87 protein-coding genes, 1 tRNA gene and 1 pseudogene are annotated in these 106,870 nt (G+C 32.3%); 34 read left to right on the forward strand and 55 right to left on the reverse strand.

From position 1 onward, the window contains the following. Positions 1-99: 99 nt before the first annotated feature. From atpG to HHX25_RS17445, 12 genes are all read right to left on the reverse strand, one after another. Positions 100-960 (reverse strand): ATP synthase F1 subunit gamma, encoded by an 861-nt coding sequence (atpG, locus tag HHX25_RS17390; protein WP_169676132.1) that lies wholly within the window; start codon positions 958-960, stop codon positions 100-102. A gap of 110 nt (positions 961-1,070) precedes the next feature. Further along, positions 1,071-2,651 carry a F0F1 ATP synthase subunit alpha gene (atpA, locus tag HHX25_RS17395; protein WP_169676133.1) on the reverse strand — a complete coding sequence of 527 codons (1,581 nt, stop codon included), beginning with the start codon at positions 2,649-2,651 and terminating at the stop codon, positions 1,071-1,073. A 42-nt stretch (positions 2,652-2,693) separates the two neighbouring features. Further along, positions 2,694-3,230, reverse strand: coding sequence for an ATP synthase F1 subunit delta (atpH, locus tag HHX25_RS17400; protein WP_169676134.1), 537 nt, complete (start codon positions 3,228-3,230; stop codon positions 2,694-2,696). Next, positions 3,230-3,736 carry a F0F1 ATP synthase subunit B gene (locus HHX25_RS17405; RefSeq protein WP_169676135.1) on the reverse strand — a complete coding sequence of 169 codons (507 nt, stop codon included), beginning with the start codon at positions 3,734-3,736 and terminating at the stop codon, positions 3,230-3,232. Before HHX25_RS17405 ends, atpH begins: the two co-directional genes overlap by 1 nt. 91 nt (positions 3,737-3,827) lie before the next feature. Beyond that, positions 3,828-4,019: an ATP synthase F0 subunit C gene (atpE, locus tag HHX25_RS17410; protein ID WP_076698954.1), complete on the reverse strand. Its 192-nt coding sequence runs from the start codon at positions 4,017-4,019 to the stop codon at positions 3,828-3,830. Between the two features lie 67 nt (positions 4,020-4,086). Then, positions 4,087-5,172, reverse strand: a complete 1,086-nt coding sequence (gene atpB, locus HHX25_RS17415) for a F0F1 ATP synthase subunit A (RefSeq protein WP_169676136.1) — start codon at positions 5,170-5,172, stop codon at positions 4,087-4,089. A gap of 502 nt (positions 5,173-5,674) precedes the next feature. Then, positions 5,675-5,920: an AtpZ/AtpI family protein gene (locus HHX25_RS17420; RefSeq protein ID WP_317169106.1), complete on the reverse strand. Its 246-nt coding sequence runs from the start codon at positions 5,918-5,920 to the stop codon at positions 5,675-5,677. Then, positions 5,865-6,311 (reverse strand): bactofilin family protein, encoded by a 447-nt coding sequence (locus HHX25_RS17425; protein WP_169676138.1) that lies wholly within the window; start codon positions 6,309-6,311, stop codon positions 5,865-5,867. Before HHX25_RS17425 ends, HHX25_RS17420 begins: the two co-directional genes overlap by 56 nt. A 12-nt stretch (positions 6,312-6,323) precedes the next feature. Beyond that, positions 6,324-8,897, reverse strand: coding sequence for a type IX secretion system periplasmic lipoprotein PorW/SprE (gene porW, locus HHX25_RS17430; RefSeq protein WP_169676139.1), 2,574 nt, complete (start codon positions 8,895-8,897; stop codon positions 6,324-6,326). A 364-nt stretch (positions 8,898-9,261) separates the two neighbouring features. Next, the gene (locus HHX25_RS17435; RefSeq protein ID WP_169676140.1) at positions 9,262-9,969 is read right to left on the reverse strand and encodes an ABC transporter ATP-binding protein; all 708 of its coding nucleotides are present in this window, start codon (positions 9,967-9,969) and stop codon (positions 9,262-9,264) included. An 11-nt stretch (positions 9,970-9,980) separates the two neighbouring features. Continuing rightward, on the reverse strand, positions 9,981-11,462 hold the full coding sequence (locus HHX25_RS17440; RefSeq protein WP_317169107.1) for a DUF5687 family protein: 1,482 nt from the start codon (positions 11,460-11,462) through the stop codon (positions 9,981-9,983). Between the two features lie 7 nt (positions 11,463-11,469). After that, entirely contained in the window at positions 11,470-11,871 is a 402-nt protein-coding gene (locus HHX25_RS17445; protein WP_169676141.1) for a DUF2059 domain-containing protein, read from the reverse strand. A gap of 137 nt (positions 11,872-12,008) precedes the next feature. Between HHX25_RS17445 and HHX25_RS17450 the strand changes: the two genes are divergently transcribed. The 11 genes from HHX25_RS17450 to HHX25_RS17500 all read left to right on the forward strand — a co-directional run bounded on the left by HHX25_RS17450 (position 12,009) and on the right by HHX25_RS17500 (position 39,666). After that, entirely contained in the window at positions 12,009-13,064 is a 1,056-nt protein-coding gene (locus HHX25_RS17450; protein WP_169676142.1) for a ferredoxin--NADP reductase, read from the forward strand. A 320-nt stretch (positions 13,065-13,384) separates the two neighbouring features. Beyond that, entirely contained in the window at positions 13,385-16,477 is a 3,093-nt protein-coding gene (locus HHX25_RS17455; RefSeq protein WP_169676144.1) for a SusC/RagA family TonB-linked outer membrane protein, read from the forward strand. 18 nt (positions 16,478-16,495) lie between these two features. Continuing rightward, complete coding sequence (locus HHX25_RS17460; protein WP_169676146.1) at positions 16,496-18,064, forward strand: RagB/SusD family nutrient uptake outer membrane protein; 1,569 nt, start codon at positions 16,496-16,498, stop codon at positions 18,062-18,064. A gap of 73 nt (positions 18,065-18,137) precedes the next feature. Beyond that, complete coding sequence (locus HHX25_RS17465) at positions 18,138-21,449, forward strand: VCBS repeat-containing protein (protein WP_169676148.1); 3,312 nt, start codon at positions 18,138-18,140, stop codon at positions 21,447-21,449. 55 nt (positions 21,450-21,504) lie between these two features. Further along, positions 21,505-25,743, forward strand: a complete 4,239-nt coding sequence (locus HHX25_RS17470; RefSeq protein WP_169676150.1) for a two-component regulator propeller domain-containing protein — start codon at positions 21,505-21,507, stop codon at positions 25,741-25,743. 264 nt (positions 25,744-26,007) lie between these two features. Further along, positions 26,008-26,556, forward strand: a complete 549-nt coding sequence (locus HHX25_RS17475; protein ID WP_262888895.1) for an RNA polymerase sigma-70 factor — start codon at positions 26,008-26,010, stop codon at positions 26,554-26,556. Between the two features lie 157 nt (positions 26,557-26,713). Then, positions 26,714-27,889: a FecR family protein gene (locus HHX25_RS17480; RefSeq protein ID WP_169676154.1), complete on the forward strand. Its 1,176-nt coding sequence runs from the start codon at positions 26,714-26,716 to the stop codon at positions 27,887-27,889. Between the two features lie 141 nt (positions 27,890-28,030). After that, positions 28,031-31,351, forward strand: a complete 3,321-nt coding sequence (locus tag HHX25_RS17485; protein WP_169676156.1) for a TonB-dependent receptor — start codon at positions 28,031-28,033, stop codon at positions 31,349-31,351. Between the two features lie 19 nt (positions 31,352-31,370). Next, positions 31,371-32,858, forward strand: coding sequence for a RagB/SusD family nutrient uptake outer membrane protein (locus tag HHX25_RS17490; protein ID WP_169676158.1), 1,488 nt, complete (start codon positions 31,371-31,373; stop codon positions 32,856-32,858). A gap of 122 nt (positions 32,859-32,980) precedes the next feature. Further along, entirely contained in the window at positions 32,981-36,286 is a 3,306-nt protein-coding gene (locus HHX25_RS17495; protein WP_169676160.1) for a VCBS repeat-containing protein, read from the forward strand. 8 nt (positions 36,287-36,294) lie between these two features. Beyond that, entirely contained in the window at positions 36,295-39,666 is a 3,372-nt protein-coding gene (locus HHX25_RS17500) for a VCBS repeat-containing protein (protein ID WP_169676162.1), read from the forward strand. Here the strand turns inward: HHX25_RS17500 and HHX25_RS17505 are convergent. The 3 genes from HHX25_RS17505 to HHX25_RS17515 all read right to left on the reverse strand — a co-directional run bounded on the left by HHX25_RS17505 (position 39,663) and on the right by HHX25_RS17515 (position 43,172). Beyond that, the gene (locus HHX25_RS17505) at positions 39,663-40,637 is read right to left on the reverse strand and encodes a glycosyltransferase family 9 protein (protein WP_169676299.1); all 975 of its coding nucleotides are present in this window, start codon (positions 40,635-40,637) and stop codon (positions 39,663-39,665) included. The two genes, HHX25_RS17500 and HHX25_RS17505, sit on opposite strands and share 4 nt — an antisense overlap. Positions 40,638-40,811: 174 nt before the next feature. Then, positions 40,812-42,545: an ATP-binding protein gene (locus HHX25_RS17510; RefSeq protein WP_205958065.1), complete on the reverse strand. Its 1,734-nt coding sequence runs from the start codon at positions 42,543-42,545 to the stop codon at positions 40,812-40,814. Positions 42,546-42,566: 21 nt separating this feature from the next. Beyond that, complete coding sequence (locus HHX25_RS17515) at positions 42,567-43,172, reverse strand: DUF4254 domain-containing protein (RefSeq protein WP_169676166.1); 606 nt, start codon at positions 43,170-43,172, stop codon at positions 42,567-42,569. Positions 43,173-43,337: 165 nt separating this feature from the next. On the opposite strand from HHX25_RS17515, the gene upp reads away from it, so the two are divergent. Beyond that, positions 43,338-43,997 (forward strand): uracil phosphoribosyltransferase, encoded by a 660-nt coding sequence (gene upp / locus HHX25_RS17520; RefSeq protein WP_169676168.1) that lies wholly within the window; start codon positions 43,338-43,340, stop codon positions 43,995-43,997. Here the strand turns inward: upp and HHX25_RS17525 are convergent. Continuing rightward, positions 43,986-44,909 (reverse strand): DUF6427 family protein, encoded by a 924-nt coding sequence (locus tag HHX25_RS17525; protein WP_169676170.1) that lies wholly within the window; start codon positions 44,907-44,909, stop codon positions 43,986-43,988. The two genes, upp and HHX25_RS17525, sit on opposite strands and share 12 nt — an antisense overlap. Before the next feature lie 70 nt (positions 44,910-44,979). Between HHX25_RS17525 and HHX25_RS17530 the strand changes: the two genes are divergently transcribed. Next, positions 44,980-45,207 carry a DUF6341 family protein gene (locus HHX25_RS17530; RefSeq protein WP_169676172.1) on the forward strand — a complete coding sequence of 76 codons (228 nt, stop codon included), beginning with the start codon at positions 44,980-44,982 and terminating at the stop codon, positions 45,205-45,207. Here HHX25_RS17530 and purD read toward each other — a convergent pair. Beyond that, positions 45,202-46,473, reverse strand: coding sequence for a phosphoribosylamine--glycine ligase (purD, locus tag HHX25_RS17535; protein WP_169676174.1), 1,272 nt, complete (start codon positions 46,471-46,473; stop codon positions 45,202-45,204). The genes HHX25_RS17530 and purD overlap by 6 nt on opposite strands. A gap of 211 nt (positions 46,474-46,684) precedes the next feature. Between purD and HHX25_RS17540 the strand changes: the two genes are divergently transcribed. The 3 genes from HHX25_RS17540 to HHX25_RS17550 are packed head-to-tail and all read left to right on the forward strand — an operon-like array spanning position 46,685 to position 50,258. After that, complete coding sequence (locus HHX25_RS17540; protein ID WP_169676176.1) at positions 46,685-48,004, forward strand: phenylacetate--CoA ligase family protein; 1,320 nt, start codon at positions 46,685-46,687, stop codon at positions 48,002-48,004. Then, positions 48,001-49,095, forward strand: a complete 1,095-nt coding sequence (gene wecB / locus HHX25_RS17545) for a non-hydrolyzing UDP-N-acetylglucosamine 2-epimerase (RefSeq protein WP_169676178.1) — start codon at positions 48,001-48,003, stop codon at positions 49,093-49,095. Before HHX25_RS17540 ends, wecB (HHX25_RS17545) begins: the two co-directional genes overlap by 4 nt. Continuing rightward, positions 49,095-50,258 carry a glycosyltransferase family 4 protein gene (locus HHX25_RS17550; RefSeq protein ID WP_169676180.1) on the forward strand — a complete coding sequence of 388 codons (1,164 nt, stop codon included), beginning with the start codon at positions 49,095-49,097 and terminating at the stop codon, positions 50,256-50,258. The genes wecB (HHX25_RS17545) and HHX25_RS17550 overlap by 1 nt, the downstream gene beginning before the upstream one ends. On the opposite strand, the gene HHX25_RS17555 is transcribed toward HHX25_RS17550, so the two are convergent. The 25 genes and pseudogenes from HHX25_RS17555 to HHX25_RS17665 all read right to left on the reverse strand — a co-directional run bounded on the left by HHX25_RS17555 (position 50,255) and on the right by HHX25_RS17665 (position 76,180). After that, complete coding sequence (locus tag HHX25_RS17555) at positions 50,255-51,607, reverse strand: undecaprenyl-phosphate glucose phosphotransferase (protein ID WP_169676182.1); 1,353 nt, start codon at positions 51,605-51,607, stop codon at positions 50,255-50,257. The genes HHX25_RS17550 and HHX25_RS17555 overlap by 4 nt on opposite strands. 2 nt (positions 51,608-51,609) lie before the next feature. Beyond that, complete coding sequence (locus HHX25_RS17560) at positions 51,610-52,596, reverse strand: UDP-glucuronic acid decarboxylase family protein (RefSeq protein ID WP_169676185.1); 987 nt, start codon at positions 52,594-52,596, stop codon at positions 51,610-51,612. A gap of 3 nt (positions 52,597-52,599) precedes the next feature. Then, complete coding sequence (locus HHX25_RS21265; protein WP_240964564.1) at positions 52,600-52,800, reverse strand: hypothetical protein; 201 nt, start codon at positions 52,798-52,800, stop codon at positions 52,600-52,602. Next, positions 52,781-52,990, reverse strand: coding sequence for a DUF4143 domain-containing protein (locus HHX25_RS21270; RefSeq protein WP_240964565.1), 210 nt, complete (start codon positions 52,988-52,990; stop codon positions 52,781-52,783). Before HHX25_RS21270 ends, HHX25_RS21265 begins: the two co-directional genes overlap by 20 nt. Further along, entirely contained in the window at positions 52,983-53,606 is a 624-nt protein-coding gene (locus HHX25_RS21275) for an ATP-binding protein (protein WP_240964566.1), read from the reverse strand. Before HHX25_RS21275 ends, HHX25_RS21270 begins: the two co-directional genes overlap by 8 nt. A 142-nt stretch (positions 53,607-53,748) precedes the next feature. Next, positions 53,749-55,149 carry a nucleotide sugar dehydrogenase gene (locus HHX25_RS17570; RefSeq protein ID WP_169676193.1) on the reverse strand — a complete coding sequence of 467 codons (1,401 nt, stop codon included), beginning with the start codon at positions 55,147-55,149 and terminating at the stop codon, positions 53,749-53,751. Positions 55,150-55,210: 61 nt separating this feature from the next. After that, a complete protein-coding gene (locus HHX25_RS17575; protein WP_169676196.1) occupies positions 55,211-56,413 on the reverse strand; it encodes a WcaI family glycosyltransferase in 1,203 nt (400 codons plus the stop codon). After that, positions 56,406-57,596 carry an O-antigen ligase family protein gene (locus tag HHX25_RS21470; RefSeq protein WP_169676198.1) on the reverse strand — a complete coding sequence of 397 codons (1,191 nt, stop codon included), beginning with the start codon at positions 57,594-57,596 and terminating at the stop codon, positions 56,406-56,408. The genes HHX25_RS17575 and HHX25_RS21470 overlap by 8 nt, the downstream gene beginning before the upstream one ends. 29 nt (positions 57,597-57,625) lie before the next feature. Beyond that, positions 57,626-58,711: a glycosyltransferase family 4 protein gene (locus tag HHX25_RS17585; protein WP_169676200.1), complete on the reverse strand. Its 1,086-nt coding sequence runs from the start codon at positions 58,709-58,711 to the stop codon at positions 57,626-57,628. Between the two features lie 7 nt (positions 58,712-58,718). After that, on the reverse strand, positions 58,719-59,609 hold the full coding sequence (locus HHX25_RS21555; protein WP_394352864.1) for a hypothetical protein: 891 nt from the start codon (positions 59,607-59,609) through the stop codon (positions 58,719-58,721). A 517-nt stretch (positions 59,610-60,126) separates the two neighbouring features. After that, entirely contained in the window at positions 60,127-61,233 is a 1,107-nt protein-coding gene (locus tag HHX25_RS21475; RefSeq protein ID WP_169676204.1) for a glycosyltransferase, read from the reverse strand. A 10-nt stretch (positions 61,234-61,243) separates the two neighbouring features. Next, positions 61,244-62,395 (reverse strand): non-hydrolyzing UDP-N-acetylglucosamine 2-epimerase, encoded by a 1,152-nt coding sequence (gene wecB / locus HHX25_RS17600; RefSeq protein WP_169676301.1) that lies wholly within the window; start codon positions 62,393-62,395, stop codon positions 61,244-61,246. A gap of 3 nt (positions 62,396-62,398) precedes the next feature. Continuing rightward, the gene (gene wecC, locus HHX25_RS17605) at positions 62,399-63,598 is read right to left on the reverse strand and encodes a UDP-N-acetyl-D-mannosamine dehydrogenase (RefSeq protein ID WP_169676206.1); all 1,200 of its coding nucleotides are present in this window, start codon (positions 63,596-63,598) and stop codon (positions 62,399-62,401) included. An 84-nt stretch (positions 63,599-63,682) separates the two neighbouring features. Continuing rightward, a complete protein-coding gene (locus tag HHX25_RS17610) occupies positions 63,683-64,642 on the reverse strand; it encodes a hypothetical protein (RefSeq protein ID WP_169676208.1) in 960 nt (319 codons plus the stop codon). A 12-nt stretch (positions 64,643-64,654) separates the two neighbouring features. Next, positions 64,655-65,785 carry a glycosyltransferase family protein gene (locus HHX25_RS17615; protein ID WP_169676209.1) on the reverse strand — a complete coding sequence of 377 codons (1,131 nt, stop codon included), beginning with the start codon at positions 65,783-65,785 and terminating at the stop codon, positions 64,655-64,657. Then, positions 65,782-67,245 carry a lipopolysaccharide biosynthesis protein gene (locus HHX25_RS17620; RefSeq protein WP_169676211.1) on the reverse strand — a complete coding sequence of 488 codons (1,464 nt, stop codon included), beginning with the start codon at positions 67,243-67,245 and terminating at the stop codon, positions 65,782-65,784. Before HHX25_RS17620 ends, HHX25_RS17615 begins: the two co-directional genes overlap by 4 nt. 44 nt (positions 67,246-67,289) lie before the next feature. Then, positions 67,290-68,240: a GDP-L-fucose synthase family protein gene (locus tag HHX25_RS17625; protein WP_169676213.1), complete on the reverse strand. Its 951-nt coding sequence runs from the start codon at positions 68,238-68,240 to the stop codon at positions 67,290-67,292. Positions 68,241-68,245: 5 nt separating this feature from the next. Next, complete coding sequence (gmd, locus tag HHX25_RS17630) at positions 68,246-69,364, reverse strand: GDP-mannose 4,6-dehydratase (RefSeq protein ID WP_169676215.1); 1,119 nt, start codon at positions 69,362-69,364, stop codon at positions 68,246-68,248. Between the two features lie 32 nt (positions 69,365-69,396). Further along, positions 69,397-70,197, reverse strand: a complete 801-nt coding sequence (gene rfbD, locus HHX25_RS17635; RefSeq protein WP_169676217.1) for a dTDP-4-dehydrorhamnose reductase — start codon at positions 70,195-70,197, stop codon at positions 69,397-69,399. Beyond that, entirely contained in the window at positions 70,187-70,738 is a 552-nt protein-coding gene (rfbC, locus tag HHX25_RS17640) for a dTDP-4-dehydrorhamnose 3,5-epimerase (protein WP_169676219.1), read from the reverse strand. The genes rfbD and rfbC overlap by 11 nt, the downstream gene beginning before the upstream one ends. Further along, a pseudogene (locus tag HHX25_RS21290) lies at positions 70,728-70,939 on the reverse strand (glucose-1-phosphate thymidylyltransferase); the annotation flags it as partial. The gene rfbC and the pseudogene HHX25_RS21290, both read right to left, overlap by 11 nt. A gap of 58 nt (positions 70,940-70,997) precedes the next feature. Further along, positions 70,998-72,074: a hypothetical protein gene (locus HHX25_RS17650; protein ID WP_169676221.1), complete on the reverse strand. Its 1,077-nt coding sequence runs from the start codon at positions 72,072-72,074 to the stop codon at positions 70,998-71,000. 11 nt (positions 72,075-72,085) lie between these two features. Further along, positions 72,086-73,777, reverse strand: coding sequence for a DUF6909 family protein (locus HHX25_RS17655; RefSeq protein ID WP_169676223.1), 1,692 nt, complete (start codon positions 73,775-73,777; stop codon positions 72,086-72,088). 30 nt (positions 73,778-73,807) lie between these two features. Beyond that, positions 73,808-75,310 (reverse strand): GH3 auxin-responsive promoter family protein, encoded by a 1,503-nt coding sequence (locus HHX25_RS17660; protein WP_169676225.1) that lies wholly within the window; start codon positions 75,308-75,310, stop codon positions 73,808-73,810. 3 nt (positions 75,311-75,313) lie between these two features. Beyond that, the gene (locus HHX25_RS17665; protein ID WP_169676227.1) at positions 75,314-76,180 is read right to left on the reverse strand and encodes a M23 family metallopeptidase; all 867 of its coding nucleotides are present in this window, start codon (positions 76,178-76,180) and stop codon (positions 75,314-75,316) included. Positions 76,181-76,539: 359 nt separating this feature from the next. On the opposite strand from HHX25_RS17665, the gene tatA reads away from it, so the two are divergent. Continuing rightward, positions 76,540-76,725 (forward strand): twin-arginine translocase TatA/TatE family subunit, encoded by a 186-nt coding sequence (gene tatA / locus HHX25_RS17670; protein WP_169676230.1) that lies wholly within the window; start codon positions 76,540-76,542, stop codon positions 76,723-76,725. A 66-nt stretch (positions 76,726-76,791) separates the two neighbouring features. On the opposite strand, the gene HHX25_RS17675 is transcribed toward tatA, so the two are convergent. Together HHX25_RS17675 and HHX25_RS17680 are read right to left on the reverse strand one after the other, a co-directional pair. After that, a complete protein-coding gene (locus HHX25_RS17675; protein WP_169676232.1) occupies positions 76,792-77,769 on the reverse strand; it encodes a DUF4837 family protein in 978 nt (325 codons plus the stop codon). Positions 77,770-77,932: 163 nt separating this feature from the next. After that, positions 77,933-79,492 carry a LysM peptidoglycan-binding domain-containing protein gene (locus HHX25_RS17680; protein WP_169676233.1) on the reverse strand — a complete coding sequence of 520 codons (1,560 nt, stop codon included), beginning with the start codon at positions 79,490-79,492 and terminating at the stop codon, positions 77,933-77,935. Between the two features lie 114 nt (positions 79,493-79,606). On the opposite strand from HHX25_RS17680, the gene HHX25_RS17685 reads away from it, so the two are divergent. Beyond that, on the forward strand, positions 79,607-80,317 hold the full coding sequence (locus HHX25_RS17685) for an SH3 domain-containing protein (RefSeq protein ID WP_169676235.1): 711 nt from the start codon (positions 79,607-79,609) through the stop codon (positions 80,315-80,317). On the opposite strand, the gene HHX25_RS17690 is transcribed toward HHX25_RS17685, so the two are convergent. Continuing rightward, positions 80,318-81,505 carry a phosphoglycerate kinase gene (locus HHX25_RS17690; RefSeq protein WP_169676237.1) on the reverse strand — a complete coding sequence of 396 codons (1,188 nt, stop codon included), beginning with the start codon at positions 81,503-81,505 and terminating at the stop codon, positions 80,318-80,320. A gap of 216 nt (positions 81,506-81,721) precedes the next feature. Continuing rightward, complete coding sequence (locus HHX25_RS17695; protein WP_169676239.1) at positions 81,722-82,777, reverse strand: DUF2652 domain-containing protein; 1,056 nt, start codon at positions 82,775-82,777, stop codon at positions 81,722-81,724. 188 nt (positions 82,778-82,965) lie between these two features. Here HHX25_RS17695 and HHX25_RS17700 point away from each other — a divergent pair, with 188 nt between their 5' ends. Continuing rightward, entirely contained in the window at positions 82,966-84,117 is a 1,152-nt protein-coding gene (locus HHX25_RS17700) for a DNA polymerase III subunit (RefSeq protein WP_169676241.1), read from the forward strand. 3 nt (positions 84,118-84,120) lie between these two features. Here the strand turns inward: HHX25_RS17700 and HHX25_RS17705 are convergent, their stop codons facing one another. The 3 genes from HHX25_RS17705 to HHX25_RS17715 are packed head-to-tail and all read right to left on the reverse strand — an operon-like array spanning position 84,121 to position 88,049. Then, positions 84,121-86,496 (reverse strand): TonB-dependent receptor domain-containing protein, encoded by a 2,376-nt coding sequence (locus HHX25_RS17705; protein ID WP_169676243.1) that lies wholly within the window; start codon positions 86,494-86,496, stop codon positions 84,121-84,123. A 52-nt stretch (positions 86,497-86,548) separates the two neighbouring features. Then, positions 86,549-87,487, reverse strand: coding sequence for a FecR family protein (locus HHX25_RS17710; protein WP_169676245.1), 939 nt, complete (start codon positions 87,485-87,487; stop codon positions 86,549-86,551). A 49-nt stretch (positions 87,488-87,536) separates the two neighbouring features. Next, on the reverse strand, positions 87,537-88,049 hold the full coding sequence (locus HHX25_RS17715; RefSeq protein WP_169676247.1) for an RNA polymerase sigma factor: 513 nt from the start codon (positions 88,047-88,049) through the stop codon (positions 87,537-87,539). 753 nt (positions 88,050-88,802) lie between these two features. Between HHX25_RS17715 and HHX25_RS21480 the strand changes: the two genes are divergently transcribed. The 4 genes from HHX25_RS21480 to HHX25_RS17735 all read left to right on the forward strand — a co-directional run bounded on the left by HHX25_RS21480 (position 88,803) and on the right by HHX25_RS17735 (position 93,995). Continuing rightward, positions 88,803-90,257 (forward strand): T9SS type A sorting domain-containing protein, encoded by a 1,455-nt coding sequence (locus HHX25_RS21480; RefSeq protein ID WP_169676249.1) that lies wholly within the window; start codon positions 88,803-88,805, stop codon positions 90,255-90,257. Between the two features lie 267 nt (positions 90,258-90,524). Then, complete coding sequence (gene rnr / locus HHX25_RS17725; RefSeq protein WP_169676251.1) at positions 90,525-92,720, forward strand: ribonuclease R; 2,196 nt, start codon at positions 90,525-90,527, stop codon at positions 92,718-92,720. 99 nt (positions 92,721-92,819) lie between these two features. Next, positions 92,820-93,119 carry a YbjQ family protein gene (locus HHX25_RS17730; protein ID WP_169676253.1) on the forward strand — a complete coding sequence of 100 codons (300 nt, stop codon included), beginning with the start codon at positions 92,820-92,822 and terminating at the stop codon, positions 93,117-93,119. Between the two features lie 201 nt (positions 93,120-93,320). Continuing rightward, positions 93,321-93,995: a head GIN domain-containing protein gene (locus HHX25_RS17735; protein WP_169676255.1), complete on the forward strand. Its 675-nt coding sequence runs from the start codon at positions 93,321-93,323 to the stop codon at positions 93,993-93,995. Positions 93,996-94,022: 27 nt separating this feature from the next. Here the strand turns inward: HHX25_RS17735 and HHX25_RS17740 are convergent, their stop codons facing one another. Then, complete coding sequence (locus tag HHX25_RS17740) at positions 94,023-95,183, reverse strand: MFS transporter (protein ID WP_169676257.1); 1,161 nt, start codon at positions 95,181-95,183, stop codon at positions 94,023-94,025. Positions 95,184-95,310: 127 nt separating this feature from the next. Here HHX25_RS17740 and HHX25_RS17745 point away from each other — a divergent pair, with 127 nt between their 5' ends. The 8 genes from HHX25_RS17745 (at position 95,311) to HHX25_RS17780 (ending at position 100,683) form a co-directional block, all read left to right on the forward strand. After that, positions 95,311-96,168 carry an AraC family transcriptional regulator gene (locus HHX25_RS17745; RefSeq protein WP_169676259.1) on the forward strand — a complete coding sequence of 286 codons (858 nt, stop codon included), beginning with the start codon at positions 95,311-95,313 and terminating at the stop codon, positions 96,166-96,168. Positions 96,169-96,278: 110 nt separating this feature from the next. Further along, positions 96,279-96,674: a RidA family protein gene (locus HHX25_RS17750; RefSeq protein ID WP_169676261.1), complete on the forward strand. Its 396-nt coding sequence runs from the start codon at positions 96,279-96,281 to the stop codon at positions 96,672-96,674. A gap of 13 nt (positions 96,675-96,687) precedes the next feature. Beyond that, positions 96,688-97,299 carry a hypothetical protein gene (locus HHX25_RS17755; RefSeq protein WP_169676263.1) on the forward strand — a complete coding sequence of 204 codons (612 nt, stop codon included), beginning with the start codon at positions 96,688-96,690 and terminating at the stop codon, positions 97,297-97,299. Between the two features lie 175 nt (positions 97,300-97,474). Then, entirely contained in the window at positions 97,475-98,077 is a 603-nt protein-coding gene (locus HHX25_RS17760) for an imm11 family protein (RefSeq protein WP_169676265.1), read from the forward strand. 390 nt (positions 98,078-98,467) lie between these two features. Beyond that, on the forward strand, positions 98,468-98,860 hold the full coding sequence (locus HHX25_RS17765) for a hypothetical protein (protein ID WP_169676267.1): 393 nt from the start codon (positions 98,468-98,470) through the stop codon (positions 98,858-98,860). Between the two features lie 113 nt (positions 98,861-98,973). Beyond that, positions 98,974-99,615, forward strand: a complete 642-nt coding sequence (locus HHX25_RS17770; RefSeq protein WP_169676269.1) for an HAD family hydrolase — start codon at positions 98,974-98,976, stop codon at positions 99,613-99,615. 146 nt (positions 99,616-99,761) lie between these two features. Further along, positions 99,762-100,250, forward strand: a complete 489-nt coding sequence (locus HHX25_RS17775; RefSeq protein WP_169676271.1) for an AAA family ATPase — start codon at positions 99,762-99,764, stop codon at positions 100,248-100,250. A 4-nt stretch (positions 100,251-100,254) separates the two neighbouring features. Then, on the forward strand, positions 100,255-100,683 hold the full coding sequence (locus HHX25_RS17780) for an SRPBCC domain-containing protein (RefSeq protein ID WP_169676273.1): 429 nt from the start codon (positions 100,255-100,257) through the stop codon (positions 100,681-100,683). Positions 100,684-100,752: 69 nt separating this feature from the next. Here HHX25_RS17780 and HHX25_RS17785 read toward each other — a convergent pair whose 3' ends face one another. From HHX25_RS17785 to HHX25_RS17800, 4 genes are all read right to left on the reverse strand, one after another. Next, positions 100,753-101,259 carry a hypothetical protein gene (locus HHX25_RS17785; protein WP_240964567.1) on the reverse strand — a complete coding sequence of 169 codons (507 nt, stop codon included), beginning with the start codon at positions 101,257-101,259 and terminating at the stop codon, positions 100,753-100,755. A gap of 65 nt (positions 101,260-101,324) precedes the next feature. After that, on the reverse strand, positions 101,325-102,479 hold the full coding sequence (locus HHX25_RS17790) for a GNAT family N-acetyltransferase (RefSeq protein WP_169676275.1): 1,155 nt from the start codon (positions 102,477-102,479) through the stop codon (positions 101,325-101,327). A 72-nt stretch (positions 102,480-102,551) separates the two neighbouring features. Beyond that, on the reverse strand, positions 102,552-103,037 hold the full coding sequence (locus tag HHX25_RS17795) for a DUF1761 domain-containing protein (RefSeq protein WP_169676277.1): 486 nt from the start codon (positions 103,035-103,037) through the stop codon (positions 102,552-102,554). 77 nt (positions 103,038-103,114) lie between these two features. After that, on the reverse strand, positions 103,115-105,112 hold the full coding sequence (locus tag HHX25_RS17800) for a glutamine--tRNA ligase/YqeY domain fusion protein (RefSeq protein ID WP_169676280.1): 1,998 nt from the start codon (positions 105,110-105,112) through the stop codon (positions 103,115-103,117). A 180-nt stretch (positions 105,113-105,292) separates the two neighbouring features. Here HHX25_RS17800 and HHX25_RS17805 point away from each other — a divergent pair, with 180 nt between their 5' ends. The 3 genes from HHX25_RS17805 (at position 105,293) to HHX25_RS17815 (ending at position 106,053) form a co-directional block, all read left to right on the forward strand. Beyond that, the gene (locus HHX25_RS17805; RefSeq protein ID WP_169676282.1) at positions 105,293-105,502 is read left to right on the forward strand and encodes a zinc ribbon domain-containing protein; all 210 of its coding nucleotides are present in this window, start codon (positions 105,293-105,295) and stop codon (positions 105,500-105,502) included. Further along, on the forward strand, positions 105,502-105,870 hold the full coding sequence (gene folB / locus HHX25_RS17810) for a dihydroneopterin aldolase (protein WP_169676284.1): 369 nt from the start codon (positions 105,502-105,504) through the stop codon (positions 105,868-105,870). The genes HHX25_RS17805 and folB overlap by 1 nt, the downstream gene beginning before the upstream one ends. 112 nt (positions 105,871-105,982) lie before the next feature. Further along, positions 105,983-106,053 (forward strand) — tRNA-Cys (locus HHX25_RS17815). Between the two features lie 254 nt (positions 106,054-106,307). Here the strand turns inward: HHX25_RS17815 and HHX25_RS17820 are convergent. Then, on the reverse strand, positions 106,308-106,870 hold a 563-nt coding region (locus HHX25_RS17820; RefSeq protein WP_169676286.1), incomplete at its 5' end, for a BspA family leucine-rich repeat surface protein.

Raw genomic sequence — 106,870 nt, forward strand, 5'->3', positions numbered from 1 at the left:
TTCAACGCTTCCGATCTTTTTGAACATTTGACTCGCTACGCTTCGTCTAATTGTTCAACGCTTCCGATCTTTTTGAACATTTGACTCGCTACGCTTCGTCTAATTGTTCAACGCTTCCGCCCCACCAACAATTTCTAAGATTTCATTGGTAATAGCAGCTTGACGTGCTTTATTATAAGTTAATTTAAGTTGATCTCTTAACTCAGTAGCATTATCTGTTGCTTTGTGCATGGCTGTCATACGTGCTCCATGTTCACTTGCAAAAGAATCCCTAACACCTTTATACAATTGTGTTTTTAACGACTTAGGTATTAATTCCTCTACAATTTGTACTTTAGATGGCTCGAAAATGTAATCTGCACTATTATTAGCACCTCCTTCAACGGGAACAATTGGTAAAAACTGTTCTGTCATTATAATTTGAGTTGCTGCATTTTTAAATTTGTTATAAACGATTTCAATTTTATCAAACTCGCCTGAAACAAATTTATCCATGAGTAATTCAGCAATGGTGGCAACGTTATCAAACGTTAAATCATCAAAAACGTCACTCTTATTAGCAATCACTCTATTTTGTTTAGCAAAAGTATCATTCGCTTTCTTTCCTATTGCCACAACCGATACATTTTTATCTGCATAAGTCGCATCAATTAGATGCTGTGTTTGTTTAATAATATTCGAATTAAAAGCACCACACAAACCTCTATTAGAAGTGATAGGTACTATTAACACGTTTTTTACTTCACGTTGTGTTGCATACTTGCTTCCAGAATCTGCATCTAAAGTCGCACTTAAACTTTGCAAAAGCTCGGTTAACTTATCTGCATAAGGACGCATAGCGGTAATAGCATCTTGTGCCTTCTTTAACTTTGCAGCAGACACCATTTTCATGGCACTGGTAATCTGCATGGTTGAAGATACCGATGATATTCTGTTACGTATTTCTTTTAAGTTTGCCATTCTATTTCTGTCATTCCGCACTTCATGCGAAATCTAATTTAATTGAACTTCAAAACACGAGATTCCTACCCTTCACTTAGACTTTACTCTGTGAAACGCAGGAATGACAATTAAGCTGTATATTTTCCTGATAAATCTTTTGCTACAGCTGTTAATGTATCTGTAACCTCATCAGTTAACTTTCCTGCTTTTAATGTACCAAGTACATCTGCATGTTTTGCTCTTAAGAATTCTATGAAATCTCTTTCAAATTCTTTTACTTTCTCAACAGGAACATCTTTTAACAAGTTTTTAGATCCTGCATAAATAATAGCAATTTGGTCTTCTACGGTAAATGGATCGTTTTGAGCCTGTTTTAAAATCTCAACGTTACGTTTACCTTTTTCAATTACATTTAAAGTAACAGCATCTAAATCTGATCCGAACTTAGCAAATGCTTCCAATTCACGGAATTGTGCTTGATCTAATTTTAAAGTACCAGATACTTTTTTCATTGATTTAATCTGAGCATTACCACCAACACGAGATACCGAAATACCTACGTTAATTGCTGGACGCACACCAGAGTTAAATAAATCTCCATCTAAGAAAATCTGTCCATCTGTAATAGAAATTACGTTTGTTGGAATATATGCTGATACGTCACCTGCTTGTGTTTCAATAATTGGCAAAGCTGTTAAAGACCCTCCTCCTTTCACTAATGGTTTTAATGAATCAGGAAGGTCGTTCATATCTTTAGCAATGCTATCATCATTAATAACTTTTGCAGAACGTTCTAATAATCTTGAGTGAAGGTAGAAAACGTCACCTGGATACGCCTCACGTCCTGGTGGACGACGTAATAATAACGAAACCTCACGGTATGCAACTGCTTGCTTTGATAAATCATCATAGATAATCAAAGCTGGACGACCAGTATCTCTAAAATATTCACCAATTGCAGCACCCGCCATAGGAGCGTATACTTGCATTGGAGCTGGATCTGACGCATTTGCTGCTACAATAGTTGTATAAGCAAGGGCACCTCTATCTTCTAATGTTTTTGCAATATTTGCTACTGTAGATGCTTTTTGGCCTACAGCAACATATATACAATATACAGGCTCACCTGCATCGTAAAATTCTTTTTGATTTAAGATGGTATCAATACAAACCGTTGTTTTACCTGTTTGACGGTCACCAATAACCAATTCACGTTGCCCACGACCTACAGGAATCATCGCATCAATAGATTTAATACCTGTTTGTAATGGTTCTGTTACTGGCTCACGGAAAACAACACCTGGCGCTTTACGCTCTAAAGGCATCTCGTAAGTGTCTCCAGTGATTGGACCTTTACCATCAATAGGGTTACCTAAAGTATCTACAACACGTCCAACAATACCTTCACCTACATTAATAGAAGCAATACGTCCAGTACGCTTTACAGTAGATCCTTCTCTAACACCTGTAGAAGCACCTAATAATACGATACCTACATTATCTTCCTCAAGGTTAAGTACAATACCTTCTAATCCACCTTCGAATTCTACTAACTCACCATATTGAGCGTTAGCCAATCCGTAAGCACGTACAATACCATCACCTACTGTTAATACTGTTCCAACCTCATCTAACGAAGCTCCTGCTTCAAAACCTGAAAGTTGCTGTTTTAAGATTGCTGATATTTCAGCTGGTTTTACTTCTGCCATCTTATTGTTTATTTCGACCCTTCGACTACGCTCAGGGCAAGTTTAATTTAATGTAAATTCTCTTTTTAATTTGTTTAGTTGATTTGCAATACTTGCGTTGTATTGTATATCTCCTATACGTAAAATGAAACCACCTAAAATGCTTTCATCTATAATATTTTCTACTTCAACATTTTTACCTGTAAGCTCTTTTGCTTTAGCCAAGACCTTTTTCTTTAAATCTGCTGTTAAAGCAATTGCTGTTGTAACTGTTGCTAATTCTATACCTTTTGATTCGTCAAAAAGCTGGTTGTATTTTAAAGCAACCTGCCCTAAAATATCAATTCTATTGTTGTTAACTAAAGTATCTACTAAGCTTAATGTTGTTTTATCTGATTTTTTAAAAATCTCTAATAAAACAGCTTTTTTTACTGAAGAACTAATTACAGGACTTTGAAGTGTTTCACTTAAGTCTTTACTTTCTGCAATCGTATCAGCAATTAACTTCATATCATTATTCACAGCTTCAGCTGATTTTTGATCTGATGCCAAGCTTAATACTGCTTTTGCGTAACGTATTGCTGCTCTTGCTCCTGCCATTATGCTTCTGTTAATGATTTTTCACCCAACATTGTTTCAACCAATTTTAATTGTTTGTCTTTGTTAGATAATTCATCACGTACTACTTTCTCAGCAATATCCAAAGATAAACCTGCTACGTGATTTTTAAGCTCGGCCATCGCTGCTTTCTTTTCACTTTCAATGGCTGCTTGTGCTTGTTGAATTAACTTATTAGCTTGTTCTTGGGCTTCACCTTTAGCATCTTCTATCATTTTATTTTTGATATCACGTGCTTCTTTCAACATGGTCTCACGCTCAGCTCTAGCCTCTTTTAATAATTTTTGATTATCAGCTTGAAGGTTTTCCATTTCTAATTTTGCTTTTTCAGCAGAATCTAATGCATTTTTTATACCTTCTTCTCTATCATTAACCGAATCTAAAATTGGTTTCCAAGCAAACTTTTTTAACAAAAGTATTAAAGCTACGAAAAGTACAGCTTGCCAAAAAAACAGTCCTAAAGAAAACCCTCCTAATAATTCTTCCATAATAATTTATATTTCTAAAATAACTTCTGTTTAATTTTTAAAGAACAGCTATAACCAACCGTTATAGCTGCTTCTTTACTTTGTTTGGTTATTATACTGCAAATAAAGCAGCAAATCCAATACCTTCAATTAAGGCTGCTGCAATAAGCATAGCCGTTTGAATTTTTCCTGTAGCTTCTGGTTGACGTGCAATTGCTTCCATAGCTGAACCACCAATCTTACCGATTCCGATCCCTGCTCCAATTACTACTAAACCTGCTCCTACGATAGCTGGAATTTCCATAATATATATAATTAAAAATTAAACATTCATTTTTACTTCGGTTACGCTTGGCAACCTATTAATTTACTTAATGATGGTCATGTTCTTCAACCGCCATACCAAAATACAATGCCGATAACACTGTAAAAATATAAGCTTGTAAAGCCGCAACCAGCAATTCTAAAATCCCCAGTACAAAGGCTAACAAAAATGATAAAGAACTACCTAACCAATTGTTGAATACAAACATCATCCCAATAATACTCATCAATACGATGTGTCCCGCAGTAATGTTCGCATACAAACGAATCATTAGTGCGAAAGGCTTGATAAAGGTTCCCAATAATTCAATTGGCGCTAATATTATTTTCATTGGAACTGGTACTCCTGGCATCCAGAAGATGTGTTTCCAGTAATTTTTATTTCCTGAAAATGTTGTAATCAAATAAGTAATAATTGCTAAACAAAATGTTACGGCTATATTGTTTGTAACATTCATTCCTATTGGAGTTAATCCAAAAAGGTTAACGATCCATACAAAAAAGAACACGGTTAGCAAATAACTCATATATCTTTTATAATGTTTCTTACCAATATTAGGGATTGCTATTTCATCTCTCACATATAACACAATAGGCTCTAAGAAACGCCCCATACCTTTTGGCATACCGCCATTCTTTTTATAAGCACTGGCCATTCTCTTAAACATAAAAAACATAATCAAGAACACCATCATGATCATTGTTACGTTTTTAGTAATTGAAAAATCCAAAGGCTTTTCGTTGGTAGCATGGTGATGATCATCCTCAATGATTTGTCCATCAGCGCCATCAACTTTATAAATTTTTGAATGATGTACTTTATAGAAACTTCCATCAACCTCGGCAACGGTTTCTCCATGGTGGAATTTTGATGAAGAAAACACTTTTAAACCATTATCCCATAAAATAACTGGCAATGGAAATCCAAAATGTTTATGCTCTCCAGTTTCAGTTGTGTACGAAAACAAACTAAAATCGTAAGAATCCTGTAAATGGTGTTGAATATATTCTTTTATTTCAGTCTTTTGATCGGTTTTCTGTTCACCGTGACCTTCTTGTTCTTTACCAAAAGAAACGAAGGTTACTAAAAGAAGTAATAATGTAATCGGTTTTAAAGATATTTTTCTTCGCATATCACTCTAAATAATAGTGGCTTAAAAATCGCTGCAAAGGTATGTTTTTATATCAAAAACAAAAACAATTTTGCTTTTTATTTTAAAGGATTGCTTTAATGAAAAAATTAAGAGACTTATTCCAGTTTATTTAGCCATTTGCTTAAACTAACAGATTCTATAACTAAACCAAAAACATAGGGTACAAAAAAAGCAGCAAACTCTAGTTTAGTAATGCTATTATCCTGTTTATAAAAAGGGTAGAACACTATGAAGAAGACGGCAAACTTTAAAAAACTACCTGCTAAAAACAAAAAACCCAACTGACTTTTGTATTTTTTTTTGAGTAGATAGAGCACGCCGAAAATAACAACTACTAAAATGAAATTTATGACGTAAGATAGTACGATTCTATTTTCGAAAAGTGGAAAATCAAAAATATCCAATATGCTTATATGGGCGCAAAAAGCTACAACTAAAACAATAAAAGTCTTTACTGTAAAATTAAAAAAAGGATTATTCATCAATATTTAATTCGATTGACTTGTTTAAGAACGGCATATAACGAAATAGCAACTCCTAAAAGTGTCATAATTATAATGTATCGTTTTTCGCCGTCATTATAATTAGTATCCAACCACTTACCTAGAAGCACAAACAAGTAAATAGTAACTCCCATTTGCAGCCCTATTCCCGTAAGAATTGCAGCGTTTTTAAGCTGTTTTTTCGGCTTCTGGTCTTTTTTGTTGTCCTTGTTGCTGTTGCCCACCTTTATTCATTTCTTTAACGGTCCCTTTCATAACACAGGTTACATTAAATGTAGCACCAGGCTCAACAGCTAATTTGCCAACAACAACTTCACCTTCAATAAACGCCGATGTCTTTAATGTTAGTGTGCCTGAAAGTGCTAATTTTCCTGAAAATTTCCCTTCAAAATAGGCATCTGTACCATGTAAAGTTCCTTTAATGAAACCCGTTTTACCAACAACTACTTTTCCTGAAGTTTTAATATTTCCTTCTATAATGCCATCGATTCTAAAATCGCCTTCACTATTAAAGTCACCAACCATTTTGGTGCCTTGTGATACAATGTTTTGACTTGGTTTTCCCTCTACCATTTGTTTTTCTTTTTTATTATCTTTTTTATTATCGGAGAACATAATGCTATTAATTTAATTGTTATCTGTACTTAAATAAGCATCTAAGTTTTTGTGGATTTGCACAATTTGATAATTTGCCGATGCTATTGCAAAATATGGTTCTTTAATTTTGTTTTTATCTTCTTCAATCACTAATTGGTCGAATGCTTTTGCCACTTGTGCATTTTTTAACCCATGAACAATAACAAGCATTGTATTTGGATTATACACATCGACAGAAGACTTTAAATCATAATACCTTATATTTTTTAAAACTTCATCTAGAGTCTCTCGAAAGCTAGAAATCTGCTCCATTTCTGGATTTTCAAACTTAAAAATAATTTTATAATTATTCGTTATACTATCGTTATCTTCAACAAAATCTTTATTGATTAGTTTAGGCAATATATTGGTTTCAATATTCTGAGCTTGTATCCCTTCTTGTGTATTTGCATAAGTAATGGCCACATAATTGACTGCTTTTTTATAAGCATCGTACCCATGTAACCTTCCTATGGCTGTCGCTTTTAACAGCTCGAATTTTGACACAATAGCCTCTCCATCAAATACATTTATATAATTTTCACTTTTAGAAATCACATCGTCGAATTCCTGATTTTCATACTGTTCATAAAGGGCTTCGTATATACTTTCTGGACTATTCTCATCACGTTCTGATGCCAATTCTGGACTGCTTAAAATAGTGGCATATCTAGAATCTGGATAATTTTTAATAATCTCATTTTTAGCAATAATTGCTTCGTCATTTTCACCTAAAATCTCATAGATTTTATATAGATTGTATTTAGATGGCAATATTAAACGCTCTTCTGGGTTACTTTTTAGTAAATTTTGGAATTTGCCTTTTGCCAGCTCATATTCCTTGAACTTCTCCTTATAAATTAGTCCTAGCTGATAATAAGCATAGTTGCGCTCTTTAGAAATGCTATCAATTTCTTTTTCCTCGGAAGGAATTTTAGATATATAAAACTGAGGGTCGAATAATTCTTCTTTTGTTGCAGAAGCTAAAATATCATTGTCATTTACATCGCTGCTAATGCTTCCTGATTTTAATTTACTGGACCATCTCCAATCATCTTCTAAACTTCTATCTCCCCAAATTTTTATAAATTCATTTTTCCCATAGGCTACTGTTGTAGGGTTGTAAAAGTAAAACACGTTTGCTTGATTAGGTGTACCTCCTTGAGGATTTAGACCTCCTCCTATTTGATTATTAACTGTTACCAAACCCGTATTACGTTGGGCAGCTTCTTCCCTTTTCTTTTGCTCCTCTTCTTCCTTTGCCTGAATTTTTAGCTCTTCAATTAACGATTCAAAATAAGCCAATCTATCTACTTCAGATAAATTCACAAGCCTTAAAATACTATCATTAACTTGTGCTATGGCTTCATAATAAATAACATCTTCCAGATTATCTCGTTTGCGTTTAATAACACGATATGGCTTCGAGTTTAAAACCAAATTCCCTAAAGTACTATCATAATATTTGCCTGCATCCTTATAAATCGATTTGTCAAAATTCATATCACCAAGAATTTCGTAATTCCTAGCTTTTAAAAGTTTATCGTTGGAATTGGTACGTAGTGATTTATTATAATAGGCTATTGCTAAACTATCTGATTGATTGTTTAAATGATATTCTGCTATTTGATGATAAATTTTATCTAAAAAGGGTCTGTTTTCTCTATTTTCCTGAAGTTCTGTTAGCAATTCTGTTAACTCTAATTTATTACCATTCTCATAATCGAAATTTTTAATTTTTTCGATATGAGCACTTATCATATATATCCTAGGTGTTTTACGGTTAAGCTCTATGACCTTATCAAACACCCAATTAGCACTGTCTTTTTTACCTAGTTTATTATATAATTGTCCTTGTATAAAACGATAGCGTCCACGCTCATCATTACTCTTAGTTGCATTAGATGCTATTTCTAATTGCGTAATGGCACTATCAACAGATTTTGTATTTAAATATGCTTGCGCCAACATGGATGTGGCATCTGCTAAATCTTGACCTTCTAAATCTTCTTGATATAAAAGGCGTTTCAAATTCTTAATAGCTAAATCGTCATTGTTTAAGCGAATATTTGTTTTTTCACGCCAAACCTTTGCTTGGTTTATCTTATCACTTGCTGGATATTTGTAAAGTATATAATTAAACGCTTCCAGAGCTGGTATGAAACGCTGATCGAAATATCTGGATTTCCCCAATAACAGATAAGCTTCATCCATTTGTGGGTTTTTCTCTTTCCCATCAATATTCATACTGTGTTTCTGAATCGCTTTAACAGCTTTTTCTTCTGCTCTGGTAAAATCTTCGTTTTTAGATTGCCCAGGAAGTACAACTTCATCGAATATTTGCATGCGCTCTATAGGAAGCACATCCCAATAATTATCGGTATAACTCTTATTAAGATTTTCCCTGCCTTGCTCTAAAGCATTGTAACCATTATAAAGGGTATTAAATTCTGCCGTGATTGCATGGAAATTTCTGGTAATAAATTTATCCTTTTTTCTGGAGCAACTTACAACCAATAACGTAGTACATATAATGAATAATATTGCTTTAGAAGGTCTTTTCAATGCTGGTATTTTTCTAAATAAATAACTACAAACTCTTACATATATTATGTAAGCAGGTAAAAATAAGCATCTTTTTTGATTAACCTAAAAAATCGGGTGACTTTTGAACTATAAAAACAACTCTCCAAGTTATGTTATTAAAAATAGAGGAATTCAGGAATATTTTATATAAAATGGGCCGTTCTCGCAAAGGCGTTAAGACACGAATAAAAAAACAGAACTTCAAGCACCAGAACCACTTATTGAATACTGAGCACTACTTACTGCCAATTGATTATAACTACCAAGACAGGAAGCAAAAAACAAAAATTTAAGTAATCAGAACTGCCTACCGAACATGGTCTACTACCTAACTGAAAACCAACTACTCAACACTTGTTTCTGCAAAATGCGTTTCAAGTTCTTTTAATGTCGCTTCACTTGTTTTTAGGTCTTTTACTACTTTGCCTTTTTCAAGTACAACAATACGTTCGCAAACATCGGTAACATGCATTAAATCATGACTGGAAATTAAAACAGTAGTCCTCTGTTTTTCTGCCAAATCTTTAATAATCCTTTTAAGACGAATTTGGGTAGTTGGATCTAAGTTTGCAAAAGGCTCATCTAAAATAATAACTTCTGGGTTTCCTATTAAAGCAGCCACAATGCCTACTTTTTTTTGATTTCCTTTGCTTAAATCCCTCAAATATTTTTTTTGCCCTAATATCTCACCATGAAAAAAGTCTTCAAACTGTCCTACCAATTTATCTATATCTGCTTTATTTTGATCCCGTAATTCGCCAATAAAATAAAAGTACTCTTCGGCTGTTAGATAACCTATTAAAAAGCTTTCATCAATAAATGCAGACGTAAATGGTTTCCAATCTTCACTTTTATTAACTTGGATCTCATTATTTATTATATGACCTGTTGTGGGCTCTATTAAATCTAGTAGCAAACTAAAATACGTGGTTTTACCTGCACCGTTATTTCCTACTAAACCAAAACTTTGGCCTTTAGGGATTTCTAACGATTCTATACTTAATACTTGAGTTCCGCTATATTTCTTTGATAAATTATTTGTTGTAATCATAATGAATAAAGTTAATTGTCTTGATCGAAAGCATCAATCATTTTATATTTTGAATCTAAGTACTTACCTGTAATAAATAACATTATTTTTTGATGAAACACAACTCCCAATACTCCCATAACCATAATTATTAAACAAGAAGCCTCAAACCCCGTTAAAAAATAGAATCCGGTAAATATACCCATTGGCAAAAGCAATAACGGAATACCAATAAGCCATTGTACAGCCCCTGTACCCTGATAATTAAAAGCTGCTTTTTGATCTAAATTTATCTTTTTCCTATTATAAGAACCTCCCCATAATATCACATGGGTATTTACTCCAATATTATAAATTGCAGCAGCAAAATGAGCAAATAACACCTTCCAACCAAAATAAACATAAGGAATACCTAGTACAAACAAAATTATCACACTAAATGTCATTAAAGTAAATTTAGATTTCAAGTATTTCTCATATTTAATATTCTGACTCATTAATAGTTTGTAATAACTGCTATCCCATGCAGGGACAAACTGCCCAAAATTCATTAAAAAGATACCTGTAGAAAAAACACCAACAAAAATGTAAAATGGCGTTTTACCACTCATACCTGGGTTTGTATAAATGAATAAGCCATACAACAACCCCAAAACCATGATCCATACTGTAGATTTAGTTCTTTTATTTCTCCAAATTAGTTTTATATCTAATCGCATAAAGGGTCCAACCTCTCCAAAGTTTTTTGTCCATTCTAAATCTGATGTGTTAACCGCTTCTGCTTTGTTTTTAAGTGTGCCATCTAAAAATAATTTTTTTCGTAATATTTTAAAATTAACCAGATATATTATTATAAGAATAAGAATTGGAGCTATAATAAAAATTGGAGACTTATAAATTGCATTGACCCCATCACTAATTATCTCACCAAAAGAAATAATATTAAAATGATTTAATCCAAATAAAATCCCTGATAAGGCTACTAAAGGCAAAAACGATAAATCTGCCTTAGAGGAAAAACTTTCAATAATATAATTTAAAAAGTTATTAATCTGGGTTATTATAGCTAATGCCAACATCCATACTAAAACGGAATTCACTGGATAATCTTTAGTAATTAAAGTAACCCCAAAAGGAATAATTAAAAAAAGCGGTAAAAAATTAAAGAAAGAAAGTGATGATTTCCTCAATACATAATTTACAACTTTACTCCTCTTGATTGGTAATACTAACAGTGGTTTCACACTCATTACTGGTAGTTTTTGAAAGAAAAAACGAAAAATTAAATCTCCTAAAACCCAATAAAACAGAAAACTATTAACTAAAAGCAAAGGGTCTTTATCTGGGAAAATTTTTTTTAACCCAGGATATAAAATCATGCCAGCTCCTAAAAATGTTAGAAGCAACCATAAGCCAAGAAAACCCATAAATATTTTAACACCAATGCTTTTTCCCAGATTTGGAGCTCTAAAAGCCGATTTCCACTCTAAATTTATAAAATGCTTAACCATCATATTAAGGTTAGTTATATTTCTGAGCAATGCCCTGTACTTCCATGCCCCAAGACTGCCCAAACATCATTGCTTTTTGTGTTAAATCCAATTGTTTTTCTGCCAGTTTTTTACCTAAATCTGTATTATAAAAAGCAACTAACGCCTCAATCTCATCTTGAGTAAATTCAGCCATATAAAGATTGGCTATTTTAGTATATAACGCATCTAAAGTTCCATTAGCCTCTTTCGTATAAGCTTCTTTATTAGTTTCGGAAACCCCAGATCCAATCTGCGCAATGGCACTTTCAAAAGCTGCTCCAGCACCTGTAAGTTTTATAAATTCAACCGTTACATTTTTAAATTCGGTATTGTCTTGAGCTTTAACAGTGATTGTTAGCATAAACAAACATACTAATAGAATTTTTTTCATTTTTAAGGTTTTTTATTGGTTAATAGTTAAATTCAAGTTTATAGAATTCTATGTATCAGTATAAATTTTAATAGAATTGTTACAGTCAAAGTTAAAATTTGCAGATCTACTTTACTATTTTTGTCAAAAATTTACACATGTCATCATTTCATAAGCTTGTAGTTGCTGCAATACAAAGGGAAACCAACGAATCTATTAGTATTACTTTTGATATTCCTGAAAATTTAAAAGATACATTTGTTTTTAAAGCAGGGCAATATATAACTCTAAAAACTGTAATTAAAGGCAATGAGGTGAGAAGAGATTATTCTTTGTGTGTATCTCCAAAAAGCGGTGAATTAAAAGTAGCCGTTAAAGCTGTAAAAGATGGCACTTTTTCATCTTACGCAAACAATCAATTGCAAGTTGGAGATACTTTGGATGTAGCGCCTCCAAAAGGACGCTTTGTTTTTGAACCCAACGACTCCAAGACAAAAAACATAGCTGCATTTGCTGCAGGAAGTGGCATTACTCCCGTTTTAAGTATTATAAAATGTGCCTTAGAAGAAGAGGTATATAGTAAAGTTATTTTGGTTTATGGCAATAAAACAACCAAAGATACGATGTTTTTAAACGAACTTCTAGAACTTCAACATGACTATAAAGACCGTTTTTCTATCCAGTTTGTATTTAGCCAACAAGAGGAAGAAGATTCTATTTTTGGCCGCATTGAAAAGAGTACTGTTAATTATGTTATGAAAAACAAGCATAAACATATAGAAGTTGATGCTTTTTATCTTTGTGGGCCAGAAGCCATGATCCATACTGTGAAAGATGTTTTAACAGAACACGGTATTGATGAAAACCGTATTCATTTTGAACTTTTTAAAGCAGCAAAGCCTGCTGAAATAAAAGAGGAAGCTGTCTCAAACGGCAAAACCAACATCACGGTTATTGTAGATGATGAAGCATCTACATTTGAAATGTCTCAAAAGCAAACCATTCTTGAGGCTGCTTTAGATGAGGATCTTGATGCTCCCTATTCTTGCCAAGGTGGTATTTGCAGCAGTTGCCTGGCTAGAATAAAAGAAGGCGAAGCTACCATGAGGCAAAATAATATTTTAACTGAAAATGAAATTGCTGAAGGATTGATATTGACATGTCAAGCCCACCCTACCACGCCTTCTCTTATTGTCGATTATGATGATGTTTAAATTCATATAAATCACCCCTTTAAATAAGATTATTTGTAAATTCAAATACGGAGAATCGAGCTTTATTTTACCGTAGAAACTTCTACGTATTTATCTCCTATCACTACAATAAATGATCATTTGGACTAAATGATCTTACGCACAAAAAATTATTAACTTATTAAAAATAAGAACTTTACATTGTTTTTGTTTTTTGATCATGTGAGCTTTTTACTACATATGTTTTGACATCTAGTTCTAAGGTTTTGTACATATGGAACATGGTTCAGGTCATTGTTTAGGTAATTTTCATAACTAATTAAAATTAAACTTAAACGTGTATGAAATTACTAAAATTACTCAGACAAAAATGCCAACATCGCATTTTCATGTTAACCATGGTTTGGTTAGCAGGAATAGCAATAGGGCATTCCCAAAACTCAACAATTACCGGTACAGTTACAGATGAATCTGGACAGCCTCTTGCGGGCGCCAACATCTTAATTAAAGGGACTAGTGTTGGTGCCCAAACCGATTTTGATGGGCTATTTTCTATTTCTGCTTCAAGTAGCGAAACACTTGTTGTAAGCTACTTAGGATTTGTTACCCAAGAAATCCCAATAAATGGAAGAACTTCCATCACGATCTCTTTGGCTGAAGATGCCAGTCAATTAGACGAAGTTGTGATTGTTGGATATGGAGCCCAAAAGAAATCAGATCTTACAGGAGCTGTTTCAACAGTAAGCAGCAAGGATATTGAAAAATATACTTTTACAGATCCTGCCCAAGCTTTACAAGGTAAAATGGCTGGTGTAAACGTACAATCTCAAGGCGGTTCACCTGGTGCTACTTCAATAATTACAATTAGAGGAGCTGGTACTCTTGGAGATTCAAGTCCGCTTTTTGTAATAGATGGTGTTATTACTGGTAATATGAATTCGATTAACCCAGCAGATATAGAATCAATATCTGTATTAAAGGATGCTTCTTCTACAGCTATTTATGGTTCTAGAGCTGCAAATGGTGTTATTATAGTAACGACTAAAAGAGGAAAAAAGGGTCAATTGAGCATTGATTTAGATACTAGTTATGGTTTTAACCAAGTAATCAATGAACTTAATTGGGCTAATGCGAGACAATATGCAGATATTGTAAATCGTGCAGATGATAACGATGGTAACAGTCGATCTCCAGCAAATGACACTCAATTTAACCCTAATAATACAAGTGATTTGTACAAAGAATCTCTTAGGACTTCTAGTGTTAAAAATACCAACCTTAGACTTTCGGGAGGTGGTGAACACACATTATATAGCTTATCCTTGAACCATTTCGATAATGAAGGTGTAGTAAAGTTTTCCGATTTTAAAAGAACTACGGTAAGAGCTACTGGGTCTTTCACAAAAAACAGGTTCCGTTTGGAAAATACTATCGGATTAACAAGAACTGTTAATAACCCAAATAATTTTTTCAATAAGGAAAGAAATTTAATTCCAACAATACGTCTAAAAGATGATAATGGAGATTGGAGTTCTTCTGACCTACCAGATGGTGAGGCTTTGGGTGCCTTCTATGGGCCAGGAACTATAATCAATGAACTTGGTATTGCTGCTCTACAAGACAGAACTGTTACCAGAAATACCATTTTAGGAAATATTGCTGCTTCTTATGAAATTATTGACGGACTGACCTATAAGTTAAGTCTGGGGCTTGAATCTTTTGCAGATAATAATTACGAATTTACCCCAGAAGATCAGATTTTTAAAGATTCAAATATTAAACAGTTTTCAGAATTAAGAGAAAGAAATACCAATTTCTTGTCAACTTTAATAGAGCATACATTAAATTATAAGAAAACTTTTGGTAAGCACACTATAGATGCTCTAGCAGGTTTTACCGAACAAGAAAATAATACTAGACAATTAGGTGTAGTTGCGAGAAGATTCCCTTCAAATAATATTCGTGTAGCATCTGCAGCAGAAGAATTGCAGGAAGCTCCATCATTCGACAGAACTTCAACGATTCAATCTTATTTTGGAAGATTGAACTATTCTTTCGATGACAGATATCTTTTAACTGCTACGGTTCGTCGAGATGGTTCATCACTTTTTAGAGAAGACTTAAGGTGGGGAACATTCCCTTCTATGGCACTTGCTTGGAATCTTAGTAATGAAGGGTTCATGGAAAATTTTGATGCTATAACAAATATTAAACTTAGAGCTAGTTATGGAGAAATTGGCTCCAACAATGTAGACATTTATTCTACAGATCCAGAACTTAATTTATTTAGTGAGTACGTTTTAGGCACAGGTGATCAAGCTAGGGTTACAGGGTATTCCATTACAAAAGGTGTAAATCCATCCATTTTTTGGGAAACTACAAAAACAACCGATATAGGTCTTGATTTTAATGCTCTAAACAATAAACTAAGCATTACAATGGATTATTTCATTAAGGAGTCAGAAGACATTCTCATTCCTATCCAACTCCCTTTATATACAGGGTTTACAAACGCTATTCCTTTTAACACTGCCAATGTTGAAAATAAAGGTTTTGAGTTCGTAGCAAGCTATTCTGATCAACTAAGTGATGATTTTTCTTTTAATATCTCTGCAAATTTTTCAACATTAGACAATAAGGTAACAGATTTAGGTGGATCCTCACCTATTCTTCAAGGTTCATTTACCTCAAATACTATAAACAGTACAAAAACGGATGTTGGACAACCTATCGGTTCTTTCTTTGGTTATGTAGTTGAGGGTATTTACCAAACAGATGCAGAAGCTACTGCAGCCAATGATGGCCCAGGTAGCCCGGTTGCTGGTGATTTAAGATTTAAAGACTTAGACGGTGATGGTGATATTGATGCTGATGACCAAACCTACCTTGGCAGCCCTATTCCAACGTTCGAATATGGATTCAGTATTGGCGCTAATTACAAACAATTTGATTTAAACCTGTTTTTCAATGGTGTTTCTGGAAATTCTATACTAAACGGTACTAAATACAGAGGCTATTTTGATAATGAAGGTAATTATTTTGCAGATGCTTTAAATGCATGGACACCTACAAATACTAATACTAATATTCCAAGAAACACAAAATCAGACAATGGTCGAAATAAAAGAATGTCTGACTTTTATATAGAAAATGGCGCATATTTTAGATTAAGAAATGCACAAATAGGATATAATTTTTCTAATACCATTTTAGATAAACTAAACCTAAACAAGTTGCGATTATACGTTTCTGCAACTAATTTATTTACCATTACGGGATACGAAGGATACTATCCAGAAGTAGGTAGAAATGGCAGAGGAGGAAATAGTAGTGAGGCTGGTAGAGTTGGTAGTAAAATATTTAACGCTGGTGTAGATGAAGGTACTTACCCTACACCAAGAACCTACCAACTTGGATTACAAGTTTCTTTTTAAACTAAAAAAATTAGAAAAATGAAAAACATGAAAAAATCTTTAAAAGTCATTTTATCATTATTATTTATTTGCATATTTAATGTGAATTGTGGTGATGATATTTTAGATCAAACGAACCCAAATGCATTGACGCCAGAATCTTTCTGGAAAACTGGTGAAGATGCAAAGAAAGGTATATTTGGAGCCTACAGCCCTCTTACCAATATTTTATATTACTCACGATTTGAAATTTTCTTATCAGATTATAGAGATGACGTAATAAATGGTTTTGGTACTTCCGATAGAACACAAGTTAGTTATTTTAACACAGACCCTGCAGGCAACCCAGTTAAATGGGTATGGCAAGCTATGTATCAAGGCGTTACCAGAGCTAATGAAGTGCTATTTAGGGTTCCTAGTATCGAAGACCCAACTTTTAGTGAGCAAGATAAAAACAATATTCTTGGAGAAGCTCATTTTTTAAGAGCATTCAATTATTTTAATTTGTTGAATAATTGGAGAAATATTCCGTTACTAGAAATTCCATTTACAGAAATAGAAGATCCATTATCTATAGTACAAGCCGCACCAGAAGAAGTTTGGGCATTAATCGAATCAGATTTAAAAAATGCACAATCTTTGCTTCCAGATTCTTGGCCTGCAGATGAAACAGGAAGAGCTACAGCTGGAGCAGCTACTGGTTATTTAGGAAAAGCACTTTTATATCAAAACAAGTATGCTGAAGCTAAAGCCGAGTTTGCTAAAATAATGGGCGGCAGCTATCAATTAATGGATAATTATGCACATAATTTTACTGAAGAATTTGAAAATAATGCCGAATCATTATTTGAGGTTCAACTAATTGCCGATGGTAACGGTGGTTGGGGTGGTGACGCTCCAGGGAGAGGAAAAGGTTCTGGATATCAACCAGATTTAGCTCCAGCAGGTTTTACAAATCAAGATGGTATGGAAGTCAACCAATGGGCTTTAGATTTATTCTTGAGTGAAAGAACAATCAATAACGAAATTGATCCAAGAACATTTGTAACTTTCTGCTTCAACACAACAGAAACTACTACATATGAAGGAGATGTTCTTTCTTCTAGAACCTATGGCAACCAAACTTACCAAGACGTATTTGGCGCTTCTGGAACTAGTATTTATGGAAATAAATATACCGATTGGGCTTTTAATGGGCTTTCTCAATCGCTAGCCGAAGGTTGGCATGGTGCTGGAAATAATTTAAGAATGTTACGTTATGCAGATGTTCTATTAATGTTTGCTGAAGCTGAATTTATGCTTAATGGTTCTACTACAGAGGCATTAAACGCTATAAACCAGGTTAGAGCAAGAGTAGACATGCCTGATTACGCAAGTATAACAATGCAGGATATTGAAAATGAAAGAATTAAAGAACTTACTTTTGAGCGTACAAGATATTTTGATTTGTTACGTTGGGGCAAAGTGGTTGACAGAATTGTAAACAACTCTGATTTTAAATCTAATAGTGCTGGAACGGGTGCTTATAAACCTGGAAGAGAATACATTGCTATTCCTCAAAATGAATTGGATCAAAACCCTAATTTAGTTCAAAATCCAGGGTATTAAAACTTTTTAAGTTAGTTTGTTTAAACGGTCGCCAATTCATAGCTTTGAATTGGTGACCATTTTTAAAATTTGTATGATTCAGCATTGGAAAAAAATCTTCTTTTTACTTGGTATTGTAGCTATCCTCTCTTCTTGCTCGAAAAAAAAAACTATCGAGTATAGTACCACTTTTTACCCTCTCAACATAGAGCATTCCCAAGTTCTTTTTTCCAATAATATTATTGAAAACGATACACTTAACTACTTTAACTTTCCTTTTCTTTATCTAGGTAGCGGAGTCTCATCGGGAGACATTAATAATGATGGACTACCAGACCTTTATTTTACAGGTAATTTAGTTCCAAACAAACTTTATTTAAACAAAGGAGGGCTTAAGTTCGAAGATATTACAGAATCTGCTGGCGTAAGCGGCGATTCAAGATGGTACTCAGGCACCACCATGGCAGATGTCAATAACGATGGGCTTTTAGATATTTATCTAAGTGTCTCAGGAAAATCTGGAAACAGTGCCAATCAGTTATTTATAAATAATGGTGACAACACATTTTCCGAACAAGCAGAATCATTTGGTATTGCCGACAAAAGCAAATCCATACAATCTACCTTTTTCGATTATAACAATGATGGGTTTTTAGACCTATTCGTTGCCAATTACCCTACGGTATTAGTTAGCATGGGTAACATGTATTATAAAAGTAAAATGGATAAAAACAGGTTTGAAGATTCTGGTCATTTATATAAAAATAATGGTAACGGAACATTTTCTGATGTAACAACCTCGGCAGGTGTACAGCGTTTTGGGCTTACTTTAGGCATTGTTGCTTCAGACTTCAATAATGATGGCCATAAGGATCTTTACCTTTCGAATGATTTTAACGTCCCCGATTACCTATATCTTAACAATGGGGATGGTACATTTAATGAAGTTTCTAATCAAGTTTCCAGGCACACCTCTATGTTTGGAATGGGTATAGATGCCTCAGATTTTAATAATGACGGCTTAACAGATCTGTTACAAGTAGATATGACTGCCGAAGATTATAGCCGATCTAAAACCAATATGGCTAGCATGAGACCCGAAACCTTTTATCAAGCCGTCGATTTAGGTTTTAACCATCAATATATGCAAAACTCCCTGCAACTAAATAATGGAACTAACAAAGAAAACCTTCCTATTTTAAGTGATATCTCAAGGTTTGCAGGAATGGCTACTACAGACTGGAGCTGGGGCGCCATATTTTCAGACTTTGATAATGATGGCTGGAAAGATGTATTTATTAGCAATGGTGTAAAACGTGATGTTAATAATAATGATGTTAATGCCGAATATAAAACGGAAAGACTTTTCGGGAATGAAAAAAAATTAGATTTTAAGCGATTACCGAGCACACCCATCTCAAATTATGCTTATAAAAATAATGGGGATTTCACATTTTCCAAAATTACACACGAATGGCAACTTGATGAAAAAGGGTTCTCAAATGGGTTTACTTCTGTTGATCTTGATAACGATGGCGACCTAGATCTTGTTATAAATAACATGGACAACCACGCATCAATCTACATCAATGACGCTCAAAAAACAAAAAACAATTATTTAAAAATTAAGCTTAATGGCACATCCAGCAACCCTTTTGGAATTGGAGCCAAAATTACAGTAAAAACCAAAAATATAGAACAAACCCAAGAACTCACTACCACTAGGGGTTATCAATCTAGTACAGAGCCTATCTTTCATTTTGGGGTTGGAGAATATAATATTATTGACGAATTAAAGATTACATGGCCAAACAGAAATGAGCAGGTTTTAAAAAATGTTAATGCAAATCAATTGATAAAAATTGAATTTAAAAATAGCCGCTCAACACAACAACCCTCAACTACAAAACATAGTTTTAAAGACATTACAGAAGCATCAGGTATTATATTTTGTCATAAAGAAAACGTCTACGATGACTTTAAATATGAACCCTTATTGCCCCATAAATATTCCACATCTGGTCCAGGCTTAACTGTAGGCGATGTAAATGCAGACGGATTAGAAGACTTTTTTATTGGTAATGCAGCTGGAAGCTCAGGCGCTTTATATATTCAAAATAAGGACGGTACATTCAAAACAATCGAAGGTCCTTGGAATTTGGACGCCCAATATGAAGACACAGGTGCTTTGTTATTTGATGCCGATAATGATAATGATTTAGATTTGTATGTGGTAAATGGCGGTAATGATAAAAACAAACCAAATACCGAATATCAAGACAGATTATATATAAATACCTCTAATGGTTTTATTAAAACAAATAACACCCTACCAGAAATTAAAGCGAGTGGTCAAAATGTAATATCTGGTGATTACGACAATGATGGTGATTTAGACTTATTTGTTGGAGGCAGAATTACACCTGGCAAATACCCATATCCAGCCCAAAGTTATATTTTAAGAAATGATGGAGGAAAAGACACTAATCTAAAATACACAAATGTAACTTTAGAGCTAGCTCCTAGTTTAAATGAAGCAGGTTTAGTAACTAGTGCCGTTTGGGATGATTATAATAATGATGGTAAATTAGATTTAATTATTACTGGTGAATGGATGCCTATACGATTCTTCAAAAACACAGGAACGACCTTTGAAGAAGAAACAGAAAAACTCGGTTTTAAAGAACACACAGGCTGGTGGTATAGCCTTGAAAAAATAGATATTGATAATGATGGTGATATGGATTATTTAGCTGGTAACTTGGGTCTGAATTACAAATATAAAGCAAGCAAAAAGGAACCTTTTGAGGTTTACGCAAATGATTTTGATGAAAACGGATCATCAGATATTGTTTTGAGCTACGAAAAGAATGGCAAAAAGCTACCTTTAAGAGGTAGAGAATGTTCTTCGCAACAAGTCCCAGCTATTAAAAAGAGGTTCAAAACTTTTGAGTCTTTTGCCAACGCAAATTTAATAGATATCTATGGAGAAGGTATGCTAGAAGGGTCACTAAATTATAAAGCTAACACATTTGCGCATCATGTAATAAAAAGTGATGGTCATGGCTCATTTAGCCTTCATAAATTACCCAATCGTTCCCAATTTTCATCAATAAATAAATTTGTTAACTTTGATTACAACGGTGACGAGTACCCCGATCTGTTAATTGGAGGTAACCTATATGGTGCAGAGGTAGAAACCCCACGGAACGATGCTAGCTTAACCGCTGTTATTCAAGGAAATGCTGACGGTTTTTCTGTTTTAAGTTCAGAAAGTACGGGGCTGTTTATTAATGGAGAAATTAAAGATATAAAACCAATCCTTTTAGGAAAAGACCACGCACCTGCATTTCTAATAGCTCCGAACAACAATGCCTTAAAACTATTAATTCTGAATAAAAATTAGCATTATCTAAGTGGTTATAAGAAACAGAAATACAACAGTTGAAATTACCTCCAGAATGAAAAAAAATTTCGGGGCGCTCATCTTTACACTTTGCTTCTTATTACCTAAAACCCATATCTCTCAAAATTTAGGATATTTTGAACGTATTACCACTGATAATGGCCTGTCTCAAAGTGACATTAACACAATCCATCAGGACAGAGATGGTTTTATGTGGTTTGGAACCCATGATGGTCTAAACAAATATGACGGCTACAGCTTTAAAATATTTAATCCCGATTCTAATATCCCTGAAAGCATAACCAGTAATTTAATCTTTGATATTGAAGAAGATCAAAATGGGGATTTTTGGATTGGAACTACAGGAGGCGGACTCATATTTTTTGATAAATCATCCGAAAAATTTAAAACCTATACCTATAATAAGAAAGACTTAAAAAGTATTGATAACAATTATATAATCACAGTTTATATAGATCGAGAAAATCGCTTATGGATAGGAACCAGCGAAGGGTTAAATATGTTAAATTTAGACAACATTGATGGAGCAGTAGAGTTCCAGCGCTTTAAAGCACATCAAGAACCTTTCATCCCTAGTATTAATGTTAGCTCCGTTGATGCTGTTTATCAAGATAGCAAAGGGCGTATTTGGACTGGAGGGCCAGGAGGCCTTTATAGACTATCAAGAGAACGTAATGGAGATACGTATTTCAAATTCCTTAATGAAGAGGTTGGATTGCCAAATTTAGCAGTGTCCTCTATTGGAGAAGACAAAGAAGGCCGCTTAATAATAACAACCAATAAAGGTTTATTTTATCAATCTAGAATTAACACATCGCTTAAGTTCACAAAAATCCTTGATGGAAACTTTCGCTGCTTATTAGTAGACGACAACAATATCTGGGCAGGAAGTGAGAGCGGATTAAATTATTTAAAAAATTCGTCAGATAAGGAACTTCCCGAATTGCTTCAGCATTTCGAGTATAACCCTACAGACCCAAATAGTTTAAGCAAAAATATAATTACGTCTTTATTTAAAGATAAAACTGGTATTATTTGGATAGGAACCAATGGAGGTGGTATAAATAAATTCAACCCTGGAAGAAATAGGTTTGATCATGTTAGAAAAACTTTAAAGCCCAATAGTCTTAGCTATGACAAAATAAGATCTTTTTTTGAAGATAGTAACGGGAATTTATGGATTGGAACAGAAGGCGGGGGAGTAAGTATGAAACCTAAACAAAGTAATGATAATACCTTTTTTAATTTTGATACCTTAACTAATGTATTTGCCATTGAAGAAATTGAATCTGGCAACAAGAAAAAACTTCTGCTAGGCAGTAGAAATATGATAAGTTTATATACATTGGATATAACAACTCCATCTAAAATAAGCTCCAACAAAATCCTACCTGTAGAAGAAATTACTGGTGGCGTTTTTTCTATTCTTTCAGATAGTAACAAAACTATTTGGATAGGGACATACGAAGTTGGTATCTATCGTTGGACACCAAAAAAGGGTACAGATCAGTATACCACAGATATTTTTATGTCTAACCCCAATGACCCTAGTAGTATTTCAAATAATATTATTAGAAATATTTATGAAGATAGTAAGGGTAATATATGGTTTGCTACTGGTGATGGGTTAAATAGGCTCACAAAAGAAGAAGCCTTAAAAAAACATCCTAAATTTCAAGTTTACAAGCATATTATTGGAGACACAACGAGTATTAGCCATAATTATATTTTACCCATATATGAAAGTGCAAAGGGCGAACTTTGGGTTGGCACCTTTGGAGGGGGCTTAAATAAATTTATTCCTGAGAGTAAAAATAAACCAGCTAGTTTTAAATCCTATTCAGATAAAGATGGACTCCCCAATAAAGTAATTAAAGGTATTTTAGAAGATGAAAGTGGCAACCTCTGGCTATCCACAAACAAAGGGCTTTCTAAGTTCAATCCTGAACAAGAAACTTTTAAGAACTATGATGTAAATGATGGTTTGCAAAGTAATGAATTTCAAGAGTTAGCATGCCTTAAAAGACGTAATAATGAGATGCTTTTTGGAGGTATTAATGGTTTCAATTCGTTTTTCCCTAAAAATCTGGTTGAAAACACTTTCGAACCTGAAACTATTATAACTAATTTTTTAATCTCCAATCAGCCAGTATCTGTTCGAGATAAAATTAATGATCGTGTTATATTAAAAGAAACCATTAGTAAAACCCAAAAGATTAATCTTAAATATTTTGAAAACAATATCTCTTTCGAGTTTGCTGCTTTACATTATGCAGCTTCACAAAAAAATCAATTTGCCTATAAGTTAGAAGGTTTTGAAAAAGACTGGGAGCAAACAACTTCTAATAAACGTTTTGCCTCTTATACAAACCTCGAGCCTGGCACCTATATATTTTATGTAAAAGCTACAAATAATGATGGCCTATGGGATAAAACACCTTCAAAAATAGATATAAGTATAAGCCCTCCTTTTTGGCTTTCCAACATAGCATATTTCATATACTCTTTAATAATTGTAGGTCTTTTAATTGCTTTTAGAAAATATACCATAATAAATACTAATAAAAAACACCAATTAGAATTAGAACATCTGGAAAAAGAAAAAAATGAAGAATTGCAACAACTTAAAATAGAATTCTTCACTAATATATCGCATGAAATCCGCACACCTTTAACTTTAATAAAAGGACCTTTAGAATATCTTAAACAGTCTTATACACAACTAGATAAAAAAGTTGTTTTACATCAATTAAATCTGATGCAAAAAAATACAGATTCTCTATTGCGTTTAGTTAATCAGTTACTTGGTTTCAGGAAAATGGACAAAGGTAAAATGACCTTAACTCTTTACAAGAGCAATATCATTGAGTTTGTAAATGAACTTATTCAACCTTTTCAATTTCTCTGTAAAAAACGTCATATAAATATTGAAATAAATTATTCGGATGAGGATATAACGGCTTGGTTTGATCCAAATGCTGTCGAAAAAATATTAAACAACCTGCTGTCGAATGCTATAAAGTTTACTCCAGACCATGGCGTTATCGTTATCGAAATCCTTAATAGCATAGAAAACATAAACGCTGATTCAGAAATAAAAAAGCATTTGGTTATTAAGGTTAAAGACTCTGGTCCAGGTATTAAACCAGATAAAGTAAAATACATCTTTGAGCGTTTTTACGTGGATAAAAAACCTTCTAAAAAACAACTCTCTGAAGGTGCTGGTATTGGTCTTTCATATGCTAAAAAGCTGGCAGAATTACATCAGGGATCTTTAGATGTTGAAAGTAAACATAAAAAAGGAAGTACGTTTATCTTTAAATTCCCAACAAACAAAGAAGATTATTTGAATATCCCTAACATAAGCTTTGAATCTGAAGACAAGACGCTTGGGTTCATGATGCCCAACAATGTAAGTAGCTATCAAAGGGATATAAACGATGAGATTATTGATAAAATATTCTCTAAAAGAAGATCGAAATTACCAATACTTTTGATTGTTGATGACCATAGCGACATAAGAGACTTCATTGCACAAGCCCTTAATGAATATTATAATGTATATCATGCCGAAAACGGGAAAGAAGGTTTGGAGGCCGCAAAGCACCTACAACCAAATGTTATTCTTACCGATATTTTCATGCCGGTGATGGATGGCTTCGAGTTTTGCAAACAACTTAAAACGAAACAGGAAACCAGTCATATTCCAGTTATAATGATTACGGCAAAGGCATCAGAAGAAAACGAACTGGAAGGTTTTACAAATGGTGCAGATGATTATATTAGAAAGCCCTTTAATATTGACTTATTGAAGCTCAAACTTGCAAATATTTTAGACCACCGTGAACAATTAAGAAAACGTTTTAATAGAAAAATAATATCCCAACCCAAAGAAGTTGCTGTAACATCTACAGATGAAAAATTTCTACAACAAGCTATTGAAATTATTGAAAAGCACATGATGAATACAGATTTCAATGTTAAGTTCCTCGTAAAGGAAATGAATCTTAGCCGTTCTAATATTTTTATGAAATTTAAAGAACTAACGGGACTATCTTCTGGAGAATTTATTAGGAATATTCGTTTAAAGCGTGCTTTACAACTTTTAGAAACAAGTGATTTGTCGGTAAAGGAGATTATGTACATGACTGGATTTAATACAGCCTCCTATTTTTCAAAATGCTTTAAAAAACAATTTGGAGTTTTGCCAAGCGATTATATAAAAAAGATAAAATCTGAGGAAAAAATAAATGAAAGCCCATTTGATAAATAAACCTTTTTTAGTTTTATATACTTTCTTATACTTAAATTAGTAGGGGTTTTCCTTGATTTAGTCCCTGTCTTGATAAAGATTCATCGTTATTCTGTTAATTAATTATAGAATAAACTTGACTTATTCTTAATTTTTCTTAAAAAACCCTTAATTTTTCTAATTAATTATTATTTTTGATTTAATCGATTTTGTATTTCACATCTATATTTTTAATAAGACCCCCAATTTTTAATAACTCATAATCGTCTGATTATATCTTTTATTTTGAAGCTAGTTAAGAAAAATAATATGACACAAGAAGCTTATAAAAAGTTGTTTAACTCTTTTTATACGTCGCTCTGTTTATTTTCTAACAAGTACACAAATAATCTAGAACACTCTAAAGATATAGTACAAGAGGTGTTTATAAAAATTTGGAAAGATCAAATACAATTCAGTGATAATGACAACATAAAGGCATATCTCTACACCGCTGTAAGGAATAAATCTATAGATTTTATAAAAAGCAAAAAAAATAAATCCAAAACCAGTTTAGATTCAGAGTCTATAGAAATTATTACTTCTCAAACTTATTTTGAAAAACAGGTCCTAATAGAAGAAACTTCTAGATTAGTTAACCAAGCTATTAATACGCTTCCATATAAATGTAAAAGGATTATCCATCTAAGCTTAAAGGGGTTAGAAAACAAACAAATCTCGGAAGAATTGTCAATTTCATTGAACACCGTTAAGACACAAAAGCGTATCGCTTACCAAAAACTTCGACCCTTGCTAAAAGGTGCCTGCTCCTTGCTAATAACTTTATTATATTAAGCATTAACTGCTTAAAACACCATTTTAATAAAAAAACAAGCTAAAAATCAACGTTTTGTCATTTTAGAGGCAAAAAAATGACTTTTTTTTCACCCTTCCTTAATTTTTTATCGTTATACACATGTGTTGTATACAAAAACAATCCTTTTTTTATTTCATGAATAGTTTAAAAAGAATCATCTCCTTAGCAAAAAAAACAGCTTTAAGAATACTTAATGAGAAGGATATAGATCCATCAGAAATTGATGAAATTTTCTCTAAAAATGATACTGATGATATTATAAACAACCTTACAAACACAAATATTAAAAAAGAAAGGGAAGAACAATTAAAATATATAAACAAAACAAAGTATAGCGATTGGCAAAACATTAAACCAAATTCATTAGCCAGCAATAAATCGTTTAAATATGTTTATAAATTTGCTGCAATTTTAATCTTGTGCCTAACCCTTGGATATGTTTCTTATAAAAACATTAATAGACCATCTCAAATCTCTTCAGATAAAAATACCATTGGATTACCTTTTAACGACATTGTTCTAGACTTAGGCAATGGTGAAAAAGAAATTATTTCAGATAATAGTCCTCAGAAAACCATATCTAAGAATGGATCATTTTTAAATGTTGAAGACGGGTTCAAACTGGATTACTCCAATTCAAATAAGTCAAAATTTTCAGAGAAACTCATTTATAATGAATTAACCATTCCATATGGCAGGAATCTTCAAGTTATTCTGTCTGATGGTTCAAAGGTTACTCTTAATTCAGGTAGTACGCTTAGATATCCAATAAACTTTATAAAGGGGGAAAACAGAACCGTTTATTTAAAAGGAGAAGCTTTTTTTGATGTTGAAACAAATAAAAAACAACCATTTATTGTTCATACCAACAACATGAATATAACGGTTTTAGGAACTAAATTCAACGTATCATCCTATCCAGAAGACCCATACATCAATACTGTATTGGTTGAAGGTTCTGTAGCAATAAGTCCTAATTCTAACCCAAAAAGAACAACCATACTTAAACCTGGAGATAAGGCAGAATGGGTAAAGCAAAATATGGATATTAATCTTAAAACTGTAGATACTTCTATTTATACAGCTTGGACTGAAGGCAGAGTTGTCTTTGAACATATGCCTTTCAAAAATATAACAAAGAAACTTGAAAGACGCTATAACGTTTCTATTACTAATAACAACACTTCACTTGACAACGAAGACTTTACAGCTTCTTTTGATATAGAAACTATTGAACAAGTATTAAATTCCTTTAGCAAAAATTATACGTTTGATTATAATATAAAAGGGAATAACATAACAATAAACTAAACAATAACTCTTAAAAATAACTAAACTATGACATGACAATCTCTCAAACCTTGCAAAAAAAATCGGAAAATGCTGCAACATTTCCCGATTAGCTCTAGCAATTTAACAAAAATATTAAACGACTAAACACAAAACAAAAATATGAAATTTCTAATAAAGTTAGGGAATGGCATTCCCTATTTAAAGCTTGATTTAAAAATGAAACTAACTGTTTATTTATTTTTAATATCACTTTTTCAAATACATGCTAATTCTTCTTACTCACAAAACACAAAAATTACCTTAGAATTAGAGAATGTAACCATTGAAAATGTACTGCGCTCTATTGAAGCTAAATCTGATTTTAAGTTTTTATACAACGATAAAGAAGTTGATTATAAAAAATTAGTATCTATTAACTTCAAAAAAACTAAAATCAAAAAAATATTAGATACCTTATTATCTGGCACTGACATAAAATTTGAAGTATTAAACAAACAAATAATTTTAGTATCAAAATCCAATAAAGAGACTTCTTCGGCCTTGCAACAAACCGTTAAAGGTACCGTAGTAGACGAAAATGGACTGGGTGTACCTGGTGCAAGTATTATTGTAAAAGGAACAACAAAAGGTTTGGTTACGGATTTTGATGGAAACTTCAGTATTCAGGTCTCACCAGGAGATGTATTAGAAGTTTCTTTTCTAGGTTATATTACTCAATCAGTTACCATTGGCAACCAAACATCTATAAAAATTGTATTAAAAGAAGACACTGCACAACTAGATGAAGTTGTGGTAGTTGGTTATGGTACACAAAAAAGAAGTGATATTGTAGGCGCTATATCTTCTGTATCTCCAAAAGATTATGAAGAGCAGCCTATAGCCATTGCTTCAGATGTGCTTCAAGGACGTAGCCCAGGGGTACAAATAAGTAATGCCAGTGGAGCCCCTGGTAGTATCGCCGTAGTTAGAATTAGAGGAGCTAATTCAATTACCAACAATTCTGACCCACTGTATGTTATAGATGGCGTGCTTGGGGCATCTTTTACTGCATTAAATCCAGCTGACATTCAATCTATTGAAATATTAAAAGACGCATCATCTACAGGCCTTTATGGTTCTCGTGGTTCAAATGGTGTTGTAATGGTAACGACTAAAAGAGGAAAAACAGATACACCAGTAGTTGAATTTAACTCATTAATTTCAGCACAATATTTGCCGAGTAAAATTGATAAACTATCTGCAGCTCAGCATGCCGAAGTTGTTAATATAAGTAGTGGAACCGAAGAATTCTCTCAAACTCAAATCGATGCTTTTAGAACAGCAGGAGGAACAGATTGGCAAGACGAAATTTACAGAGAAGGATTTGATGCCATATTGCAAAATCATAACCTTTCTATTTCTGGAAAATCAGGAAAAATTGATTACTATATTTCTGGTAACAAAGTAGATAATGTGGGGATTTTAGAGAATAGTTTGTATGAGAGAGAAGCTGTTAGAGCCAATGTTAATTTTGAGGTAAATGAAAAATTACGAATGGGGCTTTACATTAGTTATGCAGATGAGTTGGCAAAAAACATAAACAATACCAGTTCTTTATTTAATCCAACTGCCGCTGCGCTAATTTACAGCCCTACTGTTCCAGCATATCAGGATAACGGAAGGCCGACACACACTGGAAGGTTTTCGGGAATTGCTACGTCCCCTACCGCTATAGCATTTGGAAGAAATGAAAACATATTCACTGATAATACCACCTTTAACTTTAATGTTAATTGGAATGTTACCAAAAATATTGATTATACATTTATTGGAGCGAGAAGAACACAACAAGGTTCAAATCGATTTTTTAAAGACGATTTAGCAGATCTTCAAGCGCCTCAGGCCTCTGTTACCGAGAGCCAATTCCAAACGTATCAGCATACCCATATATTAGACTACAGACCTAATATTGGTGAAAATCATTCATTATTACTAAAAGGTGTCTTTGAAGAAACATGGACAGAAATTTTTGGATCTTCAGCAACCGCAACAGGCTTAACCAATTTAGATCGTTCTTATTTTAACTTAGCACTGGCTGAAACTTATAATATTGCTTCAGGTGAAAACGAATCTTCTATCAGATCATATGTAGCAAGAATGGAATATGCTTATAAAAACAAATACTTATTATCAAGTACTGTGAGGCAAGATCAATCTTCAAAATTTCAAAACAAATTCCAAAATGCTACATTCCCTTCTGTAGCCTTAGGCTGGAGAGTTTCTGAAGAACCTTTTTTACAAGATTCTAAAACGTTAAGCAATTTAAAGTTAAGAGTTAGCTGGGGAGAAACTGGAAATGAGGGTATAGCCGCCTATAGTTCTTTTCCTTCGTTAGTTACTGGTATTGGAGCTATTGTAGATGGTTCTACCATTCAATTTGGTGTAGCTCCTGGAGGGTTAACAAATGATGATTTAAGATGGGAAACAACAGCACAATTAAATGCTGGTATTGATTTTGGATTCTGGAACAATCGTTTTACAGCGAGTGTAGATTATTATAAAAAGAATACGACTGATGTTTTACTAAGAGTTACGCCTCCTACCTATATTGGTGGTATAACTGAACTGGTAAATACTGGAGAAATAGAAAATGAAGGTTTCGAATTTATGGTAGAAGGAACCATTATCAACAATGAAGATTTTCAATGGGATGCTGCGTTTAATATCTCTACAAATAAAGCGACTGCCATTAGCCTTGGTAAGGACGACTTCATATTTCCTGGTGGTGGTTTATTCTCTGGATCTGCTGCAATTCCAACTAGAGTTGAAGTAGGAGGACGCATTGGGAATATTCAAGGATATATTAATGATGGCGTATGGGGAACAGATGAAGTTGCAGAAGCAGATGCTTTTGATGCTGACCCTGGAGACTCTAAGTATAGAGATGTAAACGGCGATGGATCAATCTCTGCTGATGATATTACAACAATAGGTAATGGAGCTCCAGACTTTACTTGGGGCCTTAATAACACCCTATCTTATAAAAACTTCACCTTGAACGTTTTTCTACAATCAATGGTTGGACATGACCTGTTGAACATTAACCGAGCATTAACTAATGGTGCAGGTGGCGATGGTTCCCTTACTGGTATTGATCAATTAAATGCTTGGACACCAGATAATCAAAATACAGTTGTTCCTTCCTTAACCTCAAATTATCTCCATAGACCTGAGGATTCTCGTTATGTAGAAGATGCAACCTTTATAAGGTTTAAAAATATAAGTTTAGGTTATAATTTACCTGAAAGCCTTCTAGAATCTACTTTCTTAGATTCTGTAAAGCTTATTTTAAGTGCCCAAAACCTTATTACCATAACAGATTATAAAGGCTATGACCCAGAGGTAAGTGCTGGTGGATCTTCCAATGTATTTTTAGGTTATGACACAGGTGTTTACCCGAATCCTAAAAGAGTAACACTTGGCGTTAATGTTAAATTTTAAAAATAAAAAAACTGTTATTATGAAAAATTATAAATTATTAATCTTAGCAGCTTTAACACTGGTTTTTAGCTGTTCTGAGTTGGAGGAAGACCCTAAAGGTATACTTACTCCTGCTACGTTTTACAAAACGCAAACAGATCTCGACGCTGGAGTAACAGCTATATATCGCCCTTATATGGAGTTTTTCTTAAATGCACAAGGATCAATCCCTACTTTAGCAGGGGATGATGTTACTTCGCGTGCAGGCTCTAATAAATCGGATTATCGCGAATTTGATCAGTTCCAATATACCGCTGGTAATAGCTGGTTAAAAGAGCATGGTTGGAATCATTTGTACCGCACCGTATTTTTTGCAAACGCTGTAATTTCAAATTATACAAATGCGCCTGAAGGAACAGAAAGAGAACAAGCTGTAGCGCAAGCTTTCTTTTTAAGAGGCTGGGCGTATTTTCAATTGGTTAGAACTTGGGGGCCAGTTCCTATAGTTACATCTGATGTAGCTACAGGAGAAGAACCTAGATCTCCTGAGAGTGATGTTTTTGATTTGGTAATTTCTGATCTTCAATTCGCCATAAACAACCTACCCGCATCTTGGCCTGGTGAACCTGGTAGACCGACATCTTGGGCAGCCAAACATATGATGGCCAAAGCATATATAACTACGGCTGGATGGCCTCTAAAAATTACAGCTAACTATGCTAAGGCAGCAGAATTGGCAAAAGATGTTATTGATAACTCTGGGCACGACTTAATGCCTAATTTTAGAGATGTTTGGCTAGAAGAGAACGATAATAATATTGAAAGTGTCTTAGCAGTACAAGCTGATAACGGTGGTGATTGGGGCTTAAGTAACAGAATGCCACTTTCTGTAGGCGCTGCTGATGATGATCCAGGCAATGGATGGGATGATTATTTTGCTGAAATTGCTTTCTTTAATGAATTTCCTGAAGGGCCAAGAAAAGATGATACTTTTAGAACAACCTTTGCTAATGGAACACTTACATGGGAGGAAACCATTCAGGGCAACCCATATTACTCGAAGCTTACAGGTTATAGACTTCCTCAAAACTGGCAATTTAGCGGTAACCCATACGTTTTAAGATTTGCAGACGCGTTACTTCTATACGCTGAAGCTCAAAATAAAGCTGATGGAGGACCAAACGCTGCCGCTTATGAAGCAGTTAACAAAGTAAGAAGAAGAGCCGCTGGTGTTAATGATAATAGTGTTGATTTATCTGGTTTAAGTAGTGATGAGTTTCATGATGCTGTTATTGCTGAAGCTGGATGGGAATTTGCTGGAGAATGGCATAGATGGTATAACTTAGTAAGAAATGAAATGGTTGCAGAAGCTACTGCCAAACGAATTACTGACGACAGAGAATTACCATTAGAAGGTGCATCTGCTGGTGACCCAGAAAGTGCATTTAGAAAATTCTATTATGCACCAATTCCATTAACGGAAATGTTACTAAGACCCGATTGGCAACAAAACGATTGTTGTAACTAAACAAAGTAAAACTTACAATAATGATAAAAACCTCATTTTCTAATATCGGATATGAGGTTTTTTTCAATACAAATGTATATAAAATCTGATTGTAGTTTCTGATCTAATAAAATAAACCGAAAATGTATCCAAACAAATTTGTTTTTATTGTTATTTCTTCTGTTTTAATCTTTTTTGGTTGTGAAAAACCAAACAAAACAAACACCTTATTTAAAAGTATTTCTAAAGAACATTCTAACATCAATTTTAACAATATCCTCACCGAAACAGACTCGCTTAATTATTTCATATATCCGTATTTATATTTAGGTGGTGGTGTAGCTGCGGGCGATATTAATAATGATGGGCTGTCAGATATCTTCTTTGTTGGCAATATGGTAGAAAACAAACTATATCTTAATAAGGGAAAGATGAAGTTTGAAGATATAACGATGTCTTCAAACCTAAAGGGAGATAGTAAATGGCATACAGGTGTAACCATGTGTGATGTAAACAATGATGGATATTTAGACATTTATCTAAATGTTTCTGGTAAAGAAGAAAATAAACAAAACAAACTATATATTAATAACAAAGATTTAACGTTTACGGAATCTGCTCAAGCATATGGTATAGCAGATAACGGATCTTCTATTCAATCTGTTTTTTTTGATTTTGACAATGACGGTGATCTGGATTTATATGTCGCTAATTACCCAGTAGCTCCCTTTGGTAGCCCTAACGCTTTCTATTTACATAAGATGAAAAACTTAAAACATGAAGAAAGTGATCATTTGTACGAAAATTTAGGGAATGGGAAATTTGAGGATATTACCCACACAAGTGGTATAGCAAACTATGGATTAACATTAGGAGTGAGTGTTGGAGATTTCAATACCGATGGTTACCAAGATATATACATATCAAATGATTTCAATACCCCAGATAAATTTTTTATAAATAATGGAGACGGCACATTTACCGATAAATTAAAGCTAGCTACATATCAAACAGCTTGGTTTGGAATGGGTACCGATGCGGCCGATTATAATAATGATGGTTTACTTGATATCATGCAAGTAGATATGACACCAAGGGATAATAGAAGAGCTAAAGAAAATATGGCTAGTATGAATGCGTCACTATTTTGGAATACCGTTAAAAGTGGTTTTCATTACCAGTACATGTTTAACTCTCTACAGCTTAACAGAGGTATCAATCCGAAAAAGGGAGTTCAGTTTAGTAATACAGCAAGAATTGCTGGAGTATCTACAACAGATTGGAGTTGGGCACCATTATTTGCCGATTTTGATAATGATGGATGGAAAGATATTTTCATCACAAATGGTATTAAAAGAGATGTAAACAATAAAGACTTTTTTAAAGCTAAAATGGCAAAAGCAAATTTTACCGGTAAAATCGATGGTTCTGCTTATCAAAAAATTCCTTCTGAACCCATAGAAAACCATGCATACAAAAATAATGGCGATTTAACGTTTACTAATGTAGGTGAAAATTGGGGCATTAATCTTAAAGGCTTCTCACACGGCTGTGCCTATGCAGATTTTGATAATGATGGTGATTTAGACTTGGTTATAAATAATATGGACCAAACGGCTAGCCTTTATCAAAATCAATTAGAAACACAAGGGAGAAATTATTTAAGGATGAAACTAAACGGAAGCCTTGAAAACCATTTTGGCATAGGCTCTAAAGTTAAACTTTATCACAAAGGAAAAATACAATATCAGGAGCTAATGTTAACGCGTGGTTATGAATCTTCGGTTGAACCCATATTGCATTTTGGTGTAGATAACATAAAAACAATAGATAGCCTTACTATAACATGGCCTGATGGAAGAAGTCAAAGCCTCGTAAATGTTAATACGAATCAGATTTTAAATATAAATTATCCTAGTACAGACCTTGGTTTAAAAACTAAAAACAAGGCTCCTAAGTTTGAAGATATAACCCAAACTGCTGCACTTAACTTTAAACATAAGGAAAATGAACACAGCGATTATCTTTTTGAGCCTCTTTTACCCCATCAAAATTCTAAACTAGGAACAGGCTTGGCAGTGGCTGATGTAAATAACGATGGTCTAGATGATTTTTATGTGGGTAATGCTCATAAGGAACATGGTGTAATGTATCTACAAAATAATGATGGTTCCTTTTCTGAAAACGCTGGGCCTTGGCTTGAGGATAATGAATCTGAAGATATGGGAGCCTTATTTTTTGATGCTGATGGAGACAATGACCAAGATCTTTACGTTGTTAGTGGTGGAAACGAATTTTTAAGAAACAAAGAACCTCTTCAAGATAGGTTATATATTAACAATGGTAATGGTAAATTTAAAAAAGCAACACACAGCTTACCTATAATGTTAACAAGTGGCAGTTGTGTGAAATCTGGTGATTATGATAATGACGGCGATCTGGACTTATTTGTTGCTGGAAGGCTAATCCCAGGAAAGTATCCGCTCGCCCCAAGAAGTTATATCTTGAGAAACGACGGTATGAAAGCGAACGAACCAATATTTACCGATGTTACTGAACAAATTGCTCCAGATGCAGTTTCTCCTGGCTTAGTTACAGATGCATTGTGGTCCGATTTTAACAATGACGACCAATTAGATTTAATTATTACTGGAGAATGGATGCCTATATTATTTTTCGAGAATAATAATGGAATATTTAAGAATAAAACAGAAACATTAGGATTACAAAATCAGATTGGTTGGTGGTATAGTTTAGCAGAAGGTGATTTTGACAAAGATGGAGACAAAGATTATATTGCTGGAAATTTAGGGCTAAATTACAAATACCAAGCTACAAATGACGAGCCTTTTGAACTCTATTCTGGTGATTTTGATAAAAACAAAAGACTCGATATTGTTTTAGGCTATCACCAAGATGGCAACAAATATCCTGTTAGAGGACGGCAGTGTTCTTCTGAGCAAATTCCTGCAATTAGTTTAAAATACAAAGATTATAGCTCGTTTGCAAATGCTAGTCTCGTAGATATCTATGGGCAAGAAAACCTTGAAAACGCTTTACATTTAAGCGCAACTACCTTTGCAAGCAGTATCATTATTAATAACAAACAAAACCCTTGGAAAATAAAACCTTTGCCTTCATTAGCACAACTATCTTCAATAAACAGTATTATTATAAAAGATTTCAATGCAGATGATAACCTAGATATCATATTAGCTGGAAATTTGTATACATCAGAAGTTGAAACCCCTAGAAATGACGCTAATTTGGGGCTTTATTTAACTGGAAATGGAAAAGGTCAATTTAAAGTCATTGATGCTTCTAAAAGTGGATTGTACCTTGATGGTGATGTTAAGCAAATCGAACTTATTAAAGCAGATAAAGGTGAATACAAAATTTTATCTGTAGCCAACGACGATTATTTGAAAATTATAAACATAAAGAACTAAAATCTTTAATGAAAGGATTAAGCATTAGTATAGAAGCTAAGATATTACTTTTTACAAGTATGTGTTTTATAATCACACTCTATTCTTGTAAAAGTGATAAAAATGAAGATACTGTAATACCACAAAATACCCAGGGTAGTCACCCAAAACTTTTTAGTCATGTGAACGCTTCAGATTCTGGTATTAACTTCATTAATCTACTAACAGAAACCGAAAACTATAATTACTTTAAGTATAGCTATTCTTATTTGGGGGGTGGCGTTGCGTCTGCCGATTTTAATAATGATGGTTTGCAGGATTTATTCTTTATTTCCAATAGTAATCAAAATACACTGTATCTAAACAAAGGTAATTTTAAGTTTGAAGACATCACAGCATCGACTGGAATAAACCCAACAGATGGCTTTAATACGGGTGTTACGGTCGTTGATATAAATCAGGATGGCTTTTTGGACATTTACATTTCTAGAGGTGGTCATCTTGAAGACAACAATAAATTTGCCAATTTACTTTATTTAAATAATGGTGATTTAACATTTACCGAAAAAGCCAAAGAACATGGGTTAGATGATTCTAATAGAACCATTCAGGCAACATTTTTTGATTATGATAACGATAATGATTTGGATGTATATCTTTCTAATACACCAAATGTTACTGCCAAATCAAAAATTATAGATTTAGAAAAAATTGGAAACGACCCTAAAACATTAAGCTTAAAAGGAAGCGATAGGTTATATGAAAATGACGGTACTGGTCACTTTAAAGACGTTACAAAAAAGGCAGGTATAGGATACGATGTCGGTTTTGGTTTAAATCCGCAAATTGGAGATATTAATAACGATGGCTGGCTAGATATTTATGTGTGTAATGATTTTAACATGCCTGACTTTGTTTATATTAATAACGGTAATGGCACATTTAAAGAACAAAGAGATGTCACCTTTAAGCATATGTCTTTTAATAGTATGGGAAGTGATTTTTCCGATATTAATAATGATGGGTATTTTGATTTGATAACTTTAGATATGAATCCTGAAGATTATGTGAGGTCAAAAACCACTATGGCAATGACTTCAGTTGGAAGGTTTGAAAAGATGGTGAAATCTGGCTACCATTATCAATATATGCATAATATGCTACAGATAAATAATGGTAATGGTACCTACAGAGAAATTAGCAAGTTATCGGGAATAGCAGATACCGATTGGAGTTGGGCCGTACTTTCTGCCGATTTTGATCTAGATGGATTAAACGATATTTATATTACTAATGGTGTTTTTAGAGATGTTATGGATAGAGATACACATAATACGACACTAAAAATTCTCAGAAAAAATAGAAGAAAACCAACTAATAACGATTTTTTGCAATTCACTAAAATGATGCCGCAGCAAAAACTTGTTAACTATATTTACAAAAATAATGGCAATCTAACATTTAGCAATGTTTCAAACCAATGGGTAGAATCTTATCCTACATTCTCAAATGGCGTTGTATATTCTGATTTGGATAATGACGGTGATCTTGATATTGTAACCAACAATATTAACGACAAAGCCACCGTACTAAAAAACAACACCATAGAACAAAATAAAGGCCAGTACTTAAAAGTAAAATTTAAGGGTCCTAAAAACAATGTGAATGGCTTAGGGGCTAAGGTTAAGTTATATCAAGATAATGGGACCATTCAAACACGTCAACTAATCAATACACGTGGGTTTTTGTCTTCTGTTTCCAATATTTTACATTTTGGTCTACCCAAAAACACTTCTATCAAAAAATTAGAAGTACAGTGGTTAGATGGGAAGCATCAAACAATTGAAAATATAAAACCTAATACGCTTCTAGATATTTCTTATGAAAGTTCGATAAATGGAATAAATTCATCAGAAACAAAAATTAATAAGATATTTTCGAAGCTAACAGCAAATTACAAACACAAAGACCCCTATTTTAACGACTATGACTTGCAGGTTTTGTTACCTCACAAATTGTCTCAAACAGGACCTGCGTTAGCTAAAGGGGATGTTAACAATGATGGCATTGATGATATTTATATTGGTGGTGGACGCGACCAGTCTGGGCAACTACTAATTGGAAAATCAAATGGAGCCTTCCATACTAAGTCTATAGCCGATTTTAGCAATGATAAATCTTATGAAGACCAAAGTGCAGCCTTTTTTGATGTCGATAATGATGGTGATCAAGATTTATATGTAGTAAGCGGTAGTTATGAGCTTTATAACACGCCCAAACTAATGCAAGACAGGCTTTACATTAATGATGGTAGCGGCAGATTTACTACTGCTCGAAAGAATGCTTTACCCGAATTTACGTCTTCAGGTTCTGTAGTTGTTCCTTCCGATTTTGATAACGATGGCGATGTAGACCTGTTTATTGGAGGCCGAGTTATTCCTGGCAAATACCCTAATGCACCAACAAGCACATTGCTAATTAACGAAAAAGGAATTTTTACTATAAAAACTAAAGAAATAGCTCCTGAGCTTGAACACATTGGAATGGTAACCAGCGCGGCCTGGGATGATATTAATAACGACAATAAATTAGATTTAATTCTATCTGGTGAATGGATGGGGATAGAAGTCTTTATTAATCAAAACAATAAACTTATTAAAAGTGACCGTCACAAAAACCTTTCTGAAACTGTAGGCTGGTGGAACAAATTGTTGGTCGTAGATGTTGACAACGATGGCGATAATGATATTATAGCAGGAAATCTAGGTTTAAATTATAAGTTTCATGCATCAAAAGAAAAACCGTTTCAAATCTATTCAACAGATTTTGACTCGAACGGAACTGAAGATGTTATTCTTGCCAAAGAATACAATGGAAAAGAAGTACCTGTTAGAGGGAAAACTTGTATGACTCAACAAATCCCTCACCTAGCACAAAAAATTTCTAATTATAACGATTTTGCAAATAGAAATCTTGAAGGTATTCTAGGAGAACAAATTAATAACGCTTTAAACTATAAGGCAACGGAATTTAGATCTGGTATCTTTATAAATAATGGTATATCTGGATTTACTTTTTCCGCATTTGAAAATACTGTGCAGCAATCTCCAATAAATAGTATGGTTTATTATGATATTAACAATGATGGGGTTAAAGATCTTATTTTGGCAGGAAATAATTACCAGTCGGAAGTAGAAACTACAAGAGCAGATGCTGGAATTGGAAATATTTTACTAGGTAAAAAAGATGGCAGTTTTGAAAGTATGCCTCATTTAAAATCAGGTTTCTTTGCAGATAAAGATGTAAGGCATATGGAGTTAATCGAAATGGGGGACGAAAAAATTATTTTTGTTGCAAATAATAACAATTACCATTCTTTGTTTAAAATAAATAAACCTTAGCTCAATGTCTTTATTTTTTCAACAATAGTTTCAGGTAAAATACTTCGAGACACCTCTTTATAACTCTCAGGATATCTATTTCCATAAACTGAGGTTGGAATTTTAGGAAACTGTTTTCTGTCTGATAATAATCCGTAAGCCTCAGGTTGATTAAAAGGAGCAAACCCAGCATATGGATGGGTAACTCCCCAAATAGTTACAACTTTAACCCCTAACATAGCAGCGATGTGTGCATTCCCAGAATCCATTGAAAGCATAACCTCTAGATTTGAAATAATGTCTAATTCCTCATCTAATGATAATTTACCAGCTATATTTACTACATTATCAAATTCGTGTTCAAAGTCATTTAAAATTTCTATCTCTTTTTCACCTCCACCAAATAAAACAACTTGATAATTCAAAGAAATCATTTTAATAACCTCTTTCATTAAGCCTAAAGGGTACATTTTACTTTCATGGGCTGCAAATGGCGCAATTCCAATTTTCCTTCTGGAACTTCCCTCTAATAAATCTTGACATTTGTTTGATAAAGTTCTTTTTTTAGGAAACTCTAGATTTGATAAATCTATTTTAAACCCAAGTTTTTCAAATACATCGGCGTAACGTTGATGTGTCGTTTTTAATGCTTTAAAAGCCTTCCCAGAAATTAAGGCTTTTTTCTCTTTCCTCCCCTTGTCAATCTGAATAAAAGGTTTACCGACTAAAAGAAACTTCAATATATTACTACGAAGTACATTGTGTAAATCGGCAACTATCTCAACGCCCAATTTCTTAAGCTCCTTTGATAGTCTATACAGCCCCAAAACACCTTTATGCTTTCCCTTTATTTCTGCATGGAAGACAGAAATATTTGATAAATCTCTGAAAAATGGTTCAAAAAATTCACGTGTTAAAATTGTAATCTTAACATTAGGATATTGCTGTGAAAAAGCCCTCAAAACAGGAACCGTCATAGCAACATCACCCATTGCAGAAAGGCGAATTACTAATATATGTTTTGGTTGTTTGGACAAATAGTTAAAAATTTTTGGACATTTTTGGACATTTTTGGACATTCGAAAGCCCTCAAAAACAAGCATCTAAAGAGATTTATTAACAAAAAAGTGCCTTTATTAACATTTTTATGGACATTTTATGGACATTTACTTCTCTTTGTTGTTAGTTTTTCTAACTATATCAATGGCTTTATATATAACCTCCATTTCCTTAATATAGTTTTCTCCTAATATATACTTAGTACTTTTGCCACTTCCTACTTGCTCAATCATTTTATCATTTACAAATTTATCCACGCGCGCTCTAACTTGTCTTCTAGACAATTTCCCTTCAAATAAATTAGCAAAATCTCCCATTTTAGCAAAATCTTCTTTATCTAAAAACTGAATAATCTTAGCTAAAACCTCATTATCATCAGGCTCAAGTAAATTATAATACTTCGTTTTTTCATCAGTAAACTCATAATAATCTTTTGAAAGTATATAAAATATTGCATTCGTTTTACCCCTCCTTTCTATAAGTTTTTTGTCAAGAAGTTTATTTACTTGTTCTAAATCAAGATTCTTCTTTGGCAATCTTTCCTTTATTTTATTTAACGTTATAATTTCTAAAACCGACAATTTTTTATGCTTTGGAAGTTCTTTTTGAATAGAATCAATAAATAAAGCAAACGCTCTGTCCTTTATTACCGCGGACAACTTTAATGTGACATGAAAAAAATCAGATTTTGAATAATCTGGTTCAGATTTGCCTTCTGAAAGCATGTTATAAAAAATTTTATCGACACCTTGACCCGAACGTTCAACAATTCCTGTTTTCTGCAAAACATCAGCTAATAATCTATTTCTTGGTGTGCTTGGCGTAATTAGTAAATTGTCTAAGGTAACTCCAATAGGAAAACCTCCAGCATTAATAATATCCAGTCTTTGCGGAAATTGTTTTATTACAATCTCCGATGTTCTTCTATAATCTCTATGAGTAATTGCATTATTTAAAGACTCCCTAATCACTTCTTCATTAAAATAAGGAATATTAAAAATATACGCCCCATCTTGAATTGGAAAACTCCCATTTCTTAAATTAATTGTATTCCATAAGGTATCTATCAATTTGAAAAAAGGCTGAATATATACTAATCTATTCTCAAAAGGTATCTGATTTTCTAGACTCCTATATTCTAAGATTATAGAAGCCTGTGGAAGTAATTTTTTTATAATCTCATCCTTTCCTAAAAGAATTAAAGCAGCATTTGTCAATTTTCCATTAACTAATAATTCTAAATCTGACAATATTTGTTCATTAGATAAAGTTCTAAATTGTGGATTATTTTGCTTTATTGAATATTTTTCTTTTAAGATTTCTATTGCTTTCAAATCTAAATCTGAAATACTTAATCTTCTACATATTTCTTTTGAAAAATCCGAATCCTGTTCATTTAAAATTTTTAAATAAACTTCATCAGACATTGCTTTTAATTCTTCTCCCACTCTCATTAATGAGACATCCTCAAATTTAAAAACTTTACCAACTGGACGAGAAGGGACTTCAATAACCAAAACCCTCTTTGATTTTTCAAATAACTCATAGACTTTAGGCCTAATTCCTGTATCTCTATAAATATTAGCCTCTAAATCACCTATAGAGCCAAGATTTTGATTTGTGCCTACAACTTGGTGCGGGTAATTATCTGACATTCCGATAACCATATACCCCCCTTTTTCATTACAAAGAGCAGTCACATAACCAAGAATACATCGTCTTCTATCGGAAGGTTTCGTTTTACTACCACCATCGTACGATATATTACCTCTTTCTCCTTTTTTAAATTCAATCTTGTCTTCTGACTCTTTAAGATTTTTTAACTCTTCAATAGTAATCATAGACAATAATTTTCATTCTTTTTATTTTTGTCCCCTCAATACAGGGTTCAGCTCATCATCATTGTACATTTTCATTTGCTTATAAACTTTCATATACTTATCGCCATTTTCAATATCACTAAGAAGAGTGTCAATTGCTGTAGATAAGTCTACACGCTGTTCCAATAAAATATCTAGTTTTTTCTGACAGGCATTTCTATGAGCATCAGAAGCATCCGTTCTTGTAGCTTCTTCATTCATATGATAAATTTTCAGTGCTAAAATAGATAATCTATCAACTCCCCAAGCTGGACTTTCTGTATTAATAGTCGCATCTACTTTAGCTTCAACATCTTTATATTTTTCAAGAAAATAGCTGTCAATATATTCAACCATATCCGTTCTGTCCTGATTTGAAGCATCAATTTGACGTTTCAATGTTAAAGCAGCAACAGGGTCTATTTGAGGGTCTCTAATAATATCTTCATAATGCCACTGCACCGTGTCAATCCAGCATTTCCTGTATAATAAATGCTCTAATAAGTTACTCTTATCGTACGCATTTTCAAATGGCTGATCTACTGTGTTGATTATATGATATTTTTCAATAACCTCTTGAAATATTTTATTAGCTTTTTCTGTAAACATATTGTCTTTGTTTTTAAAGTGCAAACCTACGAAAATTCTACATAATTAGCACCTCTTTATATTCATGCCGATTAGTAGTTCTCATTTAACTAAAATAAGTATGATAACTGTAAATATACTCTATATTTAACTAACTTTACTATTTGTAAAAAGACATGAAATTCTATGACTATTCATAATATCTCTAAAGAAAACTCTATATTAAACACTTTTATTTCAGAAATTAGAAATGTTAATATTCAAAATGACAGTATGCGTTTCCGAAGAAATATTGAGCGCATAGGCGAAATATTAGGTTACGAAATGAGTAAATCTTTAAATTATACTTCTTCGACTATTAAAACGCCTTTAGGAAAATGTGATATTAGTTTATCCAATAATGATATTGTATTATGCTCTATTTTAAGAGCTGGTGTCCCACTACATAATGGATTACTTAACTATTTTGATACTGCTGAAAACGCCTTCATTTCAGCTTATAGGCATCACAAACACGACCCCGAAAGTTTTGAAATTATTGTAGAATATCTAGCATGCCCGAATCTAGAAAACAAAACACTTATTCTTGCAGATCCTATGTTAGCAACGGGGCAATCTATGGTGGCAACTTTTGAAGCTTTAAAACCATTTGGAACGCCTAAAGAAGTACATTTAATTAGTGTTATTGGAGCTCAAGAAGGTATCGATTTTGTTAAAAGTCATTTTGATAACAAAACACATTTATGGATTGCAGCTATTGACGATAAATTAAACGATAAAGGTTATATTATTCCAGGACTAGGAGATGCTGGCGATTTGGCTTTTGGTAAAAAGCTACAACAATAAGGTTATAAATGGGATGATAATAAGTAAAGAAAGAAACACTTCTTTAAACCATTTATCTTGAATAATCTCAATATAATTTGATACGATAACAGCTAGAGGGGCAAACATAAATAAAAATTCACTCCCATCCTTTTTAGGGGCATGGAGCACTATTAAAAAAGCAATTACCACTGCAAAAATGATAATTTTAAAAGAAGCTCTAAACGCTTTTTTCTTCTTTTTGATGTTCTGCGAATAAAATATAGACGACCAAATTCCAAAAGATATCAGTAAGGTTATGGCAACCAAATATTTTGCAGAATTATAATTAATAAAATCATAACTGACCCCAGGTGTAATATCAAATATTTCGAAAAAATTATTATATATAATCACTGAGGCACTTACAGAAATCACATAAACGCTAGCAACTCCCATAAAGGGAATGATCCAATGCCTTAATTTGTTATCTGGATACAAAATCAGTGAAATCATTATTAAAGCGAAAAATAGAATAGCCCAAAAATAAAATAAGGACGCAATAGCTATCCAAAATGCAGCATCGAACAATTTCTGTTTTACATCTTTTTGAGACCATAAGCTCATTATACGCCTTAATCCCAATAAAATAAAAAAATTTGATAAAATGATTCCTGTATTACTGGTCGTATGAACAATTAATAATAAAAACAGGCTAAACAATAAAATCTCATAGTTGTTTTTTACTGCAAGATTGTTCTTGTTGGCAATAAAATTTAAAAGTAAAACAGATATATAGCAAATAAAAAGTTGTGCCAATTGTTTTAATATAAATATCAAAGTTATTGGTTCGTTTACTAACCTAATTCTAGCTATTACGAAAGCTAAAAGCGTAATAAAAAAAACAATGATGAAATTTATTGATTTAGATTTACTAAAAATGCTTGTTATCATTAACTCTTTTTGTATTTTTGTTCCGTAAATATACTAACTATAAATGGTTAGAAAACAATAATAAAAACACATGAAAGATTTCTTTTACGCTATACAGGATTTATTTGTTGATGTTCTTTTTGCACCGTACGATGCTTTAAGGGCTCTTGAGCTAGAAAATTGGTTTGCAGCAAATACAGTTTCATGGATTTTCCTTGCTATAGGTTTTGTTGCTACGGCTTATTGGATGAAGCAACTTAAAATATTTAATGATAACAACGAAGAAGACAAAAGTGTTTCTTCTCATTCATTCTTATAAATCGAACCCTATATCTTTACGATAATTCATCTTATCAAAATGTAGCTTTTCTATATTTTGATAAGATTTTTTTATGGCTTCTTGGTATGTATCACCGTATGATGTAATAGCCATAACACGCCCTCCAGAAGTAATTACCTTACCTTCGCTTAATGTTGCACCCGCATGAAAAGGAATAGACTCTTTAATGTTTTCTATCCCTGTAATTTCTTTTCCTTTTTCATAAGCTTCGGGGTATCCTCCAGATACTAACATGATAGTGGTCGCTGCTCGCTCATCAATTTCAATATCAATTTTGTCCAATGTCCCCTGAGACATGGCTTCAAGTATATCTACAAGGTCATTTTTTAATCTAGGAAATACGACTTCAGTTTCTGGATCCCCCATACGTACATTATATTCTATCACCTTTGGGTCGTCTCCAACTTTTATAAGCCCAATAAATACAAATCCTATATAGGGTAAATTATCTTTTTTTAACCCTTCTATAGTAGGTTTTACAATACGCTCTTCAATTTTATTAAGGAATTCATCTGTTGCAAAAGGTACAGGTGAAATAGCTCCCATGCCTCCTGTATTTAATCCTGTATCGCCTTCACCTATTCGCTTATAATCCTTTGCTGTTGGTAAAATTTTATAATTTGTACCATCAGTTAATACAAAGCAACTTAATTCTATGCCATCTAAAAACTCTTCAATAACTACTTTAGTACTTGCTTCACCAAATTTAGCATCAAGCAGCATGCTTTTTAATTCAGCTTTAGCTTCCTCTAAATCATTCAAAATAACAACACCCTTACCTGCAGCCAATCCATCTGCTTTTAGAACATAAGGTGCATTTAACGTTTCTAAAAATGCATAGCCCTTTTCTACCGTTTCTTTAGTAAAGCTCTCGTAGGCTGCTGTTGGAATGTTATGTCGATATAAAAACTCTTTAGCAAACTCTTTACTACCTTCTAATTCTGCTGCTACTTTTTGAGGTCCAATAACAGATACATGCTTAATGGCAGCATCGTTTAAAAAGTAATCGTGAATACCATTAACCAACGGGTCTTCAGGGCCAACAACAACCAGATCGATACCTTCTTTTAAAACGAGTTCCTTAATAGCATCAAAATCATTTACCCCAATATTTACGTTAGTAGCAACCTGAGCCGTTCCAGAATTTCCTGGAGCAACAAATAGTTGTTTACATTTTGCGCTTTGAGCAATTTTCCAGGCAAATGTATGCTCTCTCCCTCCAGAACCAAGAATTAAAATATTCATTTTATTTTATTTTTTAAATCCCCACTAAAATGAGAATGATCATGTATTTGTTTTTAAATGTCAAGCATTTAAAATAATTTAATCGAATGCAAAAATAATGGCTTTTTAGGTTTAGCCATGAATTCATCTATGTTTTTTTCTTATAATCATAACAAAAAACGGGATTTATCTTTAGTTTTGTTTTTCAAGTATCAATAAATAGTGTTTTCTGTTGAATCTATTCAATCTTTCTTTAAAAATTAAAGGGTTTCCCATACAAGAAGCTAAGCTGGCTTTGAAAGAAATTCAAAAGAAAAGCGATGCCGAATTCAGCTCCTACATCGAAACCAAAAAACAAGACATCATTACCTATCATCTAAAGCACAATACTTTCTATAAGGTCTTTGCTAAAAATGCTGATCCGCAAGATTGGAATACTGCGCCTGTTATGATGAAAAAAGATTTACAGCAACCCCTAGAAACACTTTTATCTAACGGTTTTTCTAAAACAAATATTTACATTGACAAAACATCAGGAGCTTCAGGAAAACCGTTTATTTTTTCTAAAGATAAATTCACCCATGCTCTAACATGGAGTATTATCATGGATCGGTTTTCCTGGTTTGATCTGAATTTTCACTCTACCAAACAAGCACGGTTTTATGGAATCCCATTGGATAAAAAAGGATACTATACCGAAAAACTAAAAGATTTTATTAGTAACAGATATCGGTTTAATGTGTTTGATCTAAGTGATAAGTCCCTTGAAAATTGGTTAGCCGATTTCAAAAAGAAGTCATTTGTATATATGAATGGCTATACCAGCCCTATGGTTCAATTTGCAAAATACCTTCAGCATAGAAATATTATACTCAAAACTGTTTGCCCTACTTTAAGAGCTTGTGTTGCAACTTCTGAAATGCTTTTTGAAGACGATAAACAGCTCATGGAAAAACAATTTGGCGTACCTGTAATTAATGAATATGGAGCTTCCGAATTGGATTTAATTGCTTTTGAAAACAAGGATAAAGAATGGGTTGTTAATAGTGAAACACTGTTTGTAGAGGTTTTAGATGAAAACAACAATGTTTTACCCTATGGGGAGCAAGGACGTTTAGTAATCACTTCCTTATACAATAAAGCACAGCCATTTATAAGATACGACATTGGAGACATAGGTATCCTTTCAAAAAAAAGCACACCAAAAAGACCTATCTTAGAAAAATTAACAGGTAGGACAAACGACATGGTGATGTTACCTAGTGGTAAAAAAGCAGCTGGATTAACATTTTACTATATTACAAAAAGTATTATTGAAGATGATGGCAACGTTAAAGAGTTTGTTATTGAACAACTGAAGTTAGATACTTTTAAAATTCACTATGTTAGTAGTAAGGAAATTTCTCAACTCAGGATAAAAACTATAAAAAACGAAATAGAAAGCTATCTTGAGAAGGGACTTACTGTCCTATTTGAAAAACAAACAATATTAAAACGCTCGAAAAGCGGCAAATTAAAACAGTTTTCATCATTAATACACTCAAATAAATGAATATCACTATAGTTGCTGGTGCCCGGCCTAATTTCATGAAAATTGCTCCTATTATTGAAGCTATTCAGAATAAAAAAAAGGAAGGAATTCATATTAATTACAGACTTGTCCATACTGGACAACATTATGATAAAAACTTAAGTGATACTTTTTTTGAAGAATTGAATATCCCTTATCCAGACACCAATCTCGATGTAAAAAGTGGTACACAAGCTGAGCAAACAGCAGCCATTATGATTGGTTTTGAAAAAGAATTAGAACAAAACCCTTGTGATTTAGTGATGGTTGTTGGCGATGTTACCTCAACTATGGCTTGTACTATTGTAGCAAAAAAGGCGCATATAAAAGTGGCTCATGTTGAAGCTGGCATTCGTTCTGGTGATATGAAAATGCCTGAGGAAATTAACCGAATTGTAACCGATAGTTTAACCGATTATTTCTTCACAACTTCAAAATATGCTAATGAAAATTTGATCAAACTAGGCATTCCTAAATCGAATATCTTTTTTGTTGGTAATGTTATGATTGATACATTACTAAAAAATGAAGCTCGGTTAAAAAAACCTAGTCTATGGAAGGATTTGAATTTATCAGATAAAAAATATCTGGTTATGACCCTTCACAGACCCAGCAACGTTGATGAAGAAACACTTTTAAAAAAGCTAATCACTCAAATTGTAACATTAAGCAAAGATTATCCTATAATTTTTCCAGTGCACCCAAGAACTAAGAAGCTTTTAAGCGGTTTAAATTTAAACTTTAAAAATCTTCATTATGTCAATCCGTTAGGATACTTAGAATTCAATTATCTCGTCAAACATGCTTTTGCCGTATTAACTGATTCTGGAGGTATTACAGAAGAAACCACTGTTATGAATGTGCCCTGTATAACTCTTAGAGATTCTACTGAACGTCCAGAAACTTGTAATATGGGGACCAATATTTTGGTTGGAAATGATTCTGAAAAAATTGAAAATACTTTTAAAACTTTACTTTCTCAATCTTGGAAACAAGGCCGTATTCCAGAACTATGGGATGGTCATGCGGCTAAAAGAATTGTTAATCACTTACAAGATATTTATAAGTTTTAATGAAGGATATCCTCATCATAACCAATTATTTTCCTCCAGAAACTGGAGCTGCGTCAAATCGTATTTTTCATTTAGCAGAAGGTCTGCAAAAGCATCATTTTAAAGTCTCTGTCTTAACCCCTTTACCTAATTATCCAACAGGTAAAGTTTTTGAAGCCTATAAAGGAAGATTTAGACACTCTTCCGTGAAAAACAACATTACTATCGATCGTTTATGGATTTACGCCAGTAATTCTAAAAACAAACTACTGCGTTTAATAGCCATGTTGTCCTATAGCTTTAGTTTATTTTGGTTTTTTATATGGAATAAAATTCCTAAAACAGTTATTATACAATCGCCTCCATTACTGGTTGCTTTTACCTCAATCTTTTTTCTACGTTCCAAAAAACGAAAACTCATTTTAAATATAAGTGATTTATGGCCTATTGCTGGACTGGAACTAGGCGCTTTTAAAAAGAATTTTAGTTATAAAATGCTTGAAAAAATTGAACGTTTTAATTATAATCATGCCAACTTAATTTTAGGTCAAAGCAATGAAATTTTGAGCCATGTAAGATCTTTATTTCCTAAAAAAAACACTTTTTTATATCGAAACTTTCCTGATTTCGTTACACCTAAAGTTTCTAAAAAAAATACTTCCAAAGGAAAACTAAAAATAGTGTACGCTGGTTTATTGGGCATTGCACAAGGTATTTACAAATTATGTCAAGAACTAGATTATACTCGTATTGAACTCCATATTTATGGTGCTGGTGCAGAACAGAATAAAATTCAAACGCTCATTTCCAATAATCCAGAATTAAATATTATATATCACGGTGAAATATCAAGAGATAAATTACATACAGCTCTTATGGAGTATGATTTAACCATTATTCCTTTATTAAATAGGATTTATGGATCGGTGCCTTCAAAAATATTTGAATATGCCAGATTAGGCCTGCCTATGATTTATTTTGGCGGAGGTGAAGGAGAACAAATAATTAATGAATATAATCTTGGTTGGATCGCTAAAGCAGGTAATTATAGTGATTTGAATACCGTTATTTCTAAAATCAATCCATCAGAAATTCATATGGAACGACGAGAAACTATAAAAGAAGTTTCTTTTAAAAATTTTGATTTCAACACTCAATTAAATCTCTTAAGCGAAAAAATTTAATAGGCTTTTTCTTCTCCTTTTAAAGCATTTAAAAATGTTTGTAACATGATTTTCAAATCTAACAACAAAGACCAGTTTTCAATATAAAAAATATCATATTTAACCCGATTAATAATATCTTTTTCTTCTTCAATTTCTCCTCTAAATCCGCTTATTTGAGCTAATCCTGTAATACCAGGCTTTACAAAATGACGCACCATAAATTTATCTACTCGTTGTGCATACATATTCGTGTGGCTTACCATATGTGGTCTGGGTCCAACAACAGACATGTTTCCAAAAAGCACATTAAAAAATTGAGGTAGCTCATCTATACTGGTTTTTCGTATAAATTTACCTATTTGGGTTATTCTTTGATCCCCTTTTGTTGCCTGATGTAAATGTGCCTTTTCATTTGGCCTCATAGATCGAAACTTATAGCAATCAAATTCCTCATAATTAAACCCATTTCTGGATTGTTTAAAAAATATGGGGCCTTTAGATTCTAGTCGTATTAATATGGCCAAGATTGGTGTTAACCACGACAACACAAATACAATAATAAATGAAGAAAATAGAATATCGAATAAACGTTTTAGGAACTTGTTCAATGATTCTTGTAAAGGTATTTCTCTTATAGATAAAATGGGGATATAATCGTAATACTCATATTTAAGTTTCTTAGAAAAAATGTCTTTATTGTCAGGAATAAATTTCAGCTCTCTTAGATTATTATCTGCAAAATCGATCAATTGATTGATCTGTTTATTGGACAAAGCCGATACAGAAAAATAAATTTCATCAATATCATTATCTATGATATACCTAAAACATTTTTCTAAAGAAAAATCCCCCTCATTAACACTAAAATTACCTTTAAACTTATACCCAAAGTCAAGCCTCTTATTAAATGTTTTTATTAATTGTCTTGTTTTTTCATTTTCACCTATAACGATAATATTTCTGATATTACCACTTAATACAGATCTGTATTTTTTAAGTAGAATAAGCGTTAGAACTTTAAATATCGATACTAATAAAAAAATTAGCATAAGATAGTTTGCCAAACCTAACCTACTAACATTAGGCTGTTTAAAAAATCCTATAAAGGCATAAATAATAATCACAAAGAACACCATTTGCCTTAATAAAAGCGTTATTATTTGAACTATTCGTGTATGCCTCTGAACTTCATAAAAATGATTAATAAAGGATATGATGATCCACATTAATGATATATATGCACTAAATATATAGACATTCATCAGGTTTATTTCAAACAAAAAGACACACCCATTAATAATCCCTAAATCGATTAAATATGAAATAGGTTTTAAAAACCCTGAATATCTTCCTTTTTTGTAACTCAAAACTATCTCTTTATATGATCTTTAAAATCTTTATGATCTCTTTTATAGAGTTCTTCTTCAGATAAGCTTTTAAAATAGTTATATGTTTTTAACATCCCTTCGCTTCTCTCAATTTTTGGTTCCCAATCTAATATTTTCTTAGCTAAGCTAATATCAGGTTGCCTTTGAAGCGGGTCGTCTTGTGGTAATTCTTTATATATTATTTTTTGGCCTGTACCTGTTAACTTAATAATCTCTTCAGCAAAATCTTTAATCGTTATTTCATGTGGATTGCCAATATTAACAGGAGAAGCGTAATCACTTAATAATAATCTATAAATACCTTCCACCTGATCATCTACATAGCAAAATGATCGGGTTTGAGAACCATCACCAAATATAGTTAAATCTTCTCCTCTTAAAGCTTGTCCCATAAATGCTGGAATTACACGCCCGTCATTAAGCCTCATGCGCGGACCATATGTATTAAATATACGAACTATGCGCGTTTCCAGACCATGAAATCTATGATACGCCATAGTAATTGATTCCTGAAACCGCTTGGCTTCATCATAAACCCCTCGGGGTCCAATAGTGTTCACATTTCCATAATAATCTTCGGTTTGTGGGTGCACAAGAGGGTCTCCATATACTTCAGATGTTGATGCAATAAGTATTCTAGCCTTTTTAACTTTTGCTAGCCCAAGCAAATTATGAGTTCCCAGAGAACCTACTTTTAAAGTTTGTATAGGTATTTTTAAATAATCTATAGGACTTGCAGGTGAGGCAAAGTGTAAAATATAATCTAAATCACCTTCAATGTTTACGAATTTAGTGACATCATGCTCGATAAACTCAAAATTCGGGTTCCCTTCTAAATGAGAAAGGTTTTTTTTATCGCCAGTAATGAAGTTGTCCATTCCAATGACATAATACCCTTCGTTGATAAAACGATCGCATAAATGTGATCCTAAAAAACCTGCTACTCCTGTAATTAAAACTTTTTTCAACGCTTATATTTTACCCTTAATCTTTTCATTTATCAAATCTAACGGAATTACTTCAAAATTATGGCTTCTTTTTTGATAATCTTCACCTCCATAAATAATTTTCCCTCCTTCATATCCTGTTAAATGATTCCAGTACTTTAATCCTTTAAAATAATCACTTGTAACGGTTTTTCCTGATTTTATTTCAACGGGTATTAATTTCATTTCCCTTGCTGTTCCTCCAAAAATATAAGTTATTTACTTTTCCTTTATTTAATCGTTGTTTTAAAAGTTCAACGATAACCATATTCTCAAACAAATTTCCCTTAAATGGATGTAAATTTAATTGATTGGCATCCTGAACTCCCAATAAGGCACTTGCTAACCCTACATCGTAAAAATAGAGCTTAGGCATTTTTATTTAAAAGCTGGCCTATTCTCCCTGCACATAGTTTTACAAACCTTTCAAACACCACTAAATTTTCAATCCCCTTCAATTCCCTTACATCTCTTTCTATATATGTTTTAATGTAATTAAGAAACCATTTTTGAGTTTCAAAACGTTTATCATACAATGGTGGGTAAAACCCTTTAAAAATCTTTTCATGAATAGTTCTAGGTACTATGTTTTTTATTTCAGATAAAGAAAAAGGTAATAAGTTTAAATAACCCACTCTACCTACAAGGCTTTGTGTAATGTTCTGCTGTAATAAAAAATTGTTAGAGCCTGTTAATATAAACTGTGCCGTTTCATTGCTCTCGTCTAAAATTTGCTGTAAATATGAAAATAACTTTGGCGTGCGTTGAACCTCATCTAGTATTGCACCATCTGAATATTGTTCCAAAAATGCTTTTGGATCTTCTAAAGCAAAATTTCTTATGTCCAGGTTTTCTAAATTTACGTAAGGTTTATCTGGAAAGACTAATTTTACCAGTGTTGTTTTCCCTGACTGTCGTGAGCCAATAACAGCTATTGCCTTATATTGCTTAGATAAATTTAAAAGTTCCTTCTGTGCTTCTCTTGGAATCATGCTTTCTTAAACTTTATACCAGTTCTGATAAAAATTACACATAAGAAAATAGAATGTTTTTGAGCTAGGCCAAAAAGAAAACTCAAGCATAGCTGTAGTTATGGTTGAATTTTATTTGAATAATTTTACGTCGGTAATAGTATTACTTACCGCTACCTATTTTATAAAAAGTAAAACCTATTTCCTCTAATTCTTTTTTGTCCAAAATACCTCTGCCGTCAAAAACAAAAGCAGGCTTTTGCATGTTTTTATAAATACGTTTCCAATCATAATTTTTAAACGCATCCCATTCAGTTAAAATAGCTATAGCATGAGAATTCTCACAAGCTTTATAAGGATCTTTATTTATGGTTAACAAATTTTTGTTTTCGTCTGATGAGCGTGTGCTTAAGTCATCTAAATCGGCATATATCCTTTTTTCTGAAACTTTAGGATCATAAACCGCAATTTTGGCTTGTTCATTTAATAAATTATCCGCAACCTTAATAGCAGCAGATTCACGAGTATCATTGGTGTCTTTTTTAAATGCCCACCCTAAAAAAGTTATCTTTTTACCTGAAACAGTATTATATAAAGTATTAACTATATTATCTGAAAAGCGATTCTTTTGATGCTCATTCATCAAGATTACTTGCTCCCAATAGTTTGCCACTTCGTTTAAATCATAACTTTTGGCTATATATACTAAATTTAAAATATCTTTCTGAAAGCAAGAGCCTCCAAAACCAACAGATGCATTTAAAAACTTAGAGCCTATTCTGGAATCCATTCCAATAGCTTTAGAAACTTCATTAATATCTGCTCCTGTTTTCTCACATATTTCAGACATAGCATTAATAGATGATACACGTTGAGCTAAAAAGGCATTTGCTGTAAGTTTAGAAAGCTCTGAAGACCAAACGTTAGTGGTTAATATTTTTTCTTTGGGAACCCAATTTGAATATATATCTACTAAAGCTTGAATAGCAACCATTCCTTCCTTAACCGAAGCATCCCCTCCAATTAAAACACGATCTGGATTTAATAAATCTTGTACAGCAGTTCCTTCAGCTAGAAATTCTGGGTTCGATAAAATTTGAAATTGAACACCATTACCTGTATTATCTAATATACTTTTTATAGCTGAAGCTGTTCTGACTGGAAGTGTAGATTTTTCAACAACTATTTTATTTTGTTTGGCAACTTTAGCTATTTGTCTCGCACAAATCTCTATATATTTTAAATCGGCTGCCATTCCTTTCCCTTTTCCGTAGGTTTTGGTAGGAGTATTTACCGATATAAAAATCATGTCTGCATTATCTATTGCTTTATCAATATCTGTAGAAAAATAAAGGTTTCTCTCTCTGGTTTCTTTAATAATATCAGCTAAACCCGGTTCAAATACAGGAAGTTCATTAAAGTTATTTGAGTTCCATGCGGCAATTCTAGCTTCATTAATATCTACAATGGTAATTTTTATATCTGGGCATTGTTTAGCTATGACAGCCATAGTTGGACCTCCTACATAACCTGCCCCTATACAGCATATATTTGTTATTTTCATTTGGGCATTTCTTTAAACTACAAATTTATATAATTTATATTGCTCAAAGCATAAATAGTTTTTAAAGTTCATTAACGAATTCATTTAATATTTTATCTTTAGAAAAATTTTCTTCAATATATGTTTTAGCATTTAATCCTAACTTTGAACATAACGTCTTATCCTCTTTTAAAATCTCAATTTGTTTTATAATCGGATTTATAGATTTGCCATCAAAATAAAAGCCTCCATTAGAGTCATCAAAAATCTTAGCAACTTCGCTCATTTGGTTTCCAGTAACGATAGAAGGTTTTGCACTTGCCATCATTCCCAATATTTTTGATGGCATGACAGTATCTATCACATCATTTTTTTGAAATAAAATATGTAAATCTGCACTTGAAAGCAATGATGGCAACTCATTATATGCAACTAAATTAAAGTGTTTTACAAAATTAAAACACTTTAATTCTCGCAATAGAAACTCCTTTTCAGCCCCCTCTCCAACCACAATAACTTCTACATTAGTCAATTTTTCCAAGCCTTTTAAAACCTTCAAAAAGAAATTCCAGTCTTGTTTTGCTCCTATGTTTCCCGAATATAAGATTTTAAATGTTTCTGATTTTAAGTATCTATGCTTCTCTATTTTTATATCAGTAAACTTTTCTACATCTATCCAATTAGTTAAATAATAAGTTTTGGTTTTGGTCTTTCCCTTTAACTTATTAATCATACCATGACTTATAGTAGAAATTACATCTGCTTTTTTAAAAACATATTTTTCAATTTGTTGCAAGAGTTTTATAATAACTTCTTTTTTGCCTTTAAGTAACCCTGAATCAATAGCTGCATCAAACTCAAAATCTTGGATATGTATCCAAAACTTAGATCTATATCTTATTTTTAAAAGCCAACCTAATAATGCTGACGTTGTAAATGGAATAATTGAAATAATGATATCTGGCCTATTTACTTTAAACAGATTTATAAAGTTTCCGAAAGTAAAACTTATTAAATGAATTATTCGTTTTATAAAAGTTGGATCTTTAGGAACATATTGTTTACTTCTATAAACCTTAACTCCATTTATATTTTCTTTAATTAAGTATTTTTTGGTTTTATAATCTTGTCTTATTTCCCACTGCGGATAGTAAGGAAATCCTGTGATTACAGTAACATCAAACCCTTTGGAGACTAGATACTCCGCTTTTTGAGTTGTGTATAAGCCAATAGCACTATCTTCTGGGTGGTAATTAATACCAATAATTAATACACTTTTACTCATTAATCTTTTTCATATTTATATAGCCTAGAAAGGTAATTAAAAAAGCAAATAGAATAACTCCTGATTGCCTTTCCAAAATATTCTCCGTTAATAAAATAACTGAATAATATAACAATATTAAGAAAAACAAAGAACTCTTTTCTTTTCTTGCTATTTTAAAATTATAATACAAAAAAAAGAGAAATATAATCAACCCAACAGCACCTGTAGACATCCATATACTTAAATATTGATTATGCGAGTTATATTTTTCTTCAATCATCTCATGATTATTATAAGTAGATACTAAGACATCTTTTGCGTCTCCTACTCCATAACCAAAAATTGGTTTTTCTAAAATTTTATTTGTTGCATTTTTATATATGGTATATCTAAGGCTAGAAGAGTTGTCAACATTTAAAACCTTGTACGAACTTACAGAAAATAATTCTGTAAACCTTTTAGTTATAGTTGGAATAAAAACAAGAACTAAACCAACTGTAAATATTATCAAAAGAATCGACTTTTTGTTTTTCTTTAAAGAATATATCCAATAATAAATCAAACAGATAAGCAAACCGATAACTGATCCTTTCTGAGCTAAAATTAATAATATACCTAAAAGAAAAATGTTTCCTAAAACTATTAGCCAACTCTTTATCGAATACTTATAGTCCTTTAATAAATTAACAGACACGATTAAAGCAAGACTTATGAAAATTGAAGCATAAATAGGGTGTTGACCTATAAATGGAATATTATGTTGAATATGGTACCTGAAATCCATTAAAGGATTTTCAGCATTAAAAGCACCTTCTAACCATAAAAAAATAATTATAAAAAAACAGTATAATATAGTAGACACATAAAATACTGACGTTGCATTTTTTAATAATGATTCTCTTTCTCTTTTTTCGATACTTATATTAAGAAAGCTAAATGCCAGTGGAATAATTAAAAGGGATAATCTAGTTTCTAAAACCTTTACCCCATAATATATATTTATCGTATATAATAAGCTAAATAGGTATATTAGGTACAATGAAGAATAAATAATGAACCTATACCAATCAACCTTCTTATTTTTTATTAAACAAAAAATTGAGAATATCAGCAACAATACAACAGGTAGCCCTTTAATATTATTAGGTAACAATGGAAAAACACAAAATAATAAGATTATATATTTAAATATATTATTCACAAATTTCTTTTATTTATTCTCTATAATATTTAATCACTGCTTAGTACTTTTTCTAATCTTTCCAAAAAAGTATCTAGCTTATAAAAAGAAGTTGCTTTTTTATAGTTATTAAATCCTATTATTTTATATTCATCTAACTTCTTATGAATTAATACTAATTTCTTTGCTAATAAATCAGGCCTTCTCTTTTCGATATAAAAACCATTTTTATATTCATCTATAATATCAAGTATTCCTGGAAGTTTGGTCGTTACGATGATATTTCCGTTTGCCATTGCTTCTAAAATAGTCAAAGGAACCCCTTCATTATAAGAAGGTAAAATAAAAATGGTGTTTCTTAAATATGCGTTTCTCTTTTCTTCACCAGTAAGAATGCCTAAATATTTACAATTATTACCTAATAATGAAAAATACTTATCAACTTTTAATTTGATAGAGGGATCAATATTTCCAGCAAATTCAACTGAAAAATCGACCTCTCCTTTTTTTAATAACAGAAGAGCTTCAAAAAAATCAAAAAGACCTTTTTCAGTCATTAAATTACTAAGGTATAATAATCTTAATTTACTGAAATCCTTCTTCTCAATCTCTCCTAAAGTACTGATAACATGTTCTTCCACAAAATTTGGCACCACAAAAACATTTTCATTTTTTAAAAAAGGAATAAGATTATACTTCAAATTAATTGATAATACTATACCTTTATCTGCCATGTTCAAAAGCTTTGTAAAAACCTTTTTTTTAAACCCTTTAAGAGATTTATAAGTATTATATAATTCATTTCCATGAACATGAATGATTATCTCTTTTTTCAATATTTTGGATAATACTAAATACAAACTATATTTTATAACTCCCAAAAACGTTTGACCAATTGATATATATACTTTATCAACCTTCAATACTTTTTTAAGATAAAAATTAGTTTTAAAATAAAACAATATTTTTTTTAATGTAAACTTCCCTAAACTCTCTTCGAAATCTGGATTTGATGTGTTTATATAAGAAATTTTAATATTATCATATTTCAAGGGAAGATGTTCCAAAATACTATCATTAACAACTGTATTACCAGTAATAGGTAATGAAAAAGGGCCTATTAGCAATATTCTCATTTAAAGTTTACTTTTTTAAAATATTTTTAATAATAATCAATAATACTTTTGGAACAAACAACATCCCTATTAAAGGTCCTATATAATAAGAAATACCATTTGTTAAATCTCCTCTTAGCAAAAATAATAAGTGAACCGCAAAATAAAAAGACACTATACACTTAAGAGGATCTGAAGAATACAACCAATTCAAAAACACTTTAACTATAAAAAATACTAAAATAATAGGAAATAGAATAACACCTAAGATTCCAAAATTAAGGATACCTTCTGAAATAAATGGGTTTGATAAATTATCAAACCACATAGAATAATTTTTCATTAAATAACGCCCTCCTAACTTGCCTGAACCTATAGGCTTACTAACCCAAATTGATCTTGGAATGAAAAAAAATATACTTCCTAGTAATTGATGTCCATAAGTAATTCCATTTTTTGATACATTATCTATAGTGGACAACGTATTAGAATAGGCATCGTAGTGTAGTGATTTAAATTCCTTTTGAATACTTTCCTTACTTACTCGTTCAAAAATCTCTGTTGGGTTTTCCTTAATGCCCATAATTCCTTGCTGAGAATGGGTAAAAATAGACATTATAGGAAATATAAAAATCATAACCAAGAAGAAAAAAATCATCATTTTCCTATTAGTATTCAATAATTTTGGAAAAGCACAAAACAGAAGTGTTATATATAATGGACCTAAAGCATTTCGCTTCTCAATAAATGGGTTTTTTACTATTACAAAAAACAATAATAAAATAAGTGTAAAAACAAAAATATATAACATGTTTCTCGATAAGTTTTCTCTTTTATTCTTTATGTATAAAATACCTAAAAATAAAGCTCCTGAAGGGATGGAAAAAAAGATTTTTCTAACAATCAAATTCTGTATCATAGTAAGCCCGGTATTTGCTTTACCATGAAATAAAATCAATTCACTTATTAGATTTCTATAAAATAATAATAAAAACCCAGAAATGATTAAAATCAAAAAAATTAGAAGAGGTACAAACTTATTAAATGTCAAGTTCTTGTATTCTATTGTTTTAGGCTCGAAGTATTTCTTTTTTAATACTATATAAGTTAATAAAAAAACTAAATTGAAAACGCTTATATATGTGTTAAGAACAATTACTTCTTTAGGTTTAAAAGGATAGGTGTTAGGAAATAAACTTAAAGCTTCTAACCCGTCTAATTGAACTAAAGGGGCTATATAAAAAAACAAGAAATTAAAAACAAAATACACTGTTACAAACGGTGAATATATTTTCTCAATTATTAAATGATAAATTAAAATAAGAACAAAAACAAATAACAACCCAATAAATGATATATTTACAGCCCAATAAACAGAATGAAAAGCATTCATAAAAATTAGGCTGAACAAAACAAAAAATAAAACTAAACTTTTATTACTCTCCACCAACTCTGTTTTTATTTATCTCTATTTGAGCATAATCAACAGCCTTTTTTAATCCGTCAACCATAATAGACATTGTTCTTTTACTAAAATAGTATTCCTGAGCATTTTTGCTTAATAATAACGCCTTTTTGGGATTACTAGATAAGTCTAGTATAATTTCTGATAGTTTTTTTACATCCTCTTTATAAATAATCCCATTTATATTATTAATTATATTAAAAATTTCACCTCCTGTTATTGCATTTTCTGTTGTAACAAAAGGAACTCCGTAAGCAAAAGCATTGAGTACTGTTAAACCTGCTTGACCAGGAGAAATAAGAGCTATTGCTCGTCTATAATATTCCATTAAAACATCTTGATTAAAGATTGCTCCTTTTAATATTATTTTTTCTGTTAATTGGTGTTTTTTTACCCAACTTTTAATATTGTCTTTCTCTTCTCCATCCCCTATCACAACAAGAGGTTCTATTGAAGGGTTCTGCTTATATGCAAGTAAATATGCATCAAGTAAATCTAAAATCTTTTTTGCCTTATATAGGGTACCAACAAAAAGAAAATGCTTTTTTACATCTAACAGATCAATTTTATGGTCTACCTGTACTGTATTATGAGCAACAAAAAGTTTTGTCCTATTTATAGCTCCATCTTCAACATATCTACGAATTGGATAATCTGTATAAAAAACTATAGAATCAGCTTTGTTCATTAATTTAAATCTAAAGAAATCCCATTTTTTATCTGAATCAAATCTTTTACTATAGGATGCCGAAACTCCTATCGACCAAAACGTAAGGGAAAAACTTCTATTTCTTATAAATCCTAAACTCCAAAATGGCCAAATATGTAAATCACCCAATGCAATAACAGCATCATATTGAATTGCCAGTTTTTTTATATTTTCTTTAAAAAAAATAAAAGGCCCTCTTGTTTTTGGAGTTAATATTACTTCTTTAAATTTTGTTTTTTCTTCATTTACAATTTTACCATAGTGAGCTACAGTAACTTGAAATTGTTCTGCAAGTAAATTATAAACAGGTAGCCTATATTCTAAAATACAATTTGTTAGTATTAAAAGTTTTTTTTTTTCTTGATACACCTCGAATATTTTATTTGTTTATAAAAAAATCTACTATCTTTTTACAAGCTAAGCCGTCTCCATATGGGTTTGTAGCTTTGCTCATTTTGTTATAATACATTGAATCTTCTAAAAGTTTTGACACTTCCGAGATTATTTTATCTGAATCTGTTCCTACTAAATTAACAGTTCCTGCCTTTAAAGCCTCAGGGCGTTCTGTTGTGTTTCTCATAACTAGTACTGGTTTTCCTAAACCAGGAGCTTCTTCTTGAATACCTCCACTATCTGTTAAGACTAAAGTGCTCTTCTCTAATAAATAAACAAAAGATAAATATTCCAATGGCTCTATAAAAATCATATTTGGTATTTTCTTTTCACCAAAAACTTTATTAATCGGCTCTCTCACGTTGGGATTAAGATGCATTGGATACACAAAATCTACTTTTGGATATTTATTTGCCAACGCCTTAATTGCTAAACAAATATTAACAAATCCTTCTCCAAAATTTTCTCTGCGGTGTCCTGTAATTAATATCAATCTTCTATTATTTTTTAATGCATTAACATTATACCCCGATTTTAATATTGAACCCTCAATTTTATTATTTAATTTTTCATATTTTTTTATCTTATTAAGAACCCAATATAGTGAATCTATAACTGTATTACCAGTTACAAGAATTTTCTTATCAAGAACTCCTTCTCTTATTAAATTTTGTTTACTTACTGACGTAGGGGAAAAATGATATGTCGCTATACGTCCAGTTAATAAACGATTCATTTCCTCAGGCCAAGGACTGTATATATTGTTTGTTCTTAAACCTGCTTCTACATGCCCTACTACTATTTGTTGATAAAAAGCAGCTAACGCAGAAAATGTAGAAGTAGTGGTGTCTCCATGCACTAAAACAAAATCAGGTTTAACCTTGGTTAAAACCTCTCTCATTCCAAAAAGAACTCGAGAGGAAACATCATACAAATCTTGACCTGGTTTCATGATATTTAAATCATAATCAGGCTTAATATCATATAAATCTAAAACTTGATCTAACATTTCTCTATGCTGACCAGTCACACAAACAATCGTCTGAAAATTATTTGGAAAATTATTAAATTCTTTGACCAAAGGTGCCATTTTTATGGCTTCGGGCCTTGTTCCAAAAACTAGCATTATTTTTTTCATCATCTATTTTCTTACTCCGCAAAAATCTAGTTCTACTTTATCTTGATCTATTGGTATTGTTAAAAACTCTTTATGGCACACTAACCAAACGATAATATCTGCTTTATCATAGGCTTCTTTAAAATTTACCAAATTAAAACTTTTATGATTAGGTATATTTGGTTCTACAATTAAAATATCTGCTCTTGCTTCTGAAATAATTCTAGAAGTAATATATTTTGCTGGAGACTCTCTCAAATCGTCAATATTAGGCTTAAAAGCCAAACCCATACAAGCTACAATAGGTTCTCTAGAATTTTTAACTGTAAAATCTTTGCAAGACTCAATAACTTTATTTGCACACCAATCCGATTTATAGTCATTTGTTTCCCTAACTCTTTTAATAATCTGAGCTTGTTCTGGGAATTCTGACACAATAAACCATGGGTCTACCGCTATACAATGCCCTCCAACTCCACATCCAGGTTGTAAGATATTAACCCTGGGATGTTTATTAGCTAAACTAATAAGGTCCCAAACATTAATATCTGCTTTATCACAAATCATTGAAAGCTCATTTGCAAATGCTATTTGAGTATCTCGTGAAGAATTTTCTGTTAGTTTACACATTTCGGCTGTGCGAGCATTTGTTTTATGTAATTCTCCTTTAACAAAATAGTTATAAAACTCGGCTGCTTTAATTGATGATTCTTCATTAATACCTCCTATTACCCGATCATTATTTTCCAGTTCATAAAGAACATTTCCAGGTAATACACGTTCTGGACAATAAGCTATATGTATCTTATCTTTAAGTTCTGGGCGTTCCATAAAGATAATTTCAGCCATTTTTTCAGTTGTCATCACTGGAGATGTTGATTCAATAACAAATAAATCTCCCTCCTTTAAATACGGTATTACCATTCTAGTTGCAGATTCTACATAAGAAATATCTGCTCTTCTGTTTTGTTTAAATGGTGTAGGAACAACAATGAAAAAAGCATCAGCTTCTTCAGGTTTTAAAGTTGCTTTTAACTTCCCTTTTTCTACAACTTCTTTCACTAATTTATCCAAATCAGGCTCAATAATATGAATTTCGCCCTTGTTGATTGTATTCACTACGTCTGGGTTCACATCAACTCCTATAACTTGAATACCTTTACTTGCAGCGACAGCTGCAGTTGGTAAACCAATATAGCCTAAACCCATAAAAACTGCTTTCATATAATAATTTTAATTACTTTACTTTAATAGAAATGATGATCATAACGCTATAAAAACCACCCTATGTTAAATATTATCATTTTTCTAGATTAAAAAAAAAGGATCTATTCCAATGGTATTGATATAATGTTCCCGTATAGCATTTAACTGCTTATCATTAAGCCCTTCACCATTATTTTTAGAACTTAACGTTATATTATTAAAATAAACTATAGGCAAATAACTTGAAAAATAATTTGTCTTAGCTATTTTAGTTCCATTTAATCTTGCCATTGTATTAAGCCAAATATCATCCGCTAAAAAACAATGTTTTTTAAATAATTCTATGTTAAAAACATCAGATTTTAAGGCGTTAGGTGGGTATAAAACTCCTCCAACCCCTATTGGCATTATTCCCATATTAGGAGATTGTTCCAAAAGTATATTTTTCCATTTTGCATAAGGCTCAATTTTGTTATCTTTCATAACTATATTTGAAGCATGATTACAGCAAATAGCTTCTGGGTATTTATTACTAAGATCTATTAAATATTCCAACAATCTAGAATTGTAAATAACGTCATCATCGACGGTAATTATATAATCCCTCGGAAATTTTTTCATAGCGAAATAATACTTTTTATGTGATCGCAAATCGGATTTACATAATTTAATAGTTAGGCCTCTATTTTGGTATCTTATCAAATTCTTAGGGACAGTAAGAAGAGTAGGAAATTGATCAATGGATAGCCATAAAATGATCATATCTGGCTTCTTTTGTTGTCTCAACAAACTTTCAATAACAATCCATAACTTATTAATTCTAACAGGAAATGAAGTTAGCGAAACAATTATACGTCCCTGAGTTTTGTTGGTTTGAGTGAGACAGTGTCTCTTTTCGTTTTTTGTAAGTAAAAAGTAAATTGGCACAAAGACATTTGCGAAAATTCTAATACTAAAGCGTAGTAAAGAATAATATCTGATTTTCTTCAGTATTTTATTTTTATCTTTAATTGATGTATAACAAACATCTAGGTAATCGACGATATTAAATTGTCTTCTCATATAAACTACATTCTAATAAAGTTTTTCGAATACCTTATTAAATCGATTCATCCAAGTATGCTCTAACTCAGCCCTTTTTCTGGCATTTTGTTTCATTTTTAAACTGATAGATTCATTCTTCGTATCCAAATAAAATTTTGCCTTAGAAATAAATTCTTCATTGGTTTTGTATAGTACGATTTCTTTTTCATTTTCAAAATAACTAGCCATCTCTTCTGTAAATGAAGTAATCTCTAAACCTCCGCACATCGGAATTTCAAATGTACGTAGATGTATTTTATGAATTGGTTTTTTGAGAACAAAAGTATTTCTTAATTCTGTAATATTTAATGATAAAGAACTATTCGAATACACTTTTCGCATTTCTTCGAAAGTGATTCCTGGATGTGCAATCAAATTATCGTTTCTATTTAGCACAGATTCTTTTTTTAAAAGATATTTATTCAATAGAGCTCCCAAAAACACTTTACGTCCAACATTAAATCTTAATGAATTTGCGATGTTTTTTGTTAATCTTTCAACTTCTGTACTAGTTATATTATCTTTAAATCCAATTCTTTCATGACTTTTATTTATCAAACTATCGGCATATACATTGCACCTAATCCCAGCTTGACTCAATTGGTTTAATTTGTTTATTCTACTGCCATAAGGTGTGCCTATAAAACTTACAGATTCAATTGTGGTATTCCAGTTAGGAGTAAATTTGAACGGGTTAGCTGCATAAGTTTGAAAAATAATTTTATTACATCCCCAGTTTTTAAACATTCCTATTGTTTCCTTCGATGTTAGCCAAACCAAATCAAATGTCGAGGCTATTTTTTTATGCATAAAAGGGGCATGTAAATTATCAAAACATAAAAGAACAGTTGGTAGACCAATTTTTGAAATATTCTCTATAGTTTCTTTGTAAATATATTCTGAACCTACACAGTTCAAAAACAAGTCAAAATTTTTACAATTATCTTTTATATAATGAATCAATTTTTCATTAGCCTCTTCTGTAGAAGAATAATGTAGAGGGTTAAAGACTTCAATACTATGCCCATGTCGCTCCAATTCATCAAAAATATGAATCCGTTGCCATTGATGCATATATGTGCTTTCTTCTCTGAAATAATATAAAATCCTAACCTTCTTCATTTAGATACAATAGGCTTAATTAATTCTAATTTTTCTTTACAAATTGTTATAAAATCATAGAAGTATTTTATTTTTAATTTTCTCGACATATACACATAAATTCCAAAAAAAATTACAAACTGAAATAACATCAATACTAACTTATGAATGTCATTACTGAACATATTTAATATAATTGTAATTCCTATTGCTGGTAAAACAGCTATGACTATTGGCGATAAATTTAACAATTGTCGTTTTAAAGACAATGAAATTTGTTTCCCACTAAAATATGAGTTTAATATGAGTTGACATATAGAATACAAAACAGAACCATACATTAAAGCCATCATACTAATTTGAAAAGTTACAGCTAAGATTAAACACAACAATAATTTTCGAAATATCTCAAGTTTTAATATTAGCTTTCCTTTCCCTTTAATATTTAAAATATTTAAATTTATACTACTTAATGGATAAAGCGCACCAATTATGCAAAAATACTTAAAGTAAATCGATGCTGTATGCCATTTAGAAGTAAGCAAAATATCAAACAAACTTTCTGATATAATCATTAAGAACATCATTATTGGTGCTATTATAAAAAACGCTACTCCTATAATCTTTAAATAGCCTTTTCTTAACCTTTGATCTTGATTTTGAACTTTAGAAAGTATAGGAAATGTTACACTTTGAATGACTCCTGTAATACTTGTAGAAGGAATTTTTTGAAATCTATCTGCCTGGGAAAAATACCCTAAATCTATAGGACTGTAAACTTTACCAATTACTACACTATATAAGTTATTAAAAATACTTCCAATTAAGCCAGTTAATAACAAGTTCAACGAAAAGGAGTACATCTCCTTAATTGAATCTATCGAAAATTTGCGAATTGGCCTCCAAGAACTAAATACCCATAAAAAAACTGTTCTTAAAAAATAAAAAAAAATACTTTGTGCCACTAAAGCCCAAACATTCATGCAATAAAAAGCTATTGTTACACCTAGTACACCTGAAATAAAAGCAGATAATATCGCTACTTTAGACAGTTTTTTAAAATTGAGATCTTTGTTTAAAATCGTAAATTGGATTAAACCTAAAGCATTTATAGGAATGATAATAAATGCTATCTTGGAAATTAACTCAAGATCAGGTTCATTAAAAAAATAAGCTATAAAAGGTGAAGAGAAATAAAATATGGTATAGAGTATTATACCCAAAACTATATTTAGATAGAAGACAGATGAATAATCTCTGTTTGTCGCATCTTTTTTTCTTATTAAAGCCTGTCCAAATCCACTATCCAAAATAATTTGGGCAACAGCCATAAAAACAGCTAACATACCAATTAACCCAAAATCTACTGGGGATATTACACGAGCAATTATTAAAGTGGAAATTAATTGAATAAATAAAGTGGTAAATTTTTCTAAACCACTCCAAAGCACCCCATCAACTGTTTTTCTTTTTAACGACATTTATGTAGCTCTATAAATTACTCTATGTAAAATGCTTGTTTTTCTTAAATTTTCACCTTTTTAATGTTCTTAATATTTTTAAGAAACCAATCATAAGTAGTTTTTATACCGTTTTGCAAATCAACTTGTGCGGTCCATCCTATGTTGTTCATTTTGGAGACATCCATTAATTTGCGGGGAGTTCCATCTGGTTTAGAACTATCCCATACTATATTCCCTTGATGGCCTACAATTGCTTGTATCGTTTCTGCCAATTGTTTAATGCTAACGTCAACGCCTATACCCACATTATACAAATGCTCTGGCAATTTATTTTCTACTGCAAAAAGTACAGCCTTTGCCATGTCATCTACATATAAAAATTCCCGCATAGGAGTACCACTTCCCCAAAGTGTCACATCTGCATGATCGTTATCTTTAGCCTCGTGAAACTTTCTGATCATTGCTGGAAGAACATGGGATGTTTTTAAATCAAAATTATCGAAGGGACCGTATAAATTTGTTGGCATTAAACTCACAAAATCCTTCCCAAATTGCTTACGAATCGCTTCACAGAGTTTTACTCCAGAAATTTTTGCTATAGCATACCATTCATTAGTAGGTTCTAAGCGATCGGTCAATAAATATTCTTCTTTAAGTGGTTGTGGTGCCAATTTAGGATAAATACAAGAACTCCCCAAAAACACAAACTTCTCTATATTATTCTCATGAGCAGCTTGAATTAAATTGTTTTGGATTTGCATATTCTCCATCAAAAACTGGTACGGAAACTCATTGTTTGCTAAAATACCTCCTACTCTAGCTGCAGCATCAATAATAACATCAGGCTTTTCATAAGAAATAAAACTATTTACTGCGTCTTGGTTACGTAGATCAACCTCTTTGCTTGTCTTTCCAATTAAGCGTGTGTAACCCGCTATTTCTAAAGTTCTCCATATCGAAGATCCGACCATACCTCTATGCCCAGCTATATAAATTTTAGAATTTCTATCCATGAAATTTATTCAAAATAATTTTTAATCCTGTGTCCACCTTCTTTCAAGTACTGTTGCTTTTCCATAAGAATAATATCGCTAGACATCATATCCTCAACCAAACTGGTTAAGTCATGCTTAGGAACCCAACCCAACTTTTCTTTAGCCTTACTCGCATCTCCAATTAATAAATCTACCTCTGTAGGTCTGAAATATTTTTCATCTACTGCAATTACCTCTTTGCCAATTTCCAATTGATATTTTGGGTTATTGCAAGATTTAATAATTCCTTTTTCATTAACTCCATTACCATTAAACTCAAGTTCAATGCCAACATGACCAAAACACATTTTAACAAAATCGCGTACTGTAGTGGTCTTTCCTGTTGCAATCACCCAATCTTCTGCTTCTTCCGCTTGAAGTATCATCCACATCATTCTAATATAATCTTTGGCATGCCCCCAATCTCTTTTAGCATCTAAGTTTCCAAGGTATATTTTTTCTTGTAATCCTAATGCAATTTTAGAAGTAGCTCTGGTAATTTTCCTAGTTACAAATGTTTCTCCCCTTATGGGCGACTCGTGATTAAATAGTATACCATTACAAGCATACATACCATAAGCTTCTCTGTAATTTACCGTTATCCAATAAGCATACATTTTAGCAACTGCATATGGGCTTCTTGGGTAAAAAGGAGTAGTTTCGGTTTGAGGAACTTCTTGTACTTTTCCATAAAGCTCTGATGTTGAAGCCTGATATATTCTTATCTTTTTTTCCATTCCCAACAGCCTTATAGCTTCTAAAAGTCTTAATGTTCCAATTCCATCAGCATTAGCTGTATATTCAGGCATTTCAAAAGATACATGCACATGGCTCATGGCTGCCAGATTATATATTTCATCAGGTTGTACTTCCTGAATAATTCTGGTTAAATTTGTACTATCTGTTAAGTCCCCATAATGAAGAAAAAAGTTTTGGTTATCCACATGTGGGTCTTGGTATAAATGATCAATTCTATCTGTATTAAATAAAGAAGACCTTCTCTTTATACCATGAACGTCATATCCCTTCTTTAACAGAAATTCACTTAAATAAGCCCCATCTTGACCAGTTACTCCTGTTATTAAAGCTATTTTTTTTTGCATTTTATTAGTATGATTTAATGAAGATTATATTTTTAGGTTAAGCTATTGGAATTTAATAAAACTGAGTTTTTTGGCCGCTTTGCAAAAGTACAATAATTACTATTTTTAATCAGCATGATCTGGCTTGTTAATTTCTTTTCTTTTAAAATTTGTTCTGCGAAATCATACCAAGTCATTACTTTGTTATCACAAAAATGATAAAGACCAAAAATGTTAATGTTTTTCCTTATCAAATTAACAATATATTTTGCTAAACTTTCAGTATTTGTTGGGCACCCTATTTGTGCATCTGTGACAAAAAGTTTATTTTCAGTTTTAGTTTTTTCTAAAATAGTTCGATAAAAATTCTTACCATATTTTTTACTATATAACCAAGAGACTCTAATTATAAAATAACCATCCAAAACCTCTTGAACAAATTGTTCACCTAACAATTTCGATTTACCATATTCATTTATGGGATTCGGTATATCTTTTATAGTATAGGGTGTTTCTTTTTCACCATCAAAAACATAATCTGTCGATATATGAATTAAAATAGTCTTCGTTACTTTACATAATTCTGCTAAATTCTTAACTCCTTCCGCATTTACTTTAAAAGCTATTTTAGGTGTTTTCTCTGCCTTATCAACATTTGTATAAGCGGCACAATTAATACAGTAATCAAAATTATTGTTATTAAAAAATAATCTTAGCTCCTTTGCTTCAGTAATATCCAATTCTTCTTTTGACACAAAAACAAAATCGAGATCATCCTCATTATCAGAAGATAACTCTTTAATAGTTTTCCCTAATTGCCCATTTGCTCCAGTGACTAAAACCTTAGTACTCATTTATAAAATCTTTAAACATGAGTAACTGATTATCTTTTTCTGAAATAATGAGTTTATTTAACGGAAAACCCCAATTAATATTTAAATCTTTATCATTATACAAAATACCTGACTCCGATTCTTTATCGTAAAAATTATCGCATTTATAAGAAAAAACAGTGTCGTCTTCCAGAACTAAAAAGCCATGAGCGAATCCTCTAGGAATATAAACTTGTTTATGTTCAATATCATCTAATACAATTGAAAAACTTTTGCCAAAAGTTGGGGATTCTTTTCTAAGATCAATACAGACATCAAGGACTCTCCCTTTTATAACTTGTACTAGCTTCGCTTGAGCATGTTCTCCTATTTGAAAATGTAAACCTCTTAAAACCCCTCTTGAAGATTTTGATTGATTATCTTGTACAAAATCAACAGTAATTCCTGTTTTTGCTTTAAAACTTTTTTTATTAAAGCTTTCAAAAAAAAAGCCTCTATCATCTTTAAATACTTTTGGTGTTAAAATATAACACCCCTTTAAATATGTTTCTTCAACGGTCATATTCTACTAGTTGTTGAAGGTATTCACCATAGCCCCTTTTAAGCAATGGCTGCGCCAATTCGTTAAGTTGAGGTTTATTATATACCCCATTTTATATGCAATTTCTTCAATACACCCTATTTTTAATCCTTGTCTTTCTTCTATGACTTGAACAAATTGAGAAGCCTGCATAAGTGAGTTAAAAGTTCCTGTATCTAACCATATAGATAATAAAGTTAGATCCTATAAAACCAGCACCTCCAGTTATTAAAATATTCATTTATATTTTGTCTTTATATTGCTCTAAAAATCTAACAAATCTTAAACTAAGTAATACGGCAAAAGTAAGTCCAGTTAAAATTATTGCATAATATCGCTTAGAACCCATTTTAATGTCGAAAAGCTCCTTTTTATTATCTATGGTTCCGCTATCTTGTTTACTAGATGTAATTTCTATGATATGCTCCTTGTCAGCTATTTCTCTCTCTATTTCAACCAATTCTTGTCTTAACTCCAAATCCTTTTTGTAAAGCTCAAATTCTTTGGACGAGTTCATATTTCCTCTATTAGCTGCTATCGTGATTTGAGCAGGAGAATCACTATTGTTTTCTGCCGATTTGACGATCGCTCTTTGGTAAACCGCTAATAAGGTATCCGATTTAATTAATGATTTAGATATAGCAGAAACCTGTTCTTTTAATTCTCTTAAGTCCTTTTCTTGTTCTCGTTTAAAATATACATTTGATTCAATGTTTTCAATAATCTTACGAAATACAGTCTTAAAATTTTTTCTTTCTTTGGCTTTTATAGTGATTTGTTGATATTGATGACTGTAATCTTTCACATTTTTTAGAAAGGTTTTATAATCTACCGTTCTTGCAACGGCAGTATCCAATGTTTGAAGATACTCATCATATTCTGTAAGTTTTTCATTTTCACTAATCAATGGCTCTATTCCAAAATCCAAAATAGATTTCGCCTCTTCAGTCGCTACCCCCAACACCTTTTCTAAAGTCCCTGTATCCATCTGTTTTACCAGATCCTTGTAGTAACCAATCGTATTATATAAATTTTCCCCAGTATCATAGTTCTGCTTTAATGTAATATAAGATTTATAAACAGGCTCAGATGTTTTTTCTAAAACTATCCCCAAAACAATCCCAACTATACCAGCAATTGCTAGTTTTAAAATATGCTTCTTTACAAAAAACACTAACCAGACAAATGCTAAAAAAAGTTTGTTAAAAATACTCCCAATAAAATGGAAAAAATTGCTAAACGCATTTCCTATCAATTTAAAAAGCTGCCCTAAATCTACTTCTTCAGATTGCTGTGGCTGTGGCAAATCTTTACTCATAATTATATCTGTTAATTAAGTATTTGTTCTAATATCTTTTTTGTTATTAAATATGTCGGTCTTACCCCAGAAGTCCCTAAACCTCCCGAAGCCAATGTTGCTCCAGTCTCTAAAGGATTGTCACTCGCATAATAAGCATACCTCACTTTTACATCAGAACTAATACTGCCCCTAACTTTTGAAGCTGCCTGAATCGCCTTTTGATAATGGGCTCCTTCCATTTCTAACCCAATTACTTGCCAGGTGGAGTTGTAAAAGAACTTCAAAATATCCTTGTTTTGTAATGACGTACCTAAAACAGTAATCATGGTCCCTTCATAAACATCAACACCTTGCCCTTCCAGATCTTCCTTTTTAAGTTCATTTGCAAAAGGGTAATTATCAGCTGTTCCTTCAAAAATATGTGCTGAAGGGATCATAATATCACCCTTACCACCTTCTAAAATCCCTGCTTTACCCATTATTGAAACCGATTCTACATTTAAATGTATGTTTTTTCCTTTATTTTTATATGGTTTCAATAGCTCATCTATGGTTTCATACGCTTGTTCTCCAAAAGCATAATCCATAACTAATATAACAGGTTTTTCTTGTTTTAATAATGTTTCACTGACTTTAATACCTACTTTAGAAATATCTATTTTACTTGTATCAAAAACTTGAACATCGATATTGGCTCCAGATGTATCTTCAATATATATCATTCCATACAATAACGCCTCCTTGCTTACCTTATTTCGAGAGCTTTTATTTTCCTTCTTGCTGAGCTCCTCGTACACTTCAAAAACATCCCTTTTAGGCTTTGTCGATTTTAAGGCACTTGATGCAAAAAGCGTATTCATAACACTATGCATATTAGCACTTATTATATGTATAGGTCTTTCCAACAAATTATTCTTGAACAAGATCTCTTTTATAGTATCAGCCCAAATTTCACCATGAATATGATGCCCGATGCGCTCTCTTAATACAGGGCTAAATGTTACGGTTCTTTTATTATTATGTACTTGTTCTTCTATAGCTAATTTACCTAACCAATATACAATATGTAGCAATCTTTCTGGCTGTGAAGACGTGGCAAATTCATCATAAAGAGATATTAATTCATTAAATGTTCTACCTAAAATATTCGCGATATGAGTGATTGCTACTTCGCGTTCGTCTTGTGTGAGTTTCTTTTTTGAAAAAACTGCTTTTTCAAGCTTTATCCAATCTCTAGTTGTCGACCCTTGCTCATCAATTAAAACCCGATTACTTATTTTGTGAGATTCAATAAAAAGAAATGTGAGATGTGTTAAAATATCGTAGATTTCAGAACGTCCCCGAGTAATCTCAATATTCATTTGTTCGGCATCTATCCTATAACAATTCCGCCGTCTTTTTTCTGGAATTATAGCTTTAAAATGCGAATTTCCGTAGCCTTCATCACTTGTTAAATTAATAAATGTACATTCTTCAATACCAGCAGGAAGCCTATCTATGACATAAAGCAACCCTTCTAATTCAGCTTTCTCCTCTCCAACGGAACCATATATTTCTGGGCGCAGAAGCAACAGTGCCTGCCTTAAGGTTTCACCCGAAACCCCCATGGGTTTATAAAACCCTCTATTGAATAAATGACGCATGGTAATATACATCCTCTCGATGGCATTTGAGCTTTCTTGAGCTCTTGTTCTGGAATGATGTTTTTTATTATTACTCATTGTCTTTATTTACTCGCCCCAAAGATAGTATTATTTGGTTGAACTCTTATGAGAAAACCCCTCAACTATTTTCCTGTCATTCGATAACCTTGGTAATTTATTTTGGCCTCCTAGTTTCCCGATAGATTTCATATAGTTCTGAAAACCACCTTTTTCAACCTTAGTTATTTTAAGTGTTTGCAATACTTTCCCCTCTATTAAATCGAAATAATACGAATTTTGTTTTTGAAGCGATTCATCGATTTTTTCTGCTAAGCCCAAAATATCTTCTGGTTCTTTTTCAAATTCTATAAACCATTCATGGTATGGCAGTCCTTCCTTTGGGTTTATTTGTGGTGCTACCGTAAACTCAGACACACTAACATTGGAGTTTAAAAGAGCTTCTTGCATGGCTTGTTCTACTTCTTTTCCTATAACGTGCTCACCAAATGCAGAAATAAAATGTTTTATCCTACCAGAAACAATAACCCTATAAGGTTGTGTTGAAGTAAACTGTACCGTGTCTCCTATATTATACGACCAAAGACCTGCATTTGTAGAAATAATCATGACGTAGTTCACACCAATTTCAACATCCTTAACTGTAATTCTTTTGGGGTTTTCGTCAAAGAATGATTCTGTTTTAACAAACTCATAAAAGATTCCAGAATTTAATTGAAGTAGCATCCCTTTTTTGTTTTGAACATCTTGAAATGCGAAAAAACCTTCACTGGCAGGATACAACTCTATGCTATCGACTCTTCTCCCTATTAAACTTTCAAACTTGGCTCTATAGGGCTCATAATTAACGCCACCAAAAATGAACAGATTGAAGTTTTTAAAAATATCTCCTATTTTTTCACCTGTTTTTTGCTGAAGCTTTTCAAAATACATTTGAACCCAAGAAGGAATACCTGAGATTATGGTCATATTCTCAGGCAATGTTTCTTCAACAATAGCATCTACTTTTGTCTCCCAGTCTTCAATACAATTAGTTTCCCATGAAGGCAATCTATTTTTCTGAAGGTATTTAGGGACATAATGTGCTACAATACCTGAAAGCCGACCTAATTGGATCCCATTTTGCTCTTTTAGAATGGGGCTTCCCTGAAGAAAGATCATTTTTCCATCTACAAACTTACTATTTCCAGTTTCATGAATATACATTAAAATAGCATTCCTAGCAGCCTCAACATGTGCAGGCATGCTTTCTTTGGTAATAGGAATGTATTTAGACCCCGAAGTTGTTCCAGATGTTTTTGCAAAATAAATTGGCTTTCCTTTCCAAAGGATATTGTGTCCGCCAGCGACTACTTTTTCTACATAGGGTTTAAGCGCCTCGTAATCTCGAATAGGAACTCTTTTAACAAAATCATCGTAACAATTTATATTTACAAAATCATGATCTTTACCAAACACAGTGCTTTTAGCAGAAGATATTAAATTTTGAAATACTTTTTCCTGAGTTTCAACAGGGTTTAATGCCCACTTTTGAATGTTTTTATAAATACGCTTTGCAAATGGTTTTGCAAGAGCCGATTTTAATGATATCATCTATTATTTAAAATCTATAAAATTTGTTGGATTAATCGGGTAGCCATCATTCCAGAGTTCGAAATGCAAATGAGGTCCTGTTGACAATTCACCTGTGTTTCCTGCGGTAGCGATAACCTCTCCTGATTTTACCAAATCACCTTGTATTTTTGTTAGTGCCGAATTGTGTTTATAAACAGAGATTAGCCCATAACTATGTTCTATAATGATAACATATCCTGTGTTGACTGTCCATTCTGCAAAAATTACAATACCGTCTGCTGTTGCTTTTATAGGAGTGTCTTTAGCTAATACAATGTCGACAGCATAATGCTTTTCTTTTAAATTGTAAGGTTCGCTTATTGTACCATTTGCTGGTGGAAATAATACAAAATTGGTTGAAGATATCGCAGAATCAAACAGGTTGTATTTGTCTTCCTTATCTACTTTCTCTCTTAAAATGGAGTCTTCTACTATAGGAGCAAAATCAACTTCACTAGCCTCAGTCCTAACAGCTTCGATAATGGAATCTTTATTAAAATCACTCGGGCTCACATCACCTTTCAAGACCTTTTTTATTGAACTATAATAAAGTTCGTTCATAGCGATAACCCGCTGCAAAGAATCTGTTTTATAATTTAATTCTGTAGCTTGCTTTTTTAAAGCTGTTGACGAATACCCGGGAATATATTCCCTAAGTGGTGTATAGGCTATCAATATATAGGTGAAAGATATTAAAAAGACTGCTATTAAAGAGCCTAGAACAAAAACATTTAATCGGGTCAACTTGAACGACAAACGCTCTTCAAACGTATTCTCATTAAGTATAACCAATCGGTACTTATCTAATAATTTCCGTTTTATTTTTTTAGGTTTTCTCTTTTCTTCCATTTAGAACAAAATTAAATAAAATTATTCATTAATTGTCCGACTAAAGACATAAGACCACTTTGCTTTTAGAACCAAGAACAAAGACTTGATTTTAACTAATTGACAAATAGAAATACAAACTAATATCATTTCCCATAAATTATAATTATTCAGATGCTACTTGCATCACAAGCAAGGTACCTAACTATAAAACTTTTAATAAATTATAGTTACTACCAATTTCAAATTATTATTTAATAATTTTAATTCAGAAAACAATTAAAAATTATCGAAATATCTATTTGTCTTCATACTAAAGTTATGCTTAAAACGATATTATTAAACATTAATTATTAACTTTGTAACATAAAATTATTATTATGAGCATATATATGTTACCATTAGCAATTGGACCTTGGCAAATAGCATTAATAGTTCTTGCTGTTTTGCTATTGTTTGGAGGAAAAAAAATACCAGAATTAATGCGTGGGTTAGGCAGTGGTATTAAAGAGTTTAAAGATGCTAGTAAAGAAGAAGAAGAATTGAAAGAAGATAAAAAAGAGTAATTACTCATTTTCAAATAAAAAAGACCCATAACAGGGTCTTTTTTATTTGAAAAATCATCTGCTTATTTAGTCCAGTCTAATAGATTTAATAATCGCTTCCAACTCCAGCATATAATTACGCTTCTCTACAGAGGGTGCGAATGCAAAACCTTCAACAACCACCCATCTTTTGTTAATTTTGTCTTCGATAGCATAGTTAATAAACGGTCCTGCCATAAAAGCATTTTTTATATCCCAAATACCCTTTGTTTCCAGAGTTGGTTTGTTATCTAAAACCGTTTCCCCATGAAAAGGGGCATAGGCATTTTCGGTAGTCAAATACGAGCCTTCTACTGGACCTTCAATATGAGCTTTCCCAATAGAATCTCTAATTTTGATTATTTGATTCACCACACTATCATTTCTTTTAATGGCATTAAAAGGCAATTCATAAATCATTAAATTAGTCGTACCTGTTGTAATATCTTTTCGAATCCAAAAAAAGTTGTCTGTCTGTTTGGCAATTCTGTACACAGACTGAAACTTAATATTTACTCCCAGTTTTTCTTGAATAGATTTGAAATTATGAGGCGATTTTGCCATTTGACGTTGTCTTTCTACAATTTCCGCATTTCTAAAAGTTTCAATTATTTTCGTCTCATTATTGGTAACTAAATCAATAATATCTTGTTTTGTTTTTCCAAAAACTGCTATTACGTGTTGAGGCTTTGCATAAACATCTTTTAAAAACTTAATGTTTGCCTCTTTATTCATTTCTACTTTTAAAACAGTTCGGTTCTTTGTTACAAAACCAGAAAAAACGGCTGGAGGTATTTGACTAATAGTAAATGTAGGTTCATCCTGTGGCAAACCATAAATTGGCTTAGCAAGTACATTTCTTATCGCTTCTCCAACATTGCCGTTCCATAATTCATTATCAACAACAACAGAAACATTGTTAATGCTACCTGAAGAATCTAAAAGAAATTTTTCGCTTGAAGACTTTTTTTTATCTCCACAAGAAAAAACAAATAATAAGGATACTAAGAAAAGAATATGTTTCATCTGATTGGGTTTTATTATTTTTATAAGTTAAATGTAATTATTCATCTGTTCATTATTTAAAAATAATGAGCAGATGAATCTTCGATTTCGCCAATAATCATTTCGGTTGGTATCAACTTATTTATCATGGCTCATTTCATAATAATGTCTTGGTTTTTGGAATTTAACCTTTAGATATTTTAAGTTTCATTCCTGGTTTTAATTTATTACCACTAATACCGTTCCAATCTTTAATATTTTGAACAGAAACTCCAGGAAATTTTTGTGAAATACTCCATAGAGAATCTCCATTTTCAACAATATAGGTAATAACATCACCTGTAAGAGGCTTTACTACTGTTGGCTTTTTTACAGCTTTTGGCGGTTCAACATAGGGCTTTCTAGGGTAAACCGTTAAACGTTGTCCTATTTTTAAGTTATTACTCCTTAAGCCATTCCATCTTTTTATCTGGCTTACCCTAACTCCATATCTTCGGGCAATTTTACCTAAATAATCCCCAGATCTTACTTTATATCGTATCCTGTCTGTTGCATTAAAAAACTGGGGCAAAGGTTTTTCGCGTTTATCAAATTCTGCTTTGGCAAAAGCATAGATCTTTTCTTCATTATTAACAAAGTTCCCTACAACATCAATAGGTAATCTTAAAACATAATTTTCACCTTTAATAATAGGAATGATATCCAATTTATAAGATGGGTTTAAAAACTGGAGCTTTTCAATAGGGGTTCCAGTGACTTCTGAAACCTGATCTAGAGTAATCATATGTTTTACTCTAACGGTATCAGTCTCAAAATATGCTACTTCTGGTCTAAACTTTTTAAAACCATGTTTTTCAGCATATTCGAAAATATACATATTAGCTAAAAAAGCTGGTAAATATCCCGCGGTTTCACGTGGCAAATTATGTCTTATGTTCCAATAATTCTGGTAGCCTCCTGAACGCCTAATCGCTTTGGTAACATTTCCTGGCCCCGAATTATATGCCGCTAAGGCTAAATCCCAGTCACCAAAAATCTCATATAGCTTCGATAAATATTTAGCTGCTGCTTCGGTAGATTTAATAGGGTCGCTACGCTCATCAACATAACTACTTACATCTAACCCATACATTTTGCCTGTACTAAACATAAACTGCCACAAGCCTGTAGCACCTACTCTAGATTTAGCTCTAGGCTTTAGGGCAGACTCTACAATCGCTAAATATTTCACTTCTAAAGGTATATCATGATTATCGAGCTCACGCTCGAACATAGGAAAATAAAAAGCGCTTAACGTTATTAGCTTCTGAATGTGCTTTCTTCTATGCTTTAAGTAAGATTTAATAACACTTTCCAACGCTGGATTATATTCCACATTAAAAGGCGTTTTAGCATCTAATTCTTTTAAACGCGCTTTAAGAGTATCTGTAGGAAGTTCTGGGTAATCAACAGCTTCGAAAGACAGCTCGGCAACAGACTTATATATGGTATCAAACAAGCTATGACTATACAATTCTTCAAACCATTTTTCATCTAATCTAGCGGCAAGTTCATCGTCTTTAAGGTTTTTTACCGAAGTACTATCTACTACTACTGCTGCTTTTATAGGTTTTACTATTTGAGATTCTCCATCAATTAAAGAGTCTTTAGCTTGTTGATTTTTAGATGGAATCGTCTCCTGCCCTTGAGAAAATCCAATTCCAGCATTAAGAAGTAATACAGATATAAAAAATCGAAATGTCATAAAATCTATTCAGTCATTATTAAAACGATATAATCGCTAAAATCGCATTTTTTTATTGAATACTGAAATTATCTCAGCTTAAAACATACCTTTACTTCAAAATTTGAATTAATTATGAGGTATCTGGTACTCGTTTTTATTTGTTTGTTTAATGCAGCGTTTTTATTCGCTCAAGAGTATAATAATACTTCGTATTATGTTTGGGCTAAAAGTGGCCTCAGTTTAAGAAGTGCTCACAATAAAACTGCCGAAAAACTAACCATAATTCCTTACGGCGATCAAGTAACTTTCGTTTCTGAAACTACCGAAACATATACTGTTATTGAATTTCCTGGTTTTGAGTATACCGATAATTGGATTGAAGTAAATTACAAAAACCTAACTGGTTATGTTTTTGCTGGTTATTTATCTCGTACTCAACCTCCAAATATATCTACAGACACAAGTTTAACACTTTATCTAGACAGGCTTTTTACAGAAACTCAAACTATAGCATACGAGACATATGAAAATTGTGAAAACGATAGTGGTGATAGCCTAATTTGTATAAAATCTGGGCAGAGATCTTATAAAAGCGGTGTTACTTACACCTTTTGGAATGGAGAGGGTGGCGGTACCGAAGACCTAAGTCTTCCTAACAAACTAAACATTCTGCAAGCATTTACCTTAGGTACTATTTTTTGCCCTAGTTATAAAGAATTTGATGTAATGTATTATGAAAAACCGCAACCAACAATCGTTGTTGAAAGAGACGATGTTGGTTGCGATTTTACAATTACCGTACTAGGCGATTTTACTATAATACGATGGTCTGGTGGATGCTAATTATTCTAAAATAGCAGCTATTCCTGGCAATGTTTTACCTTCTAGGCTTTCAAGCATGGCACCGCCACCTGTACTCACATAACTCACTTTCTTTTCGAACCCGAATTGTTTTACAGCAGCTACAGAATCACCTCCTCCAACTAATGAAAAAGTGCCATTTTTAGTAGCTTCAGCAATAGAGTTTCCTAATTCTATAGTACCTCCAGCAAAACTTTCCATTTCGAAAACGCCCAAGGGGCCATTCCAAAGTATTGTTTTGGATTGCATAACGATATCGTGGAATTGCGCTCTCGATTTAGGCCCTGCATCTACACCTTCCCAGCCATCTGGAATGTTGTTTATATCCAAAGTTTGAGTATTGGCATCATTGCTAAAATCATCGGCAGCAATTACATCTACAGGAATATGTACTTGTACATTTTTCTCTTTTGCTTGTTTTAAGATATTTAAAGCTAATGGCATTTTATCATCTTCGCAAATAGAGTTACCTATTTTTCCTCCTTGCGCTTTAATAAAAGTAAACGACATACCACCACCAATTATTAAATGATCTACTTTATCTAAAATGTTTTCTATAATTGTAATTTTAGATGACACCTTAGCCCCTCCCAGTATAGCTAGAACTGGTTTTTCTCCAGTTTTCATCACCTTTTCAATACTCTCTATTTCCTGGGCCAATAAGCTTCCAAAACATTTGTTTTCTGGAAAAAATTCGGCGACAATAGTTGTAGATGCATGTGCCCTATGTGCCGTACCAAAAGCATCATTTACATAAATATCACCTAATTTAGAAAGTTTTTCTGCAAAACCTTTATCGCCAGCAGTTTCCTCTTTATAATAACGTAAGTTTTCCAATAATAAAACCTGTCCTGGCTCTAGACTTGCAGCTGCGGTTTCAACATCTTCTCCTATACAATCTTTTACAAACTTAACTTCAACACCTAAAACATCTTCAACTTTTGCTGCGATATGACCTAATGAAAATTCCTCTTGAAATCCTTTTGGCCTTCCTAAATGAGACATTAAAATACAGCTTCCGCCATCTTCTAAAATTTTAATAATAGTTGGTTTTGCAGAGATGATTCTTGTAGCATCTGTTACTTCAAATTTTTCATTTAAAGGCACATTAAAGTCCACGCGAATTAATGCTTTTTTATTTTCAAAATTAAAATCGTTGAGCGTTTTCATGGGTTCGTTTTTATTATTTTTTAGATTGTGAAACAACATTCATTATTTATTTTCCAGACTACTAGAAACTTAGCTATGAATGTTTCATTTATATTTATTTGTATCTTGTTTTAACTAATTGACACACAAATGTAACTAATTAAAAACAGCTATAAAACCTGTTTTTTAACGAAAACGATATAGCTTGTGAAGATTATTGATAAAACGATTGTTTCTTTACTTTTTCGTCGAAAACCCAGAGTCTATAAGTAGGATTAGTGTTCTAATATTTTCTAAAAAAGCTTTTTTTATATTCTTTTTCATTAAAGGTTTCATAAGAATTCCTAAAGGTTTAAAATCTACAAAAACCTCTGTTCGTAGTTTAGTATAACCTTTTTCTGTTTCTTCCAAAATAAAATAACTGCTCATCCGCTTTGTAAAAGGCACATTGGTTGTAGACTCCCCATAGACTAATTGGTTTTTGTTCACAGGTTTTTTAACGGTGGTTTGTTCTACCTTTTCATTTTTATTTATTAAACACTTATGTTTTTGGCCAGCACGATTTACCTTATTTTTATCATATTCTAGTTTATCGACACCCTTAGTCCATAGCAGTCTATAATCAAAATTACTAATCACTTCATAAAGCTCTAATACAGGCAATTTTACTAATTGGGTTTCATCAAATAGTTTGTGTTTAGGGACGTTATCTGGAACAGGTTTAATTTCTGGCAGCTTTTCTTTTAAATGAGATAATGGATTGTAGGCGAAAGTGATCGTTCCAAAATCATATTCAGCAATTAATTTATTCGTTTCATTTATAGCTGTTACATTTTCAGTAAAAATAGCATATTCTTCTAGAGGCACACTATTTTTAAGCAGGCGGTGTATTTGTATCACTGGGCTTCCGTAGGGCTTTTTAGAGTCTTTAATTTTTATGAATTCTATTTCACCATAATGTACAACAAACTTAATTTTTAAATTGTAGGCAGAGGAACAAGCACCACAATGACAAATACGCTGGTATTCATAACGTTTAAGATGTGCATGGAACGCCAAATACATGGTTTCAATTTGTTTTTTAATAGTCAAAACATCAACAGAATCCTCAAGTTTATACATAAACAGGGCATCACCTTCAATTTCTGCTAATTCCAAATTCATTGTATTGGTATCAATCAGTAATTCTAATAACTCAGAAACGATATGTCTGCTATGGGTAATATCTGTATGGTGCACAAACTCTGTAAACCCTGAAATATCTGGAATAAAAAGAATAGCGTTTTGAGTCATTTTAATTGATATGCATTTATTTGATGTATAAAAATAAGTCGATTTATTTTGTGTTTATTACAAGATAATGTTAAAAACCAAGAAGTATTCATACTGTGATAAATTCGTTTTTAAAAATAGCTAAGTTATCTGCTTTACTAATCGTTTGAGTCCTTTAACATCTAATAAAAAATGTGTAGGTTTGTTTTATGCTTTTTGAGGAGGTTTTAGGTCAGAATCATATTAAAAATCATTTAACGCAAAGTGTTGATAATGGTAGAATTCCGCATGCACAATTATTTGTTGGAAATGAAGGCTGCGGCACTTTGCCCATGGCATTAGCTTACGCTCAATATATTCTATGTTCGAATACTGAAGGAGAGAACACTACAGGAAATGAAGCTTGTAACTTAAAGTTTAAAAACATATCGCATCCCGATTTACATTTTGCTTTTCCCGTAACGACCAGCAACAAAGCAAAAAGCCACCCAGTTTCTAGTCTGTATCTTGAAGAGTGGCGCCAATTGTTAAAAGAACAGCCCTATGGAAACCTTTTTGATTGGTATAAATTACTTGGTGTTGACAACAAACAAGGACAAATAGGTGTGGATGAAGCGCATGAAATTGTAAAATCTTTAACCTTAAAATCTTACGAAGGCGGCTATAAAGTCATGCTCATCTGGATGGCCGAAAAGATGAATATTGCCTGCGCCAACAAACTTTTAAAACTTATTGAAGAGCCTCCAAACAAAACCATTTTTATTCTTATCGCCGAAGATGAAGAACAAATAATTAACACCATAAGATCACGCTGCCAAATTCTACATTTTCCGCCTTTAGCCGAGGATGTTATAAAAGACGCTTTGGTTAAAAACTATGACCTAGATATAGCTGTCGCTACTAAAGTAGCACATCAATCTAACGGCAATTATAATAAAGCTTGCGACTTAGTATATCAAGATTCTGAAGATTTACAATTTGAAGAATGGTTTATTTTCTGGATTCGGAGCGCCTTTAAAGCGAAAGGCAATAAAGCTGCTATACACGATCTTATTTCCTGGAGTGAAGATATAGCCAAAACTGGACGTGAAACACAAAAACAATTTTTACATTTCTGCTTAGATTTTTTTAGACAGGCATTGCTGTTAAATTATAATGCTACAGATTTGGTTTACATGGAGCCTAAAGCACCAAAATTTAAACTAGAAAACTTTGCGCCTTTTATCCACGGCAATAATGTATTAGAAATTAGCAACGAGCTTCAAGATGCTATTTACCATATTGAACGTAATGGCAATTCTAAAATTATTTTAACCGATCTTTCCATCAAGCTTACCCGTTTGCTTCATAAGAAACCTTAGTCATTAAAACTTCACTCTAAATGAAAGGTTTGGAGTAATTCCTAATGAGAATTTATCAATTTCCTGAAATACCGTATTTGTTGAACCTTGATCAACAAAATCAAATTCTCTATACGTTCTTTTTAAAAGATTATTGGTATTAGTAACATTTAATATGGACAATCCTATTTTAGCATTCCATTTATTTTTTACCGAGGAGAGATTGAATTTATAAAAAGCTGATACATCCAATCGGTTGTAAAAAGGCAATCGGTTACTGTTTATTTTGGTGTACTTCGTGCCAAAATCATTTTCTGCCTTAACCACATTCAATGCTCTAGTATATGGTCGCCCCGTTCTTATATTCCAGCCCAAAGAAACATTAAAATTATTCCACGAATATGAATGAGCCCAGGTAAAATGGTGTTTTATATCAAAATTCCCAGGAAAAGGATAGCCTTCATTAACCTCTTTAAAAGTAAATCGATTATTGATAAGGGAATAACTCAACCACGTTCTGTAGTTATCAATTTTCTTTTTTATTAAGATATCTAATCCTAACACATCACTTTTTCCTTGAAAAAAATTCTTATTTTCTTCATTATTATCGAACCCTCTGGTTAATGAGGTTATCCCGTTTACTTTTTTAATGTAGCCATCGATACCTATATGCCACCCATCCTTATTAAATAAAAAACCACCTGTTAACTGAAAACTTTTTAATATCGGAATGTTTACACCATCTGCTAAAACCCATATTTGGTTTTCCAAACCAAAATCCTTTGTTTCAAATTCTACTATTTGACTAACCTCCTGATGCAATTGTTCTACTGAAGATTTAAATTTTAAGCAAGGCGTTATTTGAGTATTTAAATGTAATCTGGGCTCAAAAAAGAATTTCTTGAAAGTAGATATATAATTAGCCCTCAACCCAACATTTATAGTTAACTTATTACTGTTTTTATATGCATAGTCTGAATAAAATGCATGACTATTGTTAGAATGTTTATCTATAAAAGTCTCTACTTCAAATACATTATTTTTTACTTGATTTCCATATTCTAATTGATAATGGATTTTATTTGATGACAATTGATAGCCAAGTCCTAGTTTACTTTTTTTATTAATCTTCCAATTTGTATCGAATGACATTCCAAAATCATGAACCATATTTCTTTTTATCGTTTCATATAAAGTCACTTCTTCATTTTCATTGTAAGACAATCCGCTATAATCTAAATCAAAATTAGAGTAATACGCTTGAAAAGCATGAGAAAAAGTACGGTTGTAATTATGGTTCCACAGAACACTAGAACCCCTATTATTTATATCTATGTTATCACTTATAGATTGATCGAATTGTCCTGAAAACTCATTATCTAATTCGTTTCTGTTATATATGTTACTAAAAGTAATTTTATTATTATCATCTGGTTTTATAATGGTTTTTATAGTGTGGTCAATAAAATAAAAACGCTCGGTTAGAAAATCAATTCCTCTCCCTTGAAAAATTTTCTTGCCATCAGAAATTTTTGTGTTTTGAAAAATTCTTTTAGATATATTGTTAAATGTAATCGATTTAAAAGCATCTGTAAATGATCGTCTTACAGATCCTATTATGGCTATTTTTCTATTTACAGGGACTTTAATATAGAAATCTGCATGCAACATATTAAAACCTGCACCTCCCTCTATTTTTTCGGGGATTTTATTAAATGATGTAATGTCTATAACGCTAGATATTCTACTTCCATATTTTGCTTTTGTACCTCCTGTATAAAAATTAACCTCTTCTGTTATGTATGGATTAAAGGCAGAAATCATATCGAAAAAATGACCCGAATGGTACATTTTAATACCATCCCAAAGAATCAAGTTTTGATCGGGGGTTCCTCCTCTCACATATAACCCTGATGCTGTTTCCGAAGGACTTTGAATTCCAGGAAACAACTGTAAGCTCTGTAGCACATCTGGCTCTGTTAACCCTGGCAAAATTCCTAGGTTAATTGGTGATATTACAAAAGAACCATCTGTTTCTTTATAAACTCCCGAAGTAAGATACTCATTAACAACCACTTCATTAAGTTTTTGGGTCGTTGTTAAGTCTATTGTGGCTTGATGTTTTAGAATATAATACCGTTCCGATACTTTAAAAAACTCGATATTTGTTTGCCCCTCTATGGCATTTAATACACTTTCCAATAGGGCATCTTCACTCTGAAAAGTTACAAACTGATTTTCAATTAATTCCGAATTAAAAGACAATTTAATATCAAACTCTTTTTCAAGTTCAATAATCACATCATTTAAAGGTGTACGGTTGTAAACAAATGAGCCCTTTTTTTGTGACATCATTTGTAACGAACTCATAATAATAAATACAGTTAATATGAATTTCATTTACTGCTAAATAACCATATTACTTAAATTAAGAATCGACCTTTAACTCCACTTATATCTTATTTTTAGAGTCTTTATTAACGAGAATTATTTTGTTTTCGTCTTTAATGGTATATGTAATATTCATAGTCTCGAAAACTGTTTTTAAGGCCAACTTTAAATTTTTATGAGTAAACACACCTGTAAACTTTTCTTTGGTATTTATTTTAGTTGTAATGAAAGTAACATTAAACTGATTTTCTAAAGCTATTATGACTTGAGATAACGGTGTGTTTCTAAAAGTACTTTCCCCATATAACCACGACGATTTTTTATTGGTAAAAGTCCACTTCTCTATAACACCATTCACCCTTCTAAACGCCTCTCCTGCAATAAGTATAGCCTCCTCTTCCGTTTTAAGGCTATTAACTTTTACACGGCCTTGGTAACATTGGACTTCGAAGAAATTTTGCCCTGTAATAACATTAAATTCTGTACCTAAAACCTCAACCTCTCCCATCTTTGTAAGCACTTTAAAAGCGTCTCCTTTTTCTACATCAAAAAAAGCTTCTCCCTTAAGTTCCACCTCTTTTTTGGCGTTCCATCCTTTTGGATTAAAATCTATTTGAGAATTCGCATTAAGGTGCACCTTAGAATTATCTGGGAGTACTAGAGCTAATTGCTCACCAAACCCTGTTTGATAATGAGACTGTAAATTTAAGAAGTAGAACAAACCAAAAGCTATTATCAGAACTGCTGCTGCACCATATACCAAAGCAGAAATACGTTTTCCTCTCTTCTTACTATGTTTTTCCTGCTCTAAGTACTGCTGCAACTTACTAAAACCAGCTTGTTTATTATATTCTGGTATTTTTAGTTTTTGAGCTCCTTCATTAATCTTTTTAAACTTATGATAATCACGGGATTTTTTAAACGCCTCTAGCTCACTGGCAGACAGATCACCTGAAACCCAACGTGCTAAAAAGGTATCGTTTAAGAAATTTTCTTCCATCTTTAAGTTTTTTCTAATATTAAAACAATTATCTCTTTTTTTACCCTACTTAAATATCTCCTATGCGTTCTCTCAACATTATTAGAGCCTGGCTCATTCGTTTCTCTACGGCTTTCACAGATATTCCCACAATATCCGATATCTCATAATATTTTTTCTTGTCTATCCTACTCAGCAAAAAAACCTCTCTTTGTTTTTCGGGTAAGTCGGCGATTGCTTTTTTTAGCTTCAGCATAAACTCCTTTTCTTCAAGTAAAAACTCAGGGGTTTCATTTGTACGATCGGATACCAAATGTACTTGATGTTGTATGACTACTTTTTTATGCGCAGCTTCATTTAAAAAAATATTTCTCGCTACCGTATATAAATATGACTTTGCTTTTTCAAAAATGACTTTTGCACAATTACGCCAAAGTTTTGCAAATGTTTCCTGAACAATATCTTCGGCTTGTTCTATATTGCCACATTTATAATATATAAAGTTTCGTAAAGTTTCAGAATGGGCATTAAAAATCGATTCATATGCTTTTTCTTCGCAAACAGATTTGGGTTGCTTACTCATGAATTTTTACAATTTTTAGTTCAAATCTAAAGATTATTTAATCATAAAAAAGGAAATTCATTTTTTTAACTATTCTAGTCTTACTAAATGTAATTCTTAAAAATTGAGCGATAATGATATTTAGGAATACCATTCAAACTATCTGCCTCTTAGCTTTACACATCCTATCTATAATAGATACCATGAGAATATGTATTGGTTAAACCTTAAATAAAAAAGTAGGGTAAAAATCCTTTTGTCTGTTTTAATAATTAATTGAAATAAAAATTAAAAACCCAGAATTAGCTGTAACCTCAGGCGTATGATGATACTTAAGCTTAATCCTTTTTAAAATTCTACCAAGACAAAAACATTCACCATTAAAAACCAACAAAAATGGAAGTTATTTTCAGATTAAAATCTACAGCAAAATCAACTCAATTTATTAAAAATATAACCAAAGACGGTATCCCTTTTACAAATCCTAAAATAAGGTTTTAAAATTAATTCTTATGGAAAAATTTATACCGACAAGCCCCATGTATTAGTTCCTGGCACCTATATTATAACAGTTTCTTCAAAAGATAAGCCAGATATTAAAACAAAAATTATTATTCATTAAATAGTGCTTGACTGTACTAAAAAAAGCTAAAACAATATTCATTTCGACCAAACAACCATTGATTTTCAACAATATAAAATAAATCAAAAAAATATAGAGGGTTTTATAGTTTATGATCGTTTCCATAATAATGGAAACCAAAAAATAATAACGTGAAACAAAATCTACTTTTAATTTTTCTTATCCCCCTTTTTAGCATAAGTCAAACACAAACAGGCAGTAACATCGACATAGAAGGTGTTTTTGTAGCATCTGGTCATAATATCTCACTTTCTTCAGATGGGTCTATATTTGCCATTGGAGCTCCAAATAACAATAGTAATGGCAATGACTCTGGTCTTGTAGAAGTTTATAAGAACACATCCACAGGCTGGGTGAAAACATTCGATACTAAAGGAGAAAACACTAAAGACGAGTTAGGGTATAGTGTATCGCTTTCTTCAGACGGTTCCACACTTGCTATTGGAGCTCCTAATTATAATGGCGTAAACGGCGACAATTCTGGTTATGTTCAAGTTTATAGATATAATGAATCGTCCACTGTATGGGAAAAGTTAGGCGATAACATTGAAGGTAATAATCAGGGTGATAAATTAGGCTGGAGTGTATCGCTTTCTTCAGATGGTTCAAAAATTGCGATAGGTTCTCCCGATAATAGTTCTGATGAATATAAAAAGGGACGCGTTCAAGTTTACGAATATAAATCTGCCAACTGGACACAGTTAGGCAATGACATTTATGGTGAAACATCTAGTGATCAATCAGGTTATAGTGTATCGCTTTCTAATGACGGATCTGTTTTGGCTATTGGTGCCATCAATAATCGCGGCGATATCACAAACCCCAACCTTAGTATGGGCCACGTACGGGTTTATAAATATGATATACCTTCAATGGATTGGAGTCAGGTAGGCTCCGATATTGATGGGTTAGCAAGTTACAATCATGCAGGTACTAGCGTATCATTGTCATCAAACGGTTCTGTAGTAGCCATAGGTGCAGCTTTTCTTTTTCAAAAAGGCTATGTTAGAGTTTTTGAAAACATTTCTGGAACCTGGACACAGATAGGGGATGTTATAGAGGGAGACACTGCTCAAGATGAATCTGGCACTAGCGTTTCTCTTTCAGCAGATGGTTCTATAGTGGCTATTGGAGCTCCCTATAATGACAATGCTGGAGATGATACCGGTCATGTTAAAATCTACAAAAATATTTCAGGGAATTGGCAAAAAATAGGTAATGAAATCTCTGGCGAAAATCTTAGCGATTATTCAGGACTCTGTGTTTCTCTTTCCAAAGATGGCCGCAATATTGCCATTGGCTCATTTAGAACTGTTAAAGTTTATAGTTTAAGCGATGTATTATCATCAAATACTTTTGTCCTATCTCAATTTGGCATGGCTCCAAACCCAGCTAGTAGCCAAACAACTATTGCATTAAATAAAGGTCTGACTTTAAAAAAGGTTTCTATCTACAATAATTTGGGGCAGTTTATAAAAACAACGCAAAAAGAAATTATAGATACTTCTGACTTATCTACAGGACTTTATTATGTACAAATTGTAACGGATAAAGGTAAGGCTGCTAAGAAATTAGTAATCGAGTAATTTAATAAAAAACGACATTTTAAAAAGGTTTCTATGTATTTAGAAACCTTTTCTTTTTTATAGCATAACATTAAAAAAATACGATTAAATATTTTAAATGTAACTTTGCACAAAACTTAATTAAAAAAAAAGACACCTTTATGTTTTATAAAGGGTTTCATTTAAAAAATGTCATTCTCGCAAAAGCGGGGAACTCTTCTCCTCCAATTAAGTTTAAAATAACTAACTCCTAAGTATCTTTAGGAAACGACTATGAATAAATTATAAATGACAAGAAAGAAAAAAAGGAAATCGAAAAAAGGAATTTCCAACTTAACAAATACTATTCTAAGTATTTTAAAAAAAGATAGAAATCAATCATTCAATTACAAGCAAATTGCTGCAAAACTTGGTGTTAATGATGCCAGTAGCAGAAATCAAATAATAAAAACCTTAGCAAAACTTGCAGCTAAGCAAGAGATTGTGCAAGTAGACCGTGGAAAATTTAAAGCGGTTATCAATACAGAGTATCATACAGGAACTCTAGATTTATCTGCCAAAGGTTCTGGCTACATTATTTGTGATGCCTTTGATGATGATATTTTTATAGCCTCCAACAATATTAATAAAGCACTGGATGGAGACGAAGTAGAATTCTATGTTTATAAACGTAAAAAAAGAGGGAAATTAGAAGGCGAAATTACCAACATTATAAAGCGTGATAAAAGTGAATACGTTGGAGTGATTCAAATACATAGCAACTATGCGTTTGTAATAGCAGATAGCACAAAAATGTATAAGGATATTTTTATACCTATTAATAAAACTTTTAAAGCAGAAGATGGCGACAAAGTATTAGTGAAACTTGAAGATTGGCCAGAAAATGCCGATTCTCCCTATGGAAAAGTAATTCAAGTACTTGGTAAGCCAGGAGACCACAATACAGAGATTCATTCCATTTTGGCAGAGTATGGCTTGCCTCACGAATTCCCACAAGAAGTAGAAGCTTTTGCTAACAAGTTAGATACATCCATTACAGAAGAAGAAATTGCTAAACGCAGGGATATGCGTGAAGATTTAACCTTTACGATAGACCCTAAAGATGCCAAAGATTTTGATGATGCCTTATCCTTTGAAGTCTTGGATAATGGATTATATGAAATCGGAATTCATATTGCCGATGTATCACATTATTTACAAGAAGGAACTGTTTTAGATGATGAAGCTTACGAACGCGCCACATCAATTTATTTAGTAGACCGTGTGGTCCCAATGCTGCCCGAAGTATTGTCAAATAAAGCATGTTCTTTAAGACCACATGAGGAAAAGTACACCTTTTCTGCCGTATTTCAAATGAATGACAAATGTGAGATCAAAAACGAATGGTTTGGTCGCACAGTAACTTATAGTGATGCTCGCTATGCTTACGAGGAAGCGCAGGCCATCATCGAATCCAGAACTAACGAAATCCCTAAAGATGTATCGCTTACGGGAAAGGTATATAAAACAGATCAGAAATTAGCAGATGCTATTTTAAAAATGGACGAGCTTGCTAAAATTATGCGTAAAAAACGGATGAGCTCTGGTGCTATATCTTTTGATAAAGTAGAGGTGAAATTTAATTTAGATCAAGAAAACAATCCTGTGGGTGTCTTCTTTAAAACCAGTAAAGATGCCAATAAACTTATTGAAGAGTTTATGCTATTGGCTAACCGAAAAGTATCTGAATTCATTGGTAAAAAAGATCCTAAAAAAACCTTTGTATATCGTGTACATGACGAGCCAGATGATAGCAAGTTAGCTAGTTTACAGGGTATTGTATCTAAATTTGGTTACAAGCTTAATTTTAAGGACAGAAAAACGACTTCGGCATCACTTAATAATTTACTCAAAGAAGTAAACGGTAAAAAGGAGCAAAACCTTGTTGACACATTAGCCATTAGAAGTATGAGCAAAGCCGAATATACCACACATAATATTGGACATTACGGTTTAGCATTCGATTATTATAGTCATTTCACATCGCCCATTCGTCGTTATCCAGATGTGATGGCCCACCGTTTGTTACAACATTATTTAGATGGCGGAAAATCTGTAAACGAAGAAGCTTACGAAGATAAGTGCAACCACTCAAGTGCTATGGAAAACCTTGCAACTAAGGCAGAGCGAGATTCCATAAAATACATGCAGATTAAATTTATGCAAGACCATAAAGACGATGAATTTCTTGGTGTTATTTCCGGTGTGACCGATTGGGGGATTTATGTTGAAATTATTTCCAATAAATGTGAGGGTATGGTAAGTGTTCGCGATATGAAAGACGATCACTATGCATTTGACCAAGACCAATATGCCATGGTAGGCAGAAACACTAAAAACATGTATCAACTCGGGGATGAGGTTATTGTAAAAGTTAAAAACACAGATTTAATTAAAAAGCATCTGGACTTTAATTTAATTGGTAAAAAAGAAACTGACGCATAAGGCTGTCCTTGTGATACGGGGTTTCTGATTAAAGCAAAAAGAAGTTCTCTGTTTTTGTAACAAAAATTAAAACCGTTCAACCAATAATAAAAGCAAAACATGGTTTTAACAACAACAAATTCTATAGAAGGGCATACCATACAAGATTATTTAGGTATTGTGACTGGTATAAATGTGAGTATCCCCAAAGCGACTTTTTCTTTTAACATGGCTAAATACTACGAATCTTATGAAAATAAGGTTGGCGAGGCTAAAGAAGAGGCTTTTCAAAAGCTAAAGGAACATGCTATTAACTTAAAAGCCAATGCCGTTATTGGTATAAGTATTGATATAGAAACAAATCCAACTTCAGGCTTAATTATAGCATCTATTACAGGAACGGCAGTAAAAGTTATTTAATCGAAAAATATTTTCCAACAATTTACCACATCGAGGTTTTAGCTAAAAATATTTTTCCCACATATCACAATGAGCTCTGTCAAAACATACTTCCAATAGCCCTGCCTGTGTATCGTTCACATCAAAAATTCTTTTATTTTCAAAAAAAGGAATAATTATTGATAACTTTACGTTTAAATCAAAAAGTATAAAATTTCAAACATGAAACGTTTCGTATTAGCATTAGCAGTCTTGGCTTCTACAATAGTTGTAGCGCAAAAACCCATTGATAAATCTATTGGGGAATTCACACATTTAAAGGTTTATGATTTGTTGGATGTAGAGCTTATCAAATCTAAAGAAAATAGAATTATTATTTCAGGAAAAAACACCGAAGACGTTCTTGTAAACAACAAAAACGGTACATTAAAAATAAAGATGAAACTTGGAGAAGCTTTCGATGGCAATGAAACAAAAATAAAATTGCACTATACAACAGTCGATGTTATTGATGTTAATGAAGGTGCCAAAGTAGTTTCAGACGATACAATTAAGCAATTTGAAATCGATTTAAACGCCCAAGAAGGCGGAAAAATAAAATTAGACTTGGATGTGAATTATGCCAATATCAGATCGGTAACAGGCTCTAATATTGAAGCTTCTGGAAAAGCCAAACATCAAGATATATCCATTTATACAGGCGGTGTTTATCAAGGTGAAGACCTAAAAACAGAATTTACTGATGTATCTATACGCATTGCAGGAGAGGCACATGTTCATGCCAAAACTTTAGTAAATGCCAAAATAAGAGCAGGAGGTGATATCTTTATTTATGGTAAACCAGAACGTGTAGACGAAAGTAGGGTACTAGGAGGTAGAATAAAGCGTATGGACTAAAAAGCTTTATTTTCTTTTTAAACAAGCCTAATATTTTCTATTTAATCGAAATATAACCAAACAAATAGCAAGGATTATTAATGCCAATAAAAATATATAACTCATAACTAAATTGCTCCAATTAGAAATGAGTCCCAATAAAACGGGACCAAAAAGAAAGCCTATAAAGCCTATTCCTGAAACAACAGACATAGCAACAGGCGTGTAAACGCTCTGTGTTTGCCCCGCTAACCTAAAAATTTCGGGAATGATTACAGAAAGACCAAGCCCTAAAATCCCGAAACCCAAAACACTAGTATATAAATTAGATAGCAAGATTAGCAGATAAGCAACTAGTGCAATAGTACATCCATAACTTATCGTTTTAACAGCGCCTATTTTTTTACTAATCCCATCTCCAAAAAACCGTCCTATAGTCATGGTTAAAGAAAAAATAATAAACCCCAATCCTGCCTGGCTTTGAGACGTATTCACGATATCAAATAAAAACAAATTGCTCCAATGCTCTACGGCTCCCTCATTAAACATTATAATAAAGGCGACTAGCGATAGACCTAACATGGGCTTTATGCTCTTAAATATATTTATATTTTGTTTGTGCTTCTCCTGTGAAGGTTCTTCAATATTTTCATAGTTATTGGACAGGAACAGTGTTGTTAAAACGATAAATGAAGATATTAGCAACATATGGTACCCTGGGTGAGAAAACACAGTAATCAAAAAACTTCCTATTCCAGCTCCTATAAAACCTCCCAAACTAAAAAACCCATGAGCTGCAGACATGAAATTTTGGTTATCCTTCTTTTCAATATTGGAAACCAGTGCATTCATAGATACATCTGTAAATCCAGAAAAAACACCCGTTGCTATTAAGCTCATACACAATAACAAATAATTAGGAGCAATAAGTGGCAAATTAAATAACAAGGCAAAAATGATAATACCCATTTTAGTAGAATGCCCTGTCCCAATTTTTTTATTTACATAAGGAACAAAAGGGATAGAAATTAGCAGCCCAAAAGCAGTAAAAAATAAAGCCAAGCCTATCTGTGAATCGTTTAAAGCAAATTTTATTTTGATGTGTGGCAAATAAAGCACCCAAGTTCCTATTAAAATATTTACTGAGGAAAAAACCCACGATGGCGCAAAGTATTTCAAGTTAGAAAGAATAAGTTGTAAAGATTTCATTTATCTTATATTTTCACTACAAAGAAACCACAGGCTTCAAATATTAAATACAAGTATTTATCCTAATATTAATACGTTTTATTCTTTTTGGTATAAAAAACTAAATCATTTAGGTAAATTTGTATCATTGAAGGTTTTATACAAACATATTCCTTATTCTTTTGAAAATTCCTTTCAAGTAGAAAAATTTGACCAAAATGCACCGTGCGTACATCATGGTTTACACTATCATGATAGTTATGAAATTGTTTTTATAAAAAATGGACACGGAAAAATAATTATTGAAGGAAATGAGGTTAATTATAAAGATGGTGCATTGGTTTTCTTAGGGCCGTGCATTCCTCACTTTAGTTTTTCCAACAATATGTTTAAAGATAATTATGAAATTGTAATCCATTTTGGAGGTGAATTTGTTGAGCAACGCTTAAAATTGTTCCCAGAGCTTCGAGATTTACTTCCGTTGATTCAAAAATCGAAACAGTTTTTAATTTTTGATCCCGAATTAAAAAAGAAATTAACCCCACGATTTGAAAAAATAACCGACCTTAACGGTATTGAGCAGTTAATCTCCATATTTAGTTTACTTTATGAATTATCAAAATCAACACCTCTAAAAAAATTAATTAAGGAGGATGTAAGCAATCATTATGCTCAAAATAAACAAGTAAAAAAAATATTTAAATTTATAAATGAAAACTATCAACATAAAGTCAGTACAAAAGACATTGCCACGCATGTGGGCCTAACTACAAATTCGTTTTGTAGAATGTTTAAAGTGTTGACACAAAAATCGTTTATAAGCTATTTAAATGAATATAGAATACATCTGGCTATGAAATTATTAGAAGAAACCGATGATAATATATCTGAAATTGTATATCAATGCGGTTTCGAAAACCTTTCATATTTTTCGAAAATTTTTTTACAATTAAAAGGATGTAGGCCCATTGAGTATAGAAAAAACTATCGGATTCAACACACATAAAGTCTTCTAAAAACAATACCAAATACCAGCCTCCGTTTACCTATATACAAGAACAGAATCAAACTCAAAGAAATAAAAACCGAAACGATAGAACCTAAAAATATTAGATTATGGATAACAAAAGATATATCACCAACGGCGAAGGGCTTCCTAATTGGTCTAACCCCATTAGTCATGCTGTAGTTGTAAACAATATGTGCTTTGTAAGCGGCCAGCTATCTGTGAATGCAGAAGGAAAGTATGTATCTGGTACCATTTTGGAAGAAGGCAAGTTAGCATTTTCAAATTTTTTCTCTGCACTAAAAAACGCTGGATTCGAAAAAGATGACGTTGTATTTATCGACATTGCTTTTAACGACCTAAAAGAACTTCCTGAAATAAACAAATTGTACATGGGGTTATTTCCTGAGGGTAAAAGACCCGCAAGAACCATATATCAAGCAGAAGCTTTGCCTTTTGGCGGAAAAGTTAAAATTACGGGAACTGCTGTTAAAGTATTAGTTTAATAATTCGAAACCCATGAATAGTAAATGCCCGATACTTACAACTTTAATGTTCACAATCTCTACTGTTTTGCTCTATGGGCAGGCTCATATAAAACCTATAAGTGAAGAAGGTCAATCTAAATCTAATACAGACACTTTAAATGTTGGTTATACATACTGGTGGGGAAATTCGGGCCCTTTTATTGGGTCTTGCGGTGATAAATACGCACTTGCTTTTTTAGGTGTTGTCACGCAAATCGATTCTCCCAATAAAGACGCTTCTTTGTTATATACGCCTCAAAATGGTATTATTGAAATTGTCGAAATATTAAAAAAAGAGCGCCTTGAAAAGGAAAAATACAGCGGCCAAAAGTATTTTTCATCAGATTGTTTTCATAATACCAAATTAAAAAAAGGAAACAGTGTGCTTGTTTTTTGTTATCAATATGAAGGTTCTTATACTATCCCTGGTCAAAACTCTATAATAAAGATTAATGGGACGAACGATCCAGTAGTTTTATCTATTAAAAAATATATCGATGCAGGTGAAAACCCTATTAAGATAAAAGAAGATATCGGATTATGGAGAAAAATGGGGTTTGAAAGCGATCTGAAAAGAATTATTGAATGTAGAGAAACATTTTAATGGATAAAATAATCGCGGCTCAAGTGAACCCTAAAAGCCTATATCAACCAACTCAAAAAAGCTATTAAAAATAGTTTTTATTTAAGAAAAAAACTTCTGAAATTGTAAGAATGTTGTCTAATTTTACAAAAATATATGCCCAAAAACCACACCTAAATTTCCAAAAATAATTGTTATGGAAAAAACAACTACAAAATATTATGCTTTTTTTTCCACAGATCATGGTGATGGAGCCATGCTATCTGCTGTACCAGGAGATGGGCCTACAGCCAATAAGTATAAAAAAACGAGCTCCTTAAAAAGTGTTTTTCCACCGCTGGAAAATGCTGTTATGATTTTCGACTCTAATTTCACAAAAAACACCAAATTGTATGATATCATAGATTGTCTTGATACTGTTTTAGTTATAAACAAAAAAGTAAAAGAAGTCTTCAAAAGAGAGGGAATTACCGGTGAATTTCTTCAAGTAAGAATTTGGGACCATAATGATGCCTTTGTATCTGATGACTACTATATCTTTAACAATTTAGAAGCGGTTGAATTTATTGATATGGAAAAATCACATGTAGCAATGAACCCACTATGGCCGGATCGTGTAAAACGCATATTAAAATTAGTTGTTCGAGACGACGTGACCGTAAATTCAAAGATTTTTTGCCCCACTAACATGAAAGGTCAATTATTCATAACAGAAGAACTTAGAGACCGTTTGATAAAAGAAGAAATCACTGGCTTTCATACATACCAAGCAGACGGGTGGGACGGTTTTTGTATCTAAAAAATTTATACCACCTATAAAAATGAAAATTTGTCACGCAAACAGAACTAATTAAACGAGATACCCAAAAAACAGAGCCATGCCCATCAAGGAGATGTCCTGGCTCTAGCTATCAACACAAAAAATTATTTTGTTGGCCTCAATACAGCGTTCTATATTTTCAATAATTATAATGGCTGGAATTAATTTCCTATGGTTAAGATGTATGTCAGGGATTTGAAGTTTGGTTTAAGCCAGAAAATGGAGGCAAGAAAAAGAAATTACATCATCAAAGGTTAGATGCGATAAACCTAGATAACTTTTATTGTTTCAACAAGATATTAAGTAGAATCTCCAAACGACCTGTAACAATTTACGAGCTTGATCGTCATCTATTGAAAGAAATAATTTATGTTAGGAATCACAAAATTAAGATTATATCTCTTACGGGGCATGTATTTGTTTATATCATTGGGGCTGGCCTTGACTATTTGGCCTGAAATAATTGCCCCTTACCAAAGGCTAGCCAATGAAGATTCGGTCATTCAATCATTATTAGGAGCATTAGCATTGCTTACAGTAATAGGGGTTCGGTATCCTTTAAAAATGCTTCCTGTTTTAATTTTTGAGTTGATTTGGAAATTGATTTGGATATTCGGTTTTGCATTGCCAACCTGGATGAATACGGACTTGGACATATACGCTGAAGAAACGTTTTTTGCATGCTTAATAGGAGTGGTACTGGTTCCGATAACTGTTCCTTGGCGCTATGTATACAAACGCTACATAAAAGCCAAAGCATAATATTAATTTTCTCCTTCCTAATACAATTTAATTATTCTATTAGCTCCCTTTAGGTTTATTAGGTGTGTTGTATATTTGGGCATATATTCCATTGTTATAGCACATTTAAAAAAATGAAATATAGAACTCTTATTTTAGATTTTGATGGCACATTGGCCGATACCAAAGAAAGTATTATACAAACGATGGGATTTGTGGCAAATCGTCTAAATATCAAAGACTTTGATGAAAATCTCATAGAAAGTTTGATAGGATTGCCACTAAAAACGACTTTCGAGAAAGCTTTTTTACTTGATGATACACTGATTCAAGAAGCCATATTGATTTATCGCAAATATTACAATGAAATCGCTATAGATACCATTTCTCTTTTTGAAAATGTAAAAGATACTTTGTTTGATTTTCATCAAAAAGGAATGAATTTAACAGTTGCATCAAGTAAAGGAAAAACTGCATTAATTAAGATTCTTAAAAAACAAAATATCTATGACCTATTTTCGTTTGTAGGTGGTGAAGAGGATGCAAAAAACAAAAAACCTTCACCAGACATTGTCAACCTCATAATAGATAAACACAACTATCAACCAAATGAATGTTTAGTTGTCGGCGATACAATTTTTGACATTGAAATGGGACAAAGAGCGAATGTGGATACCTGTGGTGTCACATACGGAAATAACACTAGAGAAAAATTAGAACAACAAAAACCCAATTATATCATTAATAGTTTTAAGAATTTAACTGAAATCACGTAAGTAAAACACATGCCACAACAACGGTTGTAATTGCTTTTCTCACCTATTTCTGAAAATATAGGCGGGTTCGGGTGTGCCTTAAAAGGTCAAGTCTTTACACGCGCAAATACTCATAGCCTGACTGTAGGCAATCATTAAAAAACGAAATGATACACTTAATAGTAGGAAATACAAGAGCTGGTAAAACCACTTACTCAATGGAATTGAAAAGAAAAACAAACGGCATTGTTTTTTCAATTGACAAATGGAATAAAACATTATTTCTTGATGACAAAAAAGAGAATGACGGATTGGAATGGTTTCTCGAAAGAATTGATAGGGCGGAAAAAATGATAATGGAATTAGTTCAACAATTGGAAAACTCAAATATCGATTCTATACTCGACTTAGGCCTATCAAAATATGAGCATCGTGAAAAATTCAGAAAGTTTGCAAATTTGAATGATTATGAATTAAAAACACATTTTTTAAATATTCCAAAAGACATTCGATTACATAGAGTCATGAAAAGAAACACAGAAAAAGGAAACACTTTTGAATTCGAGGTTAGCAAAGAACATTTTGATTTTATGGAAAAATGGTTCGAAAAACCAACAGAAAAAGAAATGATAGGAGGGATAATTATCAAAAAATAAACATATGTATTCAATTACAAAGTCGATTACTATTGATACCACAAAAGAAAAATTATGGAAGGCTCTTGTAACTCCTGAAATTATTGAACAGTATTTAATGGGGGCTCAAGTCTCATCAGATTGGAAGGTTGGTAGTAAAATAGAGTATCGAGGGGAATTTAATGGCATTCCATTCTGCGATGAAGGAACAATCGACTTATTAGATATTGAGAAGGAATATAAATACTCGTATTGGAGTGCTAATCATGGAACAATAAAGTCAAAAGAAAACTTTGTTTCAATTTCATACAAAATTGAGAATAAAAAAACCCATGTGAATTTAGTAGTAAATCAAACTAACTACAAATCAAAAAAGATTGCAGATGGTATGAATCAAATTTGGGATTTTATTTTGGACAACCTAAAAAAAGTCTTAGAGACCAAAAATGAATAGCAAAATACTTGCACTGTATATATAGCTGTAATAGTTAAAGATTTAATCTAGTAAAAAGTATTTTTAAACCTACAACTTTTTATACTTAGGCTGTTCTTCCTTTTTATCTACACCTTCTTTTTTATCGCCACCGATCGTACCTGGAAATGCTAAAGCAGTGCTTGCAAATGACGTTCCAAAATTAACATGTGCATGATAAACCTGACTAACGGCATCCTTAACCTGATGCTCCGATAATTCTTTTAACGGGTGGATAAATACAGACCACAAAATACCATCTGAAACGGCATATTTAACATCCAGAGCGGTATGAAAATTTGCAACCAAAGCTGCTTTTATGAGTTCGTCGCTCAAACTTTTAGAATCTGCAATTGGAGATATAATTCGCATTCTATTATGATTAGTATCTGTAATAGATACCATCGGAATTTCTTTTATAAAAAATTGCCACGCACCAGGGTTTCCCTGAATGGAATCGCTAACCGATGTATAGATATCCTGAAGTTTTTCATTGGTCATGTTTTGAGAAAAAGCACAAAGCGGAAAAAGCGATACAAGAAAAAGCCATTTTTTCATAAAAGTCTATAATTTATTAATAAGTCGAAAGTACGATTAAAAACTTAATCAAACTTCACAATTTATTATCTAAAAGGATGGCGCTCCTTCCAATTTCGTTTGGGATTCATTAAAGCAAATATTTCTCGTAAGATACTGTTAACGAATCTATTTGTATGTTTTATATATACTGCCATAGCCTTTGGTTTGGCTCCAACAGAACTTTTAATTTCCATAGCAGTTCTTGCATAAATAATAGAAGAAAACCTATTATCAATACCATATTTCACCATTTCGTATAACATGTTTAAATACAGTTGTTTTGAATATTGATACTCAATATCGTAACCTAAAAAATAAGTTTCTAAGTTTTTGTTATTTAATATTAAAGTAAAAAACCCAACAAGTTTATCATCTAAATAATACCCAAAAACCCTAAAGTTTTCTTTTAAATAGAACTTTAAACTATAAAAATGATTTTCTGGGAGCAAGAATGTGTTAAACTTGGCATTGTTGGAAACATTCGAATAAAGATCATACAGTTTATTCGCATTACTTTTAACGGTTTCCATATCTAGTTCTCGGCACTCCATAACTCCCAGCTTCTTTTTTGCCCGTCTGTAACGGGTTCGGTATTTCTTATTCATACTGGCAATATAATCATCAATAACCTGCCATTCAGGCCATATTTTCATAATCATATTTGGTTGTACGGCTACTTTGTATAGTTTACGGGAATTAAATAAAGATGATTCACTGTGAATGGTATCATCCAAAAAATAATCCTTAAACATCATGGCACGAATTTTCTTGTTTTGCTTTTCTTTTATTTCTTTTGTAATGTCTTCTAAAGCACTAAATATAGATTCTAGGTATACAGATTGAGATATGCTTTCCTTGCTGAAATACACTCCATGTTGACCAGTGTGCGTTAAGTTACCAACAACCAAAATGTTTCCTTTTAATATTTTCGAAACTATGCCTTTTAAAAGTTTTCTCAGGTAAGAGGCTTGTGTTTTCCTGAACATATCTTTTAAATACAACTGCACACGCTGTATTATAGCAATACCAACTAAAAGATTGTCTTTAAAAACACCTACATAAAAAAGTTGAATATTATCTGGAGAAGCTTCCTCTAAAGCTTTTAGATAATCGACTTGTAAAAAAATATCATGTTTTACAAGGGTATTCCAGCCTTCAGGAAGGCTGTTAGCAGAATAATAAATATGAAATGTTTTCAATAGAAAATAAAAGAGACTGAAAATTACAATTTTCAGTCTCCAAATATGTTAAAACTTTACAAAATGATTATTTTATTTCCAGCCACAAATAATAGCTCCCATAACCCCCATCGTTACAATCCAATAACCGCTATTAATAAAAATATATTTGGCTCCTTTCCTTTCAAATAAGGCATTTGTCCCTAAAATTGGCAGCGCAATAAACACCCCAGCTATAACTCCATGAAGTGCCCCATGTTTAAAAGTTCTAAAAGCTTCTCCGTAATCATTCATAAATGCAGTATAAGAAGGCAAAGCGGTTGATGGATCTCCTCCAACCATACTATTAGCACCTGCTTGATGAATAGTCATTGGTAATAAAGCAAAGGCTAATAGGAATGCAAAAATAAAAGCCAGAATAAAAATCTTAGCCATATTTCCGCCTTTTACCTGTTCATCAGTCATACCCGCTGCTTGCATCCAAGCATTTCCAAATACTTTTGGGTTGTACCAAATAAATCCGACAACTAACGCCGAAACTGCAGCAACAATAATTGCTGGGAAGTTTACTAAATCCATAATATTTTAGTTAATGTTAGAATATAAATATATAAAAATTATAACATCAATATCATATTTTTAATGCTTTTTAAACATCATATAACCTCAGCCTCAGCCACTAACAGTTTATTTTTATCTTCTAAAGCTCTAGCTACAAAGTTGTTTATATCGTCATTTTTGTCCAGTCCGTGTTCCAAAAGTACACCCAAAGTAAGCACTACTGCAATTCGGGTTCCTACTTTTTTAACAGCTGTATTAAATAAGGGCTGCAACTCTTCGTAAGTCACATTTTTAGCGAGTTCCTGAATTTCAGCTTTTATTTTTTGTTGCTTTATTTCTGGTAAGTTTGTATACTTTTTTCCTAGCTGTTGAATAACATCAATTGCTTTTCGTTTTGGTTGTGGTGTGTTATTTTGTTGCTTTTTATTTGAATTATTTTGAACAGGTTTCTTTTTGGCCCAAGAATCGCGCAAACCAACCGTTTTATTAAATATGATGTTTTCTGTAGTCGAATCATTATCCACATTAAAATAACCCAAACGTTGAAATTGAAATCGGTCTCCAATTTTAGCATCTTTTAAACTAGGTTCAACAAAAGCCTGAATCACTTTTAAAGAATTCGGGTTTATAAAGTCCATAAAGCCTTTGTCCTGATGACTGTCTGGTGCCTCATCCATAAACAAACGATCGTATTCTCTAACCTCAGCTTTTATTGCATGTTTAATGGACACCCAATGCAATGTTCCTTTTACTTTTTTAGAGGTGTCTTCAGAATAAGTACAGTGAATCTCAGTGATACGGCCATCAGCGTCTTTCTTAACACTTTCAGCTTTAATTATATAGGCATTTTTAAGACGTACTTCACCCCCCAGTTTCAATCTAAAAAATTTGTTGCCAGCTTCTTCTTTAAAGTCTTCTTTTTCAATATATAACTCACGAGAAAATGGTACTTTTCTAGATCCTGCACTTGCATCTTCCTGATTGTTTTCTGCATCCAACCATTCTTCTTTATCTTCTGGATAATTGGTAATAACCAGTTTTACAGGATTTAAAACGGCCATAACTCGTGGTGCTGTTTTATTTAAGTCTTCACGAATACAGAATTCCAGAAGCGATACATCAATGACATTATCCCGTTTAGCAACCCCAGCAGTCTCCACAAATTTTCTAAGCGCATTTGGAGTATAACCACGACGGCGTAATCCCGAAATGGTTGGCATACGCGGGTCGTCCCAACCACTTACAATACCATCATTAACCAATTGAAGCAACTTGCGCTTACTCATAATGGTATAACTTAAGTTTAAACGTGCAAACTCGCGTTGCTTGGGTCTTATTTGTTTTGGGTCTACAACTTGATCTAAAAACCAATCGTAAAGCTCCCTGTGAGGCTTAAATTCTAAAGAACATAACGAATGTGATATTTGCTCGATGTAATCACTTTCTCCATGTGTCCAATCGTACATAGGGTAAATACACCAATTGTTTGCTGTTCTATGATGGTGCCTTTTTAAAATACGATACATAATGGGGTCTCTCATGAGCATATTTGGATGCTGCATATCTATTTTAGCACGAAGTATATGTGAACCCTCTTCGAATTCTCCGTTTTTCATACGTTCAAATAAATCTAAATTTTCAGCAACGCTTCTATCTCTATATGGCCCATCAATCCCTGGTTGTGTAGGCGTCCCTTTTTGTTCTGCCATGGCTTCACTAGATTGTGAATCCACATATGCTTTTCCTTCTTTTATAAAAACTAGGGCCCAGTCGTACAGTTGTTGAAAGTAATCTGAGGAAAATAATTCCTTATCCCATTTATAACCTAACCAAGCAACATCCTCTTTAATAGCATCAACATATTCCTGCTCTTCTTTTGCTGGGTTTGTATCGTCAAAACGAAGGTTAACAGGGGCATTATATTTTTCGCCTAAACCAAAACTAATACCTATGGCTTTTGTATGGCCAATGTGCAAGTAACCGTTTGGTTCTGGGGGAAATCTAAAACGTAAATTCTCTTTAGACATTCCATTAGTTAAGTCTTCTTCTATAATTTGCTCAATGAAATTGAGTGATTTTCTTTCTTCAGACATTATTTTCTGATTTATTTCAACTAAATAAGCTTCAAAATTACGGAAATTCGAGTTATTTTAGCCCAATACTAGGAACATTTGAGAATACATTTACCCATAATATATTTAAGAAACGTAACAAACTTTTAATTACCAAGACTTATACGGTATATGGTATTAAACTTCATAAATACATAACGAATGGAAAATTTGAATTACGAATGTCCGAAGTGTCATAACAAAAGGTATAAAATAGGTCAAATGAGGGCAACTGGAGGAACGCTTTCTAAGATTTTTGATGTACAAAATCAGAAATTTACCTCTGTAACGTGCCAACGATGTACTTATACAGAGTTTTACAAAACCAAAACCAGTGCATTAAGTAACGTTTTTGATTTCTTTACAAATTAATGGGGATTATAAAAGTTGAAAATATTCGGGTATTTGCCTACCATGGTTGTCTTAAAGAAGAAACCAAAATAGGCAGTGATTATCGTGTAGATTTAGAAGTTAAGGCTGATTTGCAAAACTCGGCTAAGACAGATAGGTTGTCGGACACCGTCGATTATGTTTTTTTAAACAGGATTATTAAAGAAGAAATGGAAATTCCTTCCTATTTGCTTGAAACGGTAGCGCGGCGTATACTTAACAGAATCTTTAATGAAGACCAGCTTGTAAAAAAAGCTACGGTATGGGTAAGTAAATTAAACCCACCTATTGGAGGGGATGTTGAAAGAGTAACGATAAAAATGACCGATAAGCGTAAAAAGTCATTTTAAGTAAGGAAAAGTTATATTTTTTTTTACATTTGTACCCGATTCCCGATGACTCTTTGGGAATACCAATTTTAAAGGTTTATCAATAGATTTTTTGATAGCTTTTTTTCAAATTGGCGTCGTGGCCGAGTGGCTAGGCAGAGGTCTGCAAAACCTTCTACAGCGGTTCGAATCCGCTCGACGCCTCAAAAAAACCTTCAAGTTTTCTTGGAGGTTTTTTTATGGAACATTTTCTAAAAAAATTAATGTAAAAAATTCTCCAACCCTGAAAGTTGGAGAGAACCTTCAATTTAATTCTTAATACATTATTTTGTAGAGGTACTTCTATCCAGTCCTTATTTTAAGTAAACATGCCTTCCATATTAGTCACACTAGTCATACCATAAGTACTCATCTTGATCAAAATTTATGGGGCCATAAAACAAAACATTAAACCCATATTAGTCAGATTCCCAATTACTAAGATCTTGGTTAAAACTTGTAGCTTGATAAAACATGCTTTCCATATTGGTCACCTTAGCCACATTCCAATTACCAATATCTTGATTAAAACTTGTAGCTTGATTAAACATGTCTTCCATATTGGTCACCTTAGCCACATTCCAATCACCAATATCTTGATTAAAACTTCTAGCTCTATAAAACATGTAACTCATATCAGTCACGTTAGCCACATTCCAATTACCAATATCTTGATTAAAACTTGTAGCTTGATTAAACATGCCATACATATCAGTCACCTTAGCCACATTCCAATTATCAATATCTTGATTAAAATCTGTAGCTTGATAAAACATGCCTACCATATTGGTCACCTTAGCCACATTCCAATTACCAATAGCTTGATTAAAACTTATAGCTCCATAAAACATAGCTTCCATATTGGTCACCTTAGCGACATTCCAATCACCAATATCTTGATTAAAATTTGAAGCTACAGCAAACATGTAGCTCATATCTGTCACGTTAGATAGATCTGGACGGTCTGTTGCGTTTCCTATTA

This window comes from Flavivirga algicola (genome assembly GCF_012910715.1).
GTDB classification, from domain to species: domain Bacteria; phylum Bacteroidota; class Bacteroidia; order Flavobacteriales; family Flavobacteriaceae; genus Flavivirga; species Flavivirga algicola.

Excerpts from the sequence above, each read along its gene's own strand:
- HHX25_RS17450 (WP_169676142.1), top strand. The coding sequence starts at position 12,009 with ATGTCATCATTTCATAAGCTTGTAGTTGCTGCAATACAAAGGGAAACC.
- HHX25_RS17715 (WP_169676247.1), bottom strand. The coding sequence starts at position 88,049 with ATGAGTAAGCAACCCAAATCTGTTTGCGAAGAAAAAGCATATGAATCG.
- HHX25_RS17655 (WP_169676223.1), bottom strand. The coding sequence starts at position 73,777 with ATGAGTAATAATAAAAAACATCATTCCAGAACAAGAGCTCAAGAAAGC.
- HHX25_RS17705 (WP_169676243.1), bottom strand. The coding sequence starts at position 86,496 with ATGAAATTCATATTAACTGTATTTATTATTATGAGTTCGTTACAAATG.
- HHX25_RS17480 (WP_169676154.1), top strand. The coding sequence starts at position 26,714 with ATGAATAGTTTAAAAAGAATCATCTCCTTAGCAAAAAAAACAGCTTTA.
- atpA (WP_169676133.1), bottom strand. The coding sequence starts at position 2,651 with ATGGCAGAAGTAAAACCAGCTGAAATATCAGCAATCTTAAAACAGCAA.
- HHX25_RS17755 (WP_169676263.1), top strand. The coding sequence starts at position 96,688 with ATGAATAGTAAATGCCCGATACTTACAACTTTAATGTTCACAATCTCT.
- HHX25_RS17495 (WP_169676160.1), top strand. The coding sequence starts at position 32,981 with ATGTATCCAAACAAATTTGTTTTTATTGTTATTTCTTCTGTTTTAATC.
- HHX25_RS17765 (WP_169676267.1), top strand. The coding sequence starts at position 98,468 with ATGTTAGGAATCACAAAATTAAGATTATATCTCTTACGGGGCATGTAT.
- HHX25_RS17800 (WP_169676280.1), bottom strand. The coding sequence starts at position 105,112 with ATGTCTGAAGAAAGAAAATCACTCAATTTCATTGAGCAAATTATAGAA.
- tatA (WP_169676230.1), top strand. The coding sequence starts at position 76,540 with ATGAGCATATATATGTTACCATTAGCAATTGGACCTTGGCAAATAGCA.
- HHX25_RS17530 (WP_169676172.1), top strand. The coding sequence starts at position 44,980 with ATGAAAGATTTCTTTTACGCTATACAGGATTTATTTGTTGATGTTCTT.
- folB (WP_169676284.1), top strand. The coding sequence starts at position 105,502 with ATGGGGATTATAAAAGTTGAAAATATTCGGGTATTTGCCTACCATGGT.
- HHX25_RS17735 (WP_169676255.1), top strand. The coding sequence starts at position 93,321 with ATGAAACGTTTCGTATTAGCATTAGCAGTCTTGGCTTCTACAATAGTT.
- HHX25_RS17510 (WP_205958065.1), bottom strand. The coding sequence starts at position 42,545 with ATGATTACTATTGAAGAGTTAAAAAATCTTAAAGAGTCAGAAGACAAG.
- HHX25_RS17465 (WP_169676148.1), top strand. The coding sequence starts at position 18,138 with ATGATTCAGCATTGGAAAAAAATCTTCTTTTTACTTGGTATTGTAGCT.
- HHX25_RS17500 (WP_169676162.1), top strand. The coding sequence starts at position 36,295 with ATGAAAGGATTAAGCATTAGTATAGAAGCTAAGATATTACTTTTTACA.
- HHX25_RS21270 (WP_240964565.1), bottom strand. The coding sequence starts at position 52,990 with ATGCCTAAGCTCTATTTTTACGATGTAGGGTTAGCAAGTGCCTTATTG.
- HHX25_RS17515 (WP_169676166.1), bottom strand. The coding sequence starts at position 43,172 with ATGTTTACAGAAAAAGCTAATAAAATATTTCAAGAGGTTATTGAAAAA.
- HHX25_RS17760 (WP_169676265.1), top strand. The coding sequence starts at position 97,475 with ATGGAAAAAACAACTACAAAATATTATGCTTTTTTTTCCACAGATCAT.
- HHX25_RS17770 (WP_169676269.1), top strand. The coding sequence starts at position 98,974 with ATGAAATATAGAACTCTTATTTTAGATTTTGATGGCACATTGGCCGAT.
- HHX25_RS17710 (WP_169676245.1), bottom strand. The coding sequence starts at position 87,487 with ATGGAAGAAAATTTCTTAAACGATACCTTTTTAGCACGTTGGGTTTCA.
- HHX25_RS17675 (WP_169676232.1), bottom strand. The coding sequence starts at position 77,769 with ATGAAACATATTCTTTTCTTAGTATCCTTATTATTTGTTTTTTCTTGT.
- HHX25_RS17525 (WP_169676170.1), bottom strand. The coding sequence starts at position 44,909 with ATGATAACAAGCATTTTTAGTAAATCTAAATCAATAAATTTCATCATT.
- HHX25_RS21275 (WP_240964566.1), bottom strand. The coding sequence starts at position 53,606 with ATGATTCCAAGAGAAGCACAGAAGGAACTTTTAAATTTATCTAAGCAA.
- HHX25_RS17615 (WP_169676209.1), bottom strand. The coding sequence starts at position 65,785 with ATGAAGAAGGTTAGGATTTTATATTATTTCAGAGAAGAAAGCACATAT.
- HHX25_RS17785 (WP_240964567.1), bottom strand. The coding sequence starts at position 101,259 with ATGAAAAAATGGCTTTTTCTTGTATCGCTTTTTCCGCTTTGTGCTTTT.
- HHX25_RS17470 (WP_169676150.1), top strand. The coding sequence starts at position 21,505 with ATGAAAAAAAATTTCGGGGCGCTCATCTTTACACTTTGCTTCTTATTA.
- atpB (WP_169676136.1), bottom strand. The coding sequence starts at position 5,172 with ATGCGAAGAAAAATATCTTTAAAACCGATTACATTATTACTTCTTTTA.
- HHX25_RS17575 (WP_169676196.1), bottom strand. The coding sequence starts at position 56,413 with ATGAGTAAAAGTGTATTAATTATTGGTATTAATTACCACCCAGAAGAT.
- HHX25_RS17690 (WP_169676237.1), bottom strand. The coding sequence starts at position 81,505 with ATGAAAACGCTCAACGATTTTAATTTTGAAAATAAAAAAGCATTAATT.
- wecC (WP_169676206.1), bottom strand. The coding sequence starts at position 63,598 with ATGAAAGCAGTTTTTATGGGTTTAGGCTATATTGGTTTACCAACTGCA.
- HHX25_RS17695 (WP_169676239.1), bottom strand. The coding sequence starts at position 82,777 with ATGACTCAAAACGCTATTCTTTTTATTCCAGATATTTCAGGGTTTACA.
- rnr (WP_169676251.1), top strand. The coding sequence starts at position 90,525 with ATGACAAGAAAGAAAAAAAGGAAATCGAAAAAAGGAATTTCCAACTTA.
- HHX25_RS17730 (WP_169676253.1), top strand. The coding sequence starts at position 92,820 with ATGGTTTTAACAACAACAAATTCTATAGAAGGGCATACCATACAAGAT.
- atpG (WP_169676132.1), bottom strand. The coding sequence starts at position 960 with ATGGCAAACTTAAAAGAAATACGTAACAGAATATCATCGGTATCTTCA.
- HHX25_RS17700 (WP_169676241.1), top strand. The coding sequence starts at position 82,966 with ATGCTTTTTGAGGAGGTTTTAGGTCAGAATCATATTAAAAATCATTTA.
- upp (WP_169676168.1), top strand. The coding sequence starts at position 43,338 with ATGACTATTCATAATATCTCTAAAGAAAACTCTATATTAAACACTTTT.
- HHX25_RS21265 (WP_240964564.1), bottom strand. The coding sequence starts at position 52,800 with ATGAAATTAATACCCGTTGAAATAAAATCAGGAAAAACCGTTACAAGT.
- atpH (WP_169676134.1), bottom strand. The coding sequence starts at position 3,230 with ATGGCAGGAGCAAGAGCAGCAATACGTTACGCAAAAGCAGTATTAAGC.
- atpE (WP_076698954.1), bottom strand. The coding sequence starts at position 4,019 with ATGGAAATTCCAGCTATCGTAGGAGCAGGTTTAGTAGTAATTGGAGCA.
- HHX25_RS17585 (WP_169676200.1), bottom strand. The coding sequence starts at position 58,711 with ATGAGAATATTGCTAATAGGCCCTTTTTCATTACCTATTACTGGTAAT.
- HHX25_RS17780 (WP_169676273.1), top strand. The coding sequence starts at position 100,255 with ATGTATTCAATTACAAAGTCGATTACTATTGATACCACAAAAGAAAAA.
- HHX25_RS17570 (WP_169676193.1), bottom strand. The coding sequence starts at position 55,149 with ATGAAAATAACAAATATATGCTGTATAGGGGCAGGTTATGTAGGAGGT.
- HHX25_RS17440 (WP_317169107.1), bottom strand. The coding sequence starts at position 11,462 with ATGATGGTTAAGCATTTTATAAATTTAGAGTGGAAATCGGCTTTTAGA.
- HHX25_RS17625 (WP_169676213.1), bottom strand. The coding sequence starts at position 68,240 with ATGGATAGAAATTCTAAAATTTATATAGCTGGGCATAGAGGTATGGTC.
- HHX25_RS17740 (WP_169676257.1), bottom strand. The coding sequence starts at position 95,183 with ATGAAATCTTTACAACTTATTCTTTCTAACTTGAAATACTTTGCGCCA.
- HHX25_RS17610 (WP_169676208.1), bottom strand. The coding sequence starts at position 64,642 with ATGAGAAGACAATTTAATATCGTCGATTACCTAGATGTTTGTTATACA.
- HHX25_RS17485 (WP_169676156.1), top strand. The coding sequence starts at position 28,031 with ATGAAATTTCTAATAAAGTTAGGGAATGGCATTCCCTATTTAAAGCTT.
- HHX25_RS17490 (WP_169676158.1), top strand. The coding sequence starts at position 31,371 with ATGAAAAATTATAAATTATTAATCTTAGCAGCTTTAACACTGGTTTTT.
- HHX25_RS17775 (WP_169676271.1), top strand. The coding sequence starts at position 99,762 with ATGATACACTTAATAGTAGGAAATACAAGAGCTGGTAAAACCACTTAC.
- rfbD (WP_169676217.1), bottom strand. The coding sequence starts at position 70,197 with ATGAGTACTAAGGTTTTAGTCACTGGAGCAAATGGGCAATTAGGGAAA.
- HHX25_RS17685 (WP_169676235.1), top strand. The coding sequence starts at position 79,607 with ATGAGGTATCTGGTACTCGTTTTTATTTGTTTGTTTAATGCAGCGTTT.
- gmd (WP_169676215.1), bottom strand. The coding sequence starts at position 69,364 with ATGCAAAAAAAAATAGCTTTAATAACAGGAGTAACTGGTCAAGATGGG.
- HHX25_RS17805 (WP_169676282.1), top strand. The coding sequence starts at position 105,293 with ATGGAAAATTTGAATTACGAATGTCCGAAGTGTCATAACAAAAGGTAT.
- HHX25_RS17405 (WP_169676135.1), bottom strand. The coding sequence starts at position 3,736 with ATGGAAGAATTATTAGGAGGGTTTTCTTTAGGACTGTTTTTTTGGCAA.
- wecB (WP_169676301.1), bottom strand. The coding sequence starts at position 62,395 with ATGAAAAAAATAATGCTAGTTTTTGGAACAAGGCCCGAAGCCATAAAA.
- HHX25_RS17620 (WP_169676211.1), bottom strand. The coding sequence starts at position 67,245 with ATGTCGTTAAAAAGAAAAACAGTTGATGGGGTGCTTTGGAGTGGTTTA.
- wecB (WP_169676178.1), top strand. The coding sequence starts at position 48,001 with ATGAATATCACTATAGTTGCTGGTGCCCGGCCTAATTTCATGAAAATT.
- HHX25_RS17550 (WP_169676180.1), top strand. The coding sequence starts at position 49,095 with ATGAAGGATATCCTCATCATAACCAATTATTTTCCTCCAGAAACTGGA.
- HHX25_RS17750 (WP_169676261.1), top strand. The coding sequence starts at position 96,279 with ATGGATAACAAAAGATATATCACCAACGGCGAAGGGCTTCCTAATTGG.
- HHX25_RS17460 (WP_169676146.1), top strand. The coding sequence starts at position 16,496 with ATGAAAAACATGAAAAAATCTTTAAAAGTCATTTTATCATTATTATTT.
- HHX25_RS17445 (WP_169676141.1), bottom strand. The coding sequence starts at position 11,871 with ATGAAAAAAATTCTATTAGTATGTTTGTTTATGCTAACAATCACTGTT.
- HHX25_RS17680 (WP_169676233.1), bottom strand. The coding sequence starts at position 79,492 with ATGACATTTCGATTTTTTATATCTGTATTACTTCTTAATGCTGGAATT.
- HHX25_RS17665 (WP_169676227.1), bottom strand. The coding sequence starts at position 76,180 with ATGGAAGAAAAGAGAAAACCTAAAAAAATAAAACGGAAATTATTAGAT.
- HHX25_RS17435 (WP_169676140.1), bottom strand. The coding sequence starts at position 9,969 with ATGATTACAACAAATAATTTATCAAAGAAATATAGCGGAACTCAAGTA.
- rfbC (WP_169676219.1), bottom strand. The coding sequence starts at position 70,738 with ATGACCGTTGAAGAAACATATTTAAAGGGGTGTTATATTTTAACACCA.
- HHX25_RS17650 (WP_169676221.1), bottom strand. The coding sequence starts at position 72,074 with ATGAGTAAAGATTTGCCACAGCCACAGCAATCTGAAGAAGTAGATTTA.
- HHX25_RS21555 (WP_394352864.1), bottom strand. The coding sequence starts at position 59,609 with ATGATACAGAATTTGATTGTTAGAAAAATCTTTTTTTCCATCCCTTCA.
- HHX25_RS17795 (WP_169676277.1), bottom strand. The coding sequence starts at position 103,037 with ATGGATTTAGTAAACTTCCCAGCAATTATTGTTGCTGCAGTTTCGGCG.
- HHX25_RS17505 (WP_169676299.1), bottom strand. The coding sequence starts at position 40,637 with ATGGGTGATGTTGCTATGACGGTTCCTGTTTTGAGGGCTTTTTCACAG.
- HHX25_RS17425 (WP_169676138.1), bottom strand. The coding sequence starts at position 6,311 with ATGTTCTCCGATAATAAAAAAGATAATAAAAAAGAAAAACAAATGGTA.
- HHX25_RS17660 (WP_169676225.1), bottom strand. The coding sequence starts at position 75,310 with ATGATATCATTAAAATCGGCTCTTGCAAAACCATTTGCAAAGCGTATT.
- purD (WP_169676174.1), bottom strand. The coding sequence starts at position 46,473 with ATGAATATTTTAATTCTTGGTTCTGGAGGGAGAGAGCATACATTTGCC.
- HHX25_RS17455 (WP_169676144.1), top strand. The coding sequence starts at position 13,385 with ATGAAATTACTAAAATTACTCAGACAAAAATGCCAACATCGCATTTTC.